Origin of the sequence: Nocardia sp. NPDC058058 (genome assembly GCF_042885355.1) — a bacterium.
Lineage (GTDB): Bacteria > Actinomycetota > Actinomycetes > Mycobacteriales > Mycobacteriaceae > Nocardia.
Genome location: NZ_JBHVSA010000002.1, coordinates 500,885 through 616,227, shown reverse-complemented (window position 1 = coordinate 616,227; position 115,343 = coordinate 500,885). Strand labels below are relative to the sequence as shown.

Genomic DNA, 115,343 nt, shown 5'->3' with positions numbered 1-115,343 from the left:
TTGACGATGAACTTCGCGCCAAAACCCCTTCCACCTGGACGGTTTGGTACGTTTTGTTGATCATGGATCGCGCCATCAGTCGTCGCGCCATGCTCGGTTTGGCCACCGCCGCCGGGCTGTCCATCGCCGCGTGCAGCCGCTCCGAGGACTCTTCGGGTAAATCCACCACGTCGACAGTATCGAGCACCGATGCCGTCGCAATCGCCACCGACGCATACATTTTCGGATATCCGCTGGTCCTGATGCACGCGACGGCGGACACCAGCGGTCCGGTGAATCGCTTCCGGCACGCGCAGGGGCTGCCCACCTCGGCCGATCGGCTGCTGGTCCGCACCAACCTGGACACCCTCTATTCGACCGCCTGGCTGGATCTGTCCGGCCCGCCGATGGTGTTGCAGGTGCCCGCCGTCGAGCGCGGCCGCTTCTGGCTGATGCAATTGCTGGACGCCTGGTCGAACACCGTGCACGATCCCGGCAGCGTGCGGCCCGATAGCGGCCGTGCCGATCCGCCGTTCACATATCTGATCAGCGGCCCGCACTGGACCGGGCAGGTGCCGGACGGCGTCGCGCATCTGCGCATGCCCACGGTCACCGCGTGGCTGTTGGGCCGCGTGCAGGTCAACGGTGTCGCCGATCTGCCCGCGGTACATGCCATTCAGGATCAATTGCGGCTGGCCTCGCTGCCCGCCTGGCTGGCCGATCGCACCGCGCTCACCCCGGGCGTGCCGATCCCGCAGGGTCAGGGCGGTCGCAGCTATCCGGTCAAGGATGTGGCGGCGCTGGACGGCCGCCGGTTCTTCGATCGACTGTGCGATCTCATGTCCGTCGACGCGCCCGCCGAAGCCGACGCCCCGGCGCTGAAACGCTTCGCCGCCATCGGAATCGCGCCCGGCGGCAATGTGGACGCACTACGCCTGGAAGATCTCGACACCGCCGCGGCGGCCGCGCGCAAGGCCATCGCGGGCTATGTGGACCCGGGCGCGTACACCGAGAACGGCTGGCTCTTCCACGACAACCTGGGTAGTTACGGCACCGATTACCCGCTGCGGGCCGGTACCGCGCTCTCCGGGCTCGGCGCGAATCTGCGTCGCGACGCGGTGTATCCGACCACCTCGGACCTGTCCGCGGACAGCAATGGCCAGCCGCGCTCGTTCCGGCTGCGCTTCGAATCCGGTCAGCTGCCGCCGGTGGACGCCTTCTGGTCGCTGACCGCCTACGATTCGGACGATTTCCTGGTGGCCAATCCGGCGGGCATCTACACCCTCGGCCATCAGCTGCCGCCGGTGCCGGGCCCCGACGGTTCCTATGAGATCACCGTGCAGAACGCCGATCCGGGTCCGGCCGTGCCGCACGGCAATTGGCTGCCCATCCCGGCGTCGGGCACCTTTTCGCTGACCCTGCGGTTGTACGCGCCGCGCCCGGAGGCGACCGACGGCAGTTGGAAGCCGCCCGAACTCAAACCGGTGTCCTGACTGTCCGGCCGGAGTGTTCTCTGCCAGAATCGAATTGCTATGAGTACGCTGAGCGCCGTTCATCGTGGGTTCCGGAGCCGATAGGACCAGCTGCGGACCGACCTCGAGGAGGATGTGGTGACTGCCGTAGCCCCCAAGCCGGAATCGGGATTAGAGGCCACTCGGCCCTACCCGGCGCGGCTGGGCCCCAAGGGTTCGTTCATCTACAAGGCGGTGACGACGACCGACCCCAAGGTGCTCGGCGTCATGTACCTGACCACCGCCATCTCGTTCTTCCTCATCGGCGGTTTGCTGGCGCTGTTGATGCGCGCCGAACTGGCACGCCCGGGCATGCAGTTCCTGTCCACGGAGCAGTTCAATCAGCTGTTCACCATGCACGGCACGATCATGCTGCTGTTCTACGCGACCGCGATCGTGTTCGGCTTCGCCAACATCATCCTGCCGCTGCAGATCGGCGCGCCCGATGTGGCGTTCCCGCGTCTGAACGCGTTCAGCTACTGGCTGTACCTGTTCGGCGCGTCCATGGCGACGGCGGGCTTCGTGACCCCGGGTGGTGCGGCGGACTTCGGGTGGACGGCGTACACGCCGCTGTCGGACATCGTGCATTCGCCGGGCGTCGGCGCGGACCTGTGGATTCTGGGCCTGGCCGTCTCGGGTCTGGGCACGATTCTGGGTGGCGTCAACATGCTCACCACGGTGGTCTGCCTGCGCTGCCCGGGTATGACCATGTTCCGGATGCCGATCTTCACCTGGAATATCGCCGTCACCAGTGTGCTTGTGCTGCTTGCCTTCCCGCTGCTGACCGCGGCGCTGTTCGGCCTGGCGTACGACCGTCATCTGGGCGGGCACATCTACGATCCGGCCAATGGCGGGGCCATTCTGTACCAGCACCTGTTCTGGTACTTCGGCCATCCCGAGGTGTACATCATCGCGCTGCCGTTCTTCGGCATCGTCACCGAGATCTACCCGGTGTTCTCGCGTAAGCCGATCTTCGGTTACACCACACTGGTTTACGCGACACTGGCCATCGCGGCGCTCTCGATCGCAGTGTGGGCGCACCACATGTACGCCACGGGAGCCGTACTGCTGCCGTACTTCTCGTTCATGACATTCCTGATCGCGGTGCCGACGGGCGTGAAGTTCTTCAACTGGATCGGCACCATGTGGCGCGGGCAATTGACGTTCGAGACGCCCATGCTCTGGTCCATCGGCTTCCTGGTGACGTTCCTGTTCGGCGGACTCTCCGGCGTCATCCTGGCCAGCCCGCCGCTGGACTTCCACGTGTCCGACTCGTATTTCGTTGTGGCGCACTTCCATTACGTGCTGTTCGGCACCATCGTGTTCGCGACTTTCGCGGGTATCTACTTCTGGTTCCCGAAGATGACCGGCCGCATGATGGACGAGCGCCTGGGCAAGTGGCACTTCTGGGCGACCTTCGTCGGCTTCCACACCACGTTCCTGGTGCAGCACTGGCTGGGTAACGAAGGTATGCCGCGCCGGTACGCGGATTACCTGGATACCGACGGATTCACCACGCTCAATACGATTTCCACGATCGGCGCGTTCATTCTCGGCGCTTCGATGCTGCCGTTCGTGTGGAACGTCTTCAAGAGCTACCGCTACGGCGAAGTGGTGACCGTGGACGATCCGTGGGGTTACGGCAATTCCCTGGAGTGGGCGACCTCCTGCCCGCCGCCGCGGCACAACTTCTACGAGCTGCCGCGCATCCGCTCCGAGCGCCCCGCGTTCGAGCTGCACTACCCGCACATGGTCGAGCGCATGCGCGCCGAGGCCCACGTGGGCTGGGGCACCAAGTCGCATCGGGTCGCGGAGCTGGATGACAAGGTCTCCAGCTAGCGGAATTTTAGGATTGACATAGCAATTCACTTCGCCCTAATCTTGTGCTCGTCACAAGATTAGGGCGAAGGGTTTTTCATATGCGCAAGCTGCGGTTTTCCGGTGTTCCCGAGCGGATTGCGGGTGCCGAGCCGGTTCCCGGTCCCGGGCAGCTGCTGGTTCGTTCGGAACTCGCGGGCGTCAGTGTGGGCCTCGTTCGGATGATCGCCGCGGACACGGCGGTCGATCCGGGTGGTGAGATCGCGGGCACCGTCGTAGGCGTCGGCCCGGATATCGCGCCGGAATGGGTGGGCCGCCGGGTGGCGGGCGTGGTGTTCGAGGGTGCGTACGCCGAATACGTCTTGGCGGCACCGGCATTGGTGACCGCGATTCCGGACGGGGTGGCCGCCGCCGATGCGCTCGCCATCGCGCGGGGCGGTCTGGTCGCGCTCGGTGCGCTGCGCGCCGGGCGATTCGCGGCGGGGGAGTCGATCATGATCACCGGCGCGGCCAGCGGCAGCGGCCATCTCGCGGTGCAATCGGCCAAAGCCCTGGGCGCGAGCCGGGTCGTCGCGGCGGTGGGTTCCGCCGAGAAGGCGGAATTCGTGCGCGAGTGCGGTGCCGATGCGGTGGTCACCTACGACGAGCCGTGGACCGAACGCGTGGATGTGGTGCTCGACGGCGTCGGCGGCGAGCTCGTCCAGCGCGGCGTGGAAATCCTTGCGCCGCACGGCCGTCTGGTGGCGTACAGCGCCGGGCGCGGGACGGTCGACGCGAACAGTCTGCTCGCCGATCTGAAGACCGTCACCGGCTTCTCGGTCGGCCTGCTCAGCCGCACCCGGCCGGATCTGATCGACTCCTACCGTGCCGAACTGTGGAAACTGCTGGCGGCCGGGCTGATTCGACCCCGGCACACCGTGCTGCCGTTCGAGGGCATCGACGCCGCGATCGACCTCGTCGCCACCCGCCGCAATCTCGGCCGCGTCATGATCCGCACCGCCTGAGGCGGCGCCGCGCGGTCGGGCCGCCCGGGGACATGCTGACACCGTGATGTCGTCCCCGGCTCGGTGCCCGCTCCGATCGGCGTCGAATCACGGTCGCGGCCAGGGTCTTCCGTCGATGCGTTCGATATCGGTATTGAGCCGCTCCAGGTAGCCCGCGAAGATCGCCACGTCCTCGGCCGACCAGTTCGCCATGACCCGTTGCAGCCCTTCGGTATTGGCCGTGCGCTCGTCCTCGAGTCCGCGTTCGCCCGCCGCGGTGATCCGGAATTTGCGGGCGATGCCGCCGTCCGGATCGGGGATGCGTTCCACCACGCCCGCGCGCAGCAGGGCCGCGGTCTGCCGGTTCAGGGTGGAGGTGTCCAGGCCGAAAGCCTCGGTGAGCTGGCCGATCGTCATCGGTCCCTGCGCGCTGAGGCGGCTCAGCAGCACGTAGGCGCTGCGGTCCAGGCGGGTGCCGTCGCGCCGGTAGCGCGCGTTGATGGTGTACCGGCCGAGCAGCATGGTTTCGAATTCGACCCGGTCCGTGGGCTTTTCCATGCCGTCCTTCCGTAGCAGCCTGCGTGAGCCTGTTTATCACAGGTGATCTGGGTCACAGCATGGATATGCACAATGCATATCATGTGTACCGTACACATGCGTTGCACTCGATCGATGAGGAGAAGCGCGTGGCCGTGTCAGCAAGTGACGCCAGAGCCGGGTCGGCAGCCGACCCGGTGCCGGGCAACTCGAACGGCGGACGGCCCGGCGGCATCGTCGGCGTGCTCGCCATGGCGGGCATCATCGCCGCCGTCATGCAGACCCTGGTGGTGCCGCTGCTCGGCGAACTGCCCGCGCTGCTGCACACCAGCGGATCCAATGCCTCCTGGGTGGTGACCGCGACCCTGCTCGCCGCGGCCGTCACCACACCGGTCGCGGGGCGGCTCGGCGATCTCTACGGCAAGCGGCGCATGCTGCTGATCTCCACGGTTCCGCTCATCGCGGGCTCGGTGCTGTGCGCGGTCGCCGGATCGGTCGCGCCGATGATCATCGGGCGCGGCTTGCAGGGCATGGGCATGGGCATTCTGCCGCTTGGCATTTCGGCGCTGCGGGATCTGCTGCCCGCCGAACGGCTCGGCCCGTCCATCGCGATGGTGAGCGCCTCCATGGGAATCGGCGGCGCGGTCGGCCTGCCGGTCGCGGCAGCGGTTGCGCAGCACGCGAATTGGCGGGTGCTGTTCTGGGTGGCGGCCGGATTGAGCCTGCTCATCGCGATTCTCATCTACGTGGTGGTGCCCGATGTTCCGGTGCTCGCCAAGGGCCGCTTCGATGTCGTCGGCGCGATCGGGCTGGGCGTCGGCCTGATCTGCCTGCTGATCGGCATCTCCAAGGGCGCGAGCTGGGGCTGGGACAACGGCGGGATCATCGGACTGCTCGTCGCGGCGGTCCTCGCGCTCGCGCTGTGGGGCTGGTGGGAGCTGCGCACCCGGGATCCGCTGGTGGATCTGCGCGTCACCGCACGGCCGAAGGTGCTGCTCACCAACGCGTCGTCGATGGTGCTCGGCTTCGGCATGTACTCGGCGTCGCTGATCATTCCGCAGCTGCTGCAACTGCCCAGGGCCACCGGATACGGCCTGGGACAGTCGATGCTGGCGATGGGGCTGTGGATGGCTCCCGGCGGGTTGATGATGATGCTGGTATCACCGCTCGGCGCGAAGCTGTCGGCGGCGCGCGGGCCGAAGGTGACGCTGGTGGCCGGTGCGCTGGTGCTGGCCGCCGGCTACGCCTCCTCGACGGTGCTCATGGGTTCCACCTGGGGGCTGCTGGTGGCGGTTTGCGTCTGCAACTGCGGTGTGGCGCTGGCGTACGGCGCGATGCCCGCGCTCATCATGAGCGCGGTGCCGCTGTCCGAGACCGCGGCGGCGAACAGTTTCAATACGCTGATGCGCTCGATCGGCACCTCGTTCTCGGCCGCGGTCATCGGCGCGGTGCTGGCGCAAATGAGCACCAGCCTCGGCGGACATGCCATTCCGAGTGAAAGCGGTTTCCGCACAGGGCTTTTCATCGGATGCGGGGTGGCGTTGGCCTCGGCGGCGATCGCCGCGTTCATTCCGGTCAAGGGGGACGAAGCAAGCGGCCGCTCGACCATCGGCGCGAAGGCCGTGGGGGCCTGATCAGTCGTCCACCTACGGCACGCTGGAAATAGCAGCAGACTTCCAGCAACTGTGCGGTACTGTCCGCAGTCGGAGCGAAAAGACCGTATCCAATTGCGCTCCGGCTCATTCCGCCGCTCTCGACTTCGGGAGGGACAGTGCCAGCCCAGTCTCCGGATGTCCGCGTCGCCGTGCCGTTCGAATTGTCCCGCGCCCAAATGGAATTGTGGCTCGCGGACGATCTCGGGACCGGGGACCGCACCGATCCGCGCGCCCTTCCCGGCCAGGCGCACTACCTGGAATTGCGGGGTGAACTCGACGCCGAACTCTTCGACGCCGCCTCGCGCCGCGCCTTCGAGGAGTTCGGCGTCGGCCGCCTGCGCATCGGTCGCGCCGATGGGCGGCCGTACCAGTGGCTGGCCGCCGATATCGGTGGCGGCCTGGAACGGGTCGACCTCACCTCCGAGGCCGAACCGTATCGGGCGGCACTGGATTGGATGCAGCGGCGGCATCGCGAACCCATCGAACTCATCGACGCGCCACTGTGGGCGGCGGCGCTGCTGCGGGTCGAGCCGGAACTGCATATCTGGTACGCGCAGATGCATCACGTGGCCATCGACGGCTACGGCGGCCTGAGCCTGATCGCACGGATCGGGCAGTGGTACGACGCCCTGCTGCGCGAGACCGAACCGGAGCCGTTCGGCGGTCTCGCACCGGAGTCGATCCAGGTCTCCGACGCCGAATACCGCGCCTCGGCGCGGTTCACCGCGGACCGCGACTATTGGCGGGAACGCTTCTCGGACTGGACCGTTGCGCCGCCGAGCGGGGTGGCGGCCCGGGTGCGCGGCACCGGTCCGGTGCCCGTCGCGCTGCGCTCGGCGGGTGCGCTGTCACCGTTCGAATGGGTGGCGCTGGAACAGCTGGCCGCCGAATGTGCGGTGAGCCCGGCGCAGGTGCTGGTGGCCGCGGTCTGCGCGTTCCGGGCGGGGACCACCGGCGGCACCGAGCCGATGGTGCAGCTGGCGGCGTCGGCCCGAACCACCGCCGCGCTGAAGCGATCCGGCGGCATGCTGGCCAATGTGCTGCCGATCCGGCTGCGCTGCGCGGGCGCGATCACCGCGCGCGAGCTGATCGCGGCGGCGGCGCGGGAGATCACCGGCGGGCTCCGGCATCAGCGCTACCGCTTCGAGGAGCTGCGCCGCGATCTCGGCGTGAGTCCCGATCAAATGCTCGGCCCGACCGTGAACCTGATGTTCTTCGACCGCACCAGCCGATTCGGCCGCGCCACCGGCGAATACCGCATCCTGTCCTCGGGCTCGGTGGCCGATCTGCACTTCAACCTGTATCGCGCCGGGGCCGAGGAAGGCCTCTCGGTCGATATCCTCGCCAACCCGGATCGCTACGACCAACCCGAACTGAACGACCTGCTGAACCGCTTCCTGCTATTCCTGGGCAACTTCCTGGCGGCCGATCCGGATCAGCCCGTCGGCGGCATCGGACTGCTGACCGACTCCGAGCGCGACCGAATCCTGCACGCCCCCAACCGCATAGACGGCCCCGAACCCCGCCTGCTCCCGGACCTGCTGACCGCCGGAGCCCGCCGCGGCGCGGACACCCCCGCCGTGCTCGACGGCGCGACCTCCCTAGGTTACGCCCGGCTGGACCACCTATCGAATCAGCTGGCGCACAATCTGATTCGCCGTGGCATCGGCCCGGAGGACATAGTCGCGGTGCCCGCCCGCCGGAGCGCGGACTGGGTGGTGGCCATCTGGGCGCTGGCCAAAGCCGGCGCCGCCTACCTACCGATCGACCCGACCCAACCGGCGGACCGCCTGGCCTCGATCCTCGCCGAAGCGGGGGTGCGGCTCCTGCTCGACACCGCCGCGACGCCGTTCCCCGCCCGCCTCCGTCGCGGCCGCGAATCCCTCACCGTCCCAGCACTATCGGAGTCCGCGGCCGACCCGGCCGATATGAACGCTGCTGCCGGTGTGGAACCTCGCTCGCGGGGAGCCGTCCCGGTCGAGGGCGGCCGAGCCGTCGCTGCCGGTGCTCCGGACGGTGCCGCCGGAAACGGGCAGTCGGCAATCTCGGGTGCGGACCGGGTGCGCGCGCTGCGCCCGGGACATCCGGCGTATGTCATCTACACCTCGGGTTCGACGGGTGCGCCGAAGGGGGTGGTCGTCACCCACGCCGGTCTGGCGGGATTGCTTGCGGCACAGGCCGATCACCTTCCGGCGGGTCCGGGCGACCGCGTACTGTGCGCGACCACCCCGACCTTCGACGCTTCGCTGTGGGAGGTATTGCTCGCCGCGACCACCGGGGCGACCCTGGTGATCGCCGACGGCGACTCCTACGCGGGACCGCGCCTGGCGGACCTCATCCGCCGCGAACGGGTGACCCATGCCTTCCTCACCCCCGCCGTGCTCGCCGCCACCGACCCGACCGGACTGCCTACCCTGCACTACCTTTCGACCGGCGGCGAGGCCTGCCCACCGGCTGTCGTCGCGGCGTGGTCGCCCGGCCGCACCCTGGTCAACGTCTACGGCCCCACCGAGGCCAGCATCGTCACCAACCTCGCATCGCTGACCCCCGACCGCCCGGTGACCCTCGGTACCCCCGTCCCCGGCATGCGCTGCTACGTCCTGGATCCGTGGCTGCGCCCGGTCCCGCCCGGCGTGGTCGGCGAGCTCTACCTCGGCGGCCCGGGCCTGGCCCGCGGGTTCCTCACCCGGCAGGCCGCCACCGCCACCTCCTTCCTGGCCGACCCCTTCGGCGCGCCAGGTGAACGCCTGTACCGCACCGGCGATCTCGCCACCCGCACCGACTCCGGCGACCTCGAATTCCACGGCCGCCTGGACTCCCAGATCAAGATCCGCGGCATCCGAATAGAACTCGGCGAGATCGAAGCCGCCGTGGCAGCGTGCCCGGGCGTCGCCCAGGCCGTGGTCGTCGTCCACCCCGGCGGCGGTGATGGTGGGGAGTTCGTCCGGCCGAATGAGGCGGGTGTCGCGGCGAATCCGTCACGGCGATCGCGGGCGGTACCCGCCGGAGCATCGGTGATCGCGGCGTACGCGGTTCCGGAGCCGGGGGTGTTGCTCACCACCCGTGAACTGGAAGTGTCTGTCGCGCAGCGGTTGCCGAGTTACATGGTGCCGGTGATCGTGCTGCTCGATCGGTTGCCGGTCACGGCGAACGGGAAGGTGGATCGGGCCGCACTGCCGGCGCCCGTGGCGGCGGCGAGCCGGTTCCGCTATCGCGCACCCGTCACGGCGGCGGAAAAGGTTGTGGCCCAGGTGTTCGCGGAAGTGCTGGGCGGCACTACCGGGGTGAGCGCCGCCGCGAGAGCCGCGGCGACGGCCAACGCGCCGGGTGCGGGCGCTGCGTCGACCGCCGCTGAGGTTGCGGCGGCCGGTACGAGGATGGCGACGTCCGGTGCGGAGACTGCGGCTGCCGGTGCGGAAAATGCGACATCCGGCACCGGAGTGACGGTACCCGGTGCGGCACAGCGCATTGCCTTCGGTACGAACGGTGGTGAACGGCTCGGCGGACGGCGCATCGGGCTCGATGACGACTTCTTCGCGTTGGGTGGGGATTCGCTCGGGGCGGCGTTGGTCGCGGGGCGGGTGGGGGCGGCGCTGGGGGTGGCGGCCGGGGTACGGGATCTGTTCGAGGCCGGGACGGTGGCGGGATTCGCGGCGCGGGTGGGGGCGCGGGATCTGCTGGTGGAGCGGGAGCGGCCGGGGGTGCGCGAGCGCGGACCGGTGGTGCCCATGTCGTATGCGCAGCAGCGACTTTGGCTGGCGCAGCGGATGGATCCGGAGTCGGCGGCGTACAACATGCTGCTTGGGCTGCGGTTGACCGGTGCGCTCGACGTCAGTGCGCTGACCGCGGCGCTCACCGATGTGGTGGAGCGGCACGAGGCGTTGCGCACCTCATTTCCCGAGGTCGACGGGGTGGTGCGGCAGCGGATCGCGCCGGTCGACACGGTGGTTTCGGGGTTGGTCGCGGAAACCGTTGCGGCCCAGGATGTCGAGCAGACCCTGGCCGAGTTCGGGCGCGCCAGTTTCGATCTCGCGGCCGCCCCGCCGATTCTGGTGCGGCTGCTGCGGATTCATGACCCGAAGGGCGTGGCGGAGCAGCATATTCTCGCCGTTCTGGTGCATCATGTGATCGCCGACGGACTTTCGCTCGCTCCATTCGCGAGGGATCTGGCGGCCGCGTATCCGGCCCGGGCACGCAGTGCGGCTCCGCAGTGGACCGCGCTACCGGTGCAGTACGCGGATTACACCCTCTGGCAGCGCGAGGTGCTCGGCGCCGCGAACGATCCGGAGTCCGAACTGTCCAGGCAGCTCGGCTACTGGTCGCGCGCGCTGGCTGGGCTGCCGGTGGAATCCGGTCTGCCACCGCATCGGCCGCGCCCGGCGCGCGGCTCGCGGCGGGCGGGGCGGGTGAGTGTGGAGGTTCCCGGTAGCACCGTCCGGGGATTGCGTGAGGTAGCTCGCCGGCACGGCGCGACCATGTTCATGGTCGTGCACGCCGGCCTGTCGGCGGTGCTGGCCGCGGTATCGGGTGGAAGCGATATCGCGGTCGGCACCCCGGTGGCCGGGCGCGGTGACGCCCGCCTCGACGACCTGATCGGCATGTTCGTCAATACCCTCGTACTGCGGGTGCCGGTCGATCCGGCCGAATCCTGTGACGGTCTGCTGTCCCGGGTCCGCGATATCGATCTGAGCGCGTTCGCGCACGACGACGCCCCGTTCGAGCAGGTGGTCGACGCCCTCGAACTGCCGCGCTCCGGAACCCGGCATCCGCTGTTCCAGGTGATGCTGTCCTTCCGCCCGCGCGCGCACGCGGAGTTCGAGCTGCCCGGTCTGCGGGTGGAATCGGTCGAAATGCCGTTGCCGCTGGCCAAATTCGATCTGGAATTCACCGTCGCGGAGTCCCCGGACGAGCTGGCGGTGAGCCTGCGCTATGCCGCCGAACTCTTCGACGAACCCGCCATGAGCGCGCTCACGCAGCGGCTGTGCCGAATGCTGGAACATATCGCCCGCGATGCCGCGGCCCCGGTCGGCGCGCTCGACCTGTGTTCCGCCGAGGAGCGCCGCCTGCTGCGGGAGTGGAACGAGACCGGCCAGGCGGTCGCGATCACCCTGCCGGGCCTGCTGACCCGCGCGGCCGCCTACGATCCGGACGCGTGCGCGATGCGATGCGAAAGCGGCGCGCTCAGCTACCGCGAACTCGGGCAGCGCGCGAATCAACTGGCGCGCAGGCTGATCGCACTGGGCATCGGCCCGGAGGACATTGTCGCGGTGGCCCTGCCGCGCTCCCCGGAATGGGTGGTCGCGGTGTGCGCGATCGCGCACAGCGGCGCGGCCTATCTGCCCGTCGACCCCAACGCGCCCGCCGAACGCATCGAGCACATGCTGGCGGATTCCGGCGCGGCCCTGGGCATCACCACCGACCGCCGTCGTGCGGACCTGCCCGCACTGGCGGGCGGCGGCTGGCTGCTCATCGATCCGGACGAGCCCGCCGACGACCCGGCGGCCCCGGTCACCGACGCGGACCGGGTGCGCCCGCTGCGGCCGCATCACCCGGCGTACGTCATGTACACCTCGGGTTCGACCGGAATCCCCAAGGCCGCCACCATCACCCACGGTGGCCTGGCCAATGTGCTGGTCACCCAGGCGCAGCGCTGTGACGCCGATCCGGACGCCCGGGTGCTCGCGGTGGCCTCGCCCAGTTTCGACGCCTCGGTGTGGGAACTGTTGCTGGCCTTGGGATCCGGCGCGACCCTGGTGCTCGCCCCGCCGTGGGCGTACGCCGGTGACGCCCTGCTCGACCTGCTGGAGCAGGAGCGCATCACGCACGCCATGCTCACCCCGCGTGTGCTGGCCACCCTCGCCGATCCGGGGCGGCTCCCGCATTTGCGGCTGCTCGCCACCGCCGGTGAGACCTGCCCGCCGGAATTGGCCGCACTCTGGTCCGCCGGACGGTGTTTCGTCAACGTCTACGGTCCGACCGAAACCACCATCTGGTCGAGCGTGAGCCGCCCGCTGTGCGCCGATGCCACCGTATCCATCGGCGGCCCGGTGGTCGGTGCGCGCTGCCATGTGCTGGACGGTCGCCTGCGCGAGGTTCCGCCGGGAGTGATCGGCGAAATCTATGTCTCCGGACCGGGTTTGGCGCGCGGCTATCACCGCCGCCCGGGCTTCACCTCGACCCGTTTCGTCCCCAGTCCGTTCGCCGAGACCGGCGAACGGCTGTACCGCACCGGTGATCTCGGCTGCTGGCGCGGTGATGGTGAGCTGGATTACCACGGCCGCAACGACTTCCAGATCAAGATTCGCGGCGTCCGCGTGGAGCTCGGCGAGATCGAGGCCGCGCTCACCACCGCGACCGGGGTCGCGGACGCCGTGGTCGTGCTGCACGCGGACGCGCGGCCGGAACCCCGGTCCGCCGCGGCCGACGGGCCCGGTGCCGTCAGCACCGACGCGGCCGACCTGCCGCCCGCCGACGGTGCCGTACGGTCCGGACCGGGGGAGCCGGAGATCGTCGCGTACGTGGTCCCGGAGGCGGGCCACCGGATCGATCCGGCGGAGCTGCGCGTCGAACTGGCCCGGATACTGCCGGAGCGGTATCTGCCGACGGTGACCGTGCTGGAACGCTTTCCGCTGACCATCACCGGAAAGGTGGATCGGGCGGCGCTGCCCGCCCCCGAGCGCGCCCGGGAGCGGTACCGCGCACCGGAGACCCCGCTCGAGGAGGCGGTGGCGCGCGCGTTCGCCTCGGTCCTCGGCCGGGATCGCGTCGGCGCGGATGGCGACTTCTTCACCCTCGGCGGCAATTCGCTGAGCGCGACCCGCGCGGTGGCGGCATTGCGCACCGCCGGTATCGATCTGGAGCTGCGCGCGCTGTTCGAAGAGCCGACCGTGGCGGGGCTGGCCGGGATGCTGGCGGCGCGCGGGGCGCGCGCACCGTTCGATCCGATCGGCGATGACGCGCGCCCCAGGCCGGACCGGGTGCCGCTGTCCTTCGCGCAGCAGGGCATCTGGCTGCTGGACCGGCTCGGTGCGGGGGCGGCCTATCACATTCCGCTGGCGGTGCGGTTGAGCGGAGCGCTGGATGTGGCGGCGCTGACCGCGGCGGTGGCGGATGTGACCCGGCGGCACGAGGCGCTGCGCACCTACTTTCCCGAATCGGACGGGACGCCGTATCAGGCGGTGGCACAGTCCGATCGCGGCACCCTGGAGATCCGCCGGGTGACCCGGCAGCGCCTGGATCAGGTCCTCGCCGAATTCGAGTGCGAGCCTTTCGATCTCGCGGCAGCACCGCCGATGCGGGCGCGGCTCTACGGCATCGACGAAGTGGGGCGGCCCGCCTCCTGGGTGCTGATCCTGGTCGTGCACCACGTGAACGCCGACGGCTTCTCACTCGGCCCGCTCGCCCGCGATCTCGCCACCGCCTATACCGCCCGCGCCCTCGGCGGTGCGCCGAAGTGGCCCGTGCTGCCGATGCAGTACTCGGACTACGCGATTCGCCAGCACGCCGCGCTGGGGACCGCCGAAGATCCCGGCTCTGAGCTGAATCGTCAACTGAAGCAGTGGATCTCGGTGCTGGACGGGGCTCCGCTGGAGTTGCCGCTGCCTTTCGATCGCCCGCGCCCCAGGCAATCCCGGCATACCGGGGGCAGTGTCGAGTGGACGGTGCCGCCGGAGATCACCGGCGGTCTGCGCGAGCTCGGCCGCCGCCACCGCGCCTCACTGTTCATGGTGGTGCATGCGGTCCTCACCGTATTGCTCGCAAAGCATTCCGGCACAGCGGATATCGTCATCGGCACCCCGACCGCCGGGCGCGATCAGCCCGGTCTGGACGATCTCGTCGGCATGTTCGTCAATCCGGTCGCCCTGCGTGTCTCGGTCGACGAGCGCGAATCCTTCGCGCGGTTGCTGCATCGGGTCCGCGATCTCGATGTCGAGGCGCTGGACAACGCGCACACACCCTTCGAGCGGATCGTCGAGGCTCTCGACCTGCCGCGCAGCACCGCCCGACATCCGCTGTTCCAGGTCGTGCTGGCCTACCAGAGCTTCGGTTCGACCGAACTGAGCCTGCCCGGCGTGCGGGTCGAGACGCTGCCGCCACGCACCGGCAGCGTGCGATTCGATCTGGAATTCGAAGTCGCCGAACGGAATTCCGGACTGGACCTGACCCTGCGCTATGACAGCGGCCTTTTCGATCCGGACACCGCCGAAAGCCTGCTGCGCCGTTTCGGCCGCCTCTTGGCCCAGGTGTCGGTCGATCCGGATCGCCCCGTCCAGGCCATGGACGTCCTCACCCCCGAGGAACGCCACGACATCCTCTACGGCTGGAACCGCACCGGCGGCGCCACCTGCATCAACCTGCCGGGTCTCATGTGCCGCGCGGTCGCCCTGGCCCCCGACGCCACCGCCGTGGTGTACGGCGATCGCTCCCTCACCTACCGTGAACTCGACGAACAGTCGAACCGCCTGACCCGGGCCCTGATTCGCCGTGGCATCGGCACCGGTGATGTGGTGGCGGTGGCCGTCCGCCGCTCGGTGGATTGGGTGATCACCCTGTGGGCCGTGGCCAAATCCGGCGCGACCTATCTCCCGATAGATCCCCGCCACCCGTCCGGCCGAATCGAACAGGTGCTCACGGATTCCGCTGCGGCACTGGGTATCACGACTTCCGGCGCACGTCCCTGGCTGCCGGACCTCGGCGCGGTTCGCGGAGCGCGATCGAAGGCGCACGCAACCACCGATTCCATTGGCGCGCAGCCGATGTGGCTGACTCTGGACGCGCCGGAGGTCTCCGCGGAACTCGCCGCCACGTCGGCGGCCGTCGTCACCGGCAATGAACGCCTGCGCAATGTGCGTCTCCACGACGCCGCGTACCTGATCTTCACCTCCGGCTCGACCGGCGCGCCCAAAGGCGTGGTCATCACCCACGCGGGTCTGGCCAACACGGTGGCGGCACAGTCCGAACACTGTGCCCCGCAGCGCGACTCCCGCATCCTCGCGGCGGCATCGCAGAGCTTCGACGCCTCGATCTGGGAACTGCTGCTCGCCCTCGGCGCGGCCGCCACCCTGGTCCTGGCCGACCCCGACCTCTACGGCGGCCCCGAACTCACCGACCTCATCCGCCGAGAACGGATCACCCACGCGTTCTTGACACCCGCGGTTCTCGCGGAGCTGGATCCGGACGAACTGCGAAGCACCGCAACCGATTCGGTCGACGATGCGTCCGAATCGCGGAGTTGGGCCGGGTCGGAGCCGCGGGTGCTGGTGACCGGTGGGGAGGCGGTGCCGCCCGCGCTGGCGGCCCGGTGGTCCGACGGTCGTCGTCTGCTGATCGCGTACGGTCCCACCGAGGTCACCGTCATCTCCAATTACAGTGCGCCGTATGAGCGGGGGCAGTCGGTCACGCTGGGTGGACCGGCGGTGGGGATGCGCTGCTATGTCCTCGACGCCGGGCTGCGCCCGGTGCCCGACGGTGTGACGGGGGAGTTGTATATCGCCGGGGCGGGTGTCGCGCGCGGCTACCACGGCCGGAAGGGGCTGACCGCGCTCCGGTTCCTGCCGGATCCGTTCGCCCCCGGCCGGATGTATCGCACCGGGGATGCGGTGCGCCGCCGGGCCGATGGTGCGCTGGAGTTCCTGGGGCGCAACGACTCCCAGGTCAAGGTGCGCGGGATGCGGGTCGAACCCGGTGAGATCGAGGCCGCGCTGACCGATCTGCCCGGCGTCGGCCAAGCCGTGGCCGTCCTCCACGCGGAGCGGCCCGGCGATGCTCGGATCGTCGCCTACATCACCGCCGACGCGCCGAACCTGGAGGTTGCCGGAGTGCGCGCGGCATTGACCGCGACCCTGCCCGCTCACCTGGTTCCCTCCGCCATCGTGCTGTGCGAACGGTTGCCGCGCACCGTGAACGGCAAACTCGATCGCGCGGCCCTGCCCGCCCCCGCACCCGAAACCGCCGAGTTCCGCGCCCCGGCCACCACCGTCGAGCGCGCGGTGGCGGGCGTATTCGGCGAGGTGCTGCACCTGGACCGGGTCGGCCTGGACGATGACTTCTTCCGCCTGGGCGGCAATTCCCTCAGCGCCACCCGCGTCGCCGCGCGACTGAGCTCGGCACTGGGCGCGCGAGTTCCGGTGCGCGCCATCTTCGACGCCCCCACGGTGGCGGCGCTGGCCGCCCACCTGGCCGCCGCCCCGCGCAGCACCCGCACCCCACTCACCGCGCAACCGCGCCCGGACCACATCCCACTCTCCTATGCGCAGCAACGCCTTTGGCTGCTGCACCGCCTCGACCCGCAGTCCGATGCCTACCACATTCCGCTGGTCCTGCGCCTGCGCGGCCGCCTGAATGTGACCGCTATGCAGACAGCGGTGCGCGAGGTCATCGCCCGCCACGAATCCCTGCGGACCTACTACCCCGACCTCGACGGACAAGGCGTGCAACGGATCCTGCCCGAGCCTCGCGGACGAGGCGAAGGTAGATCCTCGGACTCCGGTGAGCTCGTGAACGTGGCCGGTTCGCCGCCTCGGATACTGGAAACGCGTGTGGTCGATGGTGCGGCTGTACGAGCGGAACTGCGGGAGTTCTGTTCGCGGCCTTTCGATCTGACGGCGGCCGTTCCGGTGCGCGGCGGGCTCTTCGCGCTCGGCGAGTCGCTGGACTCGGCGCGGGAGTGGGTGCTGGCGTTCGTGATTCATCACGCCAACGCCGACGGCTATTCGCTCGGACCGTTGGCCCGGGACCTGGCGGCGGCCTATTCGGCCGCGTGCCAGGGGATCCGCGCGCAGTGGGCCGAACTGCCGGTGCAGTACGCGGACTACACGCTCTGGCAGCGTGCCGCGCTGGGTACGGTCGCGGAGCCCGATTCCGAGATGTCGCGTCAGATCGACTACTGGGCAACCACACTCGCGGGATCGCCCGCCGAACTCGGCTTGCCCGTCGATCGACCGCGCCCGGTGGTCGCCTCCTGCGCCGGTGCGGCGATGGCGTGCGAGATCCCGGATCGGACGGTGCGGGGGCTGCGTGCCGTCGCGGCCGAGCATGATGCCTCGTTGTTCATGGTGTTGCACGCGAGTCTGGCGGTGCTGCTGGCCGCCTGGTCGGATGGTGATGACATCGCGATCGGCACCCCGGTGGCCGGGCGTGGGGCGGCCGAGCTGGACGATCTGGTCGGAATGTTCGTCAATACGCTGGTCTTGCGCACGGAAGTGCGGGCCGCGCAGTCATTCTCGGAGTTCCTGGAGCGGGTGCGCGGGGTCGATCTCGCTGCCTTCGCACACGCCGAGGTTCCGTTCGAGCAGGTGGTGGAGGCCGTTGATCCGCCGCGTTCGCGGTCTCGGCATCCGCTGTTCCAGGTGATGCTGGCGCTTCAGAACCTGGAGCCCGCGCGCCTGGAGCTGCCGGGTCTGTCCGCCGAAGTGGTCGCACCCGAGTCGTCGACCGCACGCTTCGATCTGGAATTCACTGTCGCGCCGACTGATTCCGGCCTGACCGTGACTATCCGCTATGCCACGGAGCTTTTCGACCACGACACCATCGTGGCCCTGGCCGGACGTTATCTGTCGTTGCTCGACCACGTGGCTGCCGAGCCGCTGACCCCCATTGCCCGGCTGCCGATCCTCGGGACGTCGGAGCATCGCCGAATCATCCAGGACTGGAACAGGACCGGTGCCGCGGACAGCGACCTGCTGCTGCCCGGCATCCTGGCCGCAGCGGTACGCCGTGCCGCCGACGTCGAGGCTGTTCGCTACGGCGACCTGGCTCTCACCTACCGCGAACTCGATGATCGCGCGGATCGCCTGGCCGGGCGGCTCATCGCCCGGGGCGTCGGACCGGAAGACGTGGTGGCGCTGGGGATGTCCCGCTCCCTCGCCTGGGTGGTGGCCTGCTGGGCCGTGGCGAAATCCGGTGCGGCCTTCATGCCCGTGGATCCGGCCGCTCCGGCCGCCCGCACCACCGATCTGCTGCACTCGGTGCGACCGCGGGTAATCATCACCACCGCAACCGAATCCCTCGCACTCGGGAACACCGAGATGCACATGATCGCGCTGTCCGCCGACGGAACCGTCGCCACCGATTCGCTGCCTGAGATCGATAGGGCTCCGGACGCCGGGGCAGCGGCGGTGCGGTCGCACGCCGAGCGGCCGCGTCCGGCGCATATCGGCAACGCGGCCTACATCATTCACACCTCCGGCTCCACCGGTGTGCCCAAGGGCGTCGTGATCAGTCACGCGGGTCTGGCGAATCTGGCCGCGACACAGGTGAATTCGATCGGTGTCGAGGTGGGCGACCGCGTATTGTGCGTGGCCGCACCGAGTTTCGACGCCTCGGTGTGGGAGCTGGTGCTCGCGGCCGGGGCGGCAGCGGCGCTGGTCGTCGCGCCGCCGGAGGTGTACGCGGGCGCGGCGCTGGCGGAGTTCCTGCGGCGGGAGCGGGTGACCCACGCCTTCATCACGCCCGCCGTGCTGGCCTGCACCGATGCCGCCGGGCTCACCGACCTGCGGGCGGTGATCAGTGGCGGCGAAGCCTGTCCGCCCGGTGTCGCGGCTGTTTGGGGTAGGGCGCATCGCCTGGTGAACGTTTACGGCCCCACCGAGGCCACGGTGATCGCCACCCTCGAGGACGCCCTCGACGGTGAGCGACCGGTGACGATCGGCGGGCCGGTCGTCGGCGCGCGCTGCTATGTGCTGGACCGCTGCCTGCGCCCGGTCCCGGTCGGCGCGACCGGTGAGCTGTACCTCGGCGGCGCGGGCCTCGCGCGTGGCTACTCGCACCGAACCGCAGCCACCGCCGCCCATTTCGTAGCCGATCCCTTCGGCCCCGCCGGCGCACGCCTGTACCGCACCGGCGATCGGGCCGCCTGGACCGCCGACGGTCAGCTGATCTACAAGGGCCGCGGCGATTTCCAGGTCAAGCTGCGCGGTATGCGGCTCGAACTCGGCGAGATCGAGGCGGCCATTGCCGCGGCACCCGGCGTCGCCCAGGTGGTCGCGGCCCTGGTGCACCCGCCCGCACCCGCGGCAGCCGACACCCGCACCGGCGCGGACACGCGGGAGGTCGCGGCCGAGGTTGCCGATCCGGCAGCAGCGGCGGCGGGCGCGCGGCTCGTCGCCTATGTGATTGCCGAGCCGGGTCGGACCATCGACGTCGCCGCGGTAACCGAGGTTGCCGCACAACGCCTTCCGGCACAGCTGATGCCGACGGTGGTACCGCTCGAGCGCATGCCGATGCTGGCGAACGGGAAGGTCGACCGGGCCGCGCTGCCCGCACCGGCGTTGCCCGCCGTCGGGTTCCGAGCTCCTGTCACACCCGAGCAGCAGCGGGTCGCCACCGCTTTCGCTGAACTTCTCGGGGTGGCGGTGGTCGGCCTCGACGACGATTTCTTCACGCTCGGCGGCAATTCCCTCACCGCCGCGCGGGCCATAGCACTCCTGGATGGTGCGGTCACCCTGCGTGATCTCTTCGAGGCGCCGCAGGTCGAGGCACTGGCCCGCCGACTCGAGCCGAAAGCGCCGCAGCCCACCGCCATCCCGGCCGACAGTGCCGAAATAGCGAGCGGCGCAGTGGAAAACGAGTCCTACGCGGTGGTCCTGCCCCTGCGGCGCACCGGTCCGGACACGCTCTTCTGCATTCACCCCGGTGGCGGTATGGCCTGGCCTTACGCGGGCCTGCTCACCCATCTGGATCCCGCCGTCTCGCTGTACGGCATCCAGGATCCCTGGGTGGTCCGCGACGAGCCCGCCTTCGCCACCCTCGCCGACTACGCCGATCGCTATGTCGCCGAGATCCGCCGGGTGCAGCCGGTCGGACCCTACCGCCTGCTGGGCTGGTCGCTCGGCGGCCGCATCGCCCACGAGGTCGCCGTGCGGTTGCAACTGCTCGGCGCGCGGGTGCGCACGCTCGCACTGCTGGACACCGCCGCGTACGACGGCACCGAACAGCCCTCGGGCGATACCGAATCCGCGTGGGCGGAACTGCGTGCCAACGGTGATGTGGCTCGCGCGGCCGCGGTGTTCCCGCCCGACCTGGTCGAGCGGGCCACCGTCGCGCTCTCGCGCGCCGTCCCGGGCGAACCGTCCGGCCGCTATCGCGGGGATCTGTTGCACTTCACCGCGATTCGGGAGACCGACGCGGCCCGCCGTCCCGCCGAGAGCTGGATCGACCACATCACCGGGGTGGTGACCGATATCGAGGTGGACGCCACCCACATCGGCATGTCGGCCGCCGCACCGCTCGCGGTGATCGGCCGGGAGCTGGCGCGGCGCTGGGACCGTCCGTGAGCGTCGACGATTTGCCCAGCGCCATAAAGGTTTTCGGCGCGCGCGTGCACAATCTGAAGGACATCGACGTCGAGATCCCGCTGTGGTCCTGGGTGGCGATCACCGGTCTGTCCGGCTCGGGCAAGTCATCGCTCGCCATGAATGTGCTCTACGCCGAGGGCTATCAGCGTTTCCTGGATGGCCTGTCCACCTACACCCGGCGGCGGATCAGTCAGACCGAGCGCCCGGATGTGGATCGCATCGACTTCCTGCCCGCCACCCTGGCGCTGCGCCAGCGCCCACCGATCCCGGGGCGGCGCAGCACGGTCGGCACCATGACCGAGGTGTACAACGTGCTGCGACTGATGTATTCGCGGCTCGGATCGCACCTGTGCCCCACCGGTTTCCGGCTGCCGCCCACCCTGGAGGTGGCGATGCGCGGCTATGTCGACCTGCCCGAATGTGGCGGCAGGGTGGAATTGCCCGGCGCGGAATCCTTCTCGTTCGACAGCTTCGGCGCGTGCCCGCGCTGCGGCGGTCTGGGCACGGTCGAGGAGATCGACGACGACGCGCTGATCCCGGACCCGGACCTGACCATCGAACAGGGCGCGGTGGCACCCTGGAAGTTGCCGCTGCGCGATTTCCAACCGCAGATCGCCGCGCAACTGGGTGTGCGGATCGATGTGCCCTATCGCGACCTCACCGCGCGCGAGCGCGAGATCGTGCTGGACGGCCCCGCCGAGAAACGGCACGTGGTGGTCACCACCAAATCCGGTCGCGCCGCCGAACTCAACGGCGTCTACGAGAATGCCCGTGCGGCGGTGCGGCATTCGCTCGCCAACGCCAATAGCCAGACCACCCGCGAGCGGCTGAGCAAATTCTTCACCCTGCACATCTGCCCGGTCTGCCACGGCACCCGGCTGCGCCCCGAGGCGCTCGGCACGCTGCTCGAGGATCGCACCATCGCCGAGACCAGTGCGCTCACCCTCGCCGAATTGTTCACGTGGGCACCGGAATTGCCGGACCGTCTACCCGCTGAAATGCGCGAGCTCGCCACCCGCCTCACCACCGAATTCGTGCGTGCCATCGATCCGCTGCTCACCCTCGGGCTCGGCTATCTGACCCTGGACCGCGCCGGAGAATCGCTCTCCACGGGAGAGCGGCAGCGCATCCAGCTCACCGCCACACTGCAAACCCGTTCCACCGGAATGCTTTACGTGCTGGATGAGCCGTCCATCGGCCTGCACCCGGCGAATATGGACGGCCTGACCGGCGTCATCCGGGCACTGGTCGACAATGGCAATTCGGTGGTCATGGTCGACCACGAGGTGGAATTGCTGCGCCAGGTGGACCAGCTCCTGGAAATGGGGCCGGGTGCGGGTCGCGCGGGTGGCACCGTCATCGCCCGGGGCACCGTCGCGCAGCTGTCCGAGGACCCGAATTCGATTACCGGACCGTACCTTTCGGGCCGCGCCGACCTGCATGCCCGCAAGCCCCGGGCGGTGCGCGCCGGGGATGAGCAGCTGGAGATAACCGTCGGCGACTTCTACACCCTGCATGATGTCACCGCGCGCTTTCCGCTACAGCGGCTGACCCTGGTCACCGGCGTATCCGGTTCCGGTAAAACATCTCTGGTACTCGACAGCCTCGTCCCCGCGCTCACCCGCCAGCTCGCGGGGGAGCGCCTGCCCGCCCATGTCCGAGAGCTGAACACCGGCGGCATCACCCGGGTGATCACGGTGGACTCCACGCCGATCGGCAATAACAGCCGATCCACCCCCGCCACCTACTCCGGTGCTTTCGACGGTATCCGCGCGCTGTTCGCCGCCACCCCGCAGGCCCGCGAAAAGCACTGGGGCGCCGGCAGATTCTCCTACAACGTCAAGGGCGGGCAGTGCCCGACCTGCACGGGCCTGGGTGAGATTTCCCTGGATGTGCAGTACCTGCCGGATATGGTGCTCACCTGCCCCGCCTGCCACGGCGCGCGCTATAACCCCGAGACGCTCGAGGTGCGCGTCGACGGTTCGACCATCGCCGATGTGCTGAACCTGACCGTCGCCGATGCCGCCGATCGCTTCGCGGGCGTACCGCGCATCGGCGCACCGCTCCAGGCATTGCGCGAAGTCGGTCTCGGTTACCTCAGTCTCGGTGAGCCCACGCCCAGCCTGTCCGGCGGCGAGGCCCAGCGCATGCGTCTGGCCAGCGGCCTGCGCACCGGTCAACGCCATCTGCTCTACGTCTTCGACGAGCCGACCACCGGTCTGCATCCGCAGGATGTGCGGACCCTGGTCGGCGTGCTGGACCGCCTATTGCACGGCGGCGCGACGATCATCGCCATCGATCACGATCTGGATCTGATCGGCGACGCCGACCATGTCATCGATATGGGGCCGGGCGGCGGTCCGGAAGGCGGCCGGATCATCGCCACCGGCACGCCCCGCCAGCTGACCGCCGCGCCGGACAGCCTGACCGGCCGCTACCTGCGCCGACACCAGCGTGCGGGCACACCCTGACCTGTCACAGGCCCGGCACCCGCACGAAGACGGCGGCGGAACTGTCCTGCCGGAAGTAGGCGTCGTCGGGATGCCCGCCGCCGGGCCCCTGCGTCAGCTTCGAATCGGGCAGCCAGGTGTAATCGATGACCGTCAGGTTCACCGGCCCGGCCGGTGCGACCAGCTGCACCTCGATGCCTTCGGCTGGCGGCGCGACGAAGTGAAAGCTCTTGTGCGGCACCGGCGTGAGTTCCCGACCGGCCACGGTCACCGAGCTCGGAGCCTGCTCCCAGTGCAGATCGATGCTGGTGGCCCCGCGCGTGGAACGCAACCGCAGGCGCACCGTCCGCTGTCCGGAATCGGTTTTGTCCGAGAGGATTTCGGCGACCGGTGCGCTGAGCGACTCGGGCACCGCCTTGCCGGCGGCGACCACCCCGGAGAACAGGTCCGAGTACGGCGCGCCCGGCGCACCGTCATTCACGTAGTGCCGCGTCCAATCGTCCGGGGCGAGCACCGACAACCATTGCGCGTCACCGTGATCCGCGTCCAGCGCGTATGACACCTGGGTCACCCGGGGATGCTCCACGTCGAAACGATCCACCGCCTGTCCCACCGCGGTCAGCACCAGGGTGAGCACCACCGCCAGCGCCGGAATCGTCCAGCCGCGCCGCGCGGGCCAGCTCCGGATGAGGGTGAGCAGCAGTAGCCCGCCGAGCACCACCACCAGCGGCACCCCCGTGAACGGTGCGGTCATCAGCCCGGCCTGGATACCGGACCACGCACTCCCGCCCAGGAATACGGCCGCCGGCAGCAGCGTCACCGTGAGCGTCAGCAGCCGCCAGCGCTCCGGAACCACGAAGGTGAGCACCACCCCGAGGGCCGCCGCGCACGCCGGGATCACCATGATCTCCGCCGCGGCGGGGGAGTACACCGTCACCCCGGCCCCGGCCGCCACCACGCCGGTGAGCAGTCCGATCGCCGCGCCCGTCGCGCCGAACCAGCGGCGCGCCAGCACATAACCGCCGGTCAGTACGGCCACCGTCAATACCAGCAGGGCGGCTTGGAAGAACTGCGGCCGGTACGGGTCCACGGGCCAGGCCCGGTACTCGGGCCGGATGAACTGCACCAGCCACCACAGTCCGTACGTCGCGCCCACCGCCACCGGCAGTGCCGCCAATGTCACCGCGGCAGCGCCGATCACACCCTTCACGGTGGCCTCGCCATTGCGCCGGACCTGCCGGATCACCCAGCCGGTCGCCAGCAGCGACAGCACCGCGAGCGTGATGATCACCCAGGCGGGCCACACCACCAGCACGCCGAAAGGCAGTGGGAAATAAGCCGGATTGGATCGATCGGAGGTGTCGGTCAGATCGCGCTCGCCGAAATCCCTTGCCAGTGCGAGGGTATTCGCGCCCATCTGCTGCAGGGTCGCGAGATCGACGTGCTCGGGATCGTCCTTGATGTTGTGGTAATAGGCGCTGCGCCCCGCATAGGCCCAATCCAGCACCGGCAGTCCGGCCTTGTCGAAGGCGACGAAATCGGTGGTGCTGGAGACCCCCGCGCCCGCCAGCGTGGTGGTCATCGAATCGGTATTCGGATACGGCGCGTTCGCGGCGATATCGATCAGTCCGCCATCGGGCCGGGTGATCCGCCACAGCAGCGCGGGTCCGCCCGCACCGCGTACATCGAGGTTGACCACCACGCCATCGCGGTCGTAATTCCCGGCCGCGACAAAGGCTTCCGCGCCCAGCAGGCCGGGCTCCTCGCCATCGGTGAGCAGTGCGACGACATTGTTGCGCAGCCCGTTCTCACTGTCCCGCAGCGCGCGCATCGCCTCCAGGATGGCCGCGACCCCGACGCCGTCGTCATTCGCGCCCGGTCCGGATTGCACCGAATCGTAGTGCGCCACCAGGTAGACGGTGCCGGTCGGATTCGTGCCCTTCAGGGTGCCGACAATATTGTCGACCCGGCCGAGTCCGGTGCGATCGGGTTTGAAATCTCCGGGCCAGCGGCCGACACCCGATCGAATCTCGGTGTCCAGTCCCAGTTTTCGCAGCTCGTCCGCGAGATGGTCACGCACCCGGTCATGTTCGGCGGTTCCCACCGGATGCGGTGTGCTCGCGATCGCGCGCACGGTCTCGATCGCCCGACCCGCCGCGAACACCTCGGGCGGCGCGGATTTATCGCGATATCCGTGCGGCTGCCCCTGCCAGGCGGTGGCCACCACCACCGCCAGCAGTACTGCGAATGCCAGAAAACCGGAAAGCCCTCGTCCCACCCGCATGAGATCGATAGTAGGGGTGAAACCCGTGCGGGCGGTGCGGCTCAGGCCTGCTGGGTCGGCAGCGCGATGATCTGACGCAGGTTGACGTGCCGCGGGCGGCTGGTGGTGTACGCGATGAGATCGGCGATATCGCCCGCGCTCAGTGCGTCCAGGTACGAGAACATCCCGTCCAGTCCCTCGCTCAGTTCGGCATTGTCGATATGCGAACCGAGTTCGGTATCGGTGAGCCCCGGTTCGATATTGGTCACGCGCACCCGGCGCGGACCCAGTTCACTGCGCAGGCTCGCCGACAGATGCGTGAGCGCGGCCTTTGTTGCCCCGTACACCGCGTAATTCGGGAAGGTCACATGAGCGCCGATGGAGGAGATATCCACCAGATCCGCGGTGCGCCCGGCATCGGCGGCGGCCAGCAGATCCGGGACGAACGCCCGGATCACGCGCAGCGCGCCGGTGATATTGGTGTCGATCATGCGGACCCACTCGTCCTCGCGGCCGTCGGCGATCGGATTGGGCAGCATCACGCCCGCCGCGTTCACCACCAGATCCGCCGGACCGAAGTTCTCGTGCACCCGCTCGGCCGCCGCACGCACGCTCGCCGGATCGGTGACATCCACGGGCACCGCCAGCGCGGTGCCACCCTCGGCCTCGATCTTGCCGACCAGGGCCTCCAGTCGATCGGCGCGCCGGGCCAGCAGTGCTACCCGGGCACCGTTGCGGGCCAGCAGCAACGCGGTCGCCTCGCCCATGCCGCTGGCGGCTCCGGTGATGACGGCGGTGCGGTTGTTCAGGTTCTCGTAGCTCATGAACTCATCCTGAGCTGGCGAAAAGCGGCCAGCGAGGGGTCCGGTTTTCCTGGGTCCGGCAGTACCAGGATGGGATTTACCTAGGGTGGTGAGCATGGACACCGATCTCGGCGAATTTCTGCAATCCCGGCGCGCCCGCATCGCGCCTGCCGACGCCGGGCTGCGCGAGTACGGCCGCCGCCGGGTGCCCGGACTGCGCCGCGAGGAAGTGGCGCAGCTGGCCGGGGTCAGCGTGGACTACTACATCAGGCTGGAACAGGGGCGCGGGCGCAATGCCTCCGACGCGGTGCTGGACGCGGTCGCGCGGGCCCTGCGGCTCACCGATCCCGAACGCCTGCACCTGTACGCGCTGGCCCGGCCCACCGGCACCCGCCCGGCCGCGACGGGCGGGGTGTATCACGCCACCGTGCGCGAGGGCACCCGGCTGGTGCTGGACGCGCTGACCGCGCCCGCGTTCGTGCTCGGCCGACGGATGGATGTGATCGCCTGGAATGCCCTGGGGGACAAGGTTTCCGGCTTCTCCTCGGTGCCCGACGCGGAACGCAATCAGGCCCGGTATCTGTTCCTGAACCCGGTCGCGCCGGAGTTCTATCCGGACTGGGAGATTGTCGCCGTCGAGACCGCCGCGTTCCTGCGCCGCGACGCCGGACTGCATCCGGACGATCCCGCCCTGCACGCCCTGGTCGACGAGCTCAGCGAGCGCAGCCCCGACTTCCGCCGCATCTGGGGCGCGCACCCGGTGAAGGAGAAGACGCACGGCGGCAAGCGAATTCAGCATCCGGAGGCCGGACTGCTGGATATGGGCTACGAATCCCTGCTGCTCCCGGGCGATCCCGATCAACTGCTCGTCGTCTACACCGCCGTCCCCGGCTCGGCCACCGCCGCCGCCTTGGACGCACTCTCGGAAAGCGTCACCAACGCACACGTCTGAGGAAAGGAGAGGCATTGAGCGCCTCCATCGAACACACCACCGGCCGGTCCGTCTCGCGGGACACCGTCACCGTGGGAATCGGACCCGTGAGCCCGGAGGAGGTGGTGCGGGTCGCCCGATACGGCGCATCGGTCGAACTATCGGCCGAGGCGCTCACCGCGATCGCCGAAAGCCGCACCCGCATACAGGAACTCGCGGACGATCCGAAGCCGGTGTACGGCGTCTCCACCGGATTCGGCGCGCTCGCCAGCCGCCATATTCCGCAGGAACTGCGAACCCAGTTGCAGCGCAGCCTGATTCGTTCGCACGCCGCCGGTTCCGGACCGGAGGTCGAGACCGAGGTGGCGCGCGCGCTCATGCTGCTGCGACTGTCCACCCTGGCTACCGGCCGCACCGGCGTGCGCCCGGAGGTCGCGCGCACCTATGCCGCCATGCTGTCCGCCGGGCTCACCCCGGTCGTGTACGAGTACGGCAGCCTCGGCTGTTCGGGTGACCTCGCCCCGCTGTCGCATTGCGCGCTGGCCGCCATGGGCGAGGGCCACGTACGCACCGCTGACGGTGAACTGCTGCCCGCCGCAATGGCTTTGGCGCAGGCCGGAATCGAACCGGTGGTGCTCGCCGAGAAGGAGGGCCTGGCGCTGATCAACGGCACCGACGGCATGCTCGGCATGCTGGTGCTGGCCCTGGACGATCTGGACGCCCTGCTGCGCCTGGCCGATATCGCCGCCGCCATGAGCGTGGAGGGCCAGCTCGGCACCGACCGGGTCTTCGCCGCCGATCTGCAGGCGCTGCGCCCGCATCCGGGACAGGCCGTGGCCGCCGCGAATATGACCCGCGTGCTGGCGGATTCGGAAATCGTCGCCAGCCATCGCGGACCGGACTGCGCCCGCGTCCAGGACGCCTATTCGCTGCGCTGTGCGCCCCAGGTCGCGGGCGCGGCCCGGGACACCGCCGCGCACGCCCGCACCGTCGCCCTGCGCGAACTCGCCAGCGCCGTGGACAATCCGGTGGTCACCCTGGACGGCCGGGTCGAATCCAATGGCAATTTCCACGGCGCGCCCATCGCCTACGTGCTGGATTTCCTGGCCATCGTGGTCGCGGATGTGGCGAGCATCAGCGAGCGCCGCACCGACCGCTTCCTGGACGTGGCCCGCAATCACGGCCTGAACGCCTTCCTCGCCGATGATCCCGGCGTGGACAGCGGTCATATGATCGCCCAATACACCCAGGCCGCAATCGTTTCCGAACTCAAGCGGCTCGCCGCCCCGGCCAGCGTCGACTCCATCCCCTCCTCGGCCATGCAGGAGGACCACGTCTCGATGGGCTGGTCCGCCGCCCGCAAGCTGCGCCGCGCCGTCGACGGCCTGACTCGGGTGCTCGCCATCGAAATCCTCACCGCCGCAAGGGGAATCGATATGCGCGCACCCCTCACCCCGGCCCCGGCCACCGCCGCTGTCATCGCCACCCTGCGTGACCGGGTCCCCGGCCCCGGCCCCGACCGCTACCTCGCCCCCGATATCGAGGCGGCCGTTCGCCTGGCCGCCACGGGCGAATTGGTCGCCGCCGCCGAGGCCGTAACGGGCGTCCTGGGCTGATGGTGCGCAGCAATCGGTATCGGCCCAGCACCGGGCCGGTATCGACTGCACAGCTTCCGGTCCGCACACTGTTTCGCGTGGTAGAACCGGTTTTATGACGGAGGCGGTCGGTACCGGGGCCGCGCCCACAGCGGCGGGGCGTTCGGCGGAATTCTGGGGTTACCTCATGTGGGGCCTCGCGGGTCTGGCTATTGCCCTGCCCGAATTGGCATCGGTCTTCCGAGTGGCGGGCTGGCCCACCATTTCGGCGACCATCGGACATCTGCAAACCCAGCATTCGGTGGTGCGCGTGATCGTGGTGTTCGTGATCGTGGTGATCGCGTACTACGCGGTGCCGCAATTGCTGATCAGCCCGAAACCCGTGGCGCGCACCGTCGCCGGGCGACCGACCACCGCGAACGGCCGCGTCACCACCGACACCGGAAATGTGGAACTGCTGGGCGCGGGCTACCTCGTGGTCGCGGCGGTGGCGCTCATCCTGGGCGTGGTGTTCGCCGCCGGGGACCGGCACATGTCCCCGGACTCCTACCTCGGCGCGTACGTGCTGTACGGGGTGATCGCGCTGGTCTGGGTGGTGATCCCGAGCATCCTGTCGCTGTTCTTCAGCCGGGACGTGCCCTTCCCGACGCTCTTCCGCACCATCGGCTATCTGGAGCGCCGGGCGCATCCCGTCGCCGCGGTGCTGCTCGCCCTGCTGGTGGTTTTGCTGCTGCACCTGGCGTTCTATCCGTGGCCGCGAGTGGTGAGCTAGCGTCCACGAGCCGCCCGGCGGCCGCGTCGCTACTATCGCACTCGTGCGTGCGCGAACGACGGGACCGGGTCTGGCGCTGCTCGCCGCGCTGACCCTGTCGGCCTGCGGTGCCGGTGCCACCGGAACCCCGGCCGCCGCACCGAGCAGTACCCCGCACGAGATCACGCCCGCGCTCGATGTTGGCCTGTGCGGATCCGCGGACGCGAACCAGGTGATCACCCTGTCCGGAATAGGCGCGCTCACACTCATCGGTGACGATCCGCTGCTGTGCCGCTGGGCGACGGCGGACGGATCCAGCGTGAGCTTCCGCTGGTTCCGCAACAGCCCGATCGACGAATACCGCTCCGAGGCGGGAGCATCCGCCGGACGGGCGAGCATCGATATCGTCGGCCGCGCCGGTTTCAGCTGGCAGGCCGCGCACTCCTGTGAAGCGGCGGTCCGCACCGGCGATACCGACTTCATTTCCTGGACAGTCGATTCCGCGGCATTCACCGGCGGGAACGCCTGCGCCGCGGCCGACCGGCTGGCGTCCGCTACCTTGGCGAAACGGTAATCCCATGCGCGTCAATCGAATCGCGATCGGGGCGGTGCTGCTGGTGACCGGCATGCTGACCGGCTGCTCCGCGAGCACGCCACCCGCACCCGTCGCCGCGCCCGCCGAAGACAACACCCTGGCGGGTTGCGGCCCCTTGCCCACCGCCACCATCGAACGCACCGTCGCGGCAATCGGCCTGCGGCAGCAGCTTTCGCCCACCATCTGCTCGTGGACCGGGACATCGGCCACCGGCGGTCCGATCGGCCTCACCTACGGCTGGCTGAAGAAGAACTCCCTCATGTTCGACCGTCAGACGGCCACCGACCTGGGTTACAGCACCGAGAACGCCGTGGTGAAGAGCTTCGGCGGCTTCTACTGGCACGACCCCCGCGATCCGGGCGCCTGCGGCCTGTCCGCCGCCGATTCCGGCACGGTCACCTGGTGGGTGCACAATCGGGATCATTCGGCGCAACCCGATCCGTGCGCCGCCGCGCTGCAACTCATGCTGAATACCGTCCAGCTCGACGGCTGAGCGCCATTAGTGAGAGATAAGGTTTTCGAAATCGGCGCGGCACAATATCAATGTCATGAAAGCCAAATACCTTTCGACGATTGCCGGTGCCGCCGCCATCGTTTCCGCCACTTTCGGTGTTGACGCCGGAACGGCCGATGCCGCGAGTCTCAGTCAATTCGTCGCACCGTCCGGCAATATCGGCTGTCTGCTCGGACCCGAGGGCGCGGTTTGCCAGATCAGGGATCATTCCTACGTGTCGCCGCAGCGTCCGGACAACTGCCACGGCGCCTACGGCGATGTGTTCGGCGTACAGGCCGAGAGCGCGCGCATCACCTGCCACACCGATGCGCCGATCGACTTCCATTCGCCCGTGGTCGATTACGGTCAGCAGGTGCGGCAGGGGAATTTCGTCTGCACCGTGACACTGCAATACGTGCAGTGCGTCAATGCCACCACCGGCCACGGTTTCCAGATCGCCCGGGAGTTCTACACCGTGTACTGAACCGGTGGCTATGAACCGACCACGGGCAGCACCAGCGCCTGCTCCGGTCCGGCCGCGATGGTGAGGCGATGGACGGCCGAGGGCGCGTCGAACCCTTCCGCGCTACCCGAGATCCGCAGGCGCAGACTGTGACCCGGGATGATCCGATGCACCAGCCCGGACAGGCTGATGGTGACCGGATCCTGCAGACCGGTAATGCGCGCGGGGGTGATGAGGCCGTCGATGAGGGCCGAACTCCCATCCGCCGCAACGTCATACAGTGATGCGAAGACCACGGCCGCGTCCGCGACGCTCCCGTTCAACGGCTGCTCGGCAGCCAGTCGCACGGTGAGCTTCGGTATGCCCGCGATATCCAGGGCCGTGCCGACCGGTGCGGTGGTCCAGGACAGCTCGGTGCCGCCGGGACCCGTCGTCAGATCCTGATTTCCGGGTCGCACCGCGGATCGATCGTCGGTGAGGCGCGAATCCCCGGAGAGATACATGGTGCGCGGAGCGCCCACCTCGGCATTGTCGGCGGTTCCGTACGCCGCCGCCGGATCGCCGGCGAAGGGAATCCAATTGCGGTAGTACGCGAATCGCGGCCCGGTGTCACCGTCGCCGTCCCGCAGATAGCGTTCGAACCACCGCGTCTGGCGGGCATCCCAGTAGTTCACCGCCGGATCGACCACGCCCACCTTGGAACCCGGCTCGGGGGTCAGCACCGAATGCCCGGCCGACATCCAGATCATCTTGGTCTCGGTGCCCTGTGCGCGCAGGCCGTCGTAGCTGGCGCGGGCCTCGTTGAGGTTGAAGAGGGTGTCCTGTTCGCCCTGTATCAAGAGCACCGGAATCCTGATCCTGCCCAGATAGCTCGCCACCGAATCCGCGCGCAGCATATCCACCTGTTCCCGGGTGGGATAGCCATTGCCGGACACCACATCCCGCAGCCCGCACAACTCGGCCATTCCGGCCCGGCAGGTGCTGCCGCCGGAGAGCCGGTTCATCCACTGCGTCTTCGGCGCGCCCGGCACCGCCGTCGATACCCCGGTGAGCTGCCCGGTGCCATTGGGCACCAGTGCGTACGACAGGTCGTTCCAGGTGATCATCGGCGATATCGCGTCGATGCGCGGATCCCTTGCGGCGGCGGCGAATTGCACCGCGCCGCCGTAGGAGCCGCCGACCATGCCGACCCGCGGATCGTGCGGGCCGCTGTGCCCGTCGTGATCGGTCTTGTCGTGCACCACGTAATCCGGTGCCGGCACCGGCAGGGTGTGGGCGGCATCCTGGAACGCGATACCGTCCACCCCGCCGAGGAAGTCCACCAGCCGAGTGGCGGCCTTCCCGTCGAAGTCGGGGCTGTCCAGATACACCTGGCAGCCCGAACCCCCCTGTCCCAGTCCCGAATACGCGAGCACCGTATATCCGTGCGCGGCATAGTAATTGCCGTACATCGCGACCTGTTCCTTGGACCCGCCCAGCCCGTTGGTGGTGAGCAGGGCGGGCACCGGATGCGCCGCGCTCGCGTCCACGGGGGTGTAGAGATCGCCGATCACATCGCAGGACGTCTTATCGTCCGGCCCCACCGTGGTCGCGAAATGCAAAGTCTGCTTGCGGAATTCGCCCGAGGGCGGTGGCTGCGTATCGTGCCGTGCGGATGAGCACGCCGTCGCGGCGATCAGCACGGCGGCGGCAACGGCGGGAAAAGCGATCGATCGATTACGCGCCATTGCGACATTTTCTCACTCCAGGCGCGCCAATTCCGTGACCACGGCGCGCGCCACGGCCACCTGTCCGGCGGGCGTCAGGTGCACACCGTCCGATTCGAACAGGCGCTGCCCGGGCAGCGGGCGGGTGACCGTGAGGGTATCGATCACCACCTCCGGCCGCGCGTCCAGCGCCGCCGCCGTATCCAGCTGATCCTTGGCCCGCCAGCTGATCCCGGCCGCCCGGAACGGTGCGAACTCGGCCAGCAGCGATTCGTCCACATCGGTGGGCGTGAGCCACACCCACCGGGCGGCCCCGCCGCGCTCGCGCAGCAGGTCGAAATTCCGCACCGTCTCCCCGGCGCTGACCACGCGCACCCCGTCCGCGCCCACCCGCTGCGTATCGTTCGCCCCGAGCTGGCACAGCACCCAATCCGGCCGCACGAATCCCAGTGCGCCCGAACCCTTCAGCACCTGCGTGGTGGTGGCCCCGGAGACCGCGAGATTGGTGAAGGCGATCCCGTCGCCGGGCCTGCGCAACCACACCAGTTGCTTCAGGATCTCGAACCAGGACAGTCGATCGGCGGTACTGCTCTCGCCGAATGCGAGCACCCGCTGTCCGGGTGCGAACGGCAGCCGATCCACCTGTTCGGCGACCTCCGGCTCGGTGAGCAGATCCGCGGCCGCGGCCCGGGTGCGCGTCTCCAGATCCGCCAGCTGGGCGCGGTATTCGTCGAGGTCGATACCGAAGAGTCCCGCGATGCGCGCGTCGTCCAGGCCCTGCAGGTACGGCAGCGACAGCTCGGGCTTCTGGAATCGGATCAGCTTGGCGGTGAGTTCGTTAGTCATCACTACTCCTGTAAATCGTTCGGTGGTAAGGGGTTACGCGCGGCGGAGCCGGAATCCCGCGGTGATCAGCCAGGCCATGCCGGTGAATCGCGCGATGGGCAGCAGGAAGGCGGCGGCGGTGAAGGTCAGCGCCACCGTGGTCAGCAGGGCGATGCAGGCGATCGCCAGGCCGATGCGAATCAGCAGGGGCGAGAGCGCTTTCCGGGGCAGTGCGCTGATCGCGATGCCCGCGATGAGCAACCCCGTGGACAGCACGTTCGCCGGGCCGCCGACCAGGAACGCCAGCGTGTGCAGCGCCCGCACGGTGGCCGGATCGGCGGTCACCTCCGGCACCGTCAGCACCCAGCTGATCGTGCCGGAGCTGAACAGGAACACCGCCGCCAGCGCGCCACCCAGGGTGGCGAGCGCGGGACCGAAGCCCTCCGCGTGCCGCCGCAGCCGGGGCGCGATGGTGGCCACGAACAGGGTGAGCGGTATCGCGCTCGCGTATTGCAGCACCGCCCCGGTGCGCACGGCCGCGCGCTGGTCGCGGAAGTAGTCCAGCGCGTCGCCCGCGTCCGCGAAGGGCGACGGAAACGGGCTGCCACCGGCCCGGATGGTGCTGATGACGAGCCCCGCCACGAAGACCCCGGCGAAGGCGGCCGCGAGTACGCCCAGCGGTGGTTCCAGGCTGCGCGCGGGATAGGCGACGGGCGATTCGGCTGTTACGGCCATGGCGATCCATTCTCAGAAGTGAATCGTTCTGTTCAGTGAACGATTATCTGATGTGTACGATAACGCCGTGGTCGATGCGGAGCAAGAGGGTTCGGGAAAGACGCGGCCGGACCGCCCGATGCGGGCGGCGGGCTTCCAGCTCGCACAGCTGGGCGCGCACGCGGCCCAGCGTTTCGCCGAGCGCATCGCCGAAATCGGGCTCACGCCACCGGAAGTCGGGATTCTGCGGATGATCGCGGCGCAGCCGGGGCGCAGCCAGCGCTCACTCGCCGAGGAATTGGGTGTGGTACCCAGCCGGGTGGTCGCGCTGATCGACCCGCTGGACCAGCGGGGCTGGATCGAACGCCGTCGCAGCGCCACCGACCGGCGCAATCACGAACTGCACCTCACCTCGGAGGGCGGGAAAATGCTGGCGGGCATGGCGAAGATGGCCGTCGCGCACGAGACCGAACTCTTCGAGGGCCTGACCGACGCCGAATACGAGCAGCTCAGTGTGCTGCTCCGGAAACTTGCCGCCGCACGCGAACTGACCCCGGGCGTGCACCCGGGGTACCGAACGCTCGGCTAGCGGCCGAGGACAACGCTCACAGCGTGCGAGCGATGATCTCCTTCATGATCTCGTTGGTGCCCGCGTAGATCTGCTGCACCCGGTTGTCCACCCACAGCCGGGAGATCGGGTACTCGGTCATATAGCCGTAGCCGCCGTGCAATTGCAGGCACCGATCGATATTGGCCATGGCGCGCTCGGTGGTCCACCACTTGGCCATCGCGACGGTCTGGATATCGAGTTCACCGCGTACGTGCCGGTCGACGCAGTCATCGGTGAACACCCGCATGATGCGCGCCTCGGTGGCGACCTCGGCGAGGGTGAACTTGGTGTTCTGGAACGCGAAGATCGGCTTGCCGAACGCCTCTCGCTCCTTGGTGTACGAAAGCGTCTGCGCGAGAGCGGTTTCCACCGCGACGGTGGCGCCCACCGCGAGAATCAGGCGCTCCTGCGGCAGCTGCTGCATGAGCTGGACGAAACCCTGTCCCTCGACCGTGCCGAGCAGGTTCGTCACCGGCACCCGCACGGCGTCGAAGAACAGTTCCGAGGTGTCCTGACCGCGCTGGCCGATCTTGTCCAGCACCCGGCCGCGCCGGAAGCCCGGGCGATCGCCTTCGACCAGGACGAGCGAAATGCCCGCCGCCCCTGCGGTTCCCGTCTTGGCCACCACCAGGATCAGATCGGCCTGACCGCCATTGGTGATGAACGTCTTGGAGCCGTCGACGATGTACTCGTCGCCGTCCCGCACCGCCCGCGTCTTCACATTCTGCAGATCCGAGCCGGTGCCGGGTTCGGTCATGGCGATCGCGCCGACCACCTCACCCGATGCCATGCGCGGCAGCCACGCCCGCTTCTGCTCCTCGGTGCCGTAGGAGAGTAGATAGTGCGCCACGATGCCGCTGTGCAGGGCCGCGCCCCAGGACGAATCACCGATCCGGGCCTGCTCCTCGATCAGCACCGCCTCATGCGCGAAAGTGCCGCCGCCACCGCCGTATTCCTCGGGAATGGACATGCACAGCAGGCCCAGCGCACCGGCGACCTGCCACAGGTCGCGATCCACGTGATGCTGTTCGATGAACCGCTCCTTATGCGGGGCGATCTCCTTCTCGCAGAAGGAACGCGCCAGTTCGCGCAGGGCGTCGAGATCATCGTCGAGCCAGCGGGAACGATAGGGGCTTGTCACTTGGGTAGCTCTCTTCTTCGATATCAGACGGTGGCGGGCGTCAGGCGCAGGGCCTTGCGCCACAGGGGCTTTGCGATAGCGGGCGGGCGATAGTCGGTGATCCGAGCGCTGAGCAGCTCGTGCAGGGCGGTGTCATCGCGCACCGGGAATCGGGCCGGATTGCGCTCGGCGTCGGCGAGCAGGGTTTCGACCGTCTCGCGCGAGCAGGATTTATTGGTGCCCAGGAATCCGCTGGGCCCCCGCTTGATCCAGCCCGCGACATAGGCTCCGGGCACGAATTCTCCGGTGGCCGAATCGAATACGCGTCCGCCGCGATGTGGAACGGTGGCGGAGGCCGCGTCGAACGGCAGATCGCGCACCGGGGTGCCGCGATAGCCGACCGAGCGCAGCACCAGCCCGACCTCGAGGGTTTCCCGATCGCCGGTCATGACGGCGTGGGCTACGCCGTCGGTGTGGACTATCTCGTTGCGGGCCAGGACGATTCCCCGCACGCGATCCGGGCCCAGCAGTTCGAGCGGAGTGCGCAGATACCGCAGGATGACGCGGCGCTCACCATCCTCTCGCACCGCTGCGGCCTGCGCCCGCGCGAGTTCGATCTTCGCCCACTCGTGCGGTGCGGGCAGCGGTCCGGTCAGTTCGTTCGCGTGCCCGCTCACCGCGACTTCCGCTGCGAGCGTATGCAATCGGGCATCGGGATGCCGTGCCAGCCCGGTGAGTTCGGGCATCGTGTACGCGGCCTGCGCCACACCCCGGCGGCCGATCACCATGACTTCGCGAATCCTGCTGTGCCGCAGTGCCTCCAGCGCGTAGGGAGCTATCGAGGTGGTGGCCAGCCGGTCCGGATCGGTGGTGAGAACGCGGGCCACGTCCAGCGCCACATTGCCATTGCCGATCACGACGGCCCGCTCGTGGCTCAGGTCGAACTCGCGCCCGGCATACTCCGGATGCCCGTTGTACCAGGCCACCAGCTCGGTCGCGGAGGCGCTGCCGGGCAGGTCCTCGCCGGGAATGCCCAGGGTGCGGTCGGTGGCCGCGCCGACCGCGTAGATCACCGCGTGGTGATGCTCGAGCAGTTCGGCATGGCTGATATCGCGGCCCGCCTCGACACCGAAGTGGTAGGCGAATCCTTCCTGCCGCGCGATGGTGTCGAACACCTCGGTGACCTGGCGGGTGGCGGTGTGATCGGGTGCGACGCCGAACCGGGCCAGGCCGTGCGGTCGCGACAGTCGTTCGAAGACGTTGACGCGAATTCCGGGATGCCGCAGCAGTTCGTCGGCGGCGTACATGGCGGCGGGTCCGGAGCCCACGATCGCGACCCGCAGCGGGGTGCGCGCCGGTCGCAATCGGGGGATGGCCGGCACCGGGGCCATCGGCGGTCGCGGGCGCGGACCGGCGTAGAAGTCCGCGTTCAATCGCACGAAAACCTGATGTCCCGCGGTGAGTTTGGTGTGCGGGACGATCGCGTCGACCGGGCAGGCGGCCGCGCACGCCCCGCAGTCCACGCAGGCGGCCGGATCGATGTAGAGCATCTCTGCCCGGCCGAAATCCGGTTCGTCCGGCGTCGGGTGAATGCAGTTGACCGGGCAGGCGTACACGCACGAGGCGTCATTGCAGCACGACTGCGTGACGATATGTGGCACGGTGGCTCAGTGCGCCGTGCGGGCGGGCTCGCTGCGGTAGCGCGAGGCCGGGCCGTCGATGCGGCTGATCTTCCACAGCACGCGCGCGATCGGATTCATCAGATCCAGCTCGTAGGCGAGCATGCGCACATCGGCGAAGAAGTCGCGCAACACCTTTCGCGATTCGGGGCTGTTCCAGAAGACCTCGTTCACCACTTCGCGCGGAACATCGCAGTCCCGCCGGAACTTTCGGGTCGGCACCGCGATGAGATCGCAGATGATTCGCATGGTCGGCGCGAAAACCAGGGACAGCACGAACTTCTTGAACCGGCCCATGCGCGGCACCGCGTTCTCCAGATAGTTGTGCGCGAAGCTGATGTGCCGGGCCTCCTCGGCCACATGGATCGACATCACCCGCTCGATCATGGGATGCGCCTCCGCGCCCGCCCGCAGCAGTGTCTTCTGCGCGTGATCGATCGGCTCCTCGCCCGCCAGCACCATGACGAAGAACCACTCCGGGAAGATTCCGGCCAGGAACGGCACCAGCGGCCCGACGTACTTCACCCAGGTCCGCATCCCGCCGACATCCATCCCGATCCGGTTCACCACCTCCTGGAACATCATGGTGTGGTTGCACTCTTCGATGGATTCATGTGTGCAGTAACGGAATTCGGGCGAGCCATTGGGCAGCTGGAACACGTACTGCATGAGCCCGCGAATCAGGATGTTCTCGAATTGCAGGCCCACCTTCGCCACATTGGCCTGCCGCCACATCCCGATGAAGATCTGCCGCTCCTTCGGCAGCGCGCGATACCAGGGATGCGCCCCGAACGGATCCGAAGGCGGCAGAATCCACCGCTCGTCATCCGCCCGCACCGCGAAATCCGGGTCATCCCAAGCGATATCCACATAGGGGTCGAACCGCTTGTGCACCGATCCGTACGACAGTGTCGCCAGCGTCTCGATGTAGTGCTCGTCGTCTCGGGCCGTCGCGATATGCGCTGTGGTTTCCATCCCTGCCACTCCTGATCGATTGACCGTTGACCGTGACATGGTGTCGCGATCACGTCATGGCACGACGGTACCCCGCTGGATGCCGAGCAGGCAAGGGTGACCGCGACACTATGTAGCGGTCAGTGTCGGAACGGTATATGAGCAGCACAAATGTGCCCGAAAGAAGTGAAAAGAGGGAGATGGGCGACGTGAAGGTGCCCTCGGCAGGAATCGAACCTGCGACCTACCCTTTAGGAGAGGGTTGCTCTATCCCCTGAGCTACGAAGGCTGAACCGGTGGCCGTGGCCGACCCGAACATCGGGGAGTCTACCTGGTTGGGGGCCGGGAGGGTGCATTCATATCGGTGTGGATGGTTTTGGGCGCTATCTCTTGTCGCCGACGGCGATGATGTAGTCGGCCCAGGGGCCCCAGGCCAGCAGGCCCGGGGCGCTGAAGGTGGCGCGCAGGACCGGATTCACGCGGCGCATGTCCGGATCGCGCAGGCGTTTGGCGAGGTAGCGGGCCAGGGGTGGGTAGACGTCGGCGCGGATCGAATAGACGCGGACATTGTCGAAACCGGCGGCGAGCATTGATTTCTTATAGCGGCGCAGATCATTTCGCAGGACGATGTCCGCGGTGACGAGTTTGCCGCCCGGCCGCAGCACTCGGAACGCCTCGGCGAAGAAGCGGGGGTAGGACGGGAAGTGGAAGGCCGATTCGAGCGCGGTCACCTTGGTGCAGGATTCGTCGTGGCGCGGCAGGTTCACGGCCGAGCCGTATTCGAAGCTGATCTGATCGCTCAGGCCGAGTTCGGCGGCGCGGCGGGTGGCGATCTCGATCTGTTCGGTGGCGATATTCATGCCGATGATCTGCTGCGGGCCGAATTCGCGCGCCCACAGGAAATCCTGATCGCCGTAGCCGAATCCGATATCGAGCTGGATATCGTCGGCGCCGAGTTCGGCCTCGCGCGCGACCAGCCGGGCCAGCTCGCGGCTGGCCTCGTCCAGGCTGGCCGGATTGTTGTGCCAGTAGCCGAGATTGATGAACAGCGAATCCTCGCCGAAGAGATTGCGCGGGCCGACCACGTCGTAGACCCGGCCGACCCGGGTGCCCGCCGGCAGGAAGGGGACCTTGGCCCATTCGGCGCATTCGCGGGCCCAGCGGGCGGTGCGTTCGGGCAGGGTTTCGACGGGGATGGCGGCGGTCGAGTGGGCCGGGGGCGAAGAGTGCAGCGTCATTGAGACCCTCCGAACGGTCTGCCGATCTCATTGTCTGCGTCTCAGACAATTCGAGGTGATGGCAGTAACAGTCTCAGACAGTTCGGAGGGTGAGTCAAGGGTGTGAATCTCAGCGTCCCGGGGCGCGCTCCTCGTCATAATCGGACGGCTTGAAAGTGCTTGTCTTCCAGCGGAAGAGCACCGTGGCCCCGGGCCAGTTATTGGTGATCCGCCCCGAGGCGTTGCGGTACCAGCTGGAGCAGAAGTTCCAGGGCGTGTCCTTCAAACGCCGCTGCAACCAGTCGTCCCAGGACTGTTCGACCTCGGGCTTGGCCGCCAGGAACCGGCCGGGCTTCGCGGCCAGATACTCCGCCACCTGCCGGATGTACCGGGCCTGCGACTCCAGCATGTAGATGATCGACCCCGAGCCGACATTGGTATTCGGCCCGTACATCATGAACAGATTCGGGAAGCCCGGCACCGACATCCCGAGGTATGCCCGCGCACCCTCCGCCGACCACTCATCGGCCAGCTTGCGTCCGTTCAACCCGTAAATATGCATGGGCGCAAGGAATTCCGTGCCCTTGAACCCGGTGCCGTACACGATCACATCCACCGGATGCTCGACCCCGTCGGCGGTGCGGATGCCGGTGGGGGTGACGGCCTCGATGGCCGTGGTCTCCACGTGCACATTGGGCTGTCCCAGCGCGGGCATGTACTCGTTCGAGAACAGTCCGCGCTTACAGCCCGCCGCGTAATCGGGAGTCAGCTTGGCGCGCAAGGCCGGATCGGGCACCTGCTTCTCCCGGTGCCGATCCGCGAGCGCGATCACCGGCGTCTTCATGGCGGGAATATCGGTGAGCGCCAACGCGAGTACCTCGAACAGCGCCCAGATCGCGAACCGCTCCGCCGCGCGCGTACCGGGCACATGCTTGAACAGGGTGTGATGCAGCGCGGTGTACTCGGTGTCGAACTTGGGCAGCACCCAGGCGGCCGAGCGCTGGAACAGGGTCAGCTGCGCGACTTTCGGCTGGATCGCCGGAATATATTGAATGGCACTGGCTCCCGTGCCGATGCATGCCACGCGTTTGCCGGTCAGATCGACCGAATGATCCCATTGCGCGGAATGGAAAGCCGCACCGGTGAAACTGTCGATGCCGGGCAGATTCGGCATGGCCGGGCGGGAGAGCTGCCCCACCGCCGGAATCAGAATGTCCGCGATATGGGTGACGCCGTCGGAGGTGCGCACACGCCAAATGCCGGACTGCTCATCGAATTCCGCCTCGACGACCTCGACCCCGAACTCGATTTTCGCGGGCAGGCCGTGCTTCTCGGCGACCGTGCGCATGTACTCGTGAATATCGGCCTGATGCGAGAATCGGCGCGGCCAATCGGATTTCGGCTCGAACGACCACGAGTACAGCGGTGAGGGCACATCGCAGGCCGCTCCGGGATAGGTGTTCTCCCGCCAGACGCCGCCCAGATCGGCGGCCTTCTCCAGAATGGTGAAGTTGGTCAGGCCGTGGCGCTGCAGCTCCAGCGCCATGCCGAGCCCGGCGAACCCGGCGCCGATGATCAGGATGGACGGCTCACGATTCATGATTCGACAGTAAGGCTATCGGCGCTGGTCACGCAGACATCCACGGTCATCGAATCTATATTTTCGGCCATTTCGGCGGTGGTTCGCACCGCGATGTTTGCCCGCGCGGGGATCTTCCCGGCTCACCGGAATCTTTCTGGGACGGTGAGCACCGTCTGACCTGCGACGCTGTCGCCGACTGGACAGCCCACCGCTCCACTACCTATATTCACGGAGAATCTTGCTCCAATTTGCTTGTCCTGGTTAGTGATTGGCTATTCTGCGGCGCCGCAGGGGGCGTCGTTGCAAGCTTGCTCCTGGCCGGGACTTCGAGGCCGGCAGGTCATCGTGTAGGCGGTGGCAGGTCGGCGCTGGCTGCGGGCGGCGGAGGTGGGGTCCGCCGCCCGCAGCTGTTAAATGCCCAGCCCCGAACCCCTGATGTCCGATTTCAGCTATCCTCCGGGGCAGTGACTCAGTTCACTCTCCAGTAGGGATATGTAGGGAGCGGTTGGGAAATGTTGAGCACAATGCAGGACGAGCAGCTGTCGCTGGCGACACTGCTGAAGTACGCGTCGACCTTCCAGGGTGAGAGCACGATTTCGACCTGGACCGGTGATGGTGTCCGTACCCAGAGTTTCGCCGAGATCGGCGCGGACGCGGCCCGCCTTGCCAATGCCTTGCGTGACCTGGGCATCGGTGAGGGTGATCGGGTCGGGACCTTCATGTGGAACAACAACGAGCACATGGTCGTGTATGTGGCGGTGCCCGCGATGGGTGCGGTGCTGCACGCATTGAACATTCGCTTGTTCCCGGAGCAGTTGGTGTATGTGGCCAATCATGCCGAGGATCAGGTGGTGATCGTCGATGGCACGCTGGTGCCGATGTTCGCGCAGTACCTGCCGAACCTGAAGACGGTGCGGCATGTGATCGTGGCCAACGGTGACGCGTCGACGTTGACCGCGCCCGAGGGTGTGCAGGTGCATTCGTACGCGGAATTGCTTGCCGCGCAACCTGATACCTTCGACTATCCGGTCGTGGACGAGCGGTCGGCCGCGGGTATGTGCTACACCTCGGGCACCACCGGTGACCCCAAGGGCGTGGTGTACTCGCATCGCTCGAACTTCCTGCACGCGATGCAGGTGTGCGCCCCCAACGGTATGGGTTTCAGCGAAGCCGACACCGTGCTGGCGATCGTGCCGTTGTTCCATGCCAACGCGTGGGGTTTGCCGTACGCGGCGATGATGTCGGGCGCGAACCTGTTGATGCCGGACCGTTTCCTGCAACCGGGTCCGCTGTTGGAGATGATGGCCGCGCTGAAGCCGACCTTCGCTGCTGCGGTGCCGACCATCTGGGGTGGTGTGCTGGCGGGTTTGCAGGCCGCACCCCAGGACATCTCCCACCTCCGCACCTGCGTCGTCGGTGGCGCGGCCGTACCGCCCTCCATGATGCGTGCCTTCCAGGAGCGGCACGGCGTCAAACTCCTGCACGCCTGGGGCATGACCGAAACCTCCCCGCTCGGTTCCGTGGCGCATCCGCCCGCGACCGCCGAAGGCGATGAGGAATGGGCCTACCGCTACACCCAGGGCCGTTTCCCCGCGGGCGTGCAGGCGCGCCTGGTCGGCGATGACGGCGCGGTGGTGCCGAATGACGGTGTCGCCCTTGGTGAGCTGGAAGTGAAGGGCCCGTGGATCACCGGCTCGTACTATTCGCCGAGCGGCGCGGTGGTCGATCCCGACAAGTTCGACGACGGCTGGCTGCGCACCGGTGATGTCGGCAAGATCAGCCCCAATGGCTATCTGACGCTGGTGGATCGGTCCAAGGACGTCATCAAGTCCGGTGGCGAGTGGATCTCCTCGGTCGATCTGGAGAACGCCGTCGTGGGTCATCCGGCGGTCGCCGAGGCCGCGGTCATCGGCATCCCGGATGAGAAGTGGGATGAGCGGCCGCTGGTCGCGGTCGTGCTGGCGGCCGGGTCGGAAGCCAAACCCGAAGAGCTGCGCGACTTCCTGTCCGACAAGTTCGCCAAGTGGCAGCTGCCCGAGCACTGGACGTTCATCGACGAGGTGCCCAAGACCTCCGTCGGCAAATTCGACAAGAAGCGGCTGCGTGCGCAGTACGCGGATGGCGCGCTGACGGTCACCACGCTGTCCTGAGTGTTCGACCGGGCCCGCATCCACTCGGTATCGGGAGGATGCGGGCCTCGGCGTGGGTGCGGCACACCGAGCCGGTTCGGCGTGCCGGGGTGCGAGGTTGCGCGGGCTCTGGCGGTGGGGCGGGTGCGCGGTTAGTTTGAGGGCAGATGCCCACAGTGGGGTGGGACGCGAGGATGGGGTGCGCATGACGCTCGGAGTGATTCGGTCGGTGGGGGAGCGGGCTTATCTCGAGCTCGAATCCGCGCGGCTGTTCCTGGATGCGGGGCTGGCGCGCATCGAATCGCCGACGGTGCTGCTGTCCGCGGCCACCGCCATGCTGCGCTACGGAACCATCGCCGCCGGGCTGCGCTTGTCGGCCGCGCGCTATGGCGGGCGCACCGCGCTGATCGATGAACTTGGTTCGCTCACCTTCGCCGAATTGGAGGACCGCTCCAACCGGCTCGCCAATGCCTGGCAGGCGCGCGGACTGAAACCCCGTGAGGGCGTGGCGATTCTGGCGCGCAATCATCGCGGACTGGTGGATGCCGTCTTCGCCGCGGCCAAATGCGGTGCGCGCATCATTCTGCTCAATACCGATTTCGCCGGGCCGCAGATTCGGGATGTGGCATCCCGCGAAGGCACCGATCTGCTGGTGTACGACGCGGAATACGCGCACATGCTCGATGAGGTCGCACCATTGCGGGGCAGTTATCTGGCGTGGACGGACGAGCCGAATGAGAACAGCCTGGAAGCGCTGATCGCCAACGGTTCTCCCGCCGCGCCGCCGTCGCCGGGGGTCGAACCCAAGATCGTCCTACTGACCAGCGGCACCACCGGCACCCCGAAGGGCGCGCCCCGGCAGGAGCCGAAATCCCTTGCGCTACTGGGTGGGCTGCTCTCCAAGGTGCCTTTCCGGGCGGGCGAGGTCACCGAATGCTGCGCGCCGATGTTCCATACGCTCGGATTCGCCTGCGGCATGCTGACTCTCGGCTTCGGATCCACGCTCGTCGTGCGCCGCAAATTCGATCCGCAGGCCGCGATCGACAGCATCGCGCGGAACAAAGCCACCACGGTGATCGCGGTACCGGTGATGCTGGCACGCATGATCGACCTCGGCGGCAAGGGCGTCACCGGCCGCGACCTGTCGGCGCTGCGCATTATCTTCGTAGCGGGGTCGCAATTGGGCGCGCAACTGTGCCGCGAGGTGACGGCCACCTTCGGTCCGGTGGTGTACAACCTTTACGGCTCAACCGAAGTCGCGTACGCGACCATCGCCACCCCGGACGATCTGGCGATCGAGCCCGGATGTGTCGGGAGCCCGGTCCTCGGCGCCCGGGTCGAGATCCTCGATGACGCGGGCAAACGGTTGCCCACCGGAAAGACCGGCCGCATCTTCGTCGGCAATTTCGCGCAGTTCGAGGGCTACACCGGCGGCGGGCACAAGGAGATCATCCGCGGCCTCATGTCTTCCGGCGATGTGGGGCATTTCGACAGTGCCGGAAGACTTTTCATCGATGGACGGGATGACGACATGATCGTCTCCGGTGGGGAGAACGTATTCCCCGCCGAGGTCGAGGAATTGCTGTACACGCACGCCTCGGTGCGGGAGGTCGCGGTGCTCGGTGTTCCCGATGAGCAGTACGGTGCGCGGTTGAAGGCGTTCGTGGTTGTGCATGCGGGGCAACGGTTTACGGAGGAAGACGTGCGAGAGTTCGTGAAGACGAATCTGGCGCGATACAAGGTGCCCCGGGAAGTTGTCTTCCTGGAGGAGCTTCCGCGTAACCCGACGGGGAAGGTATTGAAGCGAAAGCTCCTTGAAGCATGAGAATTAAAGGCTTATGCTTCTGAAAAGGATTGCATCACAATGTAATTCGGCTATTCTTGGGTGTTGTATTACGGTAGAATAAAGCTATGAATCCGGGGGGAAACACCGAACTGGCTGCCAGCGCAATCGCGCTGGCGGCGGCGGTGGATGGGCTCCTGGGGTCGAGTCTTGATCCGCATAGCGATGATGAGTTCATTGCGGTGATGCGTGAGGTCGAGGCCAGTGTGCGCAAGCTCGAAGCGGTCAAGCATCGGTTCACCAGCGAGGTCAGTACTCGGAGTTTGCCGGGGCGGTATGGGAGCCCCACTCCTGCGGCGTTTCTGCGGCAGACTCTGCATTTGTCCAATGCTGATGCGGTGTCTCGGGTGCGGGCGGCAGACAAGCTCGCGGTGCAAACGTTCACCACCGGAATTCTGGAAGCGCCGTTGGCGTATGTTGCCGAAGCCCAGCGTGAAGGAGCGATTTCCGGGGATCACGCGCGTCAGATCATGGCGATCATGAACCGGTTGCCCAGCGAGCTCGACATGGGCAAAAAGGAAGTCGCCGAGGAGATCCTGACCGATTACGCGCGCAACGGATTCCCCGACGCCCTGCCTCGTCTCGGGGAAGAAATCATGATGCGTGTGGACCCGGACGGGCAGTTGGCCAAGGACGCTGACCGGCAGCGGATGCGTGGGATCACCATCGGACGCCAGCGTGCGGATGGGATGTCCACGGTCTCGGGTGAATTGACCCCGACCCTGCGCGCGGTGCTGGATCCGGTGCTGGCCAAACTCGCCCGGCCCGGCATGTGCAACCCTGATGACCCGGAAAGCCCGTGGACCGCAGACGAATCCATTCATCGCGAGGTCGTGGAAGCCGCAGCTAAGCGTGACACTCGTTCGGCCGCGCAACGTACCCACGACGCGCTGTTGGGATTCCTGCGCCCGGAGATCGGTACCACCAACCTCGGTTCGCACCGTGGCCTGCCGGTCTCGACCGTGATCACCATGAGCATCGGTGAAGTCGAGCGCGCCGCAGGAGTTGTCACCACCGCATCAGGCGGCACCGTGTCGGTCCCCGAAGCACTCAAGTTGGCGTCGAAGTCGATTCCGTACCTGGCGATCTTCGACCCGAACGGTATGCCCCTGCATTTGAGCGGCAAGCGTGTCGGCACCAAAGCCCACCGCCTCGCTACCAAAGCCCAACGCCTGGCGTTGACCGCCGCCGAAAAAGGCTGCACCCGACCGGAATGCGACGCACCCGCCACCATGGCCGCCGTGCACCACATCGTCGAGTGGGCCAAGGGCGGACCCACCGATATCGAGAACCTCACCCTGGCGTGCGATTCCTGCCATGCCCTGGTCCATGACGGCCCGGGTGGTTGGAAAACGGTGGTCATGGGACCCGAAACCGACTACCCGGGACGCACCGGATGGATAGCGCCCTCGCACATCGACCCGACCGGGACACCCCGGGTCAATCACCGACACCACCCCGGTGAGTTGATGGCCGCATCCCTGGCCAGGATCCAGGAACGTGATCGATGCGCGGCTGATCGCCGCAAGCAGTGGTTGAACCGACGCAACGCGACCCTGAAACAGGGATCGCCGTCGGGGGCACCGCCATGGGTCCCGGGGCCTTCGTAGCAGACCCCTGCCCGAACCTCGCTTTCCAGCGGGGTTCAGCAGAATGCCACGAACTTTCGGAGCGGGAACCTCGCCTGCCGTACCCGGCTTTACCCCCACCCTCCGGAGTCCCTCTCACCTTCCAGCTCGGCTGGACGGTTGTGGTTACCTTCGGAACTACCACACCAAAGACAAACAAGCCCGCACGTCATCGACGGATTGCCCGAGGCCAAAGGTGTGTGTCGCCAGGGTGTTTCGAGGGTTTTGTCTCTTCCTGTCTTTGGGTCTTTATCTCTTCTCGTCCTGGCGTCTTTGTCTCTTGGGTTTTTGTCTTTGAGGTTCTTGTCTCCGATAGCCCGTCGTCAGCGAGCCAGTTTGGCGAGGAGAGCGGTGAATTCGGCTCGGGAGAGGTGGCCGTCGCCGTCGGTGTCGGCTGCTGCCAGGAGGGATTCGGCGGAGTCGGGGGAGAGGTCGGGGCAGGTGCGCAGGAGGGACTCCAGTTCTTCTACCTCGATGAGTTGGTTTCGGTTGACGTCGAAGGTGTCGAAAGCGGCGTCGGCGTCGGTGATTTCGGGGTCGCGGCCCAAGCGGGCGGCGTCGAATTCGGCGCGGGAGATGAGCCAGTCGCCGTCCGTATCGGCGGCGGCTACCAGGCGGTGGACGGCTGCTTCGTCGATTTCCAGGCCGAGGGCGGTGATTCCCGCGAGGATGTCGTCGGCGGAGATCTGGCCGTCACCGTCTCGATCCCAGAGGTCGAAGGTGTCGGCTGGGTCGTTGCTCGGCACGGGTGCTCCTCTATGCAGATTGTGGTCTCCGGCAGCAGAATTACGCACACGGGGAGTGGCGGTCAAGAGCGCGGGAGATACGTCACCCGAGGTCGTATGCTGAGCGCCTGCCCGATATGGGTGATTTGAAAGGACGACAGTTGTTGGGGGACGGGACGCTCGGTCACTACCGGCTCATCATGTTGCTCGGGCAGGGCGGTATGGGGCAGGTGTGGCTGGCTCAGGACACCCGGATGGGCCGTGATGTGGCACTGAAGGTGCTGCCCGCGGACCTGGCCACCGATATGGACTATCGGCGGCGGTTCGAGCGGGAAGCGCAACTGGCGGCGCGACTGCGCGGACCGCATATCGTGCCCATCCACAACTTCGGTGAACTCGACGGGCGACTGTTCATCGATATGGAGTTGATCGACGGGACCGACCTCGACGATGTGCTCAAACACCGGGGGGCTTACGCACCCGCCGCCGCCGTCGACATGGTGGAGCAGATCGCGTCGGCACTGGATATGGCGCATGACGCGGGGCTGATCCACCGTGATGTGAAACCGTCGAATGTCGTTGTGCTGCCCAGCGGCTTCGCCTATCTGATCGATTTCGGGCTGGCCCGCGGCGCGGGGTCGACGGCGCTGACATCCACCGGCGTCACCGTGGGCACCTGGGCCTATATGGCTCCGGAACGGTTCTCCGGGGTGGATGACATTCGCTCCGACGTCTACTCGCTGGCTTGCCTGCTGTTCGAATGTCTCACGGGCAAAAGGCCGTTCGGCGACAAGGACGCGGCGCAGCAGATGCTCGCCCATATGACCGCCCCGCCGCCGCGCGCCAGTGCGCTCGCGCCCGGTGTGCCCGCGGCATTGGATCGCGTGATCGCGCGCGGTTTGGCGAAGACCCCGGAGCAGCGCTACGACAGCGCGGGTGAACTGGCCGCCGCCGCGCGGACGGCGCTCGACGCACCGGCCCCGGTGCATGTGTCCGAACCCATACCGGTGCGCGGCCCGATGCCGGTGCCGCCCAACTATGGTCCCGCGGCGCAGGGGCAGCCGCAGCCGATGCCGAGTTATCCACCGGCCGCGCGGAGTTACGCCCCGGCGGCGCAGGGCGGCCAGGTCGCGGCTCCTGGCTACGCGGCGGCCCAGGCCAGGCTTTCGGTGGCGCCCGGCTACCCGCCGATGGCCGCCAACAGCTATCCGCCGGGTGCGCAGCGCTATGAGCCTGCCGCAGCGAGTTATCCGCCTGCGGCGCAGAGCTTTTCGCCCGCAACGCCGAGTTTTCCGCCCGCCGCGCACAGCTATCCGCCCGCCGCGGCGAGTTATCCGCCCGCCGCTCAGGCCTATTCGCCCACGTTGCAGCAGTTTCCGCAGCGGGGATCCGGGCCGCATCCCGCCCGGCCGCCGATCACGTTCTGGCGGGTGGTGTTGTGGGTGGTGATCGCCATCGGGTGCGTGTTCTTCGGCATGCTGACGATCGCGGCGGTCTGCATCACGTTCTCGCCGGGCTGGGGATCGTGGGGAGCCGGGATATTCGCCCACGTCTGGTTCGACGGGTCGTTCGCCGGATGCGTCTACGCGGCGTACCGCCAGATCAAACTGTTCCGGCGGCCGCGGGTCTGAGCACGCGCAGCGGCGCGGCCGGAATGCTCCGGCCGCGCCGATACCGTTGTGCGATCAGCAGTTACGGAGCTCCGGGCTCTGATTGAGCAGCTGCGCGCGGGTGGAGATGAAGGTGCTGTAGGTGTCGCCGCCGACCGCTTCGAGCGGGAATGCCGCGACGCGGTGACAGTTCTGGAAGGCGAGCTTGATCCCGAAATGCCGTTCCAGTCCGCCTCGGATGGCGTCCGAGGCCATGGCGCGCAACAGCTGGCCCCGGGCCACCTCGTCCGGCGGCGGAATCACATTATCCGCGTATTCCTCTGTGCCGGAATGTAAATCGGCCGCCACCCGGCTGACGACCTCATATGCGTAGGGCAGTGAGCTGCGGACGCATTCCACGAATTCGTCATCGCTGACTTCACCGCGTTCGGCGCGCTCGAGTAGTGCGCTGGGTACGTCGAGTGACATATCGCTCTCCTCATGGGATGGCGGATGGTGTCAGCCGATTCTAATCGCTAACGGTTGTCAATAACCCTGGATTCGGATCGAAACCGCCCTATTCAGAGCCTCTTTCGCTTCCCGGGACAGCTGCCGGACCAGCTCGCCGGCCGGTAGCTCGGGCGCGAGCGAATGTGCCTGACCTGCCCAGAGATTCACTTCGTCGGCATTGCCCGAGGCGCGCGCGGCGGCTCGCAAAGGACCGGTGGCGTAATGGATTTCGGGGTAGGCGGCGGGGGCCTGCTGATGGTCGAGCATGAACTTGTTGCGCAGCCCACGCGCCCGGCGGCCGGTGAAGGCGCGGGTGAGCATGGTGGGGGTGTCCAGGGTGATGGCATCGCGAATCAGTGGCGCGGTACCCGCTTCGGGGCAGCGCAGGAAGGCGGTGCCGATCTGCGCGGCCGCGGCTCCGGCGGTCAATACCGCCGCCAGGGCCGCGCCGGTGGTGATGCTGCCGGTGGCGATCACCGGCAGCTCCACGGCGGCGGTCAGGAGTTGCAGCAGCGCGAGCAGGCCCAGCGGATCCGCGGTGTCGTCTTCGGGCCGGTCGGCGAAGCTGCCGCGATGGCCGCCGGCCTCGCCGCCCTGCGCGATGAGCGCGTCGGCGCCCGCTTCTACCGCGATGCGCGCCTCGGCCACGGAGGTGACCGTCACCCAGACCTCGGTGCCGACCGCGTGCAGTCGCGCGATCTCCTCGGGCGACGGGCAGCCGAAGGTGCTCGAGACCACGCGCACCGGATCCGCGATCAGCAAATCGAGTTTGGCCGCCCAGCCGTCGGTGTCGAATCTCGCTTCACCGACCGGGAATTCGCGCGCCAGCTGATCAACATAGTCACCGAAACTGGTCACGGGACTAGGTGCGGAGGGGTAAAACAGATTCACGCCGAATGCCGCGGAGGTGAGGGTGCGAGTCTGCTTTATTCGCCCGCCGAGATCTTCCGCGCCGAGATATCCGGCTCCCAGAAATCCCAATCCGCCCGCATCGGAGACCGCGGCCGCCAGTTCGGGTGTGGACGGCCCGCCCGCCATGGGGGCCAGCACGATCGGCGTATTCAGCTCATCGAGTAGCACGTCCATCAGTGTGCGCTCCCGATTTCCGCACGTGATCAACCGGTGGCAGCTACCACCTGGAATCTTCGAACGCAAGGTTGCGGAATGGTCACGGGGGAGTATTGTTTCTGTCACAGCGATGCCGAATCGTTACCGGACCATCGAACGCTAGGACGAGTTTTGTCGCACCACAGAGAGACCGCGAACTCCGTATCAGTTATGGACTTGCTTGGTGATTCTGGTGCCGGTCGTGCTGGCGCCGTCGCACGTAAACGGCACCGGGCCGAACCCTCCACCGCTGACCGCGTGAAGGTCGCCGCCGGAGCCGCGGTCGCCGCGAGTGCCTTGATCGGCACCGCGACGCAGATGGTTCCCGCGCTGGCCCACGCCGCGCCGATCGCCCCCAATCATGAGGACAAATCGGCTGGACAGGACCTCGCACTGCGCGATGTGGCGCAGTCGGTCAAGCAGGCCGCCGATGTCGCCGCGCCTGCTCCCGCTCCGACAGCCGAACCGGTTGCGGATGGCGGAAAACCTGTCGCGGCTCCCGCGCCCGCGCCCTTCGGATTGCAGAATCTGCCGCCGGAGATCGCGAACCCCTTGGCGCAGGCCGAAGCCACGTTGAAGGATCTGCAGCAGAAGCTGGCTCCCGCCCCCGCGGTGCGGCCGGTCGATGTGGGCGTGATCAGCTCCGGCTTCGGTTCGCGCTGGGGCGCAATGCATTACGGGATCGACTTCGCCGATGCCATCGGCACCCCGATCCACTCGGTCATGGGTGGCACGGTGGTGGAGGCCGGTCCGGCTTCCGGTTTCGGTCTCTGGGTGCGCGTTCTGCAGGACGACGGCACCACCGCGGTCTACGGGCACGTCAATGACATGTACGTATCGGCCGGACAGCGCGTCAACACCGGCGATGTCATCGCCACCGTCGGAAATCGCGGCAATTCCACCGGACCTCATCTGCACCTCGAGATCTGGGACGCCAACGGAACGAAGACGGATCCTCTCCCATGGCTGGCCAGCAAGGGCGTAATCATGCAGCAGCAGTGGGGCCCGGACCAGTAGAGCGTTCACCGGCCCACGCGAACGGGCGCTTCCCGGACCGGCGCATGCCGGTGGGCGCGGTGACGACACTCGATGACCTATTCGACCCTGCCTCGTTGCACGGCCGCGCCTACGCGGTGCTCGTACAGCATCCGCGCTCGACCGCGTTCGAGGTGGCCGAGCGACTGGGCTGCCCGCCGCGCATAGCCGAGGCGGCGCTGGAAGCGCTGTGCCATCTCGAGGCAGCGGTGCGGCTGACCGAGAACAATGGCACCGTCCGCTGGGACGCGCATGCCCCGGAAGCCTTGTCCGAGGCCGAGACTCGACGACGCAGCGGCGATATGTTGCGCATGCAGTCGGCCGCGGCCCGGCTGGGTGAGACCTTCCGTTCGGTGCGGCGCACCACCGATGCCGACGGCGCTGTGGTCGCGGTCTACGAACGGCGGCAGCTGCTGGCCGATTTCGAGGATCTGCAGCATACGGCGCATTCGGTTGTGAAGGTTGTGGAGCGCGGACCGTTCCTGTCCGATGTGGAGACCGAGGAGCGGCTGTTCGAACTGAAGTCGGCTCGGATCACGGCGGGCATCGACTATCGGACGCTGTATCAGGAGACGATCTACCAGGACGCCGAGCGCCTCCGGCATGTGCTGGCGACCAATGCGGTCGGCGCGCAGGCTCGTACGCTGCCCGATCCGCCGATGAAGCTGATCCTGGCCGATGACCGCCGGGCGGTATTGGTACTGCACACCGACGAGCGGCGCGGGGATCCGATGGGCGTGCGGGTCGGACCGTCACCGACCTTGGATCTGCTGGTCAAGACGTTCGACTCGCTGTGGTCCATGGCCACGCCCATCTCGGTGAATCCCTCGGAATCCCTCGATGAGCGGGATCGCGCCATTCTGACCCTGATGAGTATGGGCGCGACCGATGACACCATCGCGCGACGGCTGGGCCTGTCGCGGCGAACCGTGGTGCGGCGCACCGCGAGTCTGCTGGAGCGGCTCGGGGCCAGCACCCGGTTCCAGGCGGGCGTGCAGGCCACCCGCAGAGGGTGGCTGTGAATGGCTGTGGCTCAGGTCACATGGTTGCAACGCTCCCGCTTGGGTACCGATAGTCACTGAGCTCGAGGCCGTGATCGCGGCTCCGTGAGCCCGATATGATTGCTCAGTCCGCCTACCCGGGCGCCGCCGTCGTCGACTTGGGTCGGCCGAAGGTCTTCGGCGTGGGGACCGTTTGACCCGAGAGGTGAATGCACTCGAATGGATACTGCCCGCCGTACAGCTCGCGGTTCTCGTCGGCGTCGGTCCGGCAGCCCTCTCTTCGGGCAGCTTCTCACCGCCGCGGTCGAATCCGCGGCCGATACCATCGCCATCCGGTACAACCCGACCGGTCAGCCCGCTGACCAGCGCGAGATCAGCTATCGCGACCTGGACGCGCAGTCGTCCCAGCTGGCGCGGGAACTGATCGGCCGCGGTGTCGGACCCGGCGATATGGTCGCCATCGGCATCACCCGATCGATCGAATCCGTGCTCGCGGTGTGGGCCATCGCCAAGACCGGCGCGGCCTATGTACCGGTCGATCCGGCCTATCCGCCGGACCGGATCGAACATCTGCTCACCGATTCGAGTGCGGTACTCGGACTGACCACCCGGGAGCATCGGGGATCGCTGGGCACCGCCACCTACTGGATCGAGCTCGATGATCCGGTGCGCGCGGAGCGCATCGCTTCGCAGCCTTCGCACCCGATCTCCTACGCGGACCGGGTGCGCGCGCTCACCGAGCAGCATCCGGCCTATGTCATCTATACGTCGGGTTCCACCGGTAAGCCCAAGGGCGTGGTGGTCACGCACACCGGCTTGGCCGGATTGGTCGCCGCCGAACGCGAGCACTACGACGTCACCGCGGATTCGCGAGTGCTGCATGTCTGTTCGCCGAGTTTCGATGTGTCGGTACTGGAGTTGATGCTGGCCTTCACCGCCGGCGCCACGCTGGTGATCGCGCCCGCCGGGGTATTCGGCGGTATCGAGCTCGCGGAACTGCTGGGGCGCGAACGGGTTTCGCACGTACTGATCACCCCCGGTGCGCTGGAATCGGTGGATTCGACTGGGCTGAGCGAACTTACGACCGTCGTGGTGGCGGGCGACAAGTTCGGGCCGGAACTGGTGAGCCGCTGGGCCACCGAGCAGCGGGCGTTCTACAACGGCTACGGGCCGACCGAGGCGACGATCCTGGCCACCAGCAGTGCGCCGTTGCTGCCCGGGGAGGCGGTGACCATCGGGTCGGCCGTGCCCGGTGTGGGCGCTTTCGTGCTGGACGCGCGGCTGCGGCCGGTGCCGGACGGTGTCGTCGGCGAGCTGTATCTGTCGGGTCCGGCGCTGGCGCAGGGGTACAACCGTCGACCGGGGTTGACGGCGGAACGATTCGTGGCCAGCCCGTTCGGCGAGGCGACCGGGGTGCCGGGGGCGCGGCTGTACCGCACCGGCGACCTGGTGAAGCGGACCGAATCCGGCGTCATCGAATACCTGGGCCGCTCCGATTTCCAGGTGAAGATTCGCGGTCTGCGCATCGAGCTGGGCGAGATCGACAACGCGCTCACCGCGCACGCGGATGTGGATTACGCCGCGACGCTGGGCAAGACGCTGCCCTCGGGTGCGGTGGCGCTGGTCTCGTACGTATTGCCACGGCCGGGCACCACGCTCGACGCCGATGAGCTCGCGGTATTCGTCGGGGAGTCATTGCCCGCGTACATGGTGCCCTCCGCCATCGTGCTGCTGGACGAGATTCCGCTGACGCCGGTGGGCAAGCTGGACCGCAATGCCCTGCCGGAGCCGGTATTCGCCGCCCGGGAGTTCCGCGCGCCCGCCACGGCCACCGAAGCGGCTGTCGCCGAGGTCTTCGCGACCTTGCTGATCCCGGATAACCCGGACGCGCGGGTGGGCGCGGACGACGACTTCTTCGAGCTCGGCGGCAACTCGCTGCTGGCCGCGCAGGCGGCGGCTCGAATCGGCACCGCGCTCGATGTACGGGTGCCGGTGCACGTGCTGTTCGAGGCTTCGACGGTGTCCGCGCTGGCACAGCGGCTCGACGGCGAGACCGCCCCGGCCGCAGGACCGGCGCTGGGTTCGCTGCCGCGCCCGGAGCGGGTGCCGCTGTCGTTCGCGCAGCAGCGCATGTGGTTCCTGAACCGGTTCGATCCCGACAGCGCGGTGGACAATATTCCGCTGGCGGTGCGATTGAGCGGTGCGGTCGATATCGAGGCCCTGCGGGCGGCCGCCCGGGATCTCGTTGCGCGGCATGAGGTTTTGCGGACCATCTACCCGGAGGTGGACGGCGAAGGGTACCAGCTGGTGCTCCCGGTCACCGATGCGCGGGCGGTGCCCGAACTGCCGCTGGTCGATATCGACGCCGCGGAGATTCCGGAGCGGGTGGCCGAAATCGTCGGCGCCGGTTTCGATGTCACCGCCGCGCCGCCGATTCGCCTGCGGCTGTTGCGGATTGCCGCCGAAGAGTTCGTGCTGGTCGCCACCGTGCACCATATTTCCGCCGACGGCGTGTCCATGGGACCGCTGGCCCGGGATCTGGTCACCGCCTATGCCGAACGGGCGCGCGGCGCCGAACCGCAGTGGACGCCGCTGGATGTGCACTACGCGGATTACGCGGTCTGGCAGCGCGAGACGCTCGGCAGCGAGGACGATCCGGAATCGCTGCTGGCACAGCAGATCGCGTACTGGCGCGCGACGCTCGACGATCTGCCCGATGAGCTGGTGCTCCCGTCGGATCGGCCGCGGCCCCCGGTCGCCTCGTATCAGGGTGGGACATACGGTTTCCGGATCAGCGATGAGGTGTACGCCGGGGCGCGGCGCTTGGCCGAATCCCGGAACACCACGCTGTTCATGGTGGTGCACGCGGCGCTGGCGGTGCTGCTGGCGCGATTGTCGGGCACCCGGGATATCGCCATCGGCACGCCGGTGGCGGGGCGCGGTGCGGCCGAACTCGACGATCTGATCGGCATGTTCGTCAATACGCTGGTGCTGCGCAGCGATGTCGATCCGGCGCTCAGCTTCGAGGAGCTGCTCAAGGGCGTGCGCGAGCATGACGTACGCGCCTTCGGGCATGCGGACGTGCCGTTCGAGCGCCTGGTGGAGCTGCTGGATCCGGCGCGATCGCAGGCGCGCAATCCGCTGTTCCAGGTCATGCTGGCATTCCAGAATATGGCGCCGACGCGCCTGGAGCTGCCCGGGCTGAGCGTGGCCGGTGCCGATCTCGAGATTCCGTTCGCGAAGTTCGATTTGCAGCTGACCATGGCCGAATCGCATGACGAGCGCGGCGACGCCAGTGGGCTGGCGGGTGAATTCTCTTACGCCCTGGATCTTTTCGATGAGGCCACGGTGGCGGTGTTCGCCGAGCGGTTCGAACGGATTCTGGGCGTGGTGGCCGCGGATCCGGGTATCGCGGTCGGTGATGTCGCCATTTTCGATGCCGCCGAGCGGCAGCGGGTGGTGCGCGAGTGGAATGCCACCGGATTCGATCTGGAGGCCGCGGTCGGACTGCCGGAAGGTGTTCCGGCGACGCTGGTTTCGATGTTCGACGCGCAGGTCGCGGCGACCCCGGATGCCATCGCGCTGGTCTTCGAGGACGAGGTCCTCACCTATCGGGAATTGCAGCGGCGGGCCAACCGGCTGGCGCGGCGACTCATGATGGGGCAGTACGCGCTGGAGCCGGAAGCGCTGGTGGCGCTTGCCATTCGGCGTTCCACCGAACTCGTCGTCGCGATGTACGCGGTGGTGCAGGCCGGTGCGGCCTATGTGCCGATCGATCCGGATCAGCCGCTGGACCGGATCGGGCATATTCTCGATACCGCGCAGCCCCGGATGATCCTGACCACGCACGCGGACGGCTTCGAGTCCGGGCGGGCCATCACCACCCTGCAGGTGGAGGAGCTGGAGCGCGCGGCGCAGAGCATCGACGGCGGCCCCATCGCGGACGCCGAGCGCAATCAGCCACTGGCGGCGGACAATACGGCCTATGTGATCTTCACGTCCGGTTCCACGGGTAAGCCCAAGGGCGTGGCGGTGAGCCACCGCGCCATCGTGAACCGGCTGGTCTGGATGCAGGCGGAATACCGGCTGACCGCCGAAGACGCTGTGCTGCAGAAGACTCCGGCGACGTTCGACGTGTCGGTGTGGGAGTTCTTCTGGCCCTTGCAGGCCGGGGCGCGACTGGTTGTCGCCAAACCGGATGGGCATCGCGATCCTGTGTATTTGGCGCAGGTAATTGCCGAACAAGGTATTACCACAGCGCATTTCGTGCCGTCGATGCTTTCGGTGTTCGTTGGCACGCTTGGTCGGTCCGAGGCAGCCGGGCTGCGCTTGCGACAGGTGTTCGCCTCCGGTGAGGCGCTGCCCGGCGGTACCGCGCAGCAGCTGCGCGAACTGACCGGGGCGCGACTGCACAACCTGTACGGACCCACCGAGGCCGCGGTCGACGTCACCTATCACGAGGTGACCGATCTGGACGGCAGCTCGGTGCCGATCGGCGCACCGGTGTTCAACACCCAGGTGTACGTGCTGGATTCGCGATTGAATCCGGTGCCGGTCGGTGTCGCGGGTGAGTTGTACCTGGCGGGTGTGCAGTTGGCGCGCGGATACGTGGCGCGACCGGATCTGACCGCCGACCGCTTCGTCGCCGATCCGTTCGGGCACGGCGAGCGCATGTATCGCACCGGCGACCTGGTGAAGTGGAGCGCCGCCGGAGAGCTGGACTACCTGGGGCGCACCGACTTCCAGGTGAAGTTGCGCGGTCTGCGCATCGAACTGGGCGAGATCGAGGCGGCGCTGCTGGCGCGGCCCGGTGTCACCCAGGCGGTCGTGGTGGTGCGCGCGGACGCGCACGCCGGGGATCAGCTCATCGGATACGTGGTGGGCGCGGCGGATGCGGACGAGCTGAAAGCCGCTCTGGCGCAGGCATTGCCGTCGTACATGGTGCCGTCGGCGGTGCTGGTGCTGGACGAGTTCCCGCTCAACGCCTCGGGCAAGCTGGATCGCAGGGCGCTGCCCGCGCCGGTGTTCGAGGCCAAGGTGTTCCGCGCACCCGCGACCCCGATCGAGGAGATCGTGGCGGGGGTGTTCGCGGATCTGCTCGGCGTCGATCGGGTGGGCGCGGATGACGACTTCTTCGAGCTGGGCGGCAATTCGCTGATCGCCACCCGGGCGGTGGCTCGGGTGAACGAGGCGCTGGACACCAATGTCGGCGTGCGTGAATTGTTCGAGACCGCAACGGTTTCCGGGCTCGCGGCGCGCATCGTGCCGGGCGCGGGCACCGGGGCGCGGCCGCCGCTGGTGGCCGGGGAACGGCCCGCGCGGGTGCCGTTGTCGCTGGCGCAGCAGCGCATGTGGGTGCTGAACCAGTTCGATCCGGATTCGCCCGCCTACAACATCCCGATGGCCATTCGCCTGCAGGGCGAGCTGGATGTGCCCGCGCTGCGGCAGGCGGTCGAGGATGTGCTGACCCGGCACGAGGTGCTGCGCACGCGGTATCCGGAGTCCGCTCCGGGCGCCGCGGCCTACCAGGAGATCCTGTCGGTGGCGCAGGTGCTGCCCGATGGGCTCGAGGTCGAGCGGGCAGCGGATATCGGTGCGCGGGTCGCCGAGCTGGTCTTCACCGGATTCGATGTGGCGGAACGGGTTCCGGTCCGGGTGCGGTTGATCACCGGCGATGATCCGGATGACTACCTGCTGGTGCTGGTGGCGCATCACATCTCCGCGGACGGGGCCTCCATGGCTCCGCTGGCGCGGGACATGATGACCGCCTATCTGGCGCGCGCCGCCGGTCAGGACCTGAACTGGACGCCGCTGGCGGTGCAGTACGCCGATTTCGCGGTGTGGCAGCGTGCGGTCGTCGGTGTGGAATCGGATGCGGAGTCCACCGCGGCGGCGCAATTGGCGTTCTGGCGGGAGCAACTGGCGGATCTGCCGGCGGGGCCGGGACTGCCGGTCGACCGGATGCGGACCGCCACCTCGAGCATGGCGGGTGCGTTCCTGGACTTCAGCCTGCCCGCCGAGGTGCACGCCGGACTGAATCGTATTGCGCGCCAGCACAACGCGTCGCTGTTCATGGTGGTGCACGCGGCGGTCGCGGCCTGGTTGGCGCGCCTGTCCGGCAACGGTGACGTGGTGATCGGCACCGCGGTCGCGGGGCGTGGTGAACGCGCGCTGGACGATCTGGTCGGCATGTTCGTCAATACGCTGACGCTGCGCACCGCCGTCGATGTGGCCGCGCCGTTCGACGCGCTGGTCGCCCGGGCGCGCGAAACCGATCTGAACGCGTTCGCCAATGCGGATGTGCCGTTCGAGCGGGTGTCCGAAGTGGCGGCGGCGGGTCGTTCGGCCGCGAATCCGCTACTGCAGGTGGTGCTTTCGCTGCAGAACACCGAGACGCCGGTGCTGGAACTGCCCGGACTGCGGGTGTCGGCCATCGATACCGATCTGGCGGCGGCGAAGTTCGATCTGCAGATCAGCATGGAACCGCGCGTGGGCGCGGACGGCGGGCTGGGCGATCTCGATGTGATCTTCGCCTATGCCACGGACCTTTTCGACGAGACGACCGTCGAATCGTTCGGGCGGGTGCTGGAGCGCATCCTGATCGCGGTGGCGGCGGATCCGCATATCGCGGTGGGCGACATCGCGCTGCTGGACGCACCGGAAACCGGTGTGGAGCAGCAGGTTTCGGAGGCTCCGGAGCCGGTGGCCGCGGTCACCCGCGGTGCGGCGCTGACCCAGGTGCTGACCACCGCGGTCGAGGATGATCCCGATGGCCCGGCGCTGGTCTGGGCCGATGAGATGGTGACGTACCAGGAGCTGGACGCGCGATCGTCGCGCCTGGCACGGGTGCTGATCGCGCACGGCAGCGGACCGGGCGCCGGTGTGGTGGTGCATCTCGAGCGCGGCGTGGAACAGGTCGTGGCCGCGTGGGCGGTGCTCAAGGCGGGCGCGATGCTGGTGCCGCTGATCGCCGCCGATGCGGCCGGGCTGGATGTGAAGGTCGGTGTGACAAGTGGTTCCGCGCCGGTCACCGCCGCCGGAATCGACTGGTTGGTGCTGGACGATCCGGAGGTGGTCGCGCAGATCGCCGCCGAGTCGAAGCGTCCGGTGACCTATGCCAGCCGGACCCGGGCACTGCGCGGGGATGACGCGGCGTTCGTCTCGGGCACGGGTGTGCTGAGTTATAACGGGCTGGCCGCCGCGGTCGAGCGGGTCCGCCTGGCGACGGAGCTGAGTTTCGAGTCCCGGACCTTCCACAGCGGTCCGGCCGATACCGCGCTGGCGCTGGTGGAGTTGGTCTCGGCGGGCGTGGTGGGCGCTTCTATCGTGCTGGTAGAAGAACTGGACGGTCTGTCTGAGGCATTGGCCGAGGAGTGGGTCACCCACCTGTACGCCGGGGCCGGGGACGAGTTCGCGCCCGGTTCGACGGCGCCGGATGACCTGCGGGCCGTAATTGTCGAGGGGGGTTCCCATTCCGGAGAATGGGAAAACGTGATTTTTACCACCCTCGCGGAAATTCCCGCAGGTCACGACCGCTGAAACTGGCACATGGACCGCCGTCTCAGACGGTCCATGTGCACTATCCACATAATTTTTCCTGGTTGTTCGCTATCGCCGGTTACTCTCCGAGAGCTGGCAACGATAGGCGAGCCGGCCCGCGCACCCTCGATGCTGTCGAGTCGCGCGCGGAAGCTCGGGGAACTGGATAGGTCGGGAACAATTCAATGATTCGGGTGGGCGGGGAACGGCACAGCGGATTTCAGCTGGTGCTGGCATGACCCATACGCTTCGCACACGGCCCAACCGACATCGGCGGTCGCGCATACCCACACTGCCGCAGCTCATGATGGCCGCGGTGGAAATGAATCCGGATGGCACAGCACTGCTGCTCGCGGACGCCACCGGAACGCTCGGAGCCCTCGGCTACGCCGAACTCGATGAGCGGTCGAACCGGTTGGCACGCCTGTTGATCGATCGCGGTGTCGGGCCGGAGGATCTGGTCGCCGTCGGGATCGAGCGTTCGCTCGAATCGGTGCTCGCGGTGTGGGCCATCGCCAAGGCCGGTGCCGGATTCGTTCCCGTCGATCCCAACTATCCCCTCGACCGGGTGACGCATATGGTGCGCGATTCCGGCGCGGTCCTCGGACTGACCGTCGCCGCCGCCCATGCGGGCCTGCCCGGCGATATCGACTGGCTGGCCATCGACACCGCCGAATTCGCGACCCAGCTCGCGGCGCGCTCGGCCGAGATCGTCCTCAACGCGGACCGGGTGCGGCCGTTGCGGATCGAGCACCCCGCCTACGCCATCTACACCTCCGGTTCCACCGGTCTGCCCAAGGGCGTGGTGGTGACGCACGCCGGTCTGGCCCGCTTCAGCGAGGCGCAGCGTGAGCGCTACGGCGTCACCCCGGACGCGCGCACGGTGCATTTCGCCTCGCCGTCCTTCGACGCATCGGTGCTGGAACTGCTGCTGGCCCTCGGCGGCGCGGCCACCATGGTCGTGGTGTCGCCGCGCGTATTCGGCGGCGGCGATCTGGCCGAGGTGTTGCGCCGGGAACGGGTGACGCACGCGTTCGTCACCCCGGCCGCGCTCGCCTCGGTCGATCCCGACCCTCTGGTCGACCTCCGGGTGGTCATCGTCGGCGGTGACGCCTGCCCGCCGGATCTGGTGCAGCGCTTCACCACCGGCGATCGGGCCTTCTGGAATGCCTACGGCCCCACCGAGGCCACCGTCATGACCCATATGACCCGTCTGCTGCCGGACGGTGCGGTCACCATCGGCGCGCCCATCCCCGGGGTGCGGGAATACGTGCTCGACGAACAGCTTGTGCCGGTGTCCGCGGGTGATCCGGGTGAGCTGTACCTGGCGGGTACAGCACTGGCGCGCGGCTATCACGGTCTGGCGGCGCTTTCGTCCGCCCGCTTCGTGGCGAACCCGTTCGAGAACTCCGGTAGTCGGCTGTATCGCACCGGTGACCTGGTGCGCAAGAACACCGACGGTGATCTGGAATACCTGGGCCGCAATGACTTCCAGGTGAAGATCCGCGGCTTCCGCATCGAACTCGGCGAGATCGACGCGGTGCTCGGCGAGCACCCCGCGGTCGATCTCGCGATCACCGTCGGGCACGAACTGGCCAGTGGCGCAATGGTTCTGGTCTCATACGTGCATGCCGTCGGCGAACTCGACGCGGCGGAGCTGACCGCACTCGCCGAGCGCCGACTACCCGGGCATATGGTGCCCGCGGCCGTCATGGTGCTCGACGAGATCCCGCTGACCCCCGCCGGTAAACTGGATCGCCGCGCGCTACCCGAGCCGCAGCTGCGCGATACCGCGTACCGGGCGCCGGAAACCGCTGTGCAGCAGATCATCGCCGAAGTGGTGGCACAGGTGCTGCCCGGTGAGCGCATCGGCCTGGACGACGATTTCTTCGCCCTCGGCCTGGACAGCATCACCTCCATCCAGATCGTCTCCCGTGCGCGCGCCCGCGGGGTGGCATTCAAGGCCAAGGACATGTTCGCCGCCCGCACCGTCGCGGGTCTGGCCGAGATCGCCACCGTCACAGTGGAATCGAATGAGGAACCGGAGCTTGCCACCGGACCCCTGGTGCGGCTCGACCCGGACGCGCTGGACCGCCTGCGGCAGCGCTATCCGACCATGTCGGATGTCTGGCCGCTCACCCCGTTGCAGTCGGGCATGCTCTTCCACGCGCAGTTGGCCGAATCGTCGGTAGACGCGTACATGACGCAGTTCAGCGTCGATCTCGGCGGCGCCATCGATATCGATCGGCTGCACACCATCGCGCAGGCCGTGCTGGACCGGCATGTGAACCTGCGTGTGGTCTTCGCGCAGGACGAGCACGGCGATCCGATTCAGGTCGTACTGGACGACGTCGAAGTGCCCTGGCGCTACCTCGATCTCGGTGACAGCGAACCCTATGAGCCCGCCGCGAAGACCGACTGGCTGATGGCCGCGGATATTGCCGGACACTTCGATATGGCGGCCGGGCCGCTGCTGCGCTTCACGCTGGTGCGCACCGCGCCCGAGCGCTATCGGGTCTGGGTCACCAGCCATCACATCCTGCTCGACGGCTGGTCGATGCCGCTGCTCATGCAGGACATGTTCACCCTCTACGCGCACGGCGGCGATACCGGCGAACTCCCGCGGCCGCGGTCCTATCGGGACTACCTGGCCTGGTTGGCGACCCAGGATCAGCAGGCCGCGCGCGCGGCCTGGCGGACTGCGCTGGCCGGTTTCGATGAGCCGACACCGCTCGCACCGGTGGACCGATCGCGTGAGATCTCTTCCGGCATAGGCGAACTCGGGTTCGAACTGGATACCGAGGACACCGCCGCGCTGACCCGGGTGGCTGCCGACGCGGGTGTAACCGTGAACACCATCGTGCAGGCGGCCTGGGGTCTGCTGATCGCGCGCAGCACCGACCGGGACGATGTCGTCTTCGGCGCCACCGTATCGGGTCGCCCGCCGCAGCTGGCGGGGATCGAGACCATGGTGGGTCTGTTCCTCAACGCCATTCCGGTGCGGGTGCGACTCGGGGCCGCGAGCACGCTCATCGAAGTACTGCGGCAATTGCAGCAGGAACAGGCGGCGCTGCTCGATCACCACTACCTGGCGCTCGGTGAGATTCAGGAAATCACCGGCATCGACGGGATTTTCGATTCCCTGATCGTCTTCGCCTCGTTCCCGGTCGACGCCGAGGCGCTGGACGCCGCGGCCCGGCCCATCGACGAGGTGGGCCTGCTCGGCACCGGGGCCGCCAACGGTACGCACTATCCGATCACGGTCATGGTGACGCCGGGCAGCACGCTGCGGATGAACATCAAATATCTGCGGGATCTGTTCGACGAGTCCGAGATTCGCGTCCTGGCGCAGCGATTCGCGCTGCTGCTGGAACGCTTCGGCAGCGAGCCGCGAGCTCGAGTCTCGGACGTCGACGCGCTGATCGACCGCGAGCGGGCCGCCCTCGACGCGGTCAATGCCACCGAAGTCGCTGAGCTGCGCGATGATTCGACGCTGCTGACGCTGTTCGACGCGCAGGCCGCGCGCACACCGGACGCCCTCGCGCTGATATTCGAGCAAACCACGCTGACGTATACAGAGTTGGATACCCGGTCCCGGCGATTGGCCCGGGAGCTGGAACTGCGCGGGGTCGGACCCGAGTCGCGGGTGGCGGTGGCCATGCGGCGGGGTATCGATCTGGTGGTGGGTATCTACGCGGTGTTGCGTGCGGGTGGTGCGTATGTGCCCGTGGATCCGGATCATCCGGCTGAGCGCAATGAGTATGTGCTGGGTAGCGCCGCGCCGGTATGTGTGCTGACGCGGACCGAGGACGGGTTCGACACCGCTTCCGGGGTGCCGCTGGTGCTGATGGACACGCTCGCGGACACGGCTGGCATCGGCTATGCCGGAAGCGCTGCGGTGCGGCCGGATAACGCGGCCTACGTCATCTACACCTCGGGCTCGACCGGTCGCCCCAAGGGCGTGGTGATCACGCACCGGCAGATGGCGAATCAGTTCCGCTGGGCGCAGCGGACGTATCCGCACGGTGCCGGGGATGTGGTGTTGCACAAGACGCCGATTACGTTCGACATCTCGACGTGGGAACTCTTCTGGCCGTTGCAGACCGGTGCGGCGGTGGTCATCGCGGAGCCGGACGGGCATCGCGATCCCGCGTACATCGCGCGGATGATCACCGAGAACCACGTCACCTCGGTGCATTTCGTGCCGTCCATGCTGGCGGCCTATCTCGACGGCGTCGCGGGTGCGCAACCCTCGCTGCGCTGGGTGTTCGCGGCCGGTGAGGCCCTGTCGGCGCAGACCGCGCGGACCTTCGCCGCGGTGCTGCCGGGGACCGAACTGGTGAACTGGTACGGCCCCGCGGAGGCGACCGTCGTTACCGCGCACGCGGCCGAAGACGGTGCGGGCGTGGCGATTCCGATCGGATCCCCGGTGGCCAACACCCGGGTGCACGTGTTGGATCGGCAGTTGCGGCCGGTGCCGTTCGGCGCGGCCGGTGAGCTGTACGTGGCCGGGGTGCAGCTGGCGCGCGGCTACGCCGGTGCGCCGGGACTCACCGCGGAGCGGTTCGTCGCGCACGAGGGCGGCGAACGGCTCTATCGCACGGGTGACGTGGTGCGCTGGATCTCGGATCCGGCGGCCGACGGTCATGCGCTGGAGTACCTGGGGCGCAGTGACTTCCAGGTGAAACTGCGCGGTCAGCGCATCGAGCTCGGCGAGATCGAGACGGTGCTGCTGGGCCACCCGGGAGTGCATCGGGCCGCGGTGACACTGGTGCGCGCCGCCTCCGGCGACCGTTTGGTCGCGTACATCGTGGTGGAAGCGGGCGCGGCGGTCGCCGATTCGGAGCTGCTGGCGCACGCGCGGGCGGCACTGCCGTCGTACATGGTGCCCGCGACCGTGGTGCGGTTGGCGGCCATGCCGCTCAATGCCAGCGGCAAGCTGGATCGAAAGGCGCTGCCGGAGCCGGAATTCCAGGCCCGGGCCTACCGTGCGCCCGTGTCGCGCACCGAACAGGCTGTGGCGGAGGTGTTCTCGACGGTGCTCGGCGTGGCGACCGTCGGCGCGGACGATGACTTCTTCGAGCTGGGCGGCAATTCGCTCAGCGCCACCCAGGTGGTGGCGCGACTCGGCGCGGCCGTCGGCGCGCGGGTGCCGCTACGCGCGCTCTTCGACGCACCGACCGTCGCCGGACTGGCCGAAGCCATTGCCGGACAGGATGACTCGTCGTACGCGCCGCTGCGCGCGATGGAGCGCCCGGAGCTGGTGCCGCTGTCCTACGCGCAGCAGCGGATGTGGTTCCTGAACCGATTCGACACCGCGGCCGGGACCTACAACCTGCCATCGGCACTGCGGATCACCGGACCGTTGGACGTGACGGCGTTGCGGGCCGCGGTACGGGATCTGGTGGCGCGGCACGAGGTGCTGCGGACGGTGTACCCCGAACACGACGGTATCGGGCATCAGGTGGTGCTGGGGGTCGATGATCCCGAGGCCGTTCCGTCGATGCCGATGGTGGATGTGCGCGCGGAGACCGTGGTGGCCGCCGTCGCCGAGGCCGCGATGGCGGGTTTCGACGTGACGATCGCCCCGCCGCTGCGAGTTCGGCTGCTGCGCTTGGGAACCGATGATCACGTGCTGGTGTGCGTGGTGCACCATATCGCCGGTGACGGTTTCTCGGCCGGACCGCTGACCCGTGATGTGATGACCGCGTATCTGAGCCGGATCGCCGGTCGTGAACCGGAGTGGGCTCCGCTGGCGGTGCAGTACGCCGACTACGCGCTGTGGCAGCGCGAAATCCTGGGCGATGAAACCGATTCGGGGTCTTTGCTGGCTCGTCAGTTGGAGTTCTGGCGGAACAGCCTCGCGGGGCTGCCGGATCAGCTGGAGCTGCCCACCGATCGACCCCGGCCCGCCGTCGCGTCCAGCGGTGGCGGACTGGTGACGTTCGAGATCGACGCCGCCGTGCACGCCGGTCTGCATCGAATCACGCAGGAGCGCAACGCGACCCTGTTCATGGTCCTGCACGCGGCGCTGGCGGTGCTGCTCGCCCGGCTGACGGGTACGCGCGATATCGCCATCGGTGCGCCGATCGCGGGGCGCGGTGCGGCGGAGCTGGACGATCTGATCGGGATGTTCGTCAATACGCTGGTACTGCGCGCCGACGTCGATCCGGCCGCCGGATTCGCCGATCTGCTCGCGGCGGTGCGGCAGACCGATCTCGCCGCCTTCGAGCATGCGGACGTGCCGTTCGAGCGGATCGTGGAACTGCTGGATCCGCCGCGCTCGCAGGCCCGCCATCCGCTCTTCCAGGTATCGCTCACGCTGCAGAATCTGGAGCGGGCCGAACTCGCGCTACCGGGCATGACGGTGGCGGCCGTCGAACTGGATATGCCGGTGACCAAGTTCGACCTGGATCTGACCCTGGTCGAATCGGTCGCGGACGGTGTGCCGCAGGGCATTTCCGCGTCGTTCAACTACGCGACCGATCTTTTCGACGCCGAGACCGTGCGCACCTTCGCGCGCCGGTTCACCGGCTTGCTGGCGGCGATCATCCGGACCCCGGATTCGCCGGTGAGCGAGCTGCCGATGCTCGACGCCGACGAATACGCAAGGCTCACAGCGAGTTCCGAAGCGGCGGCCGGTAGCACCGCGCTGCTGCCGGACCTGTTGACCGCGGGGGTCGCGCTGGGGCGGGACCGGATCGCGGTGCGCGACGCGGGGCGGTCGTACAGCTACGGCGAGCTGGACGAGTACTCGTCCCGGCTGGCGCGACTGTTGATCGGGCGCGGAGTGGGACCGGAAGCGGTGGTCGCGCTGGCCATCGGCCGGTCGTACGACATGATCGCCGCGGTCTGGGCGGTGGCCAAATCGGGTGCGGCCTACGTGCCGATCGATCCGACGTATCCGATCGACCGCATTCGGCATATGGTCTCCGACTCCGGTGCGGCCGTGGGTTTCACCCTCGATGAGCTCGCGAACGACCTGCCCGGCGAACTGGATTGGCTGGCACTGGACGATTCGGCGGTGGTGGCGGAGTACGCGGCGCATTCGGCCGCCGCCGTCACCGACGCGGATCGGGTCGCGGCGCTGCGGCCCGGACATGTGGCGTACCTGATCTACACCTCGGGGTCGACCGGATTGCCCAAGGGCGTGAGCGTCACGCACGCGGGGCTCGGCGCATTCGTCGCGCACGGCATCGAAATCTGCGGTGTCACATCCGAACACCGCTTCCTGCACGCCTGCTCGCCGAGCTTCGATCAATCGGTGGAGGAGTGGCTGTACCCCTTCCACACCGGCGCCACCCTGGTGATCGTGCCGCCGGGCGTGCTCGGGGGTGCGGAGCTGGGCGAACTGCTGCGCACCGAGCGGGTCACCCACATCATGGTCACCCCGGGTCTGCTCGGCACGATCGATCCGATCGGACTGGACGATCTGGTGCTGGTCGGCACCGGCGGTGAATCGACCAGCGCGGAGCTGATCGCGAAGTGGTCGACCGGCCGCCGGCGCTACCTGAACAGCTACGGGCCCACCGAGGTCACCATCGGATCGTCCTATGTGGAACTCGGCGCGGACAGCCGGATCACCATCGGCGCACCGATTCCCGGCATCTCGGCGCTGGTGCTGGACGAGCGGCTGAACCCGGTGCCGCCGGGTGTCGCGGGTGAGCTCTACCTCGCCGGTGCCGCGCTGGCACGCGGCTATCGCGGGCGGGCCGGGCTCACCGGTGAGCGCTTCGTGGCCTGCCCGTGGGGCGGGCCCGGCACCCGGATGTACCGCAGCGGCGATCTGGTGCGCTGGGTGCCGGTCGGCGACGGCTGGGAGCTGGAATACCTGGGGCGCACCGATTTCCAGGTGAAGATCCGCGGTTACCGCATCGAGCTCGGTGAGATCGACGCGGTGCTCGGCGGACACGAGGATATCGATTTCGCGGTCACGCTCGGGCGGCAGAACGCCGCCGGGGCAACGATATTGGTGTCGTACGTGCTCGGCCGGTCGGTCGACGAGGCCGGTCTGCGCGAGTACGCGAGCCGGTATCTGCCCGCGCATATGGTGCCCTCCGCGATCGTGCTGCTCGATGAGATCCCGCTGACGCCGGTCGGCAAGCTGGATCGCGCGGCGCTGCCGGAACCCGAACTCGGACAGCGCGAATATCGCGCGCCCGCAACACCTCTCGAAGAGACGGTGGCCGAGGTGTTCGCCGAATTGCTCGGTGTGGAACAGGCCGGGCGCGACGACGACTTCTTCGAGCTGGGCGGTAATTCGCTCATCGCCACCCAGCTGGTGGCCCGGCTCGGGGCGGCCCTGGACACCCGGGTGCCGGTGCGCACGGTGTTCGAGACCAGCACGGTGCGGACGCTGGCCGCGTTCCTGGCGACCCTGGAAGGTACGGGCGGGCGCATCGCGCTGGTGCCGCAGCAGCGGCCGGAAGCGATTCCGCTATCGCTGGCGCAGCAGCGCATGTGGTTCGTGAACCAGCTGGACACCGCGAACTCGGCGTACAACGTGCCCGTCGCATTGCGGCTGCACGGAGATCTCGACACCGGTGCGCTGGCCGCGGCTGTGCGCGATGTGGTGGGGCGGCACGAAACCCTGCGCACGGTGTATCCGGAGGTGGACGGCATCGCGCACCAGGTGGTGCTGTCGGTCGAGCAGGCCGCGCCCGAGCTGGAACCCGAACTGGTCGACGCCGCCGCGCTGCTGGCGCGGGTGACCGCCGAGCTGACCACCGGATTCGATGTCACCTCGGAAGTTCCGTTGCGGGCCAAGCTGTTCCGGATCGATTCGGTATCCCGCGAACCCGAGCACGTGGTGCTGTTCGTGGCCCATCACATCAGTGCGGACGGCTGGTCCATGGGTCCGCTGGCCCGTGATGTCATGACCGCGTATCTCGCGCGGACGCAGGGCAGAGAGCCGCTGTGGCAGCCGTTGCCGGTGCAGTACATCGATTACACGCTGTGGCAGCGGGCGGTGCTCGGCACCGAAGCCGATCCGGAGAGCCTGATCTCGGCGCAGGGCGACTACTGGCGCGACGCGCTGGCCGGACTGCCCGATGAGCTGACTCTGCCAGCGGATCGACCCCGACCGCCGCGCCAGTCGTTCGCGGGCGGACAGGTGGTCTTCCGCATCGACGCCGATCTGCAGCAGCGGCTGCGGACCCTGGCGCGGGCACGACACGCGACGCCGTTCATGGTGGTGCACACCGCCCTGGCGGTCTTCCTGGCCCGCATGTCCGGCACCGATGACATTGCCATCGGCACACCGGTGGCCGGTCGCGGCGCGGCCGAACTGGACGATGTGATCGGCATGTTCGTCAACACCCTGGTCCTGCGGACCCGGGTACCGGCGCGGCTGAGCTTCGCCGAGCTGCTGGCGCAGACCAAGGAGACCGATCTGGCGGCGTTCGCACACGCGGACGTACCTTTCGAACGACTGGTGGAACTGCTCAATCCAGAACGCTCCACCGCGCGCAACCCGCTGTTCCAGGTCATGCTGGCGTTCGAGAACCTGGAGGACAACACCTTCGAACTGCCCGGATTGCGGATCAGCGCACTGGATTCCGGTGTCGAGACCTCGCAGTTCGACCTGTCGCTGACCGTGCGGGAGAGCCCGGACGAATCCGGGATGGACGCCGTATTCACCTATGCGCGTGATCTTTTCGACCGCGCCACGGTGGAGGGTTTCGCGGCGCGGTTCGTGCGCCTGCTGGAGGCGGTCACGCACGGCGGCGATATCGCGGTCGGGGATCTGCCGCTGCTGTCCGGCGCGGAGCACGACCTACTCACCCGGGTCCACGACGACGAGGTGATGGCGACCGCGCTGCTGCCGGACCTGCTCACCGCCGGCGTAGCGCTCGGGCGCGATCGCACCGCGATCCGCTATCGCGGCCATTCCATCAGCTACGGCGAACTCGACGAGTACACCTCGCAACTCGCGCGGGTGCTGATCGAACGCGGTGTGGGACCGGAAAAGCTGGTCGCGGTTGCCTTCCCGCGCTCGTTCGAGACGGTGGCGGCGGTGCTCGCCATCGCCAAGGCCGGTGGCGCGCACGTACCGGTCGATCCCGCCTATCCGGCGGATCGGGTGCGTCATATGGTGACCGATTCCGGTGCGGTGCTCGGCATTACCGGGTTCGCGTATCGAGACGCGCTGCCGGACGGGGTCGAGTGGCTCTGCCTCGACGACGCGGCGGTGGACGCGCGCTGCCTGGCGCAGTCCGCGGAGCCGGTGACCGATGTGGATCGGCTGACACCGCTGCGCATGCGGCATCCGGCGTATGTCATCTACACCTCGGGATCCACGGGTATGCCCAAGGGCGTCACCGTGACCCACGCCGGACTGGGCGGGCTCACCGAGTACGCGGTGAACCGGTACGGCATGCATCCCGACGACCGGATGCTGCACAACTGCTCACCGAGTTTCGATCCTTCTGTGCTGGAATGGATTTGCGCGTTCTACACCGGCGCGACGCTGGTCATCGCGCCGTCGGAGATCATGGGCGGTCCCGAACTCGGTGAACTGATTCGCGCCGAGCGGGTGGATCACGCGCTGCTGACCCCCGCGGTGCTGGGCACGCTCGATCCGGCCGATCAGGATCGGCTGCGCATGCTGTCCATCGGCGGCGATGTGACCACGCCCGAACTACTGGCCAAATGGGAGCCGGGGCGCGTTTTCCACAATGCGTACGGTCCCACCGAAACCACCATCATCTCGACGTACGCGCGTTTGACGCCGGGTCGGCACATCACCATCGGCACACCGGTGCACGGCATGTCGGCGCTGGTGCTGGATTCGCGCCTGAATCCGGTACCGCCGGGCGTCGCGGGCGAGCTGTACCTGGCCGGTGGCGCGCTGGCGCGCGGTTACCGCAATCGCGCCGGGCTGACCTCGGAACGATTCGTCGCCAATCCGTGGGGCAAGCCGGGCGCCCGGATGTATCGCACCGGCGATGTGGTGCGCTGGTACGCCGATCCGGCGGATCAGGCCGGGGCACAGGGTAATTGGGAGCTCGACTATGTCGGGCGCTCGGATTTCCAGGTCAAGATCCGCGGTTTCCGCATCGAACTCGGTGAGATCGACGCGGTGCTCGGGCGGCATCCGGAGGTGGAGTTCGTCCTCACCGTGGGCCGTGAGAACGCCGCGGGGGCAACGGTTCTGGTGTCCTATGTGCTCGCTGTGCCCGGCAGTTCGCCGAAGCCGCGGGAGCTGACCGAATTCGCCGCGGCCAGCCTGCCCGCGCATATGGTGCCCGCCGCCATCGTGGTGCTGGACGAGCTTCCGCTCACCCCGGTCGGCAAGCTCGATCGCAAGGCGCTCCCGGAACCCGAACTGGCACAGCGGGAATACCGCGCACCCGGCACCGCGCTGGAGCAGTCCGTCGCGGACGTGTTCGCCGAGGTGCTCGGCGTGGAACGAGCCGGGCGCGATGACGACTTCTTCTCGCTCGGCGGCACCTCGCTGCTGGCCAGCCAGGTGGTGAGTCGGTTGCGCAAGGTGACCGGCGCTCAGGTGATGGTCGCGTGGTTCTTCACCGATCCGACCGTGGCGGGACTGGGCGCGCGGATCGCCGCGGAATTCGACGGTACCGATGCCGACGCGGCCGATACCGCACTGGGCGTGGTGCTGCCGATTCGCGCGAGCGGTACCCGGACCCCGCTGTTCTGTGCCCCGCCCATGGCCGGAATGTCCTGGGTCTATGCGGGATTGGCGCAGTATCTGCCCGAGGATCAGCCGATTCTGGGATTGCAGTCCCCGGCGCTCACCGAGGTCGGCTACTGGCCGGAATCGCTGACCGAGGTGGCGCGCCGGTATGTCCGGGAGATGCGGCAGATCCAGCCGCACGGCCCGTACCGGGTGCTCGGGTATTCGCTCGGCGGCACGCTGGCGCAGGCCATCGCCACCGAACTGTGGGCGCAGGGGGAGCGCACCGATGTGCTCGCCATTCTGGACGCGTACCCGGATGCGGATATGTCGGACTTCCGGGACGCGCTGCGGGACGAATTCGTCGCGCTCGGCGTCACGGACTTCCCGGAAGGGGATCTGCAGGAGCTCGGCGATGACGCGCTGCTGGCCCTGCAGGCCGCGATTCCGGCGGACCTCGCGGTGCTGACACTGGAGCGGATTCGCCGCATCTACAGCGGTGCGGTGCGCACCATCGAGCTCGGATCCGCTTATCGGCCCGCCTATTTCGATGGTGACATCGAGCTGTTCCGGGCGGAATTCCGGGGACCGGGGGAGACCGTTTACGGACCCGGGCACTGGCGTCCGTTCACCGGCGGTGCGATCACCGATCGGCCGATTCCGGTCACCCATCAGCTGATGGTGGGGGCCGACGCGCTCGCGATCATCGGTCCGGAACTGGCGGCGCTGATCGATGCCGCCGATCGCGGACCCGCGCCCGCGCCCGCCGCGCCCGCGCCGTTGCCGATCGAGGACGAGGACTCGGATTGGGCCATCACCCAGGTGCTTCCGATCGTCACCTCACTACCGGGCTTCCAGCCCGATCCGACCGCGACCACGGTACTGCCGGTCTTCGCGCCCGAACCGGTGCAGGCGCCGCTGGCCAGCGCCATCGCCGAGCGGCGCACCGCGACCAGCACGGTGTCACCGCTGCCGGCCGGTGCGGTGAGCCTGCTCGCGGAAGAGCCGTCCGGACTGCATGTGCGGGCCATCGCCCTCGATATCGCGGCGGGCGTCTCGGGCTCCCGGGTGCGGCGCTCGGTGGCGAACCTGCGCGAACGGCATCCCGCATTGTGGGCGCGGCTGCGCTTCGACGGGGACGCCCCGCTGCTGGATATTCCGCTGCGCTCCAACCCCTCCGACGCGGCGGTCTGGCGCGTCGACCCCGCCGTGCAGGCCGTCGGTGATCCGATCGGGGCCGTGGTGCACGCGGCCGCGGCCGAGCTGGATCCCGAACAGGGCCGGAACATTCGGTTCGTACTGCTCGAGGGCCCCGCACCGGACGCCCCGGTGGATCCGGACACCGGCGAGCAACCGGTAGCGGTGTTGATCGTGGTGGCGAACGGTCTGGTCGTCGATGACGCCTCGTGGCGCGTCATCATCGACGATCTGACCGATTCGTGGTCGGGCGGGCACTCCGGCGGCGGCAGCGCGCCGGGCACCGATCCCGCCGAGTTCGCGCGGATCGGCGCGGAGCGGGCCGTCGAACCGGCGACGGTCGCCGAATTGTCCTGGTGGCGTGCGGCATTGGCGGCGATACCGGCCGGGCTCGCACCCGATCGGCTGGCCGACGGGTCCCGCGGGCGGGTATCGGTGCAGATCACCGGTGCGGGCGCGGCCGCGGTGGACGGGGTGGCCCGGCAGTACGGGGCCACGCTCGAGGAGGTTCTGCTGACGGCGTTCGCGGTCGCGCTGTGGGATGAGGCGGGCGCCGCGGCGCGCGGCACTCTCGGTTCGGTGGTGCGATTGATCGCCGACGCGCGCACGCCCGGGGATCCGGTGGTCGGCGCGTTCAGCACCACCTACCCGTTCGTGCCCGCGCTGACCGGGGTGGATTTCGATCAGGTGCGGCACGGCGGACCGGCGGCCGGATACGCCATCGCGCAGTTGCGGGACAGTGTCCGGGCGGTGCCGTCCCACGGCGTGGGATTCGGCCTGCTGCGGCAGCTGAACCCGGCGGCGGCCGCGGTGCTGGACGGACTTCCGGGGGGCCGCATCGGTTTCCGCTACCGCGATCTGCGCCCGGCCCGGGTGCTGCCCGAACCGGTCGCCGATGACCTCTACCTCGATATCACCGTCGATACCAGCGCGGACGGGCTGCTGGCCCGCTTCGACTTCGCGGGCGCGGTGCTCGAACTCGATCAGGTCAAGGGCCTTGTCGAGGGGTGGGTACAGGCTTTGGGCGGGCTCGCCGAGCACGGAGAGGGGATCCATCCGTAGCATTGCGTGCTTACCACCCCGTTTCGACGTGGACACCTGTATTCGGTGTGCCGGAAGGTACCCTGACGACGCGGTGCCCACGTCGAGGCGCAGGTCGTGACCACTCCCTTTGTCGTGGCGCCTGGTGTTGCGGGCCCCGGCTGCTCTAGCTGGGACGAGTAACGCGACCCGTGCCCTCCCGATTTCCCTCGGGATGCGCGGGGGGTTGGAGCAACGACGGACAGGATGAGGGACATCTTCATGATTCGGGTGGTCGGGCACCGGTGTATCGAGCGTCGGGCGGTAATCAAATGACCCGCACAGCGCGCGTCCGGCCCACCCGTACCCGGCGGCCCCGCGTCCCCACGCTGCCGCAGTTGATGTCCACCGCCGTCGAGGCCAATCCGGCGGGGATCGCGCTGGTGTTCGCCGACGCCGCGCAGACCTTGGCGCAGCTCAGCTATGCCGAGCTGGATGAGCGATCGACCCGGCTGGCGCATCTGCTGATCGAGCGCGGCATCGGTCCGGAGGATCTGGTCGCCGTCGCCATCCCGCGTTCGGTGGAGTCCGTGGTCGCGGTGTGGGCGGTCGCCAAGGCCGGGGCCGGATTCGTGCCGGTGGACCCGAACTATCCGGCCGACCGCGTCCTGCACATGGTGTCGGATTCCCGGGCCGTGCTCGGCTTGACCGTCGCCGCCAAGCGGGCCGCGCTGCCCGATACGGTGACCTGGCTCGAGCTCGACGACTCCGAGTTCGCCGAGGTTGCCCAGGGTTATCCGGTGGAACCGGTCACCAATTCGGACCGGGTGCGGCCGCTGCGCGCGGAGCATCCGGCCTACACCATCTACACCTCCGGTTCGACCGGGTTGCCCAAGGGCGTCGTGGTCACGCACGCCGGGCTCGCCGGGCTGAGCGAGGAACAGCGCGAGCGATTCCGGATCACCCCGGAATCCCGCGTGCTGCATGTGGCTTCGCCGTCGTTCGACGCCTCGGTGTTCGAACTGCTGATGGCCATCGGCTCCGGTGCGGCGCTCGTCGTCGCCGCGCCGGAGGTCTACGGCGGCGAGGATCTGGGTGCGCTGCTGGCCCGAGAAGCGGTGAGCCACGCGGTGATCACGCCGTCGGTGCTGGCCTCCATCGATCCGAGCGGGCTCGATCAATTGCGGGTGGTGCTCGCCGCGGGCGAGGCGTGCCCGCCGGAACTGGTGCGGCGCTGGGTGGCTCCGATCGCGGAGGGCGAGCGGCGGCTGCTCAATGGGTACGGGCCCACCGAGACCACCATTTGGACCAATTGCGCTGAGCTGCTGCCGGATCGGCCGGTGACCATCGGCGCCGCCATTCGCGGCGCGGTCGCGCATGTGCTCGATGAGAGCCTGCGTCCGGTCGCGCCCGGCGTGCCCGGTGAGCTGTACATCGCCGGGGCGTTGCTGGCGCGCGGCTATCACGGGCGAGCCGAGCTGACGGCCGCGCGATTCGTGGCGAATCCGTTCGAGGACAACGGTTCCCGGCTGTACCGCACCGGCGACCTGGTGCGCTGGACCTCCGGCGGGGAGCTGGAGTACCTGGGGCGCAATGACTTCCAGGTGAAGATCCGCGGTCTGCGGATCGAGCTGGAGGAGATCGACGCCGTGCTCGCCGGGCACGAGAGCGTCGATTTCGCGGTGACCGTCGGACATCAGGTACAGGGCCGCGCAACGGTTCTGGTGTCCTATGTGCACCCCGCTCCGGGAGCGACGGTCGATACCACCGAGCTGTCCGCGCTGGCCGAGCGCGCGCTGCCGCCGCATATGGTGCCGGGCGCGATCATGGTGCTGGACGAGATCCCGCTGACGCCCGTCGGCAAACTGGACCGGGCCGCGCTGCCCGCGCCGATCATCAAGGCGCGGGAGTACCGCGCACCGGAAACACCTGCGCAGCAAACGGTTTCCGAGGTCATCGCCGAGGTGCTCAAGGTCGAGCGGGTCGGGCTGGACGACGATTTCTTCTCCCTCGGCGTGGACAGCATCACCTCCATTCAGATCGTGTCGCGAGCGCGCGCACGGGGTTTGGCGTTCAAGGCCAAGGACGTATTCGCCGCGCGCACCGTCGCAGGACTCGCCGCGCTCGCCGAAACGGTGACGCCCGGCGAGGCCGAAGTCGAGCTGGCCACCGGCCCGCTGGTCGAGGTCAGCGACGCCGATCGCGCACGGCTGCACGAGCTCTACCCGACCATGTCCGATATCTGGCCGCTCACGCCATTGCAGTCGGGCATGCTCTTCCACGCGCTGCTGGCGGAGGATTCCGTCGACGCGTACATGACCCAGTTCACCGTGGAACTCTCCGGTGCGCTGGACATTGCGCGACTGCGCGCCGCCGCACAGGCCATGCTGGACCGGCATGTGAACCTGCGCGCCGCGTTCGTCGAGGATTCGAACGGCAACCCGCTGCAGATCGTGCTCGACGACCTCGAAGTGCCCTGGCGCTACCTGGATCTGGGTGATCGCGAAGCCGATGAGGCCCCCGCGCGCACCGACTGGCTGATGGCCGCGGAAATGAGCGGGCACTTCGATATGCGGTCCGCGCCGCTGCTGCGTTTCACGCTGGTGCGCACCGCGCCCGAACGTTTCCAGCTCTTCGTGACCAGCCACCACATTCTGCTCGACGGCTGGTCGCTGCCGCTGCTGATGCAGGACATGCTGGCGTTCTACGCGCTCGGCGGCGATCCGGCGCTGTTGCCGCCGGTGCGCTCGTACCGGGATTATCTGGCCTGGCTGGCCGCGCAGGACCGCGCGACGGCCCGCGAGGCATGGCGGGAGGCACTGGCCGGATTCACCGAACCCTCGCCGCTCGCTCCGGTCGACCGATCGCGCGAAATCTCCGCCGGTATCGGCGAATTGGGCTTCCAACTGTCCGCCGAGGAGACCGCCGCGCTGGGCCGCGTCGCCGCCGACGCGGGCATCACCGTCAATACGATCGTGCAGGCCGCCTGGGGTCTGCTCATCGGGCGCACCACCGATCGCGACGATGTGGTGTTCGGCGCGACCGTCTCGGGTCGTCCGCCGCAGTTGACCGGCATCGAAACCATGGTCGGGTTGTTCCTCAACGCGATTCCGGTCCGGGTGCGGCTGGATGCGAACGGCACCCTCGCCGGACTGCTGCGGCAATTGCAGGATGAACAGGCCGCGCTGCTGGATCACCACTACCTCGGGCTCGGCGAGATTCAGGAAATCACCGGTGTCGACGGGATTTTCGATTCGCTCGTGGTGTTCGCGTCCTTCCCCGTGGACGATGCGGCGCTCGATGAGGCCGCCGCGCCCATCGGTGGCGTCGGACTGCTCGGCACCTCCGCCGCGAACGGCACGCACTACCCGATCACGGTCATGGTCACCCCGGGCAAACAGCTGCGGGTGAACCTGAAATACCTGCGCGATCTGTTCGACGAGGACGCCGCCGAGGCGCTGTCGCGGCGACTCGCGTTGCTGCTCGGGCGATTCGGCAGCAACCCGCAGGCGCGCATCGCGGATGTGGACGCGCTCATCGACAGCGAGCGGACCGCGCTCGACGCGGTCAATGCCACCGAAGTGGCCGAGCTGCTCGATGATTCGACGCTGCTGACGCTGTTCGACGCGCAGGCCGCGCGTACGCCCGAGGCGCTCGCGGTCATCTTCGGTGATGTCACGCTGACCTACGCCGAGCTGGACGCGCGCTCGCGGCGGCTCGCGGCGGAGCTCACGCTGCGCGGAGTGGGGCCGGAATCGCGGGTGGCGGTAGCCATGCGGCGGGGTATCGATCTGGTCGTGGGTATCTACGCGGTGTTGCGTGCGGGTGGTGCGTATGTGCCCGTGGATCCGGATCATCCGGCTGAGCGCAATGAATACGTGCTGGGCAGTGCCGCACCGGTATGTGTGCTGACGCGGACCGAGGACGGGTTCGATACCGCTTCCGGCGTACCGCTTTTCCTGGTCGACGCACTCGCGGGCGCGGGCGAGATCGAATTCGTCGGGGCCGCTGCGGTGCGGCCGGACAATGCCGCGTACGTCATCTACACCTCGGGCTCGACCGGTCGCCCCAAGGGCGTTGCCATCACCCACCGGCAGATGGCGAATCAGTTCCGCTGGGCGCAGCGGACCTACCCGCACGGTGCCGGGGACGTGGTGCTGCACAAGACGCCCATCACCTTCGACATCTCCACGTGGGAGTTGTTCTGGCCGTTGCAGACCGGCGCGGCGGTGGTCATCGCCGAGCCGGACGGGCATCGCGATCCCGCCTACATCGCCCGGATGATCGGCGAATACGGCGTCACCTCGGTGCATTTCGTGCCGTCCATGCTCGAGGCGTACCTCGACGGGCTGGCGCAGTCGGCCGCCGCGCCCTCGGGGCAGCTGCGCTGGGTCTTCGCCGCCGGTGAGGCGCTGTCCGCCGAGACCGCCGTGAAATTCGCCGCCGCACTGCCGGATACGGCGCTGGTGAACTGGTACGGCCCGGCCGAGGCGACCGTGGTCACCGCGCAACCGGCGGAGCAGTCCGTCGGCAACGCGGTGCCGATCGGCAGCCCGGTGGCCAATACCAAGGCGCACGTGCTGGATCGGCAGTTGCAGGCGGTGCCGTTCGGTGCCGCCGGTGAGCTCTACGTGGCCGGAGTGCAGCTGGCGCGCGGCTACCTGGGCGCGCCCGCGCTGACCGCCGAACGCTTCGTCGCACACGCCGGCGGGGCGCGGCTGTACCGCACCGGCGATGTGGTGCGCTGGATCGCGGAACTGGGCGGGAACGGGTACGCGCTGGAATACCTGGGGCGCAGCGACTTCCAGGTGAAGCTGCGCGGACAGCGCATCGAACTCGGTGAGATCGAGACGGTGCTGCTGAGCCATCCGGCCGTGCATCGCGCCGCGGTGACGCTGGTGCGCGCGGCGACCGGTGACCGGCTGGTGGCCTATGTGGTGCCGGAAGCCGATGCGGGGCTGAATGATTCGGTGCTGCTGGCGCATGCGCGGGCGGCGCTGCCGTCGTACATGGTGCCCGCGGCCGTGGTGCGGTTGGCGGCCATGCCGCTCAATGCCAGTGGCAAGCTGGATCGAAAGGCGCTGCCGGAGCCGGAATTCCAGGCCCGGGCCTACCGCGCGCCGTCCACGCCGGGCGAGCGCATGGTCGCCGAGGTCTTCGCGGCCGTCCTCGGCGTCGAGACCGTCGGCGCGGATGACGATTTCTTCGAACTGGGCGGCAATTCGCTCAATGCCACCCAGGTGGTGGCGCGACTCGGCGCGGCCGTCGGCGCACGGGTGCCGGTGCGCGCGATCTTCGAAGCGCCCACCGTCGCCGAACTCGCGGCAAGCCTCGGTGAGCAAGCCGATTCGTTCAGCACGCCGCTGCGGGTGATGGAACGGCCCGAACGGATTCCGCTGTCCTACGCCCAGCAGCGCATGTGGTTCCTGAACCGGTTCGACACCGATTCGGCCACCTACAACCTGCCCACCGCGCTGCGCATCACCGGGCCCCTGGACGTGCCCGCATTGCGTGCGGCGGTGCGGGATCTGGTGGAGCGGCACGAAGTGCTGCGCACCATCTACCCCGAAAACGACGGCGTCGGACAGCAATTGGTGCTGGCCGCCGACGATCCCGACGCCATGCCGTCCATGCCGATGGTGGATGTGCGCGAGGACGGCATTGTCGCCGCGGTGGCCGAGGTCGCCATCGCCGGATTCGATGTGACCGCGGCCCCGCCGCTGCGTGTGCGACTGTTGCGCGTGGCCGCCGACGATCATGTGCTGGTGTGCGTGGTGCACCACATCGCCGGTGACGGTTTCTCGGCCGGACCGCTGACCCGCGATCTGATGACCGCCTACCTGAGCCGGATCGCCGGGCGCGAGCCCGAATGGACCCCGCTCGCGGTGCAGTACGCCGACTACGCGCTGTGGCAGCGTGAAATCCTGGGCGATGAAACCGATTCCGGGTCATTGCTGGCTCGTCAGCTGGAGTTCTGGCGGAACAGCCTCGCGGGGCTGCCCGATCAGCTGGAGCTGCCCGGTGACCGCCCCCGGCCCGCGGTGGCTTCGGGTCGCGGTGCCACGCTCGCGTTCGAGATCGATCCGATCGTGCACGCGGCGCTGCTGCGGGTGGCGTCCGAGCACAACGCCACGCTGTTCATGGCGGTGCACGCGGCCTTCGCGGCGCTGCTGGCGCGACTGTCCGGCACCGGGGATATCGCGGTCGGCGCACCCGTCGCCGGACGCGGCGAGGCCGAACTCGACGATCTCATCGGCATGTTCGTGAACACCCTGGTGCTGCGCGCGCAGGTCGATCCGGCACGGTCGTTCGGTGAACTGCTGAACACGGTGCGCGCGCACGATATCGCGGCCTTCGGGCACGCCGATGTGCCGTTCGAGCGACTGGTCGAGGTGCTCGATCCGGCGCGTTCGCAGGCCCGGCATCCGCTGTTCCAGACCATGCTCACCTTCCAGAACGTCGGTGAGTCCGCGCTGTCGCTGCCGGGAGTCTCGGTATCGGCGGTGGAACTGGATGTGCCGCTGGCCAAGTTCGATCTCCAGCTCACCGTCAGCGAGCGCACCGACGCGGAGCACTCGCCGCAGGGGCTGACCGCGCTGTTCACCTATGCCACCGACCTTTTCGACGCGGGCACGGTCCAGGGATTCGCGGAGCGGTTCCGGCGCATTCTGGTCGCGGTCACCGCCGATCCGGCGCGGGCGGTCGGGGATATCGACGTGCTCGGCTTCGATGAGCGCCGCCGGGTGCTCACCGAATGGAACGAGACCGGCATCGATCTGCCTGCGGGACAGCTGTTCTCGCTGTTCGAATCGCAGGCGGCACGCAATCCGGACGCCATCGCGCTGCGCGCGGACGGCGCGGAACTGACCTACGCCGAACTGGCGACGCGGGTACACCGCCTGGCCCGGCTGCTCATCGCGGCCGGTGTGGGACCGGAAACGCTGGTGGCGCTGGGCATTCGGCGCTCGGTGGATCTCGTGGTGGCGATCTACGCCGTGCTCGAGGCGGGCGGCGGCTATGTGCCGCTGGACCTGGATCAGCCCGCCGATCGCATCGACCATGTACTCGAGACGGCCCGCCCGGTCTGCGTACTCACCACGCGCCGTGACGGTTTCGCGTCCGGTGACCGGGTGCTGACCATCGACGCACTCGATCTGTCCGGGTACTCGGACGAGCCGATCCGGCACGACGAGCGGCGCGCACCGCTGTACAGCGCGCATCCGGCGTACGTCATCTTCACCTCCGGATCCACCGGACGGCCCAAGGGCGTCGCGGTATCGCATGCCGCCGCCGTCAACCAGATCCGCTGGATCACCACCGAATACGGCATCACCGCCGATGACTCGGTGCTGCTCAAGACACCGGCCACCTTCGACGTCTCGGTCTGGGAACTGTTCGGGCCGCTCGCCGTCGGCGCGCGCCTGGTGGTGGCGAGCGCGGACGGACACCGCGATCCGGCGTATCTGGCCGATGTCATCGCCGCCGAACAGATCACCATGACCTCGTTCGTGCCGTCCATGCTGAGCGCGTTCACCGACAGCGCGGCCCCGGCGGCGCTCACCTCGCTGCGCACCCTGCTCATCGCGGGCGAGGCGTTCACCGGTGACGCGGTCGCGGCGTTCCGGCGCATCGGCACGGCGGAGCTGCACAATCTGTACGGGCCCACCGAATTCACCGTGCACGCCACGTATGCGGCAGTGCCGGAAGAGGTTTCGGGCGCGGTGCCGATCGGCGCGCCGGTCTGGAACGCGAAAACCTATGTGCTGGACGCGCGGCTGCATCCGGTCGCGCCCGGTATGGCCGGTGAGCTGTACCTGGCCGGTGATCAGCTGGCGCGCGGGTACCACGGGCGCGCCGATCTGACGGCGGATCGCTTCGTGGCCGACCCGTTCGGTGCGTCCGGGGCGCGCATGTACCGCACCGGTGACCTGGTGCGCTGGACCGATCGCGGTCAACTGGTGTACCTGGGCCGCACCGATTTCCAGGTCAAGCTGCGCGGTCTGCGCATCGAACTCGGCGAGATCGAATCCGCGCTCACCGCACAGGAATCCATCGCGCGCGCCGTGGTGGTGCTGCGGCACGACGAGCGGCTGGGCGATCAGCTGGTCGGATACGTGGTGCCCGCCGCCGGCCGTGTCGTCGATATCGCGGACGTGAAAGCGGCCGTGGCCGAACGGGTTCCGGGGTACATGGTGCCCGCCGCCTTCGTGGTGCTGGAGGAGTTCCCGGTCAATCCGTCCGGCAAGCTGGACCGGCGGGCGCTGCCCGCACCGGATTTCGCGGCCGGACACGAATTCCGGGCTCCGGAATCCGAGATCGAACAGGCAGTGGCGCGGGTCTTCGCCGATGTGCTCGGCCTGGAACAGGTCGGGCTCGATGACGATTTCTTCGCGCTCGGCGGCAATTCGCTGGTCGCGACCCGGGTCATCGCCCGGGTGAACGCCGCGCTCGATACCGATCTCGGGGTCCGGGATCTGTTCGAGGTGTCCACGGTCGAAGCTCTCGCACAACGGGTTTCGGGCGCGGAAACAGTCGCGGCGCGGCCCCGCCTGGTGGCTGGCGTGCGACCCGAGCGGATTCCGCTCTCGCTCGCACAGCAGCGCATGTGGTTCCTGAACCAGTTCGATCCCAGCTCCTCGGCGTACAACCTGCCGATCGCGCTGCGGCTCACCGGCGCGCTCGACACCGAGGCGCTGCGACTCGCGGTCGCGGATCTGCTGGAACGGCACGAGACGCTGCGGACGATCTATCCGGAGGACGCGAACGGGGCGCACCAGGTGGTGCTGCCCGCCGCGCAGGTGCTGCCCGAGCTCACGCCCGAGCGCATCGGGGTGGACGCGGTCACCGGACGAGTGACGGCGCTGCTCACCGCCGGGTTCGACGTCACCGCCGAGATTCCCTTGCGGGTCAAGCTGTTCCGGCTCGACGTGGCCGACGCGATCGAACACGTGCTGGTGCTGGTCACCCACCACATCAGCTCCGACGGCTGGTCCATGGGGCCGCTGTCGCGGGATCTGGTGCTCGCCTACATCGCGCGCTCGGCCGATACCGCGCCCGAATGGTCGCCGCTGCCCGTGCAGTACGCCGACTACAGCCTGTGGCAGCGCGAGGTGCTCGGTTCCGAGGACGATCCCGAGAGCCTGATCGCCCGGCAGACCGCGCACTGGCGCACCGAACTCGCCGGACTGCCCGACGAATTGAACCTGCCCGCCGATCGTCCGCGCCCGCCGGTGCAGTCCTTCCGCGGCGGCAGTGTGCAATTCGGCGTCGACGACGAGATCCACGCCGGATTGCAGCGCATCGCGCGCGAACAGCACGCGACGCTGTTCATGGTTGTGCACACCGCGCTCGCGGTGTTCCTGGCCCGACTGTCCGGCACCGATGACATCGCCATCGGCACACCGGTCGCCGGGCGCGGCGCGGCGGAGCTGGACGACGTCATCGGCATGTTCGTGAACACGCTGGTGCTGCGTACCCGGGTGCCGGGGGAGCTGCGCTTCGATCAGCTGCTCGCCCACACCAAGGACGCCGATCTGCGCGCCTTCGCCCATGCCGAGGTGCCGTTCGAACGACTGGTGGATCTGCTCAATCCCGAGCGGTCGACCGCGCGCAATCCGCTGTTCCAGGTCATGCTGGCCTTCCAGAACCTGCCGGACAACGATGCCGAACTGCCCGAATTGCGGATCGCCGCACTGGAATCCGAGGTCGAGACCTCACAGTTCGACCTGTCGCTGACCATGAGCGACGGCGGCGGCAACCGATTGCAGGGTGCTTTCACCTTCGCCAAGGATCTGTTCGACTACGCCACCGTCGGCGTCTTCGCGGATCGATTCCAGCGACTGCTGGCCGCCATCGTGGAACGGCCCGGCACCCCCGTCGGGGATCTGCCGCTGCTCGACGACAGCGAATACGAACTGCTCACCCACGTGCACGGCGATGAGGTGATGGCCACCGGGCTGCTGCCCGATCTGCTCACCCGGGGCGTGGCGCTGGGCCGCGACCGGGTCGCGGTGCGCTACCGCGGGCATTCCATCACCTACGGCGAACTCGACGACTACTCCTCGCAGTTGGCGCGGGTGCTCATCGAACGCGGCGTCGGGCCGGAAAAGCTGGTCGCGGTCGCCTTCCCGCGCTCCTTCGAGATGGTCGCCGCCGTGCTCGCCATCGCCAAGGCGGGCGGTGCGCACGTACCGGTCGATCCGACCTATCCGGCGGATCGGGTGCGCCATATGGTCACCGATTCCGGTGCGGTACTGGGTATCACCGGGCGCGCGCATCAGGCCGGACTGCCCGGCGAGGTCGAATGGCTGTGCCTGGACGACGCCGCCACCGACGCGGCCTGCATGGCGCAGTCGCCCGCGCCGATCACCGACGCGGACCGACTCGCACCGCTGCGCATGCAGCATCCGGCGTACGTCATCTACACCTCGGGCTCGACCGGAATGCCCAAGGGCGTCAACGTCACCCACGCCGGTCTGGGCGGACTCGCCGATTACGCGATCGCGCTGTACGACCTCGATCCCGAGCACCGGCTCATGCACAACTGCTCACCCAGCTTCGATCCCTCGGTGCTGGAATGGATTTGCGCGTTCTACACCGGCGCGACGCTGGTCATCGTGCCCTCGGAGATCCTGGGCGGGGCCGAGCTCAACGAGCTCATGCGCACCGAACGGGTCTCGCACGCGCTCATCACCCCGGCCGTGCTCGGCACCCTCGACGCGACGAGTCAGCCGCAGCTCGAGGTGCTTTCGGTCGGCGGCGATGTGACACCGCCGGAACTGGTGACCCGGTGGAAGGCCGCCGGGCGGGTGTATCACAACGCCTACGGGCCGACCGAGACCACCATCATCTCCACCTACGCCCAGCTGACGCCGGGACGGCACATCACCATCGGCAAACCGGTGCACGGCATGTCGGCGCTGGTGCTGGACTCGCGAATGAATCCGGTACCGCCGGGCGTCGCGGGCGAGCTGTACCTGGCCGGCGGCGCACTGGCGCGCGGCTACCGCAATCGTGCCGGGCTCTCCTCCGAGCGTTTCGTCGCGAACCCTTGGGGCGCACCGGGATCGCGCATGTACCGCACCGGTGACGTGGTGCGCTGGTACGCCGATCCCGATGAGCGCGGCGGCAATACCGCACTGCCCGACACCGCATGGGAACTCGACTACGTCGGGCGCTCGGACTTCCAGGTCAAGATTCGCGGCTTCCGCATCGAACTCGGTGAGATCGACGCGGTACTCGGCGCACATCCCGATGTCGACTTCGCCCTCACCGTCGGGCGCAAGAACCACACCGGGACAACGGTTCTGGTGTCGTACGTGCTCGGGAAGGACCTCGATCCGGACGCGCTCACCGACTTCGCGGGGCAGAGCCTGCCGCCGCATATGGTGCCCGCCGCGATCGTGGTGCTCGATGAGATCCCGCTGACCCCGGTCGGCAAACTGGATCGCAAGGCGCTGCCGGAACCCGTACTGCGGCAACGCGAATACCGCGCACCGTCCACCCCGCTGGAGCACACCATCGCGGCCGCCTTCGCCGAGGTGCTCGGCGTCGACCAGGTCAGCGTGGACGACGACTTCTTCGCGCTCGGCGGAAACTCGCTGCTGGCCACCGGCATCGTGAGCAAACTGCGCACGCTGTCGGGAGCCAAGGTGATGGTCGCCTGGTTCTTCACCGATCCGACCGTCACCGGGCTCGCCGCCCGCATCGGCGCGGACCTGGAGAGCCGGCACGACTACGACTCGGCCGCCGACGCGGCGCTGGCCGTGGTGCTGCCCATCCGGGCCACCGGCGACCGCACCCCGCTGTTCTGCGCGCCGCCCATGGTCGGAATGTCCTGGTGCTACGCCGGATTGGCCGGGCACCTGCCCGCCGACCAGCCGCTGTACGGGCTGCAATCCCCGGCGCTCACCGAGACCGACTACGCCCCCGAATCGCTCGAGGAGGTCGCGCGGCGGTACGTCACCGCCATCCGCGAGGTGCAACCGCACGGGCCGTACCGGGTGCTGGGCTATTCGCTCGGCGGCATCCTGGCGCATGCCATCGCCACCGAACTCCAGACCGCCGGTGAACAGGTCGAGCTGCTCGCCAACCTGGACGCCTACCCGGACGCGGAGTTCACCGACTTCACCGCCGCCGTCCGCGACGAGTTCGCGGCGCTCGGCGTGGGGGAGGAAGCCTTCCCCGACGGGGATATGACCGACCTCAGCGATGAGGCGCTGGCCGCACTGCACGCCGCCATCCCGGCGGACCTGGCCGTCCTGACCGTGGACCGGCTGCGCCGCATCTACCGCGGCGCGGTGCGCACCGTCGAACTCGGATCCCGGTACCGCCCCACCGCATTCGACGGCCGGATGGAATTGTTCGCCGCCGAACTCGGCCGCGGCGACGACCATCAGCATTCGGCGGCGGACTGGCGGCCCTTCGTCACCGGTCCGATCACCGAACACGTGGTGCCGGTCAAACATCAGCTGATGACCACCGCCGAGTCCTACGCCGTCATCGGACCGCGGTTGGCGGCCCTGCTCGACGGCGGAAACGGCTCGGGCACACCGGAACCGGCCACCCCGGCCGATACCGGCGCGGTCGCCGAGGTCTTCCCCGAGAGCGACGGCGACTGGACCATCACGGCGGTACTGCCGGTGGTCGGCGCGGAACCGCCCGTCACCGCCGGGATGAAACTGTTCGCGCGGCAAGAGGATTCGGACCACAGTCACCCGGACGACAGCCTGCTGGCCGATCCGGTCGAATTCGTGGACAAGGCCTTCGCGGGATTCGACGCAGAATTCGCGACGGCACCCGGTGACGCCGATGTGGATGACGCCGCGCCCGAGGACACTGCCACCGAAAGCGCCGTTTCCGATAGCACCGCGCCCGTGGACGACTCCACCGAGGAGGTCGCGGTCGACGATGACCTGGACGACGCTGTCGCGACGACAGCCGGTGCGGTCGGGAACTCCGCGGGTGCCGCCGCCGATGACGGTGCCGCCGCGGCTGATTCGGCCGTGTCACCGGTCATGGGACCGCGGCTGACCGCGGTCGGCAAGGTGTCACCGCTGCCCGCGGGCGCGGTGAGTCTGCTCGAGGTGGAGCCCTCCGGGCTGTGGGTGCGGGCCATCACGCTCGATATCGCGGCCGATGTATCCGGGAGCCGGGTGCGGCGCTCGGTGCGGAGCCTGCTGGATCGGCATCCGGCGCTGTGGTCGCGACTGCGGCGCGACGGCGATACGGCCGTCATGGACATTCCGGTGCAGGCGAATTCCCGCGATGCCGTGGTGTGGCAGATCGATCCCTCGGTCGAGGCGGTCGGTGATCCCATCGAGGCCGTAATCCACGCCGCCGCGGCGGAACTCGATCCGGAGAAGGGGCGCAATATTCGGTTCGTGCTGATGGCGGGCGCGGACGCGGACCCGAATCTGGAACCGGTCGATCAGCCCGCGGCGGTGCTCGTCGCGGTCGCCAACGGCCTGGTGGTGGACGACACCTCCTGGCGCACCATCATCGAGGATCTGACCGCGTCCTGGTCCGGTGGTCACGCCACCCCGCCCAGTGCGGACGCGCATCCGGTCGGCATCGCGCGGGAACTCGCCGAGCGAGCCACCGCGCCCGCCACCGTCACCGAATTGGAGTGGTGGCGTACGGCTTTGGCCTCGGCCACCGCCGGTCGCGATCCGGCCGAGGTGTTCGGCGGCGGCCGGGACAGCGCCGGTCGCGGCCGCGTGTCGGTCTCCATCACCGGTGAGGGCGCGGCCGCCGTCGACGCGGTCGCCCGCCGCTACCGCGCCAGCATCGACGATGTGCTGCTGGCCGCGCTCGCGGTCACCCTGCTCGGTGACACCGCCGAAAACATCAGTGCCGCACTGGGTTCGGTGGTGCAGCTGGTCGCAGACGGGCGGGTGCCCGGTGATCCCGCCGGACATCGCACCGTCGGCGCGTTCAGCACGCCGTACCCGTTCCCGCTGCGCCTCGAGGGCGTGGACTTCGACGAGGTGCGCCAGGGCGGCGCGGCCGCCGGATCGGTGCTGGAACAGATCCGCGACCGCTGCCGCGAGGTGCCCGCCCGGGGCGTCGGCTACGGGCTGCTGCAACACCTGAACCCGGACACCGCCGCCGCCATCGCCGGACTCCCGGTGGGCCGCATCGGATTCCGCTATCGGGACCTGCGACCCGCCCGGGTGTATCCCGAACCCGTCACCGATGATCTGTACCTCGATGTCACCGTGGACACCACCCAGGACGGTCTGGTCGCCCGCTTCGACTTCGCGGGCGCGGTACTGGATCTGGAGCAGATCAAGCGGCTGGTGGAGGGCTGGGTGCAGGCGCTCGGCGGACTCGCCGAACACGGACGCACCACCGGCTGATACGGACACGCGACCAATCCGTATCATTGTCCGCTATCGCGGCGATGGCATTAGCCGTATGGTCTCCCGAGGGATCAATCCTGCCCGGAGACCAAGGTTGGGTACTGGGGCGGCAGTGTGCCGCACGGTGGTAGGACCGGCACTAACGAACCAACGCGAAGGTGTGAACATTGATTCGTCGAACTGTCCGGAACGGGCTCGGTGGTCGTCGGCGCGGTGCCCGAACCGCCGCCCTGCTCGCCGCAACGGCAGTGCTGACCGGCTTGGTGGCCGGCGTCGGCGGGCCGAGTGCCTCGGCCGACCCGATCATCGACAGCAAGAAGCTGCTCGCCGATCCCGTCGCACCGGACGGATCGAAGATCACCAAGGCGGAAATGAAGGACGGCCGCAACATTCGGCTGTACGTCTACTCCGCCGCCATGGACGCCACCTACCCCGTCGATGTGCAGCGTCCGGCCGACGCCTCCGAGGCGCGCCCCACGCTGTACCTGCTCAATGGCGCGGGCGGCGGTCAGGACGACGCCTCCTGGCAGAAGAAGACCAATATCGTCAACGGCTTCCTCGCCGACAAGAACGTCAACGTGGTCCAGCCCATCGGCGGTAAGTGGAGCTACTACCAGGACTGGCAGGACGACGACCCGACCCTGGGCCGCAACAAGTGGCAGACCTTCTTCACCGAGGAACTGCCCCCGCTGATCGACGGCGCGCTCGGCACCAATGGCGTCAACGCCATCGCGGGCATCTCCACCTCCGGCACCACCGTGCTCTCGCTGCCCGAGGCCAAGCCCGGTCTGTTCCGCGCGGCCGCCGCCTACAGCGGTTGCGCGCAGTTCGCCGATCCGGTCGGCCGCGAGTTCATGCGCCTCACCGTCGAGACCTGGGGTGGCGGCAAGCTCGAGAACATGCACGGCCCCGAGGATTCCCCGGCCTGGGCCGAGAACGATCCGGTCATCCACGCCGAAAAGCTGCGTGGCACCGACCTTTACATCTCCTCGGGCAGCGGCCTGCCCGGTCAGTACGATGCGCTCAACGGTCCGTACGCACTGCCCGGCGCCTACGGTCTGGCCAACCAGCTGATCATCGGCGGCGCCATCGAGGCGGGCACCAACTACTGCACGCACAACCTGCAGGCGAAGCTGGACTCGCTGGGCATTCCGGCGACCTACAACTTCCGCGCCACCGGAACCCACTCGTGGGGTTACTGGAATGACGAGTTCATCAACTCGTGGCCGGTGCTGGCCCGCGGGCTCGGTGTCTGAGATCCACCCCCGGCGGCCGTGAGCCGCTGAACGATACGAGACGAATGCCCCGGCGAATACGCCGGGGCATTCGGCGTTGTTGGGCGGGGTGGGTGGTGGCGAAACCGCCGGGTCGGTCTCTTTCTGTGTGTCCGGTAACAGCTCCGGTCTTTTTTCTGGGGTAGCTCTCAACAAAAAGTTCGGTAACCCTTAAACTATTGTTGTGAGTACCAGCCTGACCGAACCGCGCTCGACGTTCCAGCGAGCGAGATCGGCCACGGTCCTGCTCGGCCCGGCCTTCGTCGCCGCCATCGCCTACGTCGACCCCGGCAATGTGGCATCCAATATCAGCGCCGGAGCCAAATTCGGCTACCTGCTGGTCTGGGTCATCGTCATGGCCAATGTGATGGCGGGACTGGTGCAATTCCTGTCCGCCAAACTCGGCCTCGTCACCGGCATGTCGCTACCGGAAGCGGTGCGCGACAAGGCCGGTCGCAAAACCCGGCTCGCCTACTGGGCGCAGGCCGAAACCGTCGCCATGGCAACCGATCTCGCCGAGGTCGTCGGCGGGGCCATCGCGCTGAAACTGCTGTTCAACCTGCCGCTGCTGCTCGGCGGCGTCATCACCGGCATCGTCTCGCTCGGCTTGCTGCTGGTGCAGAACAAGCGCGGACAGAAGCCGTTCGAACGCGTCATCACCGGCATGCTCGCGGTCATCGCCATCGGATTCCTTGCCTCGGTGGTGATTTCACCGCCCTCGGCGTCCGGGACCATCGGCGGGCTGGTGCCGCGCTTCGACGGCAGCGAGAGCGTGCTGCTGGCCGCCGCCATGATCGGCGCGACCGTCATGCCGCACGCGGTCTACCTGCATTCCGCGCTCGCCCGCGACCGGCACGGCAGCCCGGAACCGGGTCCGGCGCGCGCCCGGCTGCTGCGCATCACCCGCTACGACGTCGGCCTGGCCATGCTGCTCGCGGGTACGGTCAACCTGGCCATGCTGCTCATGGCCGCCGGAACCCTGCGCGGGCGCGAGGATGTCGACTCGCTCGAATCCGCGCACGCCGCGGTGCGGGACACCCTCGGCCCCGCCGCCGGACTGCTGCTCGCCATCGGCCTGCTTGCCTCCGGCCTCGCCTCCACCTCGGTCGGCGCGTACGCGGGCGCGATGATCATGGAGGGCCTGCTCAACCGGACCATTCCGCTGCTGGTCCGCCGCCTCATCACACTGATCCCGGCCCTGGTCATCCTCGCCATCGGCGTGGATCCCACGCAGGCCCTGATCATTTCGCAGGTGGTGCTGTCCTTCGGCATCCCCTTCGCCCTGATACCCCTGGTCCGCTTCACCGCCGATCGCAACCTCATGGGCGATGACGTCAACCCGCGTCTCACCACCGCCCTGGCCTGGCTGGTCGCCCTGATCATCTCGGCCTTGAACGTGGCCCTGATCTACCTGACGGTCACTGGAAAGTAGGCCGCAGTCGCAGGTGTGGATCCCGGCCAAAAGCGCGCCGGGATGACGGGTGATGCGCATCCCCTCGTCATCCCGGCATGTTTTTGGCCGGGATCCACACGGCGCGAAGCAATTCCGCTATTCGGCGAAGACGGCCTTGCGCTTGCCGAGCATGGCGGCCGCGCCCTCGGCGAAGTCGGGGGCCTGCAAAAGCTCTGTCTGGCCGGTCTTTTCGGCTGCCAAGGCGGCGTCGAGGGAAGTCAGGGTCGCCGTGTTGAGAGCGCGCTTGGTGAGTTCGAGGGCGCGGCGGGGGCCGTGCGCGAGCTTGGCCGCGGCGGCTTCGACCTTCGCATCGAGCTCGGCCGCGCTGTAGACGCCGGTGATCAGGCCGCGGCGCACGGCTTCGGCGACCGGCAGGCGATCGCCCAGCAACGCCATTTCGGCGGCCAGCGGGCGACCGGCCGCGGCCGCCACCATCGCTGCCGCACCGCCGTCCGGCATGAGGCCGATATTGATGAATGCCAGCAGCAGGTACGCCTCTTCGGAGGCATAGGTGAGATCGGCGGCGAGCGCGAACGCCACGCCGACACCGGCGGCCGCGCCGCGCACCCGGGCGATCACCGGGATGGGCGCGTCCACGATCGCCTTGATCATGGAGTTCGCCGCGTCCATGGTCATTTCCGGGGTGATGCCGCGCGTCTTCTCGCCCGGCGCGGCGGCCAGATCCGCGCCGGTGCAGAAGTCGCCGCCGTCGCCGGTGAGTACGATCACCCGGACCGCCGGATTCTCATATGCCGAAAGCACCGTCCCCGCGAGCCCGACCATGGTGTCGTAGTCCAGGGCGTTCTTGCGCTTGGGATTCGTGATGGTGACACGCAGCACCCGGCCGTCCAGCACAGCGGTGTAGCCCGGGGTCGTCGCAGTGTTGCTCATGTCTGCTCCTGCTCTGCGTGCGGTGCGAATCGCGGCGCAATGTGTTCAGCTGTGCGAATTGTGGTTAACTTAGGTGGATCCGTCCGGCACTGTCAACAGCCGGTGCCGTTGAGAAGGAGAAAGTGCATGGTCGCCGATCGCAGCGAAGCAGGACTCGCTTCCGCGCGACCTTCCGGCGACCCCGGCCCCCGGCGACGGCCCAAGAATCGCAAGGCCCAGATTGTCGGCGTGGCCGCCCGAGCATTCGCTGAGCGGGGCTATCACCCGGTCGGCGTGGACGAGATCGCCGCCGAGGTCGGCATTTCCGGGCCCGCGCTGTACCGGCACTTCAGCAATAAATACGCCATGCTCGTCGCCGCCGCGGAGATGGGCGCACAGCAACTCCTCGACGCCGCCAAGGCCGCCGACAATCCGAAGCTGGAAGCGGAACCGCGACTCACCGCGCTGATCCGCGGCATTACCGAGTACACCATCGAGGTGCGGCGCGAGGGCGGCCTCTACCGCTGGGAACGGCGCTACCTGGAGCGCGATGACCGCGCCCGCATTCGCGTCATCTACGCCGAACTGCATGAGACCGTCGCCGCCGCCATCGCCGAGCTGTACCCCGACGCCGATCCCGCCGATGTCATGCTGCGCTCGGCCGCGGTGCTCTCGGCCATCGGCAGCGTCACCGGACACCGCACCGCACTGTCCAACGCGCGAATCGTGGCGCTGCTCAACGACATCTGCTGGGACATCCTGCGCGCCGAACTACCCCCGCCGCCCCCGCCGGTCACCGGCGACGCGATCGTGCGCGGACTGCCCGTCATCTCCAAACGCGAACAGCTGCTCACCGAGGCCATTCGGATCTTCGGCCGGCAGGGCTATCACGAATCCAGCATCGAGGAGATCGGCGCGGCCGCGGGCATCAACGCCTCCAGCGTCTACCGCTACTTCAGCAGTAAGGCCGATCTGCTCGCCGCCGCCTTCCACCGCACCGGCGAACGCGTGGCCATCGCCAATGCCGAAGCGCTCTCCGAGGCCACCGGCCGCGCCGACGCCGCGGTCCGCATCGCCGAACGCTTCGCCCGGATGACCTTCGCCATGCCGGAGATCCTGCCGGTGTACTTCGCCGAATTCTCCAATCTGCCCGCCTCCGAACAGCATCGACTGCGCTCGATCCAGCGGCAGAACGTGCTGGAATGGGCGAACCTGCTGGACGGCGATCAGGTCGAGGCCCGCTTCCGGGTGCATGCCGCCATCGGCCAGGTCATCGACGTCGGCCGTCGCCTGCGCTTCGATGCGCGCCCCCAGCAGCTCGCACGGGTGCGCGCGCTGATGAGCGCGGTGCTGCTGGGGACCGAATCAGACGCGGTGGCGGAGCCGGAATAGCGCTCGCGCCATACGCAGTCGCTGTGGATGATTATCGAAGGTGCCCAACGGATCTCGGTGCCGCTGTTCGGTAATCAACTGCGAGCGGGAGAATTCCAGCAGTGACTTCGGATCGCGGATGCGACCCGGACCGTTCACGCCGTAGACGGGGGTGGCGTTGACCGTCACCAACCCGGTGCGCAGCCGATCCGCGAATTCCGGGACACTGCGCACATCGCGGGTGAAAACCGCTACGGGCAGCGATCTTTCGGGCGCGTTGACGCGTTCGGCCGCCTCATCCATATCGGCCACCCGATTGACCACGAGTACCGGACCCACCGCCTCGCCGGTAATGGCGATGCTGGTTTCGGGGACGTCGGTCAGCACCACCGGCTCGATATAGGGCTCGCGAATCGATTCCAGGCTGCCCACCACGGCACGGCCGCCCCGGGTGAGCGCGTCCCGGACCTGGCGGCGCACCACATCCAGTTGCGCGTCCAGCACCATCGGCCCGTACGAGGCGCGGCGATCGGCGGCGGGACGCAGCGCGCGGGCCTGCTCGGCGACGAGTTCCAGGAACGGCTCGTACACCGAGTCGGCCACGTAGACCACGTGCACCCCGGCCGGATGCTGTCCGGAATGCGCCATGGCACCGTGCACGGCCGCCGCGGCGGCGGTGTCGAGCCGGGCGTCGACCTGCACGATCATCGCCCCGCGACCGCCCTGTTCGATGACCAGGGGGGTGCCGGACTGGGCGCACAACGCCGTCACCTCGCGCGCTCCCGCGAGCGAACCGGTGTAGGCGATCTTGTCCAGCTGGGCCTTGCACAGTGCGGCGGCGGTGCCGCTGTCGCCGGTAACCACCTGCAGCACAGGCTGACTGGGAGAGAGCCGATTCCAGCTGTCCGCCAGCCAGGCGCCGACGCCCGGGGTGAGCTCACTGGGTTTGAACACCACGGTATTACCCGCCGCCATCGCGCTCGCGATCGAATTCATCGGCGCGAGAACGGGATTGTGCCAGGGTCCGAGCACGCCGACCGCGCCCAGCGGCAACTGCCCGATGGAGCCGGGCCGATCGCGGCGGAACCGGGTCGCGGTGCGGGTGGTGCGGCTCAGCGTCCGCTCGGCATGGCGGGCAACCCAATCCAGATGTTCGACCGCCAGGGTCACCTCGACGGCCGCGTCCAGGCGCGGTTTGCCGGTCTCATTGCCGATCAGTTCGACCAGATCCCGGGTACCGCGCGCGACGGCGCGCTTCCAATCCAGCAGCCAGCGCTTGCGCCCGGCGAAATCCAGTGCCGCCCACCACTGTTCGGTGGTGCGGGCGGCGCGCACGGCGCGCGTCAGCTCACCGGCGCCCATAATCGCGAAATCACCCACGACCTCCCCGGTTCGCGGGTCGTACGAAGTAAGGACCTTGGCGCGGCCCGTTCCCGTGCGCGCCGCCCGTGGCTGCTGCGCAGACTCGGCCATGGTTACCCTCTCGTGGCCATCGAAACACTCCCCTCCTCGTCAGACTATGGTTCCGCGCACACCCCGGACAAGGTGCGGAAATTCGACCAGACCGCCCGGTCTGGCTCTGGATCAGCGGCTATTCGGAAACCCATTGGTTTGTGGCCAAGGTCACGTTTGTCCGGCAACTGCTGAGGCAAAGCAACGACCCAGTTTCCGGACGGCCGGTAACATCGCGCGCGACGGAGTGGATCATCCCCGAGGGGATGTGGGGACCCGCCGCCCGGGGCGACTCGAATTGCCCGCCCAGCCGATAGTGGAGAGTTGATGCCGAGCTTGGACAAACCGGATTCGCCGCAAACCGTGACAGCAGTACGCGACGGGAGCGAACCGGCCGTATACGTCGAAGACGTACGCAAATCGTTCGGCGACGTGCACGCCCTGCGGGGCATCAGTTTCACCGCCGCCCGCGGCCAGGTGCTCGGCATCCTCGGACCCAACGGCGCGGGCAAGACCACCTGCGTCAAGATCCTGTCCACCCTGCTGCGTCCCGATTCGGGCATCGCCAAGGTCGCCGGACACGATGTGCGCAAGGACGCCGCCGCGGTACGCCGGTCCATCATGATGACCGGGCAGTACGCCGCTCTCGACGAGAACCTCTCCGGTCGCGAGAACCTCGAACTGTTCGGACGGCTCATGGGCCTGCCGCGCAAGGCCGCCCGCCAGCGCGCCGACGCCCTGCTCGAGGAATTCGACCTCACCAGCGCGGGCCGCCGCGCCGTCCGGCACTACTCCGGCGGTATGCGCCGACGCGTCGACATCGCCTGCGGACTCGTGGTGCGACCCGAAGTGGTGTTCCTCGACGAACCCACCACCGGACTCGACCCGCGCAGCCGCCAGGGCGTGTGGGATCTGGTCAACGCGCTCAAGACACAGGGCATCACGGTACTGCTGACCACGCAGTACCTCGAGGAAGCCGATGTGCTCAGCGACAACATCATCGTCATCGACAAGGGCACCGTCATCGCCGAAGGCACCGCGGACGCGCTCAAGGAGAAGACCGGCGGCAGCTACTGCGAGGTCGTGCCGCTGGATCCGACCCACCTGAGCCGGGCCGCCGACGCGCTCGGCGATCTCGTGCCCGCCGGCGTGCGCGCCGAAGTCAATGGCGGCGACCGCCTTTCGATTCCGGCGCCCGAAGGGGCCGCGACGCTGGCCGAGGCGCTGCGCCGACTCGACACCGCCGGAATCGAACTCGCCGATATCGGACTGCGCCGCCCCTCGCTCGACGACGTGTTCCTCTCGCTCACCGGGCATTCGGGCGGCACCCAATGAGCGCGCCCGCCGTAGAGCGCGCCGATCTCTTCGCCGGACTACCCAAATCCAAGCCGAACAGCTTCGGACAGTGGCGCGCGCTCACCGGCCGCATCCTGTGGGTGATGGCCACCAAGGGTGAACTCGCCTTCGCCTGCGTCACCCCGCTGGTGCTGACCCTCGGCTTCTACCTGCCGCTCAAGTACGTGATGAACTTCCGCGGTATCGACTACGCGCAGTTCGTCATGCCGATCATCGTGTTGCAGACCATGTCCGTGACCATGATGTCCAATGCGCAGATGGCCGCGTTCGAGGCCATGACCGGATTCAACACCCGATTGCAGACCATGCCGGTCGGCAAGATGGTGCCGCTGCTCTCGCGCATCAGTGCGGGCATGGTGCGGTCCATCGTCTCGCTGGCCGCCGCCATCGGCTGGGGCCATACGATCGGCTTCCACTTCGTGGCCGGCTGGGGACAGACCGTATTGTTCTGCGCCTTCTCCCTCGCGGTCGGCACCGTGCTCGGCATCGGCGCGGACGCGCTCGGCTCCCTCACCAAGAGCCCCGAATCACTCAGTCAGGCATTGACCCTCCCGACGCTCATCTTCGGCATGCTGTCCTGCGGGTTCGTGCCCGAATCCGGCTTCCCCGAATGGGTTCGGCCGTTCGTGCGCAATCAGCCCATCTCGCAGTTCTCCTTCGCCATGCGCGATATGGCCGCGAACGGCGTGACCTGGGACGTGTTTTGGGTGCCGCTGCTGTGGGTGGTCGGCGCCGCGGTGCTGTTCACCCCCGCCGCGGTCTGGGCGAGTATGAGGCGGTCATGAGTTCTGTAGTCGAGGCCGGCACGTTCGAGGGCGATGTGGAAACGGCCGAAAAAGGTTCCTGGGCAGGGCATCAGCCGCTACCCAAGGTGCGCCCGCGCAATGAGCGCGCCATGCTGGTGTGGCTGGAACAGAGCCTCGTCCAATGCAAGCGGCTGCTGATCGGCTGGGCGCGCGACCCCGCGACCACCATTCAGACCATCGTGTACCCGGCCGCCACGCTGATCATGTTCCGCATCGTGCTGGGTGATTCGATCACCTCGGCCACCGGCGAACCCAGCATCTACGGCACCGTGCCGATGGTCATGTTGGTCGCGGCCATGTCCGGATCGGTGGTGTCCGCGCTCGGGTTCAAACAGGAGAAGGTCACCGGCCTGCTCGGGCGGTTCTACACCATGCCCGTGCACCGGGCCGCCGGACTCACAGGGCGACTGCTCGCCGAGGCCATCCGCGTGCTGGCGACCTCGCTGATCGTGCTCGCGGTCGGTCTGTGCCTGGGCTTCCGATTCTGGTTCGGCCCAGCCGCTTCCATCGCCATGCTGTTCATCCCGGTGCTGTTCGGCATCGGTTTCGCGGTGCTGGTCACCGCGATCGCCACCATCACCGAGGGCGTGCTGCTGGTGCAGGTCATCGGCGTCATCAATACCCTGCTGATGTTCTTCAACACCGGTTTCGTACCGGTCTTCGCGTACCCGACCTGGTTGCAGAAGACCGTCGAGAACCAGCCCATGAGTACCGCGATCGACGCCATGCGCGGGCTCGCCTACGACGGGCCGATCGCCATGCCGCTGATGAAGACCGTCGCGTGGGCGGTCGGCATGGTGCTGGTATTCGGGTATCCGGCGATCCGCGGCTACCGCCGGGCGGCCGAGACCGGCGCCTGATCGTTCGCTGACTCGGGGCGGTACTCGGTGCACACCGGGTGCCGCCCCGTCGTCGTTCCCGCGGTGGTCAGAGTGTGAAAATGCGTCTCGCATGCGAGCTTTGAGCCGATTGCGGAGGCGCAGTGAGAGTGTGGCGCGCGTCACGCTAGGGTATGCGCATGGCTTACCTGGTAACCGGGGCAACCGGGTTCATCGGTCGGTTCCTGGTTCCTCAACTCCTCAAACACGGTGCCGACGTCCACGTACTGGTGCGCCCCGGCGAAGACTCCGTACTGCGCTTCAACCGCTGCCTGCGCGGCTGGGACGCGGGCGACCGGGTGCGCGCCGTACGCGGTGACCTCAGCGCGCCCGGTGTCGGCATCGACCCGGACTGGATTGCCGCGCACCGGGGTTCGATCGAGCACGTCTTCCACCTGGCCGCCGGACTCGACTCCGTCGCACCCGGCGGCGGCACCCGGCGCATCGCCGAACTCGCCGCGCGGCTGGAAGCGAGCCTGCTGCATCATGTTTCGACCGTGCAGATCGCGGGCGGCTGGGACGGATTGTTCACCGAGGACATGTGCGATGTCGGACAGGTACTCGGCTCGCCCTACCAGCGCGCCATGCTCGACGCCGAAAAGGCCGTGCGCGATCAGGACGGGGTGCCGTGGCGGATCTACCGGCCCTCCATCGTGATCGGCGATTCGCACACCGGCGAGATCGACCGCATCGACGGGCCCTACTACTTCTTCCGGCTGCTGCGCATGGCCGCGCAACTGCCGCGCATCCTGCCCGTGGTCTCCCCGAAACTCGGCACCACCAATATGGTTCCGGTCGACTACGTGGTGCGGGCGCTCGATCACATCGCGCATCGGCCCGGCGGCGGGGGAGCCACCTACCACCTGTCCGACCCGCGCGAACAGAGCGTCGCCGAGGTCTTCAACCTCTTCGCCGACGAGGCGGGCGCACCGCATCTGATGGAGGTGCTGCCCAAGCAAACCCTCGACGTGAGCCTGCGCGTACCCGGGATGAACTGGGCGCTGCGCCAGGTCGGCGTACCCGCCGAGGTCATCGAGCACAGCGAATTCAGCTGCCACTTCGATTCCCGGCAGGCGCAGGCCGCGCTCGCCGGAACCGATATCAAGGTGCCGCCGCTGGTCGGCTACGCACCCATCATCTGGAAGTACTGGATCGAGAACTGGGTGTGAAACGCGCCCGGGCTCAGGACGTAGGCGTCTGCTGCTGCCCCGGCAACTCGGCGCGCGGCTCGGGACGGCCGTAATCCCAACCCACCCAGCGATTTCGGTTGCGCCAGCCGACCAGGTCGTAGCGCCAGTTGAACGGCCAGGTGCGCGCGACCGTCATGAACAGCACCCCGCCCAGCGCGCTGTAATCGTCATGGGCGGACAGCAGTGCGCGCTGCTGCCGCGGCGATCCGGTGAAGAACGCGTCGAACATCGAGATCGACTGTTCGGTGGTGAGCCGCCCCAGCCCGTACACCCCGCGCATCCGCATCCAATAGACCAGCCGCGCCTGCCACGGCCACAGCGCCGCGATCGGATCCTCGCCCCGGCGCACGGCATCGACGGCGGTATCCACCAGCGCCAGCGAATCCGCCACGCTGTACCCGGTGCAGGGGTGCATCATCCCGCCCCGGGAGCCGAACGGAATCACCTGTCCCGCACCGGCTTTCGGTGGGGCGTCATCCAGCGGGTAATGCGCGGCCTCGGTGGGCTCGGCACCCGTCAGCCGAATCCCGTGCCGCGCCAGCCGATGCAGCGTCCGCTTGCGCAATTCGTGCTGCGGCATACCGCCGCGCAGGCCGAGGCTGGTCTCCTCGAAAACCACGGTGCCATCACCCAGCGGCATGGCGTAGAGGAAGGACGGCGGCTCACCCGTGCCCGCGCCGTTCTCGTCCCGCCAATCCAGCAGCAGACCCTCGCCGGGCGTGACCATCGGCGCGGCCACTTCCTCGCGCACGAAAATCCCATGCGCGGCAGCGGTTCTGCGCTGACCCGGCGCCGCCTGGCCGCGGGTGTCGAACACCGCCTCGGCCCGAATCTCGGTGCCATCGGCCAACTCCACCAGATGCGCCTCGACCACGGTGGCCCGCCCGGTGATCACCGTCGCGTCATCCAGGGCCAGTGCGGCTTTCAGCCCCGGCTTGGACAGCACGCAGTACGGCCGATCGATCACATGCTCGGCCTCGGTCCACACCACCGGACGCTCGACCCGGCTGGCAATCACGCTGCGCGGCAACCACTCCGGCAGTTCATCGATCCAGCAGGAGAACGTCGGCGGCCACAATCGCTCCGGCCGCGGATCCACCGCGACGACCTTCAGCCCGGCGGCCATGGCCCGATGCGCCAGCGCCTGCCCCGTAGGCCCGAGCCCGACGACACAGACATCCGCCACCCCATTACCCGCCAGGCCACTCATACTTCGCATTCAAACAGCCCCGCCCCGGAACCGATAGGTCCGGGGCGGGGTGGTTTCGAGTGTTATGCCCTACTTCGGCGTCACCCAGGTGGTGATATCCGCGTGCACGACCTCGAGGCCGGACTTGTCGTAGATGGAGACCGGAACCACCAGGTTCTGTCCCTCGGTGATCGACGGGAAGTCGGGGAGTTCGGGCAGCTTGGCCACCGCGCGCAGGCTGGAATTGGCCTTGGCCAGGTACTGCACGTTCATGGCCTTGGGAATCCAGCGGTGCGTGTCCGGGACGGTGGCCTCGGACAGCATGCCCATGGCGACCTCGGCGAGATTGCATGCGGCGATCGCGTGAAAGGTGCTCAGGTGGTTGTGAATACCGAACCACTTCGGCGCGGTGACCTCGCACAGTCCCGGTTCCAGGCGGATCACGGTCGGGAGCACGGTGCCGAAGTAGGGGACGCGCGCGACCATGCCGAGGGAGAAAAGGGTGTGGCCGAGCCGATTGTCCGGCAGCTTCTTCCAGCCGCGGTAGGTGGCGGTCTCTTTCGTCATACCGCGTATCTTACTCAAAAGTAAGTTATCCGGAAGTAGCCACCGGGCAAACCCCAGCTCGACCAGCAAAGCGAGCGGTTGCTTGGTAAGTTGAAACGCTGCGTGAAGGGCGCGGCTGGGGCCGGCGACATTTCGCCGGCACGGGTCGGGGAAATGGAGTTCGGAAAAACATGCGTATTCGCACCACCGCCGCCGCGCTGGGAATCGCCTTGGCGGGAGCGGCGTTCGCCACCGTCGCGGGAGCGGGCTCGGCCTCGGCGATCACGCCGATCATCGATCCGGGTAACGGCGTCTACCTCGCGGTCCTGTTCGACCGCGGTGAGACCGCCGCATTGAACGGCACCCCCATTCCGGGCCTGCTCGACCGAGTGGCTCCGGATGGCCAAACGCTCATGGTCATCGATCCCGCTTCGCGGCTGCCGCAGGATGACCAATCCGTCTACGCGAGCGTCCCGGACGTCGTCGGCGAGGCCGCCGCGCGCCGCGGGGTGTTCGGTATCGGTTGGTACAACCCCGAGTTCAACGCGGGTTACCCCGTTCGGGTTGTCGAAATTCTGCCCTGATCGAGCTATCGCGGGCGTCGTTGCGGCGCCCGCGTTTTCGCCCAATGCGACGCGCCCGGGCGGCGACACCCCGTGGTTGAAGAGTCACTCGCGTCGGCGGTTGTGACCTGCCCCATCGCGTTTCCGGTGCGGTGGGGGGTCGATTTGAAGTCCCCCATAGCCGTGGGGCATACTGTTCAGGTTGCCCGCACCAAGTTGTGCCTTCCTATGGGAAAGTCGCAGGTGGTGACGGGGAAGCAAGACCCACTCTTGTACCTCGCCGTTTAGGCGCGGGTGCTTCCGGGACAAGGTTCCAAGGCTCAGAGATCACTCGGGCCGAAGAATGAGCGGATGGGCGACACGCCCGACCGCGTGGACCGGACGGAACCATGACAGATGAACAGCGGCGATGGATTAGGTCCCAGGTGGGCCGGTCGTGTGGTGGCTGATGCGTCTTCGTGTGTTCGGGCTGTGCAAATGAGGGTGTTTCGGGAGCGAAAGCTCCTGGGGCACAAACGTTAAGCGGAGAAAAGGACACTCAGCGTGGCGGGACAGAAGATCCGCATCAGGCTCAAGGCCTACGACCATGAGGCGATCGACGCGTCTGCGCGCAAGATCGTCGAGACGGTGACCCGTACCGGTGCCCGTGTCGTCGGCCCGGTGCCGTTGCCCACCGAAAAGAACGTGTACTGCGTCATCCGTTCGCCGCACAAGTACAAAGACTCGCGCGAGCACTTCGAGATGCGTACGCACAAGCGGCTGATTGACATCCTCGACCCCACGCCGAAGACGGTTGACGCGCTTATGCGCATCGACCTCCCGGCCAGTGTCGACGTCAACATTCAGTGACGGGGATTCCAGATATGACTGACAACAAGAGCAGGCCGGCTGCCGGCATCCTGGGAACCAAGCTCGGTATGACCCAGGTCTTCGACGAGAAGAACCGCGTTGTTCCGGTGACCGTCGTCAAGGCCGGTCCGAACGTCGTGACCCAGATCCGCACCGCCGAGCGCGATGGCTACGCCGCCATCCAGATCGCTTACGGCGCAATCGATCCGCGCAAGGTGAACAAGCCGGTTTCCGGCCAGTTCGCCAAGGCCGGTGTCACCCCTCGCCGCCACATCACGGAGATCCGCGTCGCTGACGTGGCTTCCTTCGAGGTCGGCCAGGAAATCGGCGCGGAAGCGTTCGAAGAGGGTGGCTACGTCGACGTGACGGGCACCTCCAAGGGCAAGGGCTTCGCGGGCACCATGAAGCGTCACGGCTTCAAGGGCCAGGGCGCCTCGCACGGCGCGCAGGCTGTGCACCGCCGTCCCGGTTCCATCGGTGGTTGCTCCACCCCCGGCCGCGTGTTCAAGGGCATGCGCATGTCGGGCCGGATGGGTAGCGACCGCGTGACCACGCAGAACCTGACGATCCACAAGGTGGATGCCGAAAACGGTCTGCTGCTGATCAAGGGTGCGATCCCGGGCCGTCGCGGCCACGTCGTGATCGTCAAGAGTGCAGTGAAGGGTGGTGCCCGGGCATGAGCACCGAGACCAAGACCAACCTGACGCTCACGGTCAAGGCCGCTGGCGGCAAGACCGAGGGCACCGTCGAGCTCCCCGCGGAGATCTTCGACGTAACCGCCAACATCGCGCTGATGCACCAGGTCGTCGTGGCCCAGCGTGCAGCGGCTCGCCAGGGCACGCACGCCACCAAGACCCGCGGTGAAGTCCGCGGTGGTGGCCGTAAGCCTTACCGCCAGAAGGGCACCGGCCGCGCCCGTCAGGGTTCGACCCGTGCGCCGCAGTTCGCCGGTGGTGGCACCGTCCACGGCCCGCAGCCGCGCGATTACAGCCAGCGTCTGCCCAAGAAGATGAAGGTCGCCGCGCTGCGCGGTGCCCTGTCGGACCGGGCGCGCAACGAACGCATCCACGTGATCACCGAACTGGTCCCGGGTCAGACCCCGTCGACCAAGGTCGCCAAGAGCTTCCTCGCCGAGCTTTCGAGCCGCAAGCAGCTCCTGATCGTCGTCGGCCGCGAGGACATCGCCACGTGGAAGAGCGTCGCGAACCTGCAGAACGTGCACCCGATCGCTCCCGATCAGCTGAACACCTATGACGTGCTGAAGGCCGATGAGGTCATCTTCTCCGTCGAGGCGCTCAACGCCTTCGTGCACGGCCCTGCCGAAGCTGCACAGGAGGAGAGCAAGTGACCACGATCGCCGACCCCCGCGACATTCTGCTGGCGCCGGTCATCTCCGAGAAGTCCTATGGACTGATCGAAGAGGGTACGTACACCTTCATCGTGCACCCGGACTCCAACAAGACGCAGATCAAGATTGCCGTCGAGAAGGTCTTCGGCGTCACGGTGACCAGCGTCAACACCGCTAACCGTCAGGGCAAGCGCAAGCGGACCCGCGCCGGTTACGGCAAGCGCAAGAACACCAAGCGCGCGCTCGTGACCCTCTCGGCCGACAGCAAGCCCATCGAGATCTTCGGAGGCCCGGTCGCGTAAGCGCCTGGGAATCCAGAAAGTAGAGAAGAACTCATGGCAATTCGTAAATACAAGCCGACTACCCCGGGTCGTCGTGGCGCTTCGGTTTCGGACTTCGCCGAAATCACCCGCTCGACCCCCGAGAAGTCGCTGCTGCGTCCGCTCACCAAGACCGGTGGTCGTAACGCCCAGGGCCGCATCACCACTCGTCACAAGGGTGGTGGCCACAAGCGTGCCTACCGCGTCATCGACTTCCGTCGCCTCGACAAGGACGGTATCCCGGCCAAGGTCGCTCACATCGAGTACGACCCGAACCGCACCGCCAATATCGCCCTCCTGCACTTCGCTGATGGCGAGAAGCGCTACATCATCGCGCCCAAGGGCATTGCCCAGGGCACGCCGATCGAGTCCGGCACCGGCGCGGACATCAAGCCCGGCAACAACCTGCCGCTGCGCTCGATCCCGACCGGTACCACCATCCACGCGGTCGAACTGCGTCCGGGTGGCGGCGCCAAGCTGGCTCGTGCCGCGGGTATGAGCATTCAGCTGCTGGGTAAGGAAGGCGCCTACGCCGTCCTGCGTATGCCTTCCGGTGAAATCCGTCGCGTCGATGTGCGCTGCCGCGCCACCATCGGCGAGGTCGGCAACGCCGAGCAGTCGAACATCAACTGGGGCAAGGCCGGCCGTATGCGCTGGAAGGGCGTCCGCCCGACCGTCCGTGGTGTCGTCATGAACCCGGTCGACCACCCGCACGGTGGTGGTGAAGGTAAGACCTCCGGTGGTCGCCACCCGGTCTCGCCGTGGGGTAAGCCGGAAGGCCGCACCCGCAAGCCCAACCGTCCCAGTGACAAGCTCATCGTCCGCCGCCGCGGCAAGAAGCGTTAAGGAGGAGGTTAGACATGCCACGTAGCCTGAAGAAGGGCCCGTTCGTCGACGGCCACCTCCTGAAGAAGGTGGACGTTCAGAACGAGAAGGGCACGAAGCAGGTCATCAAGACCTGGTCGCGTCGTTCCACCATCATTCCCGATTTCATCGGTCACACGTTCTCGGTCCACGATGGCCGCAAGCACGTGCCGGTGTTCGTGTCCGAGAACATGGTTGGACACAAGCTCGGTGAATTCGCGCCGACGCGGACGTTCCGCAGCCACGTCAAGGAAGATCGGAAGAGCAAGCGGCGATGAGCACTGAAACTCAGAATCAGACCGCGCGCGCAACCGCCAAGCACGTGCGCGTGACGCCCATGAAGGCTCGTCGTGTCGTGGACCTGGTCCGCGGCAAGCGTGTCGAGGACGCGCTGAACATCCTGCGGTTCGCCCCGCAGGCTGCCAGCGAGCCGGTCGCCAAGGTTGTCGCTTCGGCGGCCGCCAACGCCGAGAACAACCTCGGCCTGAACCCGGCGACCCTGGTCATCTCGACGGCGTTTGTCGACGAGGGCGCGACCATGAAGCGTTTCCAGCCGCGTGCCCAGGGCCGTGCGTTCCGGATTCGCAAGCGCACCAGCCACATCACCATCGAGGTCGAGAGCGTGCCCACTGCCGGCGCTGCCACTCGTAGCCGCCGGAAGGGAGGGGCAAAGTAAATGGGACAGAAAATCAACCCCCATGGCTTCCGCCTCGGTATCACCACCGACTGGAAGTCGCGTTGGTACGCCGATAAGCAGTACAAGGAATACGTCGGCGAAGACGTCAAGATCCGCAAGCTCCTCTCCACCGGTATGGAGCGCGCGGGCATCTCGAAGGTCGAGATCGAGCGCACCCGTGATCGCGTCCGTGTGGATATCCACACCGCGCGTCCGGGCATCGTGATCGGCCGTCGTGGCGCCGAAGCCGACCGCATCCGTGCCGAGCTGGAGAAGCTCACCGGCAAGCAGGTGCAGCTGAACATCCTCGAGGTCAAGAACCCCGAGTCGGATGCGCAGCTCGTTGCCCAGGGTGTGGCCGAGCAGCTGTCGAACCGTGTGGCGTTCCGTCGCGCGATGCGTAAGGCCATTCAGTCGGCCATGCGTTCGCCGAACGTCAAGGGCATCCGCGTGCAGTGCTCGGGCCGCCTCGGTGGCGCCGAAATGTCGCGCTCGGAGTTCTACCGCGAAGGCCGTGTGCCGCTGCACACCCTGCGCGCGGACATCGACTACGGCCTGTACGAGGCCCGCACCACCTTCGGCCGTATCGGCGTGAAGGTGTGGATCTACAAGGGCGACATCGTCGGTGGCAAGCGTGAGGTCACCGCGACCGCAGCGCCGGCCGGCGACCGTGATCGCCCGCGTCGTGAGCGGCCGAGCCGCCCGCGTCGTTCGGGTGCCCAGGGCACAACCGCGACCAGCACTGAGGCCGGGCGTGCCGCGACTGCTGTCGCGGAGGCTCCGGCTGAGACGACCCAGGAGGGCTGACCTATGTTGATGCCTCGCAAGGTCAAGCACCGTAAGCAGCACCACCCGAGCCGTTCGGGCATGTCCAAGGGCGGCACGGCGGTTTCCTTCGGTGAGTACGGCATCCAGGCTCTGGAGCCTGCTTACGTGACCAACCGTCAGATCGAGTCGGCGCGTATCGCGATGACCCGCCACATCAAGCGTGGCGGCAAGATCTGGATCAACATCTACCCCGATCGCCCGCTCACCAAGAAGCCGGCCGAAACCCGCATGGGTTCCGGTAAGGGTTCGCCGGAGTGGTGGATCGCGAACGTGAAGCCCGGACGGGTCATGTTCGAGATGTCTTACCCGAACGAGGAGACCGCTCGTGAGGCCCTGCGCCGCGCGATGCACAAGCTCCCCATGAAGTGCAGGATCGTGACGCGAGAGGAGCAGTTCTGATGGCTACCGCTAATCCGGCAGCAGAGCTGCGTGAGCTGACCGAGGAAGAGCTCGTCGCGAAGCTTCGCGAAGGCAAGGAAGAGCTTTTCAACCTGCGCTTCCAGATGGCGACCGGTCAGCTGACCAACAATCGTCGCCTGCGTGTGGTCCGTCACGAGATCGCCCGCATCTACACGGTCATGCGTGAGCGCGAGCTCGGCCTGGCCTCCGGTCCGCAAGGCAAGGGAGACGCCGCATGAGCGACGTAAAGGGCCCGGCCAAGACGCCGGCCAAGGCAGAAGAGCGTGGCCAGCGCAAGGTGCGCATCGGTTACGTTGTTTCCGACAAGATGACCAAGACCATCGTGGTCGAGCTGGAAGATCGCGTGAAGCACAAGCTTTACGGCAAGATCATCCGCACCACCTCGAAGGTCAAGGCGCACGACGAGAACGAGATCGCCGGTATCGGTGACCGCGTGCAGCTGATGGAGACCCGTCCGCTGTCCGCCACCAAGCGCTGGCGTCTGGTCGAGGTGCTGGAGAAGGCCAAGTAAGGTCTGCTCCATCCTCGACGACAGTCGAAATACGAAGGCCCGCTTCCCCCGTGGAGGCGGGCCTTCGTCATATCCGCGGCCGGGCCGGTGCGGTCAGAGGCCGCCGAGGTCGGCCGATAGCCAATGCTCCGGGGTCAGGTAGACCGCGACCTGCTCGCCGATGGATTCGGCGGTCTTCATATACCGGTCCACCTGGTCGGGCGTGAGATAGCGCGACGCCATCTCGTGGTGCATCGCATCGCTCATCGGGGTGATGCGGGCGATCGGACCCTCGACGGTGACATAGCGGACGGTCGGCTCCAGCACCTGCGCCATCATGCTGAAGCGTCCGGATTCTTTGAGCAGTCGCATCTTTCGCGACTCCGGACCGGTGATGATCCACAGCTCGGCACCGGGTGTGTACTGATACCAGATGGGGACGGTCAGCGGCGCGCGCCCGGGTTTGTCGTTGACGGCGAACGCGCCGATATGGGGTTGGGCCAGAAAACTCTGTCGTTCTTCCAACGTCAGTGCCATAACCCCCACGCTAGCGCGGGGGTACGACCGGTTCGGGCTGCCGGGACAGGTCGGGCACGCCGAACAGGGCCATGGTGACCTGGTAGACGTGCGTGGTGAGGTCGGGCAGCGCCCGCGGTCCAGGGCCCTGGATGCAGTCGCGAATACGGTCGTCGATGGCCCCGATGAGGGCGTCGAAGAAGTCGTCGGGAATCTCGGCGGGGATGTCGCCGGCGGCGTGGCCGATGCGGAAGGCGGCCCGCATGCGCTGTGCCAGACGGTTTTTCATGGTGCGGCGCTGTTCCGCGACGACGGGTCCGGCGGCCAGGCATTCCACGTGCAGGGCGCGGGCGCAGTCGGCGTTGTCGCTGAGCGCGCGCAGGTACTCGCCGAGCGTGGTGTGGATGAGCGTGCGCCAGTCGGAATGCGGTGTGCTGGCGATACTTTCGTCGAGCTGTTCGATGACCAGGTCGACCGCGGCCTCGAAGGCGGCGAGGAAGCATTCGTCCCGGTCCCGGAACAGCTGGTAGAAGGTGCGCCGCGAAACCCCCGCGCGCGCAACGATATCGGCCACGGTGGTGGCGTTGTAGCCGCGTTCGGAGACGGCTTCCAGCACGCCGAAGAAGATGCGCATGCGCTGTGAGTGCACGACGTCCTCCGGATTGATGCCGTGGGTGCCGGGCGGCAGGCGGCGGCGATCGAAGCCGGATTCCAGAGCCATCTCCCGAGCATAGTGACGCCCGTGCTGTGAGGCCCGCCACAGTTGGGGCAAAACTGTGACCCAGACACCTTTCATGGTAATGATAGGTACGCCACAGTTTATAAGCCGGGATCGTGTCGGATGCCCGGATGGAGGGGAGTACACATGATCGGGAGAGCCCGCAGCCGCCTGATCCGATTAGGCATAGCGGCCGTGGCCGTCACCGTGACCACGCTGTCTGTGACGCCGACGGCCGCGGCCGAGACACCGCCGGACGGCGGTCAACTCGGGCAATCCTGGCTGGCCGCACATGACGGACCCGCGACCTATCCGGGCCGCTATCCCGGTGAGGTGCATATCGATTTCGATGTGCCGATCACCATGAGCGACGGAACGGTGTTGAAGGCCAACGTGTATCGGCCCGTCGACGCCAATGGCGCGCCGGTCACCGATCCGCTGCCGACCATCGTCAATCTGACGCCGTACACCAAATTCGCGTCCTGGCTGGCCGATGTGGCGCTGTCGGTGCCGTGGCTGTCCGACGCCCTGATCCAGCTGGTGAACAGCGTCGACCTGACCGGTACGCCGCTCAGCTCCGTCACGGACCTGACCCGGGTGCTCAGCGGCGGCGCGGCGCGCACCTTCGGCGTGGATCGCAGGCTCATCCAGCACGGCTACACCCAGATCGTGGTGGATACCCGCGGCACCGGCTATTCGCAGGGCGCGTGGCAGTTCTTCCAGAGCCGCGAGACCCAGGATTCGGTCGAGGTCATCGATTGGGCGGCGCGACAGCCCTGGTCGGACGGCAATATCGGGATGAACGGCATCTCGTACTCGGGCATCAACCAGTACATGGTCGCCGCGCAGAACCCGCCCGCGCTCAAGGCCATCTTCCCGGTGGAGGGCAGTACCGACAAGATCGGTGACGTGGCCGCGCCCGGTGGTGGACTCGGCTTGTTCGCACCGCTGTACATCGCGTTCATCGATGTGATCCAGAACTTCCCGGACCCGGTCGGCGTGCTGCTCGGTCACCTGGACGCGAAGTGGCTGATGGACCGTGTCACAACGCCTTTCGAGTTCTTCGACTACATCATCATGGCGCTGACGCCCTCGGTGGATCTGCTGCCGGAGCCGCTGAAACAGGCGTTGCGGCCGGGAAGTGAACTGCGCGAGGCATTCTCGGACAGTCATCCGGAGCGCATCAAGGTGCCGACCTTCGCCTACGGTGGCTGGCAGGACATCTTCGCGCCGTCCAGCGCCATGTCGTTCGACCGGATTCCGCTGCCGCCGGAGCAGAAGAAGCTGATCATGGGCGATACGTACCACATGAATCCCGGTTCGGGACTTGGTAATCCGGGTAAGCCGCCGCGCTTGGACGTGCTGCAGATGGCCTGGTACGACAAATGGCTCAAGGGCATCGACAACGGGATCGATCAGTACGGCCCGGTGGTGCTGTGGCAGCAGGGCGGCGGCTGGACCGCCACCTCGTGGCTGCCGCGACCGACTTCGGAGTACCGGCGCATGTATCTCTCGCCGGCGCGCAGCGGCACGGCGAACAGCGTGTACGACGGATCGCTCAACGGCGACTCCACCGATGCTCCGGCGCAGCTGACGGTGTCGCCGTTGACCGGCATCACCGCGCTGTGCTCGCGCGATATGGCGGTCGAATCACTCGGGTTCACCTCGGTGATCGACGGCTGCACCAAGGACGATCGTGTGCACGAGCTCGGTGGCCTGACCTTCACCAGCGCACCGGTTTCCGAGGCGACGGTCATCTCGGGGCCGATCAATGTGCACCTCAATACCGCGTACGACTCGTCCGAGGGGTACTGGTCGGTCACGGTGAACGATGTTGCGCCCGATGGTCGTTCGACCGTGGTGGGCAGCGGTCAGCTCACCGCGTCGCTGCGCGCGATCGATGAGGACAAGAGCAAGCGGAACGCCGCCGGTGACCTCACCGAGACGGCCTATCTGCTGACCCTGGATTCGCGGCAGCCGCTGGTGCCCGGTCAGCCGACGACGATCGATATCGCGGTGAATCCCGTTGACGCGGTGCTGCAACCGGGCCATCGGGTGCGAATCGACGTGTACGCCAGCAACTTCCCGCGCGGGGTGCTGTTGCCGCCGCTGCTGGTGGAGAGCCGTCTGGCGAATCAGCATGTGCTGCTCGATCCTTCGGAGCCGAGCTACGTCAACCTGCCGTTGAGCCGCGAGATCGCATAGCAGGAGGGGAGAAGGCCCGCTTTCCGGTTGGGGGAAGCGGGCCTTCGTGCTGTCCGGGACGATTCAGGCCGGGGTGTGCAGGGATTCGACGGTGCGCACCAGCGGGGCCAGTTCGGGGTTGGCCGCGGCCTCGTCGAGGGCTTCCCGCAGCGCGGCGTCATTGGTCGGGCGGGCGGTTTCCAGCAGGGTGCGGCCGGTGTCGGTGACCTTGGTGTAGATGCCGCGGCGATCGGTGGGGCAGAGGTAGCGGGCGAGCAGGCCGCGGTCCTCGAGCCGGGTGACCAGGCGGGTGGTGGCGCTCTGGGACAGCACGATGGCGTCGGCGACCTGTTTCATCTGGAGCATGCCGCCGGTGCCGTCGTGCTGGCGGCTCAGCACATCGAGCAGGGAGTATTCGCGCACGCTCAGCTCGTGTTTCGCCTGGAGCGCGCGTTCGATATGCGCTTCGATCCGGCCGTGCAGCACGGTCAGGGCGCACCAGCCCTGGGCTAGACCGGTGAGTGCGGGATCGGTGGCTGTCATGACGTTTCCTCTGGTCGCGGCGGCTGTCCCCAGGATAGCTCACTTCCGCGATTGCCCGCGCTTGCAAGTAAGCCGCGTCTGCAACTATTGTGTTTGCAATAACGCGCTCTTGCAATCGTCTGGAAGGTGTAGTCATGCCGCTCGCACTGCTGGCCCTGGCAATCGGGGCCTTCGGAATCGGCACCACCGAATTCGTCATCATGGGCCTGTTGCCCGAGGTCGCCGGTGATTTCGGGGTGTCCATACCGACCGCCGGATGGCTGGTCACCGGCTATGCGCTGGGCGTCATGCTGGGTGCGCCGATCATGACCGCGCTGGGCACCCGCGTGCCCCGCAAGCGCATGCTCATGCTGCTGATGGGGTTCTTCATCGCCGGGAATCTGATCTCCGCCATCGCCCCGGTCTTCGGGATCATGCTGATCGGCCGCGTGGTCGCCTCGCTCGCGCATGGCGCCTTCTTCGGCATCGGCGCGGTGGTCGCCGCGGAGCTGGTCGCACCGGATCGCAAGGCGGGGGCCATCGCCATGATGTTCACCGGATTGACCGTCGCCAATGTGGTCGGTGTACCGCTGGGCACCTTCGTCGGCCAGCAGATCGGCTGGCGCGTCACCTTCGCGATCGTGGCGCTGCTCGGTGTGGCCGGCCTCGCCGGAATCGCCAAGCTGGTTCCGAATCTGCCCACCCCCGAGCATGTGAACCTGCGCCGGGAGCTGGCCGCTTTCAAGAACATTCAGGTGTGGCTGGCCAACGGCATGACCGTGCTCGGCTTCGGCGCGGTATTCGCGGCGATCACCTATATCGCCCCGATGATGACCGAGATCGGTGGCTTCGCCGACGGTTCCATCACCTGGCTGCTGGTGCTGCTGGGCCTGGGGATGGTTGTGGGTAACCTCGTCGGCGGCAAATTCGCGGATCGCGCGCTGATGCCGATGCTGTTCATCTCGTTGTCCGCGTTGACGATCGCGCTGGCGCTGTTCACGGTCACCGCGCAGGTCAAGGTGTTGGCGGCGATCACCATCTTCGTGATCGGTGCGCTCGGGTTCGCCTCGGTGCCCTCACTGCAGAAGCGGGTGCTGGATCAGGCTCCCGATGCCCCGACGCTGGCGTCGGCGGTGAACATCGGCGCGTTCAATCTCGGAAACGCGTTGGCCGCGTGGCTCGGTGGGCTCACGCTCTCGGCCGGGATGGCCTACACCGCGCCGAATTGGGTGGGTGCCGGGCTGGCCGCTGCGGCGCTGCTGCTGGCGCTGGTGTCCGCCGGGCTGGAGCGCCGCGAAACCGGTACCGCGGCGGTGGTTTCCGAGCCCGCGCTGGTCTCGGCGACGCGCTGAGGCCGCATTCGGCGTTTCGCAATTGTGCGTTCGGCGTTTCGCGAGTTGAGCCGTATTCCGTACCGCGCGTTCTTGTATGGCGTTTACCGCGTTGCTACTCTCGGCGACGTGCCCGCTACCGGGTACAGATCCTCGGGCGCGATCGGTGTGTGAATGCTCGACAATGTGGTTCGGGTCGCGATAGTCGGAATGGGACCTCGTGGTCTGAATGTATTCGAACGGATTTGTGCCAATGCTCGACAGCTCGGTAATTGCGCGGGCGTCGAGCTGATCCTGATCGACTCGAAAAGGGTTGGCACGGGCGCGGTCTGGCGTACCGATCAGCCTGCTCAGCTGCTGATGAATACGGTCGCCGAGCAGGTCACCATCTTCACCGATGACACGGTGGAGATGGCGGGGCCGGTGGATAGAGGGCCGAGTTTGTACGAATGGTCCAATTTCCTGGCGAAGATCGGCAATTTCGCCGGATTGCCTTCCGGCGCTTATCGGGAAGCGCTGCGCATCCGCGCCGATACCTATCCGCCGCGCTACTTCTACGGCCATTATCTGCGCTGGGCATTCGAACGCACGCGGGATCGCTATTCCGAATGGGTGCATACGCGCGAAATTGTGGCTACCGCAACCGATCTGTGGGATGGTCCGGGCGGATTGCAGGAACTCGAACTGAGCACCGGCGAACGCATTCGCGGCCTGCACGCGGTGGTGCTGGCCCAGGGGCACCTGGGCGAGGAGCCGCCGGAAGAGCCGGGCTCCCTGCATGATTCGGCGCGCACCCTGGGCCTGGGCTACGTTGCCCCGGCCAATGCCGCCGATATCGATGTGCACGCGATACCCGAGCGGGAGCCGGTGCTCATCCGCGGGCTCGGGCTCACCTTCTTCGACTATCTGGCACTGCTCACGGTCGGGCGCGGCGGGTGTTTCAAGGAGTCCGGCGCCGGACTGGAGTACGTGGCCTCCGGACATGAGCCGATGATCATGGCGGGCTGCCGCCGGGGCGTACCGCATCACGCGCGCGGCGAACATCAGAAGGGTGTGGACGGCCGGTACGCGCCCATCCTGCTGAATCCCGAGCGCATTGCCCGATTGCGCGGTCGCTCACGCAAATTCGGCGATGTGTCGTTCCGGCACGATGTCTGGCCGCTGATCGCCCGCGAGGTCGAATCGGTGTACTACGCGGCGCTGCTGGCCGAGCGGCTGAGTCCGCAACGGCTGGAATCGTTCCGGGACGCGTATCTGGGCGCACCCGCCGCCGAGTCCGCGGAGCTGTTGCAGCGCTTCCACATTCGGCAGGAGGAGCAGTGGGATTGGACCGCGCTGGTCGATCCCACCGGCGGCCGGAGTTTCACCGATCCCGGCGAATTCCAGGACTGGCTGCTCGGTTATCTGGACGCCGATGTGCGCGCGGCCCGGCTGGGTAATGTGCGCGGTCCGGTGAAGGCGGCCCTGGATGTGCTGCGGGATCTGCGCAATGAGGTCCGGTTGGTGGTCGATCACGGCGGTATCGCCGGATCGTCGTACCGCGATGATCTGGATCGCTGGTACACGCCCATGAACGCCTTCCTGTCCATCGGCCCGCCCGCCAGTCGTATCGCCGAACTGTCCGCGCTGATCCGGGCGGGCGTGGTGCGGGTCATCGGCCCGGGCATGCGATTGCGCGTCGATACCGGGCGGCGGCTGTTCAGCGCGGAGTCCCCGCAGGTGGCGGGCTCGCAGGTGCGCGGCAGGCATTTGATCGATGCCTGGATGCCCGCACCGGATCTGCGCCGCACCGCGGATCCGCTGCTGCGTAATCTGCTGGGCCGCAAGGATGTCAGCGGTTTCAGCATGGGTTCACCGGACGGCAGCAGCTATCGCACCGGCGGTCTGGCGCTGGCCCCGAACACCCATCATCTGGTGGACGGCGAGGGCCGAATCCAGCACCGCCGCTATGCCTTCGGGGTGCCCACCGAATCGGTGCGCTGGGTGACCGCGGCCGGTCCGCGTCCCGGCGTGAATTCGGTGACGCTGGCGGACGGCGATGGAATCGCCCGCGAGATCCTCACCACGCATCGCTATGAGCGCTCCGCGAATTCCTCTGAAAGGCAAGGCGATATGGCGATCGAATACGGTCTGCTGTCCCCGGTGGGCGTGGGCTCCCCGGTGGAATCCCTGCTCGGCGACGATGCCTGGATCGAGGCCATGCTGGAGGTGGAGCTGGCGCTCTCGCGGGCGCAGGCGCGCCTGGGCATCGTGCCCGAGACGGTGCCCGAACATATGGCGCTCGCGGTGCGCGGGCACACCTTCGATGCCCGGGAGATCGCGGAAGCCGCACGGGGAGCGGCGAATCCGGTGGTGTGCTTCGTGGAGCGGCTGCATCGGGCGGTCGCCGATATCGATCCGGTGAGCGCGAATTACGTGCACTACGGCTCGACCAGTCAGGACATTCTCGATACCGCGACCATGTTGATCGCGGCGCG

64 protein-coding genes, 1 tRNA gene and 1 pseudogene (1 of these 66 cut by a window edge) are annotated in these 115,343 nt (G+C 67.9%); 44 read left to right on the top strand and 22 right to left on the bottom strand.

Annotation, left to right across the window (positions count from 1 at the left end; genetic code table 11):
- Window positions 1-62 precede the first annotated feature (62 nt).
- From ACFVUS_RS17520 to ACFVUS_RS17510, 3 genes are all read left to right on the top strand, one after another.
- A complete protein-coding gene (locus ACFVUS_RS17520) occupies window positions 63-1,472 on the top strand; it encodes a DUF1254 domain-containing protein (RefSeq protein WP_387766864.1) in 1,410 nt (469 codons plus the stop codon).
- 117 nt (window positions 1,473-1,589) lie between these two features.
- The gene (gene ctaD, locus ACFVUS_RS17515) at window positions 1,590-3,329 is read left to right on the top strand and encodes a cytochrome c oxidase subunit I (protein ID WP_364641272.1); all 1,740 of its coding nucleotides are present in this window, start codon (window positions 1,590-1,592) and stop codon (window positions 3,327-3,329) included.
- 80 nt (window positions 3,330-3,409) lie between these two features.
- Window positions 3,410-4,312 (top strand): zinc-binding dehydrogenase, encoded by a 903-nt coding sequence (locus ACFVUS_RS17510; protein WP_387766859.1) that lies wholly within the window; start codon window positions 3,410-3,412, stop codon window positions 4,310-4,312.
- Between the two features lie 87 nt (window positions 4,313-4,399).
- On the opposite strand, the gene ACFVUS_RS17505 is transcribed toward ACFVUS_RS17510, so the two are convergent.
- Window positions 4,400-4,849, bottom strand: a complete 450-nt coding sequence (locus ACFVUS_RS17505) for a MarR family winged helix-turn-helix transcriptional regulator (RefSeq protein ID WP_387766856.1) — start codon at window positions 4,847-4,849, stop codon at window positions 4,400-4,402.
- Between the two features lie 230 nt (window positions 4,850-5,079).
- On the opposite strand from ACFVUS_RS17505, the gene ACFVUS_RS17500 reads away from it, so the two are divergent.
- The 3 genes from ACFVUS_RS17500 to ACFVUS_RS17490 all read left to right on the top strand — a co-directional run bounded on the left by ACFVUS_RS17500 (window position 5,080) and on the right by ACFVUS_RS17490 (window position 23,248).
- Window positions 5,080-6,462 (top strand): MFS transporter, encoded by a 1,383-nt coding sequence (locus ACFVUS_RS17500; RefSeq protein ID WP_387769927.1) that lies wholly within the window; start codon window positions 5,080-5,082, stop codon window positions 6,460-6,462.
- Window positions 6,463-6,599: 137 nt separating this feature from the next.
- Window positions 6,600-20,756 (top strand): amino acid adenylation domain-containing protein, encoded by a 14,157-nt coding sequence (locus ACFVUS_RS17495; RefSeq protein ID WP_387766853.1) that lies wholly within the window; start codon window positions 6,600-6,602, stop codon window positions 20,754-20,756.
- Window positions 20,753-23,248: an excinuclease ABC subunit UvrA gene (locus tag ACFVUS_RS17490; RefSeq protein WP_387766850.1), complete on the top strand. Its 2,496-nt coding sequence runs from the start codon at window positions 20,753-20,755 to the stop codon at window positions 23,246-23,248. The genes ACFVUS_RS17495 and ACFVUS_RS17490 overlap by 4 nt, the downstream gene beginning before the upstream one ends.
- Window positions 23,249-23,252: 4 nt before the next feature.
- Here the strand turns inward: ACFVUS_RS17490 and ACFVUS_RS17485 are convergent, their stop codons facing one another.
- Together ACFVUS_RS17485 and ACFVUS_RS17480 are read right to left on the bottom strand one after the other, a co-directional pair.
- The gene (locus tag ACFVUS_RS17485) at window positions 23,253-25,511 is read right to left on the bottom strand and encodes a M20/M25/M40 family metallo-hydrolase (RefSeq protein ID WP_387766847.1); all 2,259 of its coding nucleotides are present in this window, start codon (window positions 25,509-25,511) and stop codon (window positions 23,253-23,255) included.
- Between the two features lie 41 nt (window positions 25,512-25,552).
- A complete protein-coding gene (locus tag ACFVUS_RS17480) occupies window positions 25,553-26,314 on the bottom strand; it encodes an SDR family oxidoreductase (protein WP_387766844.1) in 762 nt (253 codons plus the stop codon).
- Window positions 26,315-26,408: 94 nt separating this feature from the next.
- On the opposite strand from ACFVUS_RS17480, the gene ACFVUS_RS17475 reads away from it, so the two are divergent.
- From ACFVUS_RS17475 to ACFVUS_RS17450, 6 genes are all read left to right on the top strand, one after another.
- The gene (locus tag ACFVUS_RS17475) at window positions 26,409-27,245 is read left to right on the top strand and encodes a helix-turn-helix transcriptional regulator (protein ID WP_387766841.1); all 837 of its coding nucleotides are present in this window, start codon (window positions 26,409-26,411) and stop codon (window positions 27,243-27,245) included.
- A gap of 14 nt (window positions 27,246-27,259) precedes the next feature.
- Window positions 27,260-28,840 (top strand): histidine ammonia-lyase, encoded by a 1,581-nt coding sequence (gene hutH / locus ACFVUS_RS17470; protein WP_387766838.1) that lies wholly within the window; start codon window positions 27,260-27,262, stop codon window positions 28,838-28,840.
- Window positions 28,841-28,934: 94 nt separating this feature from the next.
- Window positions 28,935-29,591 (top strand): hypothetical protein, encoded by a 657-nt coding sequence (locus tag ACFVUS_RS17465; RefSeq protein ID WP_387766835.1) that lies wholly within the window; start codon window positions 28,935-28,937, stop codon window positions 29,589-29,591.
- A gap of 43 nt (window positions 29,592-29,634) precedes the next feature.
- Window positions 29,635-30,144: a DUF3558 family protein gene (locus ACFVUS_RS17460; RefSeq protein ID WP_387766831.1), complete on the top strand. Its 510-nt coding sequence runs from the start codon at window positions 29,635-29,637 to the stop codon at window positions 30,142-30,144.
- Between the two features lie 4 nt (window positions 30,145-30,148).
- Window positions 30,149-30,658 (top strand): DUF3558 family protein, encoded by a 510-nt coding sequence (locus ACFVUS_RS17455; RefSeq protein ID WP_387766828.1) that lies wholly within the window; start codon window positions 30,149-30,151, stop codon window positions 30,656-30,658.
- Between the two features lie 55 nt (window positions 30,659-30,713).
- Entirely contained in the window at window positions 30,714-31,142 is a 429-nt protein-coding gene (locus ACFVUS_RS17450) for a DUF6636 domain-containing protein (protein ID WP_387766825.1), read from the top strand.
- A gap of 8 nt (window positions 31,143-31,150) precedes the next feature.
- Here ACFVUS_RS17450 and ACFVUS_RS17445 read toward each other — a convergent pair whose 3' ends face one another.
- From ACFVUS_RS17445 to ACFVUS_RS17435, 3 genes are read right to left on the bottom strand one after another with little or no spacing between them, the layout of a single operon-like run.
- The gene (locus ACFVUS_RS17445) at window positions 31,151-32,848 is read right to left on the bottom strand and encodes a CocE/NonD family hydrolase (RefSeq protein ID WP_387766822.1); all 1,698 of its coding nucleotides are present in this window, start codon (window positions 32,846-32,848) and stop codon (window positions 31,151-31,153) included.
- Window positions 32,849-32,860: 12 nt separating this feature from the next.
- Window positions 32,861-33,673 carry an SGNH/GDSL hydrolase family protein gene (locus ACFVUS_RS17440; RefSeq protein ID WP_387766819.1) on the bottom strand — a complete coding sequence of 271 codons (813 nt, stop codon included), beginning with the start codon at window positions 33,671-33,673 and terminating at the stop codon, window positions 32,861-32,863.
- A gap of 33 nt (window positions 33,674-33,706) precedes the next feature.
- Window positions 33,707-34,387 carry a hypothetical protein gene (locus ACFVUS_RS17435; RefSeq protein WP_387766816.1) on the bottom strand — a complete coding sequence of 227 codons (681 nt, stop codon included), beginning with the start codon at window positions 34,385-34,387 and terminating at the stop codon, window positions 33,707-33,709.
- A gap of 67 nt (window positions 34,388-34,454) precedes the next feature.
- Here ACFVUS_RS17435 and ACFVUS_RS17430 point away from each other — a divergent pair, with 67 nt between their 5' ends.
- Window positions 34,455-34,955, top strand: a complete 501-nt coding sequence (locus tag ACFVUS_RS17430; RefSeq protein WP_387766813.1) for a MarR family winged helix-turn-helix transcriptional regulator — start codon at window positions 34,455-34,457, stop codon at window positions 34,953-34,955.
- 16 nt (window positions 34,956-34,971) lie between these two features.
- Here ACFVUS_RS17430 and ACFVUS_RS17425 read toward each other — a convergent pair whose 3' ends face one another.
- The 6 genes from ACFVUS_RS17425 to ACFVUS_RS17400 all read right to left on the bottom strand — a co-directional run bounded on the left by ACFVUS_RS17425 (window position 34,972) and on the right by ACFVUS_RS17400 (window position 41,546).
- The gene (locus tag ACFVUS_RS17425) at window positions 34,972-36,117 is read right to left on the bottom strand and encodes an acyl-CoA dehydrogenase family protein (RefSeq protein WP_387766810.1); all 1,146 of its coding nucleotides are present in this window, start codon (window positions 36,115-36,117) and stop codon (window positions 34,972-34,974) included.
- Between the two features lie 23 nt (window positions 36,118-36,140).
- On the bottom strand, window positions 36,141-37,757 hold the full coding sequence (locus ACFVUS_RS17420) for an FAD-dependent oxidoreductase (RefSeq protein ID WP_387766807.1): 1,617 nt from the start codon (window positions 37,755-37,757) through the stop codon (window positions 36,141-36,143).
- Window positions 37,758-37,763: 6 nt separating this feature from the next.
- Entirely contained in the window at window positions 37,764-38,750 is a 987-nt protein-coding gene (locus tag ACFVUS_RS17415) for a diiron oxygenase (RefSeq protein ID WP_387766804.1), read from the bottom strand.
- A gap of 195 nt (window positions 38,751-38,945) precedes the next feature.
- Window positions 38,946-39,018: transfer RNA gene (locus ACFVUS_RS17410), tRNA-Arg, on the bottom strand.
- A gap of 94 nt (window positions 39,019-39,112) precedes the next feature.
- Window positions 39,113-39,967, bottom strand: coding sequence for an SAM-dependent methyltransferase (locus ACFVUS_RS17405; protein WP_387766801.1), 855 nt, complete (start codon window positions 39,965-39,967; stop codon window positions 39,113-39,115).
- Window positions 39,968-40,076: 109 nt separating this feature from the next.
- Window positions 40,077-41,546: a flavin-containing monooxygenase gene (locus ACFVUS_RS17400; RefSeq protein WP_387766798.1), complete on the bottom strand. Its 1,470-nt coding sequence runs from the start codon at window positions 41,544-41,546 to the stop codon at window positions 40,077-40,079.
- A gap of 494 nt (window positions 41,547-42,040) precedes the next feature.
- Here ACFVUS_RS17400 and ACFVUS_RS17395 point away from each other — a divergent pair, with 494 nt between their 5' ends.
- The 3 genes from ACFVUS_RS17395 (at window position 42,041) to ACFVUS_RS17385 (ending at window position 47,110) form a co-directional block, all read left to right on the top strand.
- Window positions 42,041-43,678 carry a long-chain fatty acid--CoA ligase gene (locus ACFVUS_RS17395; protein WP_387766795.1) on the top strand — a complete coding sequence of 546 codons (1,638 nt, stop codon included), beginning with the start codon at window positions 42,041-42,043 and terminating at the stop codon, window positions 43,676-43,678.
- 184 nt (window positions 43,679-43,862) lie between these two features.
- Entirely contained in the window at window positions 43,863-45,482 is a 1,620-nt protein-coding gene (locus ACFVUS_RS17390; protein WP_387766792.1) for an acyl-CoA synthetase, read from the top strand.
- A gap of 86 nt (window positions 45,483-45,568) precedes the next feature.
- Complete coding sequence (locus ACFVUS_RS17385) at window positions 45,569-47,110, top strand: DUF222 domain-containing protein (protein WP_387766788.1); 1,542 nt, start codon at window positions 45,569-45,571, stop codon at window positions 47,108-47,110.
- Between the two features lie 341 nt (window positions 47,111-47,451).
- Here the strand turns inward: ACFVUS_RS17385 and ACFVUS_RS17380 are convergent, their stop codons facing one another.
- A complete protein-coding gene (locus ACFVUS_RS17380; protein WP_387766785.1) occupies window positions 47,452-47,874 on the bottom strand; it encodes an EF-hand domain-containing protein in 423 nt (140 codons plus the stop codon).
- A 116-nt stretch (window positions 47,875-47,990) separates the two neighbouring features.
- Between ACFVUS_RS17380 and ACFVUS_RS17375 the strand changes: the two genes are divergently transcribed.
- Window positions 47,991-49,484: a protein kinase gene (locus tag ACFVUS_RS17375; RefSeq protein ID WP_387766782.1), complete on the top strand. Its 1,494-nt coding sequence runs from the start codon at window positions 47,991-47,993 to the stop codon at window positions 49,482-49,484.
- A 54-nt stretch (window positions 49,485-49,538) separates the two neighbouring features.
- Here ACFVUS_RS17375 and ACFVUS_RS17370 read toward each other — a convergent pair whose 3' ends face one another.
- Window positions 49,539-49,931: an SCO5389 family protein gene (locus tag ACFVUS_RS17370; RefSeq protein WP_387766780.1), complete on the bottom strand. Its 393-nt coding sequence runs from the start codon at window positions 49,929-49,931 to the stop codon at window positions 49,539-49,541.
- A gap of 57 nt (window positions 49,932-49,988) precedes the next feature.
- The gene (locus tag ACFVUS_RS17365) at window positions 49,989-51,032 is read right to left on the bottom strand and encodes a nitronate monooxygenase (protein ID WP_387769924.1); all 1,044 of its coding nucleotides are present in this window, start codon (window positions 51,030-51,032) and stop codon (window positions 49,989-49,991) included.
- 285 nt (window positions 51,033-51,317) lie between these two features.
- Here ACFVUS_RS17365 and ACFVUS_RS17360 point away from each other — a divergent pair, with 285 nt between their 5' ends.
- From ACFVUS_RS17360 to ACFVUS_RS17330, 7 genes and pseudogenes are all read left to right on the top strand, one after another.
- Window positions 51,318-52,076 (top strand): M23 family metallopeptidase, encoded by a 759-nt coding sequence (locus ACFVUS_RS17360; protein ID WP_375962909.1) that lies wholly within the window; start codon window positions 51,318-51,320, stop codon window positions 52,074-52,076.
- A 59-nt stretch (window positions 52,077-52,135) separates the two neighbouring features.
- Window positions 52,136-53,116, top strand: coding sequence for a helix-turn-helix transcriptional regulator (locus ACFVUS_RS17355; RefSeq protein ID WP_364641192.1), 981 nt, complete (start codon window positions 52,136-52,138; stop codon window positions 53,114-53,116).
- A 198-nt stretch (window positions 53,117-53,314) separates the two neighbouring features.
- Complete coding sequence (locus tag ACFVUS_RS17350; protein WP_387766776.1) at window positions 53,315-60,634, top strand: amino acid adenylation domain-containing protein; 7,320 nt, start codon at window positions 53,315-53,317, stop codon at window positions 60,632-60,634.
- Between the two features lie 235 nt (window positions 60,635-60,869).
- The gene (locus ACFVUS_RS17345; RefSeq protein ID WP_387766773.1) at window positions 60,870-74,531 is read left to right on the top strand and encodes an amino acid adenylation domain-containing protein; all 13,662 of its coding nucleotides are present in this window, start codon (window positions 60,870-60,872) and stop codon (window positions 74,529-74,531) included.
- A gap of 290 nt (window positions 74,532-74,821) precedes the next feature.
- Window positions 74,822-88,849: pseudogene (locus ACFVUS_RS17340) on the top strand (amino acid adenylation domain-containing protein); the annotation flags it as partial.
- 233 nt (window positions 88,850-89,082) lie between these two features.
- Window positions 89,083-90,108 carry an alpha/beta hydrolase gene (locus ACFVUS_RS17335; protein WP_387769921.1) on the top strand — a complete coding sequence of 342 codons (1,026 nt, stop codon included), beginning with the start codon at window positions 89,083-89,085 and terminating at the stop codon, window positions 90,106-90,108.
- A 202-nt stretch (window positions 90,109-90,310) separates the two neighbouring features.
- Window positions 90,311-91,558: an Nramp family divalent metal transporter gene (locus ACFVUS_RS17330; RefSeq protein ID WP_375962917.1), complete on the top strand. Its 1,248-nt coding sequence runs from the start codon at window positions 90,311-90,313 to the stop codon at window positions 91,556-91,558.
- 117 nt (window positions 91,559-91,675) lie between these two features.
- Here the strand turns inward: ACFVUS_RS17330 and ACFVUS_RS17325 are convergent, their stop codons facing one another.
- Entirely contained in the window at window positions 91,676-92,470 is a 795-nt protein-coding gene (locus tag ACFVUS_RS17325) for an enoyl-CoA hydratase-related protein (RefSeq protein ID WP_387766769.1), read from the bottom strand.
- A 126-nt stretch (window positions 92,471-92,596) separates the two neighbouring features.
- Here ACFVUS_RS17325 and ACFVUS_RS17320 point away from each other — a divergent pair, with 126 nt between their 5' ends.
- Window positions 92,597-93,841 (top strand): TetR/AcrR family transcriptional regulator, encoded by a 1,245-nt coding sequence (locus tag ACFVUS_RS17320; protein ID WP_387766766.1) that lies wholly within the window; start codon window positions 92,597-92,599, stop codon window positions 93,839-93,841.
- Here the strand turns inward: ACFVUS_RS17320 and ACFVUS_RS17315 are convergent.
- Entirely contained in the window at window positions 93,815-95,293 is a 1,479-nt protein-coding gene (locus ACFVUS_RS17315; RefSeq protein ID WP_387766763.1) for an aldehyde dehydrogenase family protein, read from the bottom strand. The two genes, ACFVUS_RS17320 and ACFVUS_RS17315, sit on opposite strands and share 27 nt — an antisense overlap.
- A gap of 306 nt (window positions 95,294-95,599) precedes the next feature.
- Here ACFVUS_RS17315 and ACFVUS_RS17310 point away from each other — a divergent pair, with 306 nt between their 5' ends.
- From ACFVUS_RS17310 to ACFVUS_RS17295, 4 genes are all read left to right on the top strand, one after another.
- Window positions 95,600-96,607, top strand: coding sequence for an ATP-binding cassette domain-containing protein (locus ACFVUS_RS17310; RefSeq protein WP_387766760.1), 1,008 nt, complete (start codon window positions 95,600-95,602; stop codon window positions 96,605-96,607).
- A complete protein-coding gene (locus ACFVUS_RS17305) occupies window positions 96,604-97,413 on the top strand; it encodes an ABC transporter permease (protein ID WP_387766757.1) in 810 nt (269 codons plus the stop codon). The genes ACFVUS_RS17310 and ACFVUS_RS17305 overlap by 4 nt, the downstream gene beginning before the upstream one ends.
- On the top strand, window positions 97,410-98,294 hold the full coding sequence (locus tag ACFVUS_RS17300) for an ABC transporter permease (RefSeq protein ID WP_387766754.1): 885 nt from the start codon (window positions 97,410-97,412) through the stop codon (window positions 98,292-98,294). The genes ACFVUS_RS17305 and ACFVUS_RS17300 overlap by 4 nt, the downstream gene beginning before the upstream one ends.
- Window positions 98,295-98,452: 158 nt before the next feature.
- The gene (locus tag ACFVUS_RS17295) at window positions 98,453-99,481 is read left to right on the top strand and encodes an SDR family oxidoreductase (RefSeq protein WP_387766751.1); all 1,029 of its coding nucleotides are present in this window, start codon (window positions 98,453-98,455) and stop codon (window positions 99,479-99,481) included.
- A gap of 13 nt (window positions 99,482-99,494) precedes the next feature.
- Here the strand turns inward: ACFVUS_RS17295 and ACFVUS_RS17290 are convergent, their stop codons facing one another.
- Window positions 99,495-100,712, bottom strand: a complete 1,218-nt coding sequence (locus ACFVUS_RS17290; RefSeq protein WP_387766748.1) for a lycopene cyclase family protein — start codon at window positions 100,710-100,712, stop codon at window positions 99,495-99,497.
- A gap of 69 nt (window positions 100,713-100,781) precedes the next feature.
- Window positions 100,782-101,258, bottom strand: coding sequence for a hotdog fold domain-containing protein (locus tag ACFVUS_RS17285; protein ID WP_364641153.1), 477 nt, complete (start codon window positions 101,256-101,258; stop codon window positions 100,782-100,784).
- A 170-nt stretch (window positions 101,259-101,428) separates the two neighbouring features.
- On the opposite strand from ACFVUS_RS17285, the gene ACFVUS_RS17280 reads away from it, so the two are divergent.
- The 12 genes from ACFVUS_RS17280 to rpsQ all read left to right on the top strand — a co-directional run bounded on the left by ACFVUS_RS17280 (window position 101,429) and on the right by rpsQ (window position 107,616).
- On the top strand, window positions 101,429-101,821 hold the full coding sequence (locus ACFVUS_RS17280) for a hypothetical protein (RefSeq protein ID WP_387766744.1): 393 nt from the start codon (window positions 101,429-101,431) through the stop codon (window positions 101,819-101,821).
- 522 nt (window positions 101,822-102,343) lie between these two features.
- Window positions 102,344-102,649: a 30S ribosomal protein S10 gene (gene rpsJ / locus ACFVUS_RS17275; RefSeq protein WP_003938093.1), complete on the top strand. Its 306-nt coding sequence runs from the start codon at window positions 102,344-102,346 to the stop codon at window positions 102,647-102,649.
- A 14-nt stretch (window positions 102,650-102,663) separates the two neighbouring features.
- Window positions 102,664-103,329: a 50S ribosomal protein L3 gene (gene rplC, locus ACFVUS_RS17270; RefSeq protein WP_387766741.1), complete on the top strand. Its 666-nt coding sequence runs from the start codon at window positions 102,664-102,666 to the stop codon at window positions 103,327-103,329.
- The gene (gene rplD / locus ACFVUS_RS17265) at window positions 103,326-103,997 is read left to right on the top strand and encodes a 50S ribosomal protein L4 (protein WP_387766738.1); all 672 of its coding nucleotides are present in this window, start codon (window positions 103,326-103,328) and stop codon (window positions 103,995-103,997) included. Before rplC ends, rplD begins: the two co-directional genes overlap by 4 nt.
- Window positions 103,994-104,299: a 50S ribosomal protein L23 gene (gene rplW / locus ACFVUS_RS17260; RefSeq protein WP_309231514.1), complete on the top strand. Its 306-nt coding sequence runs from the start codon at window positions 103,994-103,996 to the stop codon at window positions 104,297-104,299. Before rplD ends, rplW begins: the two co-directional genes overlap by 4 nt.
- Before the next feature lie 33 nt (window positions 104,300-104,332).
- A complete protein-coding gene (rplB, locus tag ACFVUS_RS17255) occupies window positions 104,333-105,163 on the top strand; it encodes a 50S ribosomal protein L2 (protein ID WP_387766734.1) in 831 nt (276 codons plus the stop codon).
- Between the two features lie 14 nt (window positions 105,164-105,177).
- On the top strand, window positions 105,178-105,459 hold the full coding sequence (gene rpsS, locus ACFVUS_RS17250; RefSeq protein WP_364641140.1) for a 30S ribosomal protein S19: 282 nt from the start codon (window positions 105,178-105,180) through the stop codon (window positions 105,457-105,459).
- On the top strand, window positions 105,456-105,857 hold the full coding sequence (rplV, locus tag ACFVUS_RS17245; RefSeq protein ID WP_067519526.1) for a 50S ribosomal protein L22: 402 nt from the start codon (window positions 105,456-105,458) through the stop codon (window positions 105,855-105,857). The genes rpsS and rplV overlap by 4 nt, the downstream gene beginning before the upstream one ends.
- Window positions 105,858-106,664 (top strand): 30S ribosomal protein S3, encoded by an 807-nt coding sequence (gene rpsC, locus ACFVUS_RS17240; protein ID WP_067571121.1) that lies wholly within the window; start codon window positions 105,858-105,860, stop codon window positions 106,662-106,664. It abuts the gene before it with no gap.
- 3 nt (window positions 106,665-106,667) lie between these two features.
- On the top strand, window positions 106,668-107,084 hold the full coding sequence (gene rplP, locus ACFVUS_RS17235; protein WP_067571123.1) for a 50S ribosomal protein L16: 417 nt from the start codon (window positions 106,668-106,670) through the stop codon (window positions 107,082-107,084).
- Complete coding sequence (gene rpmC, locus ACFVUS_RS17230; protein WP_364641136.1) at window positions 107,084-107,323, top strand: 50S ribosomal protein L29; 240 nt, start codon at window positions 107,084-107,086, stop codon at window positions 107,321-107,323. Before rplP ends, rpmC begins: the two co-directional genes overlap by 1 nt.
- Window positions 107,320-107,616, top strand: a complete 297-nt coding sequence (rpsQ, locus tag ACFVUS_RS17225; protein WP_067571127.1) for a 30S ribosomal protein S17 — start codon at window positions 107,320-107,322, stop codon at window positions 107,614-107,616. Before rpmC ends, rpsQ begins: the two co-directional genes overlap by 4 nt.
- A 93-nt stretch (window positions 107,617-107,709) precedes the next feature.
- Here the strand turns inward: rpsQ and ACFVUS_RS17220 are convergent, their stop codons facing one another.
- A complete protein-coding gene (locus ACFVUS_RS17220; RefSeq protein WP_387766728.1) occupies window positions 107,710-108,132 on the bottom strand; it encodes a pyridoxamine 5'-phosphate oxidase family protein in 423 nt (140 codons plus the stop codon).
- 10 nt (window positions 108,133-108,142) lie between these two features.
- A complete protein-coding gene (locus tag ACFVUS_RS17215) occupies window positions 108,143-108,832 on the bottom strand; it encodes a TetR/AcrR family transcriptional regulator (protein ID WP_387766726.1) in 690 nt (229 codons plus the stop codon).
- A 144-nt stretch (window positions 108,833-108,976) separates the two neighbouring features.
- On the opposite strand from ACFVUS_RS17215, the gene ACFVUS_RS17210 reads away from it, so the two are divergent.
- The gene (locus tag ACFVUS_RS17210) at window positions 108,977-111,034 is read left to right on the top strand and encodes a CocE/NonD family hydrolase (RefSeq protein ID WP_387766724.1); all 2,058 of its coding nucleotides are present in this window, start codon (window positions 108,977-108,979) and stop codon (window positions 111,032-111,034) included.
- 63 nt (window positions 111,035-111,097) lie between these two features.
- On the opposite strand, the gene ACFVUS_RS17205 is transcribed toward ACFVUS_RS17210, so the two are convergent.
- The gene (locus ACFVUS_RS17205; protein WP_387766721.1) at window positions 111,098-111,556 is read right to left on the bottom strand and encodes a MarR family winged helix-turn-helix transcriptional regulator; all 459 of its coding nucleotides are present in this window, start codon (window positions 111,554-111,556) and stop codon (window positions 111,098-111,100) included.
- 134 nt (window positions 111,557-111,690) lie between these two features.
- Here ACFVUS_RS17205 and ACFVUS_RS17200 point away from each other — a divergent pair, with 134 nt between their 5' ends.
- Both ACFVUS_RS17200 and ACFVUS_RS17195 read left to right on the top strand, forming a co-directional pair.
- Window positions 111,691-112,887 (top strand): MFS transporter, encoded by a 1,197-nt coding sequence (locus ACFVUS_RS17200; protein WP_387766718.1) that lies wholly within the window; start codon window positions 111,691-111,693, stop codon window positions 112,885-112,887.
- 153 nt (window positions 112,888-113,040) lie between these two features.
- A protein-coding gene (locus tag ACFVUS_RS17195) for an FAD/NAD(P)-binding protein (protein WP_387766715.1) crosses the window boundary here: on the top strand, window positions 113,041-115,343 show its 5' portion. It continues 1,024 nt past the right edge of the window; the window shows 2,303 of its 3,327 coding nt (coding positions 1-2,303); it begins with the start codon at window positions 113,041-113,043; the stop codon falls past the right edge of the window.

Coding starts and splice junctions, on each gene's coding strand:
- ACFVUS_RS17455 (WP_387766828.1), top strand. CDS start 30,149: ATGCGCGTCAATCGAATCGCGATCGGGGCGGTGCTGCTGGTGACCGGC.
- ACFVUS_RS17505 (WP_387766856.1), bottom strand. CDS start 4,849: ATGGAAAAGCCCACGGACCGGGTCGAATTCGAAACCATGCTGCTCGGC.
- rplD (WP_387766738.1), top strand. CDS start 103,326: ATGAGCACCGAGACCAAGACCAACCTGACGCTCACGGTCAAGGCCGCT.
- ACFVUS_RS17325 (WP_387766769.1), bottom strand. CDS start 92,470: ATGAGCAACACTGCGACGACCCCGGGCTACACCGCTGTGCTGGACGGC.
- ACFVUS_RS17405 (WP_387766801.1), bottom strand. CDS start 39,967: ATGACGCTGCACTCTTCGCCCCCGGCCCACTCGACCGCCGCCATCCCC.
- rplC (WP_387766741.1), top strand. CDS start 102,664: ATGACTGACAACAAGAGCAGGCCGGCTGCCGGCATCCTGGGAACCAAG.
- ACFVUS_RS17445 (WP_387766822.1), bottom strand. CDS start 32,848: ATGGCGCGTAATCGATCGATCGCTTTTCCCGCCGTTGCCGCCGCCGTG.
- ACFVUS_RS17290 (WP_387766748.1), bottom strand. CDS start 100,712: ATGAGTGGCCTGGCGGGTAATGGGGTGGCGGATGTCTGTGTCGTCGGG.
- ACFVUS_RS17320 (WP_387766766.1), top strand. CDS start 92,597: ATGGTCGCCGATCGCAGCGAAGCAGGACTCGCTTCCGCGCGACCTTCC.
- ACFVUS_RS17205 (WP_387766721.1), bottom strand. CDS start 111,556: ATGACAGCCACCGATCCCGCACTCACCGGTCTAGCCCAGGGCTGGTGC.
- ACFVUS_RS17300 (WP_387766754.1), top strand. CDS start 97,410: ATGAGTTCTGTAGTCGAGGCCGGCACGTTCGAGGGCGATGTGGAAACG.
- rpsQ (WP_067571127.1), top strand. CDS start 107,320: ATGAGCGACGTAAAGGGCCCGGCCAAGACGCCGGCCAAGGCAGAAGAG.
- rplB (WP_387766734.1), top strand. CDS start 104,333: ATGGCAATTCGTAAATACAAGCCGACTACCCCGGGTCGTCGTGGCGCT.
- ACFVUS_RS17350 (WP_387766776.1), top strand. CDS start 53,315: ATGGATACTGCCCGCCGTACAGCTCGCGGTTCTCGTCGGCGTCGGTCC.
- ACFVUS_RS17500 (WP_387769927.1), top strand. CDS start 5,080: ATGGCGGGCATCATCGCCGCCGTCATGCAGACCCTGGTGGTGCCGCTG.
- ACFVUS_RS17480 (WP_387766844.1), bottom strand. CDS start 26,314: ATGAGCTACGAGAACCTGAACAACCGCACCGCCGTCATCACCGGAGCC.
- ACFVUS_RS17440 (WP_387766819.1), bottom strand. CDS start 33,673: ATGACTAACGAACTCACCGCCAAGCTGATCCGATTCCAGAAGCCCGAG.
- ACFVUS_RS17215 (WP_387766726.1), bottom strand. CDS start 108,832: ATGGCTCTGGAATCCGGCTTCGATCGCCGCCGCCTGCCGCCCGGCACC.
- ACFVUS_RS17375 (WP_387766782.1), top strand. CDS start 47,991: ATGGGTGATTTGAAAGGACGACAGTTGTTGGGGGACGGGACGCTCGGT.
- ACFVUS_RS17305 (WP_387766757.1), top strand. CDS start 96,604: ATGAGCGCGCCCGCCGTAGAGCGCGCCGATCTCTTCGCCGGACTACCC.
- ACFVUS_RS17475 (WP_387766841.1), top strand. CDS start 26,409: ATGGACACCGATCTCGGCGAATTTCTGCAATCCCGGCGCGCCCGCATC.
- ACFVUS_RS17465 (WP_387766835.1), top strand. CDS start 28,935: ATGACGGAGGCGGTCGGTACCGGGGCCGCGCCCACAGCGGCGGGGCGT.
- rplP (WP_067571123.1), top strand. CDS start 106,668: ATGTTGATGCCTCGCAAGGTCAAGCACCGTAAGCAGCACCACCCGAGC.
- ACFVUS_RS17280 (WP_387766744.1), top strand. CDS start 101,429: ATGCGTATTCGCACCACCGCCGCCGCGCTGGGAATCGCCTTGGCGGGA.
- ACFVUS_RS17385 (WP_387766788.1), top strand. CDS start 45,569: ATGAATCCGGGGGGAAACACCGAACTGGCTGCCAGCGCAATCGCGCTG.
- ACFVUS_RS17485 (WP_387766847.1), bottom strand. CDS start 25,511: ATGCGGGTGGGACGAGGGCTTTCCGGTTTTCTGGCATTCGCAGTACTG.
- ACFVUS_RS17510 (WP_387766859.1), top strand. CDS start 3,410: ATGCGCAAGCTGCGGTTTTCCGGTGTTCCCGAGCGGATTGCGGGTGCC.
- ACFVUS_RS17200 (WP_387766718.1), top strand. CDS start 111,691: ATGCCGCTCGCACTGCTGGCCCTGGCAATCGGGGCCTTCGGAATCGGC.
- ACFVUS_RS17370 (WP_387766780.1), bottom strand. CDS start 49,931: ATGTCACTCGACGTACCCAGCGCACTACTCGAGCGCGCCGAACGCGGT.
- ACFVUS_RS17210 (WP_387766724.1), top strand. CDS start 108,977: ATGATCGGGAGAGCCCGCAGCCGCCTGATCCGATTAGGCATAGCGGCC.
- ACFVUS_RS17310 (WP_387766760.1), top strand. CDS start 95,600: ATGCCGAGCTTGGACAAACCGGATTCGCCGCAAACCGTGACAGCAGTA.
- ACFVUS_RS17345 (WP_387766773.1), top strand. CDS start 60,870: ATGACCCATACGCTTCGCACACGGCCCAACCGACATCGGCGGTCGCGC.
- ACFVUS_RS17450 (WP_387766825.1), top strand. CDS start 30,714: ATGAAAGCCAAATACCTTTCGACGATTGCCGGTGCCGCCGCCATCGTT.
- ACFVUS_RS17395 (WP_387766795.1), top strand. CDS start 42,041: ATGTTGAGCACAATGCAGGACGAGCAGCTGTCGCTGGCGACACTGCTG.
- ACFVUS_RS17285 (WP_364641153.1), bottom strand. CDS start 101,258: ATGACGAAAGAGACCGCCACCTACCGCGGCTGGAAGAAGCTGCCGGAC.
- ACFVUS_RS17390 (WP_387766792.1), top strand. CDS start 43,863: ATGACGCTCGGAGTGATTCGGTCGGTGGGGGAGCGGGCTTATCTCGAG.
- ACFVUS_RS17415 (WP_387766804.1), bottom strand. CDS start 38,750: ATGGAAACCACAGCGCATATCGCGACGGCCCGAGACGACGAGCACTAC.
- ACFVUS_RS17315 (WP_387766763.1), bottom strand. CDS start 95,293: ATGGCCGAGTCTGCGCAGCAGCCACGGGCGGCGCGCACGGGAACGGGC.
- rplV (WP_067519526.1), top strand. CDS start 105,456: ATGAGCACTGAAACTCAGAATCAGACCGCGCGCGCAACCGCCAAGCAC.
- ACFVUS_RS17435 (WP_387766816.1), bottom strand. CDS start 34,387: ATGGCCGTAACAGCCGAATCGCCCGTCGCCTATCCCGCGCGCAGCCTG.
- rpsS (WP_364641140.1), top strand. CDS start 105,178: ATGCCACGTAGCCTGAAGAAGGGCCCGTTCGTCGACGGCCACCTCCTG.
- rpmC (WP_364641136.1), top strand. CDS start 107,084: ATGGCTACCGCTAATCCGGCAGCAGAGCTGCGTGAGCTGACCGAGGAA.
- ACFVUS_RS17220 (WP_387766728.1), bottom strand. CDS start 108,132: ATGGCACTGACGTTGGAAGAACGACAGAGTTTTCTGGCCCAACCCCAT.
- ACFVUS_RS17520 (WP_387766864.1), top strand. CDS start 63: ATGGATCGCGCCATCAGTCGTCGCGCCATGCTCGGTTTGGCCACCGCC.
- ACFVUS_RS17295 (WP_387766751.1), top strand. CDS start 98,453: ATGGCTTACCTGGTAACCGGGGCAACCGGGTTCATCGGTCGGTTCCTG.
- ACFVUS_RS17400 (WP_387766798.1), bottom strand. CDS start 41,546: ATGAATCGTGAGCCGTCCATCCTGATCATCGGCGCCGGGTTCGCCGGG.
- rpsC (WP_067571121.1), top strand. CDS start 105,858: ATGGGACAGAAAATCAACCCCCATGGCTTCCGCCTCGGTATCACCACC.